At 67.7% G+C, this 113,805-nt stretch carries 97 protein-coding genes, 1 tRNA gene, 1 pseudogene and 2 riboswitches (2 of these 101 only partly in view); of the genes and pseudogenes, 42 read left to right on the top strand and 57 right to left on the bottom strand.

The window, feature by feature from the left end:
- The 3 genes in view from GQ57_RS03035 to GQ57_RS03045 are tightly spaced (at most 24 nt apart) and all read left to right on the top strand, a layout consistent with a single transcriptional unit that may run on beyond the window.
- Nucleotides 1-1,391, top strand: the 3' portion of a protein-coding gene (locus tag GQ57_RS03035) for a hypothetical protein (protein WP_034197046.1). 1,192 nt of this gene lie to the left of the window's left edge; the window shows 1,391 of its 2,583 coding nt (coding positions 1,193-2,583); its start codon lies beyond the left edge, outside the window; its stop codon occupies nucleotides 1,389-1,391.
- Nucleotides 1,392-1,415: 24 nt separating this feature from the next.
- On the top strand, nucleotides 1,416-1,847 hold the full coding sequence (locus GQ57_RS03040) for a phage tail protein (protein ID WP_034197047.1): 432 nt from the start codon (nucleotides 1,416-1,418) through the stop codon (nucleotides 1,845-1,847).
- Nucleotides 1,844-2,914, top strand: coding sequence for a phage late control D family protein (locus GQ57_RS03045; protein WP_034197048.1), 1,071 nt, complete (start codon nucleotides 1,844-1,846; stop codon nucleotides 2,912-2,914). The genes GQ57_RS03040 and GQ57_RS03045 overlap by 4 nt, the downstream gene beginning before the upstream one ends.
- 176 nt (nucleotides 2,915-3,090) lie before the next feature.
- On the opposite strand, the gene GQ57_RS03050 is transcribed toward GQ57_RS03045, so the two are convergent.
- Nucleotides 3,091-3,387 (bottom strand): hypothetical protein, encoded by a 297-nt coding sequence (locus tag GQ57_RS03050; protein ID WP_034197049.1) that lies wholly within the window; start codon nucleotides 3,385-3,387, stop codon nucleotides 3,091-3,093.
- Between the two features lie 332 nt (nucleotides 3,388-3,719).
- Nucleotides 3,720-4,211 carry a helix-turn-helix domain-containing protein gene (locus tag GQ57_RS03055; RefSeq protein WP_063934550.1) on the bottom strand — a complete coding sequence of 164 codons (492 nt, stop codon included), beginning with the start codon at nucleotides 4,209-4,211 and terminating at the stop codon, nucleotides 3,720-3,722.
- Nucleotides 4,212-4,306: 95 nt separating this feature from the next.
- On the opposite strand from GQ57_RS03055, the gene GQ57_RS03060 reads away from it, so the two are divergent.
- The 6 genes from GQ57_RS03060 to GQ57_RS03080 all read left to right on the top strand — a co-directional run bounded on the left by GQ57_RS03060 (nucleotide 4,307) and on the right by GQ57_RS03080 (nucleotide 10,023).
- A complete protein-coding gene (locus GQ57_RS03060) occupies nucleotides 4,307-4,522 on the top strand; it encodes a hypothetical protein (protein WP_034197050.1) in 216 nt (71 codons plus the stop codon).
- A gap of 180 nt (nucleotides 4,523-4,702) precedes the next feature.
- Nucleotides 4,703-4,951 (top strand): ogr/Delta-like zinc finger family protein, encoded by a 249-nt coding sequence (locus GQ57_RS03065; protein WP_006485448.1) that lies wholly within the window; start codon nucleotides 4,703-4,705, stop codon nucleotides 4,949-4,951.
- A 164-nt stretch (nucleotides 4,952-5,115) separates the two neighbouring features.
- Nucleotides 5,116-5,382 (top strand): hypothetical protein, encoded by a 267-nt coding sequence (locus GQ57_RS03070; RefSeq protein WP_034197051.1) that lies wholly within the window; start codon nucleotides 5,116-5,118, stop codon nucleotides 5,380-5,382.
- 5 nt (nucleotides 5,383-5,387) lie between these two features.
- The gene (locus GQ57_RS03075; protein ID WP_034197094.1) at nucleotides 5,388-8,180 is read left to right on the top strand and encodes a toprim domain-containing protein; all 2,793 of its coding nucleotides are present in this window, start codon (nucleotides 5,388-5,390) and stop codon (nucleotides 8,178-8,180) included.
- Nucleotides 8,181-8,590: 410 nt separating this feature from the next.
- Complete coding sequence (locus tag GQ57_RS41280) at nucleotides 8,591-9,025, top strand: helix-turn-helix domain-containing protein (protein WP_152603181.1); 435 nt, start codon at nucleotides 8,591-8,593, stop codon at nucleotides 9,023-9,025.
- Nucleotides 8,938-10,023 (top strand): tyrosine-type recombinase/integrase, encoded by a 1,086-nt coding sequence (locus GQ57_RS03080; RefSeq protein ID WP_244980408.1) that lies wholly within the window; start codon nucleotides 8,938-8,940, stop codon nucleotides 10,021-10,023. The genes GQ57_RS41280 and GQ57_RS03080 overlap by 88 nt, the downstream gene beginning before the upstream one ends.
- 3 nt (nucleotides 10,024-10,026) lie before the next feature.
- Here GQ57_RS03080 and GQ57_RS03085 read toward each other — a convergent pair.
- Nucleotides 10,027-10,102 (bottom strand) — tRNA-Arg (locus GQ57_RS03085).
- A 251-nt stretch (nucleotides 10,103-10,353) separates the two neighbouring features.
- On the opposite strand from GQ57_RS03085, the gene GQ57_RS03090 reads away from it, so the two are divergent.
- A complete protein-coding gene (locus GQ57_RS03090; RefSeq protein WP_034197052.1) occupies nucleotides 10,354-11,271 on the top strand; it encodes a c-type cytochrome in 918 nt (305 codons plus the stop codon).
- Nucleotides 11,272-11,395: 124 nt separating this feature from the next.
- On the opposite strand, the gene GQ57_RS03095 is transcribed toward GQ57_RS03090, so the two are convergent.
- Complete coding sequence (locus GQ57_RS03095; RefSeq protein ID WP_031397043.1) at nucleotides 11,396-13,483, bottom strand: UvrD-helicase domain-containing protein; 2,088 nt, start codon at nucleotides 13,481-13,483, stop codon at nucleotides 11,396-11,398.
- 277 nt (nucleotides 13,484-13,760) lie between these two features.
- Here GQ57_RS03095 and GQ57_RS03100 point away from each other — a divergent pair, with 277 nt between their 5' ends.
- The 10 genes from GQ57_RS03100 (at nucleotide 13,761) to GQ57_RS03145 (ending at nucleotide 27,187) form a co-directional block, all read left to right on the top strand.
- Entirely contained in the window at nucleotides 13,761-14,468 is a 708-nt protein-coding gene (locus GQ57_RS03100) for an SGNH/GDSL hydrolase family protein (RefSeq protein ID WP_034197053.1), read from the top strand.
- 309 nt (nucleotides 14,469-14,777) lie between these two features.
- Nucleotides 14,778-15,830, top strand: a complete 1,053-nt coding sequence (locus tag GQ57_RS03105; protein WP_034197054.1) for an oxidoreductase — start codon at nucleotides 14,778-14,780, stop codon at nucleotides 15,828-15,830.
- A 181-nt stretch (nucleotides 15,831-16,011) separates the two neighbouring features.
- Nucleotides 16,012-16,371 carry a hypothetical protein gene (locus GQ57_RS03110; RefSeq protein ID WP_031397046.1) on the top strand — a complete coding sequence of 120 codons (360 nt, stop codon included), beginning with the start codon at nucleotides 16,012-16,014 and terminating at the stop codon, nucleotides 16,369-16,371.
- Nucleotides 16,372-16,484: 113 nt separating this feature from the next.
- Nucleotides 16,485-16,587, top strand: a riboswitch (glycine riboswitch).
- A 34-nt stretch (nucleotides 16,588-16,621) separates the two neighbouring features.
- A riboswitch (glycine riboswitch) is annotated at nucleotides 16,622-16,755 on the top strand.
- 84 nt (nucleotides 16,756-16,839) lie between these two features.
- Nucleotides 16,840-17,958 carry a glycine cleavage system aminomethyltransferase GcvT gene (gcvT, locus tag GQ57_RS03115; RefSeq protein ID WP_034197055.1) on the top strand — a complete coding sequence of 373 codons (1,119 nt, stop codon included), beginning with the start codon at nucleotides 16,840-16,842 and terminating at the stop codon, nucleotides 17,956-17,958.
- Nucleotides 17,959-18,072: 114 nt separating this feature from the next.
- Entirely contained in the window at nucleotides 18,073-18,453 is a 381-nt protein-coding gene (gene gcvH, locus GQ57_RS03120; protein ID WP_031397048.1) for a glycine cleavage system protein GcvH, read from the top strand.
- Between the two features lie 65 nt (nucleotides 18,454-18,518).
- Nucleotides 18,519-21,446 (top strand): aminomethyl-transferring glycine dehydrogenase, encoded by a 2,928-nt coding sequence (gcvP, locus tag GQ57_RS03125; RefSeq protein WP_031397049.1) that lies wholly within the window; start codon nucleotides 18,519-18,521, stop codon nucleotides 21,444-21,446.
- 151 nt (nucleotides 21,447-21,597) lie between these two features.
- Nucleotides 21,598-22,734 carry an alginate lyase family protein gene (locus tag GQ57_RS03130; protein WP_031397050.1) on the top strand — a complete coding sequence of 379 codons (1,137 nt, stop codon included), beginning with the start codon at nucleotides 21,598-21,600 and terminating at the stop codon, nucleotides 22,732-22,734.
- Nucleotides 22,735-22,764: 30 nt separating this feature from the next.
- On the top strand, nucleotides 22,765-24,153 hold the full coding sequence (locus tag GQ57_RS03135; protein WP_031397051.1) for an L-serine ammonia-lyase: 1,389 nt from the start codon (nucleotides 22,765-22,767) through the stop codon (nucleotides 24,151-24,153).
- A gap of 236 nt (nucleotides 24,154-24,389) precedes the next feature.
- Nucleotides 24,390-26,093: a thiamine pyrophosphate-binding protein gene (locus GQ57_RS03140; RefSeq protein ID WP_034197056.1), complete on the top strand. Its 1,704-nt coding sequence runs from the start codon at nucleotides 24,390-24,392 to the stop codon at nucleotides 26,091-26,093.
- Nucleotides 26,090-27,187 (top strand): glycosyltransferase family 9 protein, encoded by a 1,098-nt coding sequence (locus tag GQ57_RS03145; RefSeq protein WP_034197096.1) that lies wholly within the window; start codon nucleotides 26,090-26,092, stop codon nucleotides 27,185-27,187. Before GQ57_RS03140 ends, GQ57_RS03145 begins: the two co-directional genes overlap by 4 nt.
- Before the next feature lie 37 nt (nucleotides 27,188-27,224).
- Here GQ57_RS03145 and GQ57_RS03150 read toward each other — a convergent pair whose 3' ends face one another.
- The 3 genes from GQ57_RS03150 to exaC form a co-directional block, all read right to left on the bottom strand.
- On the bottom strand, nucleotides 27,225-28,259 hold the full coding sequence (locus GQ57_RS03150; protein ID WP_031397053.1) for a helix-turn-helix domain-containing protein: 1,035 nt from the start codon (nucleotides 28,257-28,259) through the stop codon (nucleotides 27,225-27,227).
- A 197-nt stretch (nucleotides 28,260-28,456) separates the two neighbouring features.
- Nucleotides 28,457-28,999, bottom strand: coding sequence for a hypothetical protein (locus GQ57_RS03155; RefSeq protein ID WP_034197057.1), 543 nt, complete (start codon nucleotides 28,997-28,999; stop codon nucleotides 28,457-28,459).
- 324 nt (nucleotides 29,000-29,323) lie between these two features.
- Entirely contained in the window at nucleotides 29,324-30,850 is a 1,527-nt protein-coding gene (gene exaC, locus GQ57_RS03160; protein ID WP_034197058.1) for an acetaldehyde dehydrogenase ExaC, read from the bottom strand.
- Nucleotides 30,851-31,180: 330 nt separating this feature from the next.
- Here exaC and GQ57_RS03165 point away from each other — a divergent pair, with 330 nt between their 5' ends.
- Nucleotides 31,181-31,609, top strand: a complete 429-nt coding sequence (locus GQ57_RS03165; protein WP_034197059.1) for a pyridoxamine 5'-phosphate oxidase family protein — start codon at nucleotides 31,181-31,183, stop codon at nucleotides 31,607-31,609.
- Nucleotides 31,610-31,709: 100 nt separating this feature from the next.
- Here GQ57_RS03165 and GQ57_RS03170 read toward each other — a convergent pair whose 3' ends face one another.
- On the bottom strand, nucleotides 31,710-33,323 hold the full coding sequence (locus tag GQ57_RS03170) for an MFS transporter (RefSeq protein WP_034197060.1): 1,614 nt from the start codon (nucleotides 33,321-33,323) through the stop codon (nucleotides 31,710-31,712).
- A gap of 149 nt (nucleotides 33,324-33,472) precedes the next feature.
- Between GQ57_RS03170 and GQ57_RS03175 the strand changes: the two genes are divergently transcribed.
- Complete coding sequence (locus GQ57_RS03175) at nucleotides 33,473-34,357, top strand: LysR family transcriptional regulator (protein ID WP_031397055.1); 885 nt, start codon at nucleotides 33,473-33,475, stop codon at nucleotides 34,355-34,357.
- A gap of 89 nt (nucleotides 34,358-34,446) precedes the next feature.
- Here the strand turns inward: GQ57_RS03175 and eutC are convergent, their stop codons facing one another.
- From eutC to GQ57_RS03195, 4 genes are all read right to left on the bottom strand, one after another.
- The gene (eutC, locus tag GQ57_RS03180) at nucleotides 34,447-35,238 is read right to left on the bottom strand and encodes an ethanolamine ammonia-lyase subunit EutC (RefSeq protein ID WP_031397056.1); all 792 of its coding nucleotides are present in this window, start codon (nucleotides 35,236-35,238) and stop codon (nucleotides 34,447-34,449) included.
- A complete protein-coding gene (locus tag GQ57_RS03185) occupies nucleotides 35,235-36,632 on the bottom strand; it encodes an ethanolamine ammonia-lyase subunit EutB (protein WP_031397057.1) in 1,398 nt (465 codons plus the stop codon). Before GQ57_RS03185 ends, eutC begins: the two co-directional genes overlap by 4 nt.
- A gap of 95 nt (nucleotides 36,633-36,727) precedes the next feature.
- Nucleotides 36,728-38,140 carry an ethanolamine permease gene (gene eat, locus GQ57_RS03190; RefSeq protein WP_031397058.1) on the bottom strand — a complete coding sequence of 471 codons (1,413 nt, stop codon included), beginning with the start codon at nucleotides 38,138-38,140 and terminating at the stop codon, nucleotides 36,728-36,730.
- Nucleotides 38,141-38,316: 176 nt separating this feature from the next.
- Nucleotides 38,317-39,780: a mechanosensitive ion channel gene (locus GQ57_RS03195; RefSeq protein ID WP_031397059.1), complete on the bottom strand. Its 1,464-nt coding sequence runs from the start codon at nucleotides 39,778-39,780 to the stop codon at nucleotides 38,317-38,319.
- Between the two features lie 465 nt (nucleotides 39,781-40,245).
- On the opposite strand from GQ57_RS03195, the pseudogene GQ57_RS03200 reads away from it, so the two are divergent.
- Nucleotides 40,246-40,779, top strand: a pseudogene (locus GQ57_RS03200) (AraC family transcriptional regulator); the annotation flags it as partial.
- 87 nt (nucleotides 40,780-40,866) lie between these two features.
- Here the strand turns inward: GQ57_RS03200 and GQ57_RS03205 are convergent.
- Nucleotides 40,867-41,241, bottom strand: a complete 375-nt coding sequence (locus GQ57_RS03205) for a zinc ribbon domain-containing protein (protein ID WP_034197061.1) — start codon at nucleotides 41,239-41,241, stop codon at nucleotides 40,867-40,869.
- 10 nt (nucleotides 41,242-41,251) lie between these two features.
- Nucleotides 41,252-43,597, bottom strand: coding sequence for a heavy metal translocating P-type ATPase (locus tag GQ57_RS03210; protein WP_235215011.1), 2,346 nt, complete (start codon nucleotides 43,595-43,597; stop codon nucleotides 41,252-41,254).
- Here GQ57_RS03210 and GQ57_RS43575 point away from each other — a divergent pair.
- The 3 genes from GQ57_RS43575 to GQ57_RS03220 all read left to right on the top strand — a co-directional run bounded on the left by GQ57_RS43575 (nucleotide 43,592) and on the right by GQ57_RS03220 (nucleotide 45,132).
- The gene (locus tag GQ57_RS43575) at nucleotides 43,592-44,008 is read left to right on the top strand and encodes a hypothetical protein (RefSeq protein ID WP_235215012.1); all 417 of its coding nucleotides are present in this window, start codon (nucleotides 43,592-43,594) and stop codon (nucleotides 44,006-44,008) included. The genes GQ57_RS03210 and GQ57_RS43575 overlap by 6 nt on opposite strands.
- A gap of 51 nt (nucleotides 44,009-44,059) precedes the next feature.
- Nucleotides 44,060-44,491, top strand: a complete 432-nt coding sequence (gene cadR / locus GQ57_RS03215) for a Cd(II)/Pb(II)-responsive transcriptional regulator (protein WP_031397062.1) — start codon at nucleotides 44,060-44,062, stop codon at nucleotides 44,489-44,491.
- Between the two features lie 68 nt (nucleotides 44,492-44,559).
- Nucleotides 44,560-45,132, top strand: coding sequence for a PadR family transcriptional regulator (locus GQ57_RS03220; protein ID WP_034197063.1), 573 nt, complete (start codon nucleotides 44,560-44,562; stop codon nucleotides 45,130-45,132).
- A gap of 41 nt (nucleotides 45,133-45,173) precedes the next feature.
- On the opposite strand, the gene GQ57_RS03225 is transcribed toward GQ57_RS03220, so the two are convergent.
- The 4 genes from GQ57_RS03225 to GQ57_RS03240 all read right to left on the bottom strand — a co-directional run bounded on the left by GQ57_RS03225 (nucleotide 45,174) and on the right by GQ57_RS03240 (nucleotide 49,678).
- Nucleotides 45,174-46,604 carry an FAD-binding oxidoreductase gene (locus GQ57_RS03225; RefSeq protein WP_034197064.1) on the bottom strand — a complete coding sequence of 477 codons (1,431 nt, stop codon included), beginning with the start codon at nucleotides 46,602-46,604 and terminating at the stop codon, nucleotides 45,174-45,176.
- A 15-nt stretch (nucleotides 46,605-46,619) separates the two neighbouring features.
- Nucleotides 46,620-47,408 (bottom strand): ABC transporter substrate-binding protein, encoded by a 789-nt coding sequence (locus GQ57_RS03230; protein ID WP_031397065.1) that lies wholly within the window; start codon nucleotides 47,406-47,408, stop codon nucleotides 46,620-46,622.
- Nucleotides 47,409-47,461: 53 nt separating this feature from the next.
- Nucleotides 47,462-48,616 carry a pyridoxal phosphate-dependent aminotransferase gene (locus tag GQ57_RS03235; protein ID WP_031397066.1) on the bottom strand — a complete coding sequence of 385 codons (1,155 nt, stop codon included), beginning with the start codon at nucleotides 48,614-48,616 and terminating at the stop codon, nucleotides 47,462-47,464.
- A gap of 393 nt (nucleotides 48,617-49,009) precedes the next feature.
- On the bottom strand, nucleotides 49,010-49,678 hold the full coding sequence (locus GQ57_RS03240) for a TetR/AcrR family transcriptional regulator (RefSeq protein ID WP_031397067.1): 669 nt from the start codon (nucleotides 49,676-49,678) through the stop codon (nucleotides 49,010-49,012).
- Nucleotides 49,679-49,798: 120 nt separating this feature from the next.
- On the opposite strand from GQ57_RS03240, the gene GQ57_RS03245 reads away from it, so the two are divergent.
- The 6 genes from GQ57_RS03245 to GQ57_RS03260 all read left to right on the top strand — a co-directional run bounded on the left by GQ57_RS03245 (nucleotide 49,799) and on the right by GQ57_RS03260 (nucleotide 55,561).
- On the top strand, nucleotides 49,799-51,451 hold the full coding sequence (locus tag GQ57_RS03245; protein WP_034197065.1) for an acyl-CoA dehydrogenase family protein: 1,653 nt from the start codon (nucleotides 49,799-49,801) through the stop codon (nucleotides 51,449-51,451).
- A gap of 60 nt (nucleotides 51,452-51,511) precedes the next feature.
- Nucleotides 51,512-53,023, top strand: a complete 1,512-nt coding sequence (locus GQ57_RS03250) for a class I adenylate-forming enzyme family protein (RefSeq protein ID WP_034197066.1) — start codon at nucleotides 51,512-51,514, stop codon at nucleotides 53,021-53,023.
- 258 nt (nucleotides 53,024-53,281) lie between these two features.
- Nucleotides 53,282-53,929, top strand: coding sequence for a hypothetical protein (locus GQ57_RS03255; RefSeq protein WP_034197067.1), 648 nt, complete (start codon nucleotides 53,282-53,284; stop codon nucleotides 53,927-53,929).
- Between the two features lie 10 nt (nucleotides 53,930-53,939).
- Nucleotides 53,940-54,485: a hypothetical protein gene (locus tag GQ57_RS38745; RefSeq protein WP_081896564.1), complete on the top strand. Its 546-nt coding sequence runs from the start codon at nucleotides 53,940-53,942 to the stop codon at nucleotides 54,483-54,485.
- A gap of 4 nt (nucleotides 54,486-54,489) precedes the next feature.
- Nucleotides 54,490-55,158: a M35 family metallo-endopeptidase gene (locus GQ57_RS38750; protein ID WP_081896565.1), complete on the top strand. Its 669-nt coding sequence runs from the start codon at nucleotides 54,490-54,492 to the stop codon at nucleotides 55,156-55,158.
- On the top strand, nucleotides 55,151-55,561 hold the full coding sequence (locus GQ57_RS03260) for a hypothetical protein (RefSeq protein ID WP_034197068.1): 411 nt from the start codon (nucleotides 55,151-55,153) through the stop codon (nucleotides 55,559-55,561). Before GQ57_RS38750 ends, GQ57_RS03260 begins: the two co-directional genes overlap by 8 nt.
- A 208-nt stretch (nucleotides 55,562-55,769) precedes the next feature.
- Here the strand turns inward: GQ57_RS03260 and GQ57_RS03265 are convergent, their stop codons facing one another.
- The 4 genes from GQ57_RS03265 to hemE all read right to left on the bottom strand — a co-directional run bounded on the left by GQ57_RS03265 (nucleotide 55,770) and on the right by hemE (nucleotide 65,177).
- Nucleotides 55,770-56,909, bottom strand: coding sequence for a branched-chain amino acid ABC transporter substrate-binding protein (locus GQ57_RS03265; protein ID WP_034197069.1), 1,140 nt, complete (start codon nucleotides 56,907-56,909; stop codon nucleotides 55,770-55,772).
- Nucleotides 56,910-56,993: 84 nt separating this feature from the next.
- Nucleotides 56,994-60,926 (bottom strand): trifunctional transcriptional regulator/proline dehydrogenase/L-glutamate gamma-semialdehyde dehydrogenase, encoded by a 3,933-nt coding sequence (putA, locus tag GQ57_RS03270; protein ID WP_034197070.1) that lies wholly within the window; start codon nucleotides 60,924-60,926, stop codon nucleotides 56,994-56,996.
- A 446-nt stretch (nucleotides 60,927-61,372) separates the two neighbouring features.
- The gene (locus tag GQ57_RS03275; RefSeq protein ID WP_034197097.1) at nucleotides 61,373-63,634 is read right to left on the bottom strand and encodes a primosomal protein N'; all 2,262 of its coding nucleotides are present in this window, start codon (nucleotides 63,632-63,634) and stop codon (nucleotides 61,373-61,375) included.
- A 448-nt stretch (nucleotides 63,635-64,082) separates the two neighbouring features.
- A complete protein-coding gene (hemE, locus tag GQ57_RS03280; protein ID WP_031397076.1) occupies nucleotides 64,083-65,177 on the bottom strand; it encodes a uroporphyrinogen decarboxylase in 1,095 nt (364 codons plus the stop codon).
- 149 nt (nucleotides 65,178-65,326) lie between these two features.
- Here hemE and GQ57_RS03285 point away from each other — a divergent pair, with 149 nt between their 5' ends.
- Both GQ57_RS03285 and GQ57_RS42975 read left to right on the top strand, forming a co-directional pair.
- Entirely contained in the window at nucleotides 65,327-66,127 is an 801-nt protein-coding gene (locus tag GQ57_RS03285; RefSeq protein ID WP_034197071.1) for a transporter substrate-binding domain-containing protein, read from the top strand.
- Between the two features lie 237 nt (nucleotides 66,128-66,364).
- Nucleotides 66,365-66,553: a hypothetical protein gene (locus GQ57_RS42975; protein ID WP_160257499.1), complete on the top strand. Its 189-nt coding sequence runs from the start codon at nucleotides 66,365-66,367 to the stop codon at nucleotides 66,551-66,553.
- A 276-nt stretch (nucleotides 66,554-66,829) separates the two neighbouring features.
- On the opposite strand, the gene GQ57_RS03290 is transcribed toward GQ57_RS42975, so the two are convergent.
- From GQ57_RS03290 to GQ57_RS03380, 19 genes are all read right to left on the bottom strand, one after another.
- Nucleotides 66,830-68,557, bottom strand: a complete 1,728-nt coding sequence (locus tag GQ57_RS03290; RefSeq protein ID WP_031397078.1) for an AMP-binding protein — start codon at nucleotides 68,555-68,557, stop codon at nucleotides 66,830-66,832.
- Between the two features lie 242 nt (nucleotides 68,558-68,799).
- Nucleotides 68,800-69,225 (bottom strand): F0F1 ATP synthase subunit epsilon, encoded by a 426-nt coding sequence (locus tag GQ57_RS03295; protein WP_006477288.1) that lies wholly within the window; start codon nucleotides 69,223-69,225, stop codon nucleotides 68,800-68,802.
- A 150-nt stretch (nucleotides 69,226-69,375) separates the two neighbouring features.
- A complete protein-coding gene (gene atpD / locus GQ57_RS03300) occupies nucleotides 69,376-70,770 on the bottom strand; it encodes a F0F1 ATP synthase subunit beta (protein ID WP_031397079.1) in 1,395 nt (464 codons plus the stop codon).
- Nucleotides 70,771-70,836: 66 nt separating this feature from the next.
- The gene (gene atpG / locus GQ57_RS03305; RefSeq protein ID WP_031397080.1) at nucleotides 70,837-71,712 is read right to left on the bottom strand and encodes a F0F1 ATP synthase subunit gamma; all 876 of its coding nucleotides are present in this window, start codon (nucleotides 71,710-71,712) and stop codon (nucleotides 70,837-70,839) included.
- 69 nt (nucleotides 71,713-71,781) lie between these two features.
- Complete coding sequence (atpA, locus tag GQ57_RS03310) at nucleotides 71,782-73,323, bottom strand: F0F1 ATP synthase subunit alpha (RefSeq protein ID WP_031397081.1); 1,542 nt, start codon at nucleotides 73,321-73,323, stop codon at nucleotides 71,782-71,784.
- A gap of 48 nt (nucleotides 73,324-73,371) precedes the next feature.
- The gene (locus tag GQ57_RS03315; protein ID WP_031397082.1) at nucleotides 73,372-73,911 is read right to left on the bottom strand and encodes a F0F1 ATP synthase subunit delta; all 540 of its coding nucleotides are present in this window, start codon (nucleotides 73,909-73,911) and stop codon (nucleotides 73,372-73,374) included.
- Between the two features lie 2 nt (nucleotides 73,912-73,913).
- Complete coding sequence (locus tag GQ57_RS03320; protein ID WP_031397083.1) at nucleotides 73,914-74,384, bottom strand: F0F1 ATP synthase subunit B; 471 nt, start codon at nucleotides 74,382-74,384, stop codon at nucleotides 73,914-73,916.
- Between the two features lie 127 nt (nucleotides 74,385-74,511).
- Entirely contained in the window at nucleotides 74,512-74,781 is a 270-nt protein-coding gene (atpE, locus tag GQ57_RS03325) for a F0F1 ATP synthase subunit C (RefSeq protein ID WP_025990054.1), read from the bottom strand.
- A 78-nt stretch (nucleotides 74,782-74,859) separates the two neighbouring features.
- A complete protein-coding gene (gene atpB, locus GQ57_RS03330) occupies nucleotides 74,860-75,711 on the bottom strand; it encodes a F0F1 ATP synthase subunit A (RefSeq protein WP_034197072.1) in 852 nt (283 codons plus the stop codon).
- A gap of 112 nt (nucleotides 75,712-75,823) precedes the next feature.
- The gene (locus GQ57_RS03335; protein ID WP_031397085.1) at nucleotides 75,824-76,360 is read right to left on the bottom strand and encodes an ATP synthase subunit I; all 537 of its coding nucleotides are present in this window, start codon (nucleotides 76,358-76,360) and stop codon (nucleotides 75,824-75,826) included.
- A 563-nt stretch (nucleotides 76,361-76,923) separates the two neighbouring features.
- Complete coding sequence (locus GQ57_RS03340; protein ID WP_034197073.1) at nucleotides 76,924-78,054, bottom strand: SLC13 family permease; 1,131 nt, start codon at nucleotides 78,052-78,054, stop codon at nucleotides 76,924-76,926.
- A 10-nt stretch (nucleotides 78,055-78,064) separates the two neighbouring features.
- On the bottom strand, nucleotides 78,065-78,958 hold the full coding sequence (locus tag GQ57_RS03345) for a ParB/RepB/Spo0J family partition protein (protein WP_031397087.1): 894 nt from the start codon (nucleotides 78,956-78,958) through the stop codon (nucleotides 78,065-78,067).
- 31 nt (nucleotides 78,959-78,989) lie between these two features.
- Nucleotides 78,990-79,769, bottom strand: coding sequence for a ParA family protein (locus tag GQ57_RS03350; protein WP_031397088.1), 780 nt, complete (start codon nucleotides 79,767-79,769; stop codon nucleotides 78,990-78,992).
- A 50-nt stretch (nucleotides 79,770-79,819) separates the two neighbouring features.
- Nucleotides 79,820-80,506 carry a 16S rRNA (guanine(527)-N(7))-methyltransferase RsmG gene (gene rsmG / locus GQ57_RS03355; protein WP_034197074.1) on the bottom strand — a complete coding sequence of 229 codons (687 nt, stop codon included), beginning with the start codon at nucleotides 80,504-80,506 and terminating at the stop codon, nucleotides 79,820-79,822.
- Nucleotides 80,503-82,473 carry a tRNA uridine-5-carboxymethylaminomethyl(34) synthesis enzyme MnmG gene (gene mnmG / locus GQ57_RS03360; protein WP_034197075.1) on the bottom strand — a complete coding sequence of 657 codons (1,971 nt, stop codon included), beginning with the start codon at nucleotides 82,471-82,473 and terminating at the stop codon, nucleotides 80,503-80,505. The genes rsmG and mnmG overlap by 4 nt, the downstream gene beginning before the upstream one ends.
- A 605-nt stretch (nucleotides 82,474-83,078) precedes the next feature.
- Complete coding sequence (locus GQ57_RS03365; RefSeq protein WP_031397091.1) at nucleotides 83,079-83,834, bottom strand: ABC transporter ATP-binding protein; 756 nt, start codon at nucleotides 83,832-83,834, stop codon at nucleotides 83,079-83,081.
- Nucleotides 83,834-85,618, bottom strand: a complete 1,785-nt coding sequence (locus tag GQ57_RS03370; protein ID WP_052001035.1) for a branched-chain amino acid ABC transporter ATP-binding protein/permease — start codon at nucleotides 85,616-85,618, stop codon at nucleotides 83,834-83,836. The genes GQ57_RS03365 and GQ57_RS03370 overlap by 1 nt, the downstream gene beginning before the upstream one ends.
- Nucleotides 85,619-85,622: 4 nt before the next feature.
- Nucleotides 85,623-86,678 (bottom strand): branched-chain amino acid ABC transporter permease, encoded by a 1,056-nt coding sequence (locus GQ57_RS03375; RefSeq protein ID WP_031397093.1) that lies wholly within the window; start codon nucleotides 86,676-86,678, stop codon nucleotides 85,623-85,625.
- Between the two features lie 199 nt (nucleotides 86,679-86,877).
- Nucleotides 86,878-88,035, bottom strand: coding sequence for an ABC transporter substrate-binding protein (locus tag GQ57_RS03380; protein WP_031397094.1), 1,158 nt, complete (start codon nucleotides 88,033-88,035; stop codon nucleotides 86,878-86,880).
- A 227-nt stretch (nucleotides 88,036-88,262) separates the two neighbouring features.
- Here GQ57_RS03380 and GQ57_RS38760 point away from each other — a divergent pair, with 227 nt between their 5' ends.
- Nucleotides 88,263-88,667, top strand: a complete 405-nt coding sequence (locus GQ57_RS38760) for a hypothetical protein (RefSeq protein WP_152603177.1) — start codon at nucleotides 88,263-88,265, stop codon at nucleotides 88,665-88,667.
- Nucleotides 88,668-89,166: 499 nt separating this feature from the next.
- On the opposite strand, the gene GQ57_RS03385 is transcribed toward GQ57_RS38760, so the two are convergent.
- The 6 genes from GQ57_RS03385 to GQ57_RS03410 form a co-directional block, all read right to left on the bottom strand.
- Nucleotides 89,167-90,141 carry a branched-chain amino acid ABC transporter permease gene (locus GQ57_RS03385; protein WP_031397095.1) on the bottom strand — a complete coding sequence of 325 codons (975 nt, stop codon included), beginning with the start codon at nucleotides 90,139-90,141 and terminating at the stop codon, nucleotides 89,167-89,169.
- Nucleotides 90,141-91,025 carry a branched-chain amino acid ABC transporter permease gene (locus GQ57_RS03390; protein ID WP_031397096.1) on the bottom strand — a complete coding sequence of 295 codons (885 nt, stop codon included), beginning with the start codon at nucleotides 91,023-91,025 and terminating at the stop codon, nucleotides 90,141-90,143. Before GQ57_RS03390 ends, GQ57_RS03385 begins: the two co-directional genes overlap by 1 nt.
- A gap of 123 nt (nucleotides 91,026-91,148) precedes the next feature.
- The gene (locus tag GQ57_RS03395) at nucleotides 91,149-92,348 is read right to left on the bottom strand and encodes an ABC transporter substrate-binding protein (RefSeq protein ID WP_034197076.1); all 1,200 of its coding nucleotides are present in this window, start codon (nucleotides 92,346-92,348) and stop codon (nucleotides 91,149-91,151) included.
- A gap of 77 nt (nucleotides 92,349-92,425) precedes the next feature.
- Nucleotides 92,426-93,181, bottom strand: coding sequence for an ABC transporter ATP-binding protein (locus tag GQ57_RS03400; protein ID WP_031397098.1), 756 nt, complete (start codon nucleotides 93,179-93,181; stop codon nucleotides 92,426-92,428).
- Nucleotides 93,178-93,957, bottom strand: a complete 780-nt coding sequence (locus GQ57_RS03405) for an ABC transporter ATP-binding protein (protein ID WP_006477266.1) — start codon at nucleotides 93,955-93,957, stop codon at nucleotides 93,178-93,180. The genes GQ57_RS03400 and GQ57_RS03405 overlap by 4 nt, the downstream gene beginning before the upstream one ends.
- Before the next feature lie 453 nt (nucleotides 93,958-94,410).
- Nucleotides 94,411-96,093: a GMC family oxidoreductase gene (locus GQ57_RS03410; RefSeq protein ID WP_031397099.1), complete on the bottom strand. Its 1,683-nt coding sequence runs from the start codon at nucleotides 96,091-96,093 to the stop codon at nucleotides 94,411-94,413.
- Nucleotides 96,094-96,555: 462 nt separating this feature from the next.
- Between GQ57_RS03410 and GQ57_RS03415 the strand changes: the two genes are divergently transcribed.
- Entirely contained in the window at nucleotides 96,556-97,455 is a 900-nt protein-coding gene (locus GQ57_RS03415; protein WP_034197077.1) for a LysR family transcriptional regulator, read from the top strand.
- A gap of 136 nt (nucleotides 97,456-97,591) precedes the next feature.
- Nucleotides 97,592-98,125: a class IV adenylate cyclase gene (locus GQ57_RS03420; protein WP_031397101.1), complete on the top strand. Its 534-nt coding sequence runs from the start codon at nucleotides 97,592-97,594 to the stop codon at nucleotides 98,123-98,125.
- An 84-nt stretch (nucleotides 98,126-98,209) separates the two neighbouring features.
- Here the strand turns inward: GQ57_RS03420 and GQ57_RS03425 are convergent, their stop codons facing one another.
- Entirely contained in the window at nucleotides 98,210-98,695 is a 486-nt protein-coding gene (locus tag GQ57_RS03425) for an Lrp/AsnC family transcriptional regulator (protein ID WP_031397102.1), read from the bottom strand.
- 139 nt (nucleotides 98,696-98,834) lie between these two features.
- Between GQ57_RS03425 and phhA the strand changes: the two genes are divergently transcribed.
- On the top strand, nucleotides 98,835-99,728 hold the full coding sequence (phhA, locus tag GQ57_RS03430; RefSeq protein ID WP_034197098.1) for a phenylalanine 4-monooxygenase: 894 nt from the start codon (nucleotides 98,835-98,837) through the stop codon (nucleotides 99,726-99,728).
- Between the two features lie 81 nt (nucleotides 99,729-99,809).
- Entirely contained in the window at nucleotides 99,810-100,187 is a 378-nt protein-coding gene (locus GQ57_RS03435; RefSeq protein ID WP_265183103.1) for a 4a-hydroxytetrahydrobiopterin dehydratase, read from the top strand.
- A gap of 92 nt (nucleotides 100,188-100,279) precedes the next feature.
- Here GQ57_RS03435 and GQ57_RS03440 read toward each other — a convergent pair whose 3' ends face one another.
- Entirely contained in the window at nucleotides 100,280-100,510 is a 231-nt protein-coding gene (locus tag GQ57_RS03440; protein WP_031397105.1) for a DUF3717 domain-containing protein, read from the bottom strand.
- 122 nt (nucleotides 100,511-100,632) lie between these two features.
- On the opposite strand from GQ57_RS03440, the gene GQ57_RS03445 reads away from it, so the two are divergent.
- Together GQ57_RS03445 and GQ57_RS03450 are read left to right on the top strand one after the other, a co-directional pair.
- The gene (locus tag GQ57_RS03445) at nucleotides 100,633-101,325 is read left to right on the top strand and encodes a response regulator (protein WP_006401494.1); all 693 of its coding nucleotides are present in this window, start codon (nucleotides 100,633-100,635) and stop codon (nucleotides 101,323-101,325) included.
- A gap of 117 nt (nucleotides 101,326-101,442) precedes the next feature.
- Nucleotides 101,443-102,930 (top strand): sensor histidine kinase, encoded by a 1,488-nt coding sequence (locus tag GQ57_RS03450; RefSeq protein WP_031397106.1) that lies wholly within the window; start codon nucleotides 101,443-101,445, stop codon nucleotides 102,928-102,930.
- A gap of 123 nt (nucleotides 102,931-103,053) precedes the next feature.
- Here the strand turns inward: GQ57_RS03450 and GQ57_RS03455 are convergent, their stop codons facing one another.
- The 7 genes from GQ57_RS03455 to mnmC form a co-directional block, all read right to left on the bottom strand.
- Nucleotides 103,054-103,584: an SET domain-containing protein gene (locus GQ57_RS03455; RefSeq protein WP_031397107.1), complete on the bottom strand. Its 531-nt coding sequence runs from the start codon at nucleotides 103,582-103,584 to the stop codon at nucleotides 103,054-103,056.
- 179 nt (nucleotides 103,585-103,763) lie between these two features.
- A complete protein-coding gene (locus tag GQ57_RS03460) occupies nucleotides 103,764-104,876 on the bottom strand; it encodes an NADH:flavin oxidoreductase/NADH oxidase (protein WP_031397108.1) in 1,113 nt (370 codons plus the stop codon).
- A 162-nt stretch (nucleotides 104,877-105,038) separates the two neighbouring features.
- Nucleotides 105,039-105,749: a glutamine amidotransferase gene (locus GQ57_RS03465; RefSeq protein WP_031397109.1), complete on the bottom strand. Its 711-nt coding sequence runs from the start codon at nucleotides 105,747-105,749 to the stop codon at nucleotides 105,039-105,041.
- Between the two features lie 28 nt (nucleotides 105,750-105,777).
- On the bottom strand, nucleotides 105,778-106,416 hold the full coding sequence (locus tag GQ57_RS03470) for a MarR family winged helix-turn-helix transcriptional regulator (RefSeq protein ID WP_031397110.1): 639 nt from the start codon (nucleotides 106,414-106,416) through the stop codon (nucleotides 105,778-105,780).
- Between the two features lie 505 nt (nucleotides 106,417-106,921).
- Nucleotides 106,922-108,037, bottom strand: coding sequence for a YbdK family carboxylate-amine ligase (locus GQ57_RS03475; RefSeq protein WP_034197078.1), 1,116 nt, complete (start codon nucleotides 108,035-108,037; stop codon nucleotides 106,922-106,924).
- A 14-nt stretch (nucleotides 108,038-108,051) separates the two neighbouring features.
- Nucleotides 108,052-109,266, bottom strand: a complete 1,215-nt coding sequence (locus GQ57_RS03480; protein ID WP_031397111.1) for a cation:proton antiporter — start codon at nucleotides 109,264-109,266, stop codon at nucleotides 108,052-108,054.
- A 668-nt stretch (nucleotides 109,267-109,934) separates the two neighbouring features.
- Nucleotides 109,935-111,905: a bifunctional tRNA (5-methylaminomethyl-2-thiouridine)(34)-methyltransferase MnmD/FAD-dependent 5-carboxymethylaminomethyl-2-thiouridine(34) oxidoreductase MnmC gene (gene mnmC, locus GQ57_RS03485; RefSeq protein ID WP_034197079.1), complete on the bottom strand. Its 1,971-nt coding sequence runs from the start codon at nucleotides 111,903-111,905 to the stop codon at nucleotides 109,935-109,937.
- 388 nt (nucleotides 111,906-112,293) lie between these two features.
- Between mnmC and GQ57_RS03490 the strand changes: the two genes are divergently transcribed.
- On the top strand, nucleotides 112,294-112,572 hold the full coding sequence (locus GQ57_RS03490; protein ID WP_006401505.1) for an HU family DNA-binding protein: 279 nt from the start codon (nucleotides 112,294-112,296) through the stop codon (nucleotides 112,570-112,572).
- Between the two features lie 118 nt (nucleotides 112,573-112,690).
- On the opposite strand, the gene GQ57_RS03495 is transcribed toward GQ57_RS03490, so the two are convergent.
- On the bottom strand, nucleotides 112,691-113,805 hold the 3' portion of the coding sequence (locus GQ57_RS03495) for a GTP-binding protein (protein ID WP_031397113.1). 202 nt of this gene lie beyond the right edge of the window; only the last 1,115 of its 1,317 coding nucleotides appear in the window; its start codon lies off the right edge, out of view; it ends in the stop codon at nucleotides 112,691-112,693.

Genomic DNA, 113,805 nt, shown 5'->3' on the forward strand with positions numbered 1-113,805 from the left:
TCGGCCTGGTCGATCCGAAACAAGTCAGGCACGGCAGGAACGGCGCGATCAGCGGGCTCAAGCCGGGCGCGCTGGCAGGCAGCGCCATGCTGCAGGCTTCGCCGCTCGAATGGCTCGAAAAGGTGCTGCTGCCGAAGCTCGCCGCGAAAGGGATCACGAGCCCCGACAAGATCAAGGCCACGATCGCGACGCTGTTCCCCGACAAGGCCGCGGGCGGCCTGCTCTCGAAGATGGTCGAGCTGCGCGAGCAGATCCACGACACCGAACGGCAGAGCGCAAACGCCGACGGCATCGGCGCGCTCAACGCGAAAGGCATGGCGTCGACGCAGGGCCGCGAGCTCGCCGCGCTCGCGCAGCTGCGCGATCTGCAGCTCGAGATCGGCGAACGGGTCGCCCCGCTCTACAACAAGGCGCTCGACCTCACGGCCAGCGCGATCGGCAAGGTCGTCCGGTTCATGCGCGAGCACCCCGCGGCCGCGAACGTGATCGTCACGACGCTGACGGTGCTCGCCGGGCTGTTCGTCGCCGTCGGCACACTCGCAACCGTATTCGGCACCGTGCTGAGTGCGCTCCCGGTGCTCCAGTTCGCGTCGTCGATGCTCGGCGCGTTCGGGATGATCGGGCAGGCGCTGCTGGTGCTGGGCCGCCTGGCGCTGGCCAATCCGCTGCTGGCCGTGATCTCGGTGATCGCGATGGCCGCGTTCTACGTCTGGCAGCACTGGGACACGCTCGGCCCGAAATTCATCGCGCTGTGGGAAACCATCAAGGGTGCGTTCGGCGCGGCCGGCGACTGGATCACCGCCAAATGGGACGCTACCGTCGAGTGGGTGAAGACCTCGCTCGCCGGCATCGGCGACTGGTTCGGCAGCATCGGCACGCGCTTCCAGGAAATCGGCGCCAGCCTCGTTTCGGGGCTCGTCGACGGCATCACGAATCGCCTCGGCACGCTGAAGGATTCGGTCGGCAACCTGGGCAGCTCGGCGCTCGGCTGGCTCAAGGAAAAACTGGGCATGCAGGATTCGGCTGCATCAGCCGCACCCGGCAACGGCACGGGTGGAGCCGACACCAGCACCACCCCAACCCGCACGATCCGCACCGCCGCCGCGCTCACGACCGCCGCCGCACTCGTCGGCCCGCCCGCCTTCGCCGCGAGCCCGGCGATCGGCGCCGCCGCGCCGCTCGAGCGCTACAACACGCCGCTCGACTACCGCCCGCCACTCACCGCGCCGGCTGCCTTCGCGAGCGCCGCGCCCGCGTCCGGGCCCATCACCATCAACATCGCGCCGCCGCCCGGCGCCGATCCCGCCGAGATCGCGCGCCTCGTGCGCGCCGAACTCGAGCGCGCCGAACGCGCGAAGGCGTCACGCACCGCGTCGCGCCTGTCCGATTGATTGTCCGCCGGAGGAAACCCGCCCATGATGATGTCGCTCGACCAGTTCGTTTTCAGCCTGGCGACCACGCCGTACCAGGAGCTCCAGCGCCAGCGCAACTGGAAGCATCGCACCAGCTCGCGCATCGGCGTGCGCGACGCGAGCCAGTTCACCGGCGCCGGTGACGACACGATCACGCTCACCGGCATCGTCGCGCCCGACAACGGCATCGGCGAGATCGCGTCGATCGAGGCGCTCGCCCGGATGGGCGACAACGGCGACGCGTACGTGCTCGTCGACGGCAACGGCAACGTGTACGGCGCATACGTGATCGACAGCCTCAACGAGACGGCCTCGTACCACACGAAGGAAGGCATAGCGCGCAAGATCGCGTTCACGCTGACGCTCAAGCGCGTCGACGACGGCGTGCTCGCCGAAGTGCAGCAGGACGACGAAACCGGAGCCGACGAGCAATGAGCACCGTGGAACGCAAGCCGGGCGACGCGCCGGCCCGCGCGGGACGCGTGCAGCCGCAGGCCGACTACCGCATCACGCTCGACGGCCGCGACCTGTCGCGCCTGATCGCGCCGAACCTGGTCAGCCTGTCGCTGTCGGAGTCGCGCGCCGACGAAGCCGACATGCTCGACCTCGTGCTCGACGATGCGCAGGGCACGTTCGCGATCCCGAAGCGCGGCGCGAGCATCAAGCTGTCGATCGGATGGGTTGGCGAACCGCTCGTCGACAAGGGCGCGTTCACCGTCGACGAAGTCGAGCACGCCGGCACACCGGACGTCATCACGATCCGCGCGCGCTCGGCGTCGATGACGAACGGCATGCACGAGCGCCGCGAGAAAAGCTGGCACCGGCAGACGATCGGCGCGATCGTGCGCACCATCGCGACGCGCTACGGGCTCACGGCCGCCGTCGACGCCACGCTCGCCGCGACGCGGATCGACCACGTCGACCAGACGCAGGAGTCGGACATGTCGTTCCTCACGCGTCTCGCGAAGCGCTACGACGCGGTGATGACGGTGAAGGACAAGCACCTGCTGTTCACGCCGATCGGCAGCGGCAAGACGGCCAGCGGCAAGACGCTCGACGTGCTGGCCATCACGCGCGCGAGCGGCGACCAGCATCGCTATCACATCGCGCAGCGCGACAGCTACACGTCGGTGCGCGCGCACTACCACTCGAACGGCAGCGCGCGGCGGCTGTCGGTGGTCGTCGGCGACGCCAGGGGCAAGAACGTCAAGGTGCTGCCCGACGATTACGCGACCGAGGACGAGGCACGCGCGGCCGCGCAGGCCGACCATGCGCGCACGCAGCGCGGCCAGTCGACGCTGAGCTACACGCTCGCGCTCGGCCGACCTGAACTGTTTCCCGAGATGCCCGTCACGGTGACGGGCTTCAAGCCGGAGATCGACGACACGCCTTGGCTCGTGAAGAAGGCGACGCATACGATCGGCGACGGCGGGTTCACGACCGCGCTCGAACTCGAGGTACGCGATGCGCCGCAGAAAAAGCGCGGCGGCGGCAAGCACTGATCGGTGGGGAAGCGGCCGTGCCGGACACGCGATCGCGTGTCGTCGATCGCGGTGGCAGATTCAGGGGTTCGGCGGGGATGAGGTGAGGCAACGCACGCATGCGCGGCCTGGATTCGATACTTCGACATGGCGGCCGGCGCGGATGCCGGCCGGCAGGAATCGGTGGTGACGACGGTTCAGCTCGATTGCTGACGCCCGCCGAGCGAGATGCGCGGATCCCGCGCGTCACCGCATTGCTGCAACGTGGCACGCGCATCGCGCAGATTGGCCATCGCCTGCAGCGCGGCTTCGAGCACCTGCCCGACCGACAGCATCGCGTTGTCGATCGCCGCATGCGCATCAGCCCGCTCGCCGTCGGTCAGGTCCGAACGATATCGGGGCGGGCCCATCGTCAATCCACGCGTGTCCGCGCGATGATCGGCGCGATCCATCGCACCGATCGTCCCGTTGTCGTGCTTCCTGTTGGTGTCCATTTTTCCGGTCTCCGCAAACACAGTCATCACCGGGGGCCGCCTGACGCGACGGGCCGCCTCGGAACGCCCCACCGCCAGCTCGCCGGCTTTCAGAATGCTAAACCAATACTGTATGGATATACAGTCTTTCGTCCGATTTTATCCGATGCCCATGCGCGACGTCCTCACGGCATCGTGGCGGTATCGGGAAACGAAAAGGATGACGGGCGCCCTCGCCGCCGCACGCGCGACGGATCTCGAACCGGGCTGGAATCGTACGAAAAGCGGCAGCGTATTGCGCGCCGCGAGCACGCGCGCCGGGTGAGGTTGCGGGGCGCGGCCGCGCCGGCCGCTTACTTCTTCGGTTGTTTCGCCGCGCGTTCGGCCTTCAGCCGCTCGACCTCGGCCATCGCGCGCTCGACGTTTTCCGCGGTGCGCTGATCGAGCGCCGCGCGGCGCTTTTCGGGCACGCGCTTCGCGCGCCGCGGCGTCGCGGCCTGCACCATCGCGCCGGTGCTGATGCAGCTGACGAGGAATGCGTGCAGCGACGCCTTGCCGGCGTCGTTGAGCTGCCGGTACATCGCGAGCACGTCGGCCTCGTCTGCGTCGCGGGTGCCCGCCTCCGGCGCCGCCTCGCCGGCTGCGCGCCGTTCGCCGGTCAGCACGTAACCGATATCGACGCCGATTGCGCGAACGGCCAGCAGATAGGTCGCGTCGGGAGCGCGCTCGTCCGACTCGTACGCCGACTGTGAGCGTCTCGCGACACCGCCCACGGTCGCGAACTCGTCCTGACTGAGCCCGATCCGCAAGCGCTCGTCCCGCAAGCGACTCCCAATTTGTGCCATAAATTACCCATTAACAATTGACGCGTCATTTTTTGCTCATTACACTAGCCTCACCGTAACGCAAGACTATTTCCGCAAAGCAAAGTATACCGACCATGACCACACCCAAAGGCCCACGCCGTTCGCCGCGCGGCACGATGTCGGACAAGCCCGTCTACGTGGGGCTGACGCCCGCCGAGCGCGGCGAACTCGAACAACTCGCCGCGCAGCGCAACCGCTCGATCTCCAGCATGGCGCGCGAATTGATCCGGCTCGGCGCCAGCCACTTGCGCGCGATCGCGGCGCCACGCGCCCGCTCCGCCCGCCATTGAACCCGGGAATCGCCATGTTCCGCGCTTTCGAACGCTTCCCGGTTCCGGTGTCCGCCGCATCGATTGTGAATCGCGCGTGCGCCCGCACCAATCCGCCGATCGGCCAGTCGCGCAGCCCAGGCACGCGCCCGGCCCACGATCGGCGCCGGCCACGCGCAGTCTCCCGCCCGGAGTAAGCCCATGCGAATCCTGAACCGCTGCCCGCATTGCCGCACGCGCGCCACCGCACGCAGCAGCCGCGAAATGTCGCTGACGTTCCGCGAAATCACCTTCCAGTGCTCGAACCCCGAGTGCGGCCACACGTACGTCGTCAACATGGAATTCGCGCGCACGCTGTCGCCGTCCGCGATCCCGAACCTGTCGTTGCAGTTGCCGCTCTCGCCGCACGTGCGCGAACGCCTCGCCGCGCAGCTCGAGCTGCCCGTCTGACGCCCTAGACCCTTCGTTCCGCGTTTCCCTCGCATCGTGCCCATGCGGCGCGAGGGATCGCTTTTGCCATTGAAAGGACACCTCATGAACACGATCCGCGCAGGCCGCGCAGGCCGCGCAGGCCGCGCAAGCCGCGCCGGCGCCTTCGGCCCGGAGGCACGCCCATGAACCGCTACCCCGTCGAACCCGCGCCGCACGACGCCGCGCTGCGCGCCGCCATCGCGGCGGCCGCCGGCACGCTGTGCTTCGACAACCCGCCGGACAGCCTCGCGCGGCAGCACGCTCTCGCCCGCTTCGTGTCGGCGCTCGCCGATCGCCTCGCGCTCGGCTTTCCGCACTCCGCCGCCGCGCTGCGCGCGCTCGCCGCTTCGCCGGCGACGGCCGGCAACCCGGCGCAGCCCACGCCCACGCAACCCGAACGGCAGCAATGACGAAGATGGCTTCGATCGACGAACTGAAACGACACATCGACCTGCACGATCTCGCCGGCCGTCTCGGCCTGAAACGCGGGCGCGGCGGCGAACGCGCGCTCTACCACTCGCCGCAGCACGCGGACCGGAACCCGTCGCTGTCGATCTACGCAAACCACCCGAAGTACGGCACCGGCTGGCGCGACCACAGCGCCGACGCCGGCGGCTCGTGCATCGACCTCGTGATCCATGCGCGCGGCGGCACCGTCGCCGACGCCGTCCGCTATCTGCACGACGCGTACTGCCTCCCGCTCGACCATCAGGCGCCGGCCGAGCGTCGCGAGAAAACGACCGTCGAATACATCGCCGATCGTTGCTTCGCCGAGCGTGACCAGGTCCGCGAATACCTGGGCGGCCGTGGCATTTCCGCCGGCGCCATCGACGCCGCGATCGCCGCGCGCTCGCTAGGCTTCAACACGTGGACCAGCTCGAAGGTCGCCGCCGGCGAAGTCGGCCACGCCGGCCCGGCCGCCGCGTTCATCGTCCGCGCCTCGGGCGATGCGCGCGTCGTCGCGGTCGACATGCGCTACGTCGATCCGGCGCTCAACGGCGGTGTCAAGACGCAGACCCAGGGCGACAAGGCCGGCTACGGCTGGACCGCCGACGCGCGCCGGCTCGACCGGGCGAAGCGCGTGGTCATCGTCGAAAGCGCGATCAACGCGCTGTCGATCGACACCTGCGCGCTGCCCGGCACGGCCGCGCTCGCGCTGCGCGGCCTCGCGAACGTCGCGCACGTCGACTTCGCGTTCCTGCGCGGCAAGCAGGTCACGATCTGCCTGGACAACGACGAGCCGTTCGCGGACGGCCACCCGCGCGCCGGGCAGCGGCCTGGCCCGGAAGCCGCGTGGGCGCTCCACGAGCGGCTGACCGCGCTCGACATCAGCGCGGTGCTGGTCGACCAGTCGGACTGGCTCGCGGATCTCGCGGACGCCGGCACCGCGCGCGCGCCGATCAACGATGTGAACGACTACCTGCAGCTGCGCGGCCCGGCCGACCTCGCACGCGCGCTCGACCAGCTCGAACCGTGGCTCGTCGCCGGCCTGCCCGGCGATGCGTCGCGCCGCGGCCGGCCGCGCATCTTCCTGCCGCCGCACGATTTCGCGCAGTACTGGCGCTTTCGTGTGCGGCCGGACTTCACGAGCTACATCACGAAGATGGACCGCAACGAGGAGTCGGGCGTCGACACGCCGGTGATGACGGACCTGTGCGGCTTTCGCATCGCCGGCATCAGCCGTGTGGCCGTCGCGAGCGCGACGTCGACGATGACGGGCGACGCCGACCAGGCGCCCACCGTCTACTTCGCGGTGTCGGTGCAGGCGCCGCGCCACGGCGCGCAGCTGATCCGCCGCGTGATGCTCGACGACCAGCTGCACAACGTCGACCAGTGGGGCAAGTTCGGCCCGATCTGGGCGCCGGCGCCGTTCAAGCGGATGGTGAACATCCTCGAGCGCGGCGCCGATCTCGGCGCGCGCCGCGCCGCGAACTTCGTCGGCCTCGCGTGGCGCGACGGCCGGCTGATCGTCAACGAAGGCCCCGACTGCTACTTCACCGAAGCGGACAAGCAGTGCCCGTATCACAACCTGACGTTCCCGGGCGGCCCGGTGAGCGACGCGCGCCGCGTGATCGCGGCTTACCAGACGACGTTCCGGCAGAATGCCGCGACGATCCCGCTCGTGTGGGCACTCGGCGGCCACCTGAAGGCGCTGCTCGGCTTCTGGCCGCACCTCACGATCCAGGCGAACAAGGGCGCGGGGAAATCGACGCTCATCAAGCGGCTCGAGCGCTCGCTCGCATTCACGATGTTCTCGGGGCAGTCGCTGCAGACCGAGTTCCGGCTGCTGACCAGCATCAGCCACACGAGCCACCCGGTCGGCTGGGAGGAACTGTCGGCGCGCCGGCAGGACGTGATCGACAAGGCGGTCGGGCTGCTGCAGGAGAACTACCAGTACACGGTGACGCGCCGAGGCACCGACATGACCGAATACCTGCTGTGCGCGCCCGTGATGCTCGCCGGCGAGGACGTGCCGGTGCGCAGCCTGCTCGGCAAGCTCGTGCGCACGACGCTGACCGGCAAGCGCGGACCGCTGCTGCCCGACGACCTGCCGCGTTTCCCGGTCCGGCAATGGCTCGAATTCCTGACCGGGCTCGACCGGCGCACGGCGCTCGACCAGTACGCGACGCTGCGCGACAAGGCGCTCGCCGGCTGCCGCGCGAGCGGCGAGGACGACGGCGCGCGGCGCATGGCCGGCAACTACGCGGCCATCGGGCTCGCGTGGCGCTACCTGTGCGAGTTCGCGGGGATGGACCCGAGCGAAGGCGATTTCGCGCGCGACCTGGTCGCCGAGATGAACGGCCACGTCGCCGAAACGAGCGCCGACCGCGAGCCGTGGGTCTGGATCATGGAAACGGTACTGTCGGAAATCGACGGCGGCAACTACAAGCATCCGTACACGTTCGACACCGTCGACGGTGAATTCTGCCTGCTGCTGCGCACCGGGCACGTGATGGATCACCTCGCGCACACGAGCGCGCTGCGGGACAAGTGGAACGCGCTGCCGGTGAAGTCCGACCGCGTGTTCAAGGCGCAGCTCAAGCATGCCGGCGTCGTGGTCGGCGAGAAGGAAGTCGAGCGCCGCATCTACATGCGACGCGTGCCGTACCTAACGCCGGTGTCGCTCGAACGCCTGGCCGCATTCGGCCTGCACGTGTCGGTGCGCGAGGACCTGGCGACCGACGCGCTGCACGGAGCCCGCGCATGAGCCGCGCACCGGAAAGCCGGCTGGCGCGCGGCTCGTGCCACGGGGAGCGGGCACGCAGTGCACACGAGTCGTGGTTGTCGTGGTTGCCGGCTCGCAAGTCCTTGATTCCTGACGGAACTGCCGCCATGCGTCGATCGGGATTCGCCACGTGTTGCGCCGTTTTTGCCACGTGTCCGGTTTGGCCAAGGGCCGTCGCGCCTTCCTCTCCTTCTCTCTTCAATTCATTGAAAGAGAAGAAGAAAACGTACCGGGAAGCCACAGCGCCCGGCCGCAATCGCACGCCACGAGTCCGTCGCGCATTGCCATCGGTCGCGGGCAACGACGCGGTTTCGCGCCACGGGTTCCTCGCGGCCGCCATGCATGAATGATGGCGGCCGATGACAAACAAAACTCTTGAACATCAACGTGTTATGCGCCCTTCACCCGCGATCCATCCTTCCACGAGTTGCGCTGCGTGCCCGCCCGCCGCACCGCCCGCCGCACCGCATGCCGGTGACGCGAACCCGGCGACCGTCGACCTGTCCGGCGCGGCGGCGCTGCTCGGCGCGCATCCCGAAACGGTGCGCCTGAAGGCCAAGGCCGGCGCGCTGCCCGGCCGCAAGGTCGGCAAGCGCTGGATCTTTTCAGTCGTCGCGCTGCAGCGCTACCTGGCTGGGGAATGGCTCCCGCGCGCCACGCAAAACGATCAGCATCAACAACAGGAAACCCGCCCATGTCGCTCTACAAACGGGCAACCAGCCCGAACTGGCAATACAAGCTGCACCCCCCTGGCGGCGGAACGCCGATACAGGGAAGCACTGGCACCCGCGACAAAGCGCGGGCCCAGGAATTCCACGACCGGCTGAAGGTCGACCTGTGGAACCAGGCACGGCTCGGCACGAAGCCGCGTCATTCGTGGAACGACGCGGTCGTCCGCTATGTCGGCGAACGCGCGGGCCTCGCGAGCCTGGAGACCTCGAAGATCCATCTGCGCTGGCTCGACCGGCACCTGTCCGACGTCGAACTCACCGACATCGACCGGAACCGGATCGACGCAATCGCGCTCGCCAAGCGCCGCGAGCCGCGCACGGTGCGCACGCGGCACGGCGTCGTCGAGACCGGCCGCGCCGTCAGCGACGGCACGGTGCGCCGCGTGATCGGCGTGCTGAAAGCCGTGTTGAACGCGGCGGTCGAATGGGAATGGCTCGCGCGCGCGCCGGTCACGAAGCACGCGAAGGTCGTGTCGAAACGGATCCGCTGGCTGACGCCGGCCGAGGCGGAGCGGCTGCTCGCCGAGCTGCCCGCCCATCTCGCCGACATGGCGCGCTTCAGCCTCGAAACCGGCCTGCGCCGCGCCAACGTGACGGGGCTGCAATGGTCGCAGGTCGACCTCGAGCGGCGCGTCGCGTGGATCCATCCGGACCAGGCGAAGGCGCGCAAGGCGATCACGGTGCCGCTGTCGGACACCGCGATCGCGGTGCTGCGGCGCCAGCGCGCGAGCCCGCGCGCGCCGGCATGCGCGGACAGCGTGTTCGTCTACCGCGGCAGGCCGGTCCATCAGACGGCCACGGCGGCCTGGGCGAAGGCGCTGCGGCGCGCCGGCCTGCACAACTTCCGCTGGCACGACCTGCGCCACACGTGGGCGAGCTGGCACGTGCAGCGCGGCACGCCGCTACAGGTGCTCAAGGAGCTGGGCGGATGGGAAACGATGGAGATGGTGCAGCGGTACGCGCACCTGTCGGCCGATCACCTGGCGCAATGGGTCGCGCCGCTGACGGCCGAAACGACGATGACGGCGACAGCTGCAATCCGGCTGCAACGGGATGACGCGACGAACGGGGAAAACGGCGGAGAACCTGACTAGACTTGGCGCGCCCGGCTGGGATCGAACCAGCAACCCCTGCCTTCGGAGGGCAGTACTCTATCCATTGAGCTACGGGCGCCTGTGACAGTGAAGCGACCCCAATATACGGACCGCCCACGATTGGCAAGACGGCAAGGATACCCGGTTTCCAATGACGCGTCCACCTCGCCCGCTGAAACCCCGCCGGGCCATGCTGGGTGCGGGTAAACACGCGCCATCGCGCCGCTCGCCGTGATGTAAACGTTCCGTCTATAATCGTCCGTGCTTCATTAGACTGCCATTTGCCGTTGCACCGCGCTCACAATTCCTATTCACGGAGACGAGGCAAGCATGAGCGAAGCACCCCACGAATCTCCCGTCAAAACTCCCGGGCAACTGATCGCCGTCATCATCGCGTCGTTCGCGATTCCGATCATCCTGATCGTGCTGTTCGCCAACTATGCGAACCATGCGTTCCGTCTGGGCGCCGGCACCGATGCCCTCTCCGACGAACAGGTCGCCGCCCGCATCGCCCCGCTCGCGCAGGTCGACGTGAAGGACGCCAACGCGCCCCGCACGTACAAGACCGGCGAGGAAGTCTACAAGGCCGTCTGCGTGACCTGCCACGGCACGGGCGCCGCCGGCGCACCGAAGTTCGGCAACAAGGACGACTGGGCGCCGCGCATCTCGCAAGGCTTCGACACGCTGCTGAAAACGGCCCTCGCCGGCAAGGGCGCGATGCCGCCGCGCGGCGGCACGAACCCCGACGACGTCAGCGACTATGAAATCGCCCGCGCGATCGTCTACATGGCGAACAACGACGGCGCGAATTTCCCCGAACCGGCCGCACCGACCGCCAACGCGGCGCAGCCCGCCAGCGGCGCGACCGCTACGAGCGCGGCAGGCGCGACCGGCGCCTCGGACACCGCCGACGCCGCCAGCGCGCAAATCGCCGCGGCGCAGGCCGCGATCGCCGCGATCCCGAAGGCCGGCGCAACGCCCGCGGCCGCGCCGACCAGCGCCGACGCCGCATCGGCCGGCAAGGCGCTGTACTCGTCGGTCTGCCAGGCCTGCCACGCAGCCGGCGTACTCGGCGCGCCGAAGTTCGGCAGCAAGGAAGACTGGGCGCCGCGCCTGAAGGACTCGATGGACACGGTCTACAACTACGCGCTGCACGGCAAGGGTTCGATGCCGCCGAAGGGCGGGTCGAACGCGTCGGATGCCGACGTGAAGGCGGCGGTCGACTACATGGTCAACGCATCGAAGTAACGCCGGCGCCGGCCAGTAAAAACCCCCGCGAGGCACACGCATCGCGGGGGTTTCGTTTTGGTGCCGGACTAACCGGCAACGGGCCAGCGAACCGGCGGTCCGTCGAACCGCCGGCGCCACCGCATCACTTCTGCAGCAACGCCTTCAGGCTCGCGAGCCGGTCCTTCGGCGACATCGGCGCTTCTTCCGGCGTGGGCGGCGGCGCGTCGTCGAGCCCCATCTCGGGGATGAAGCGCGACGGCTCGCACACGACCGTCTCGCGCGCCCGCTTGCGCTTCTTGCACCAGTTCAGATGCAGGCTGCGCTGCGCACGCGTGATCGCGACGTACATCAGCCGGCGCTCCTCCTCGATCCGCTCGCTGTCGACCGGGCCATCGTCCTCGCTGCCGCCGCGGTGCGGCATGATGCCCTCCTCGACCCCGACCAGGAACACGTGCGGATACTCGAGCCCCTTCGACGCATGGACGGTCGACAGCCGCACGGCGTCCGGATCCTCGTCCTTGCCCTCGAGCATCGACATCAGCGCGACGGTCTGAATCAGGCCGAGCAGGTTCTTGCCCGTATCGGCGAGCCCGTCCGCGTTGTGGAAGCCTTCCGCCTCGCCGTCGACGGCCTCCGTCTCGGGCTTGGTGCCCTTGCGCTTCAGCCATTCGAGGAATTCGAGCACGTTCTGCCACTTCGACTGCGCCTGCCGCTCGTCGAACGCGTCGTACAGGTACGCCTCGTAGTGGATCGCCTCCATCATGTCGTCGAGCACGACGGTGGCGGGATCCTTGTCCGCGCGCTCGGTCAGCCGCTGGATGAAGTCGCAGAACATCCGCAGCGGCTCGACCTGCCGCGCCGACAGCCGCGCCTCGATGCCGCCCATGTACACGGCCTCGAACAGCGACACCTTCGCCTGGCCCGCGAACGAGCCGAGCGCTTCGAGCGTCGTGTTGCCGATCCCGCGGCGCGGCGTCGTGATCGCGCGGATGAACGCGGGATCGTCGTCGGCGTTCGCGATCAGCCGCAGGTACGCGCAGAGGTCCTTGATCTCGGCCTTGTCGAAGAACGACTGGCCGCCCGACAGCACGTACGGGATCCGTTCGCGCCGCAGCACCTGCTCGAAGATCCGCGCCTGGAAGTTGCCGCGGTACAGGATCGCGTAGTCGCGGAACTGCGCACGCCGCTCGAACTTGTGCGCGGACAGCCGGAACACGACCGATTCGGCCTCGTGCTCCTCGTCGTTGCACGGCGTGACGGTGATCGAATCGCCCATCCCGTGCTCGGACCACAGCTTCTTCTCGAACAGCTTCGGGTTGTTCGCGATCACGTTGTTCGCGGCGGTGAGAATGCGCACCGTCGACCGGTAGTTCTGCTCGAGCTTGATCACGTGCAGCTTCGGGAAATCCTTGCCGAGCTGCGCGAGGTTCTCGAGCGTCGCACCGCGCCAGCCGTAGATCGCCTGGTCGTCGTCGCCGACGGCCGTGAACGCGGCGCGCGGGCCCGCGAGCAGCTTCAGCAGCTCGTACTGGCACGCGTTGGTGTCCTGGTACTCGTCGATCAGCAGGTAGCGCAGCTTGTTCTGCCAGCGGTCGCGCACCTGCTCGTTCTTCGCGAACAGCTCGGCGGGCAGGCGGATCAGGTCGTCGAAGTCGACCGCCTGATACGCGTGCAGCGTCGCCACGTAGTTGCGATAAACCAGCGCGGCCTGGTGCTCGTCCTCGTTGGCCGCGATCGCCATCGCCTCCTCGGGCATGATCAGGCCGTTCTTCCACAGCGAGATGATGCTCTGGATCTTGCGGATCAGGCCCTTGTCGGTCGTGCCGATCTGCTCCTGGATCATCCCGAAGCAGTCGTCCGAATCCATGATCGAGAACTGCGGCTTCAGGCCGACATGCTCGGCCTCCTGGCGCAGGATCTGCACGCCGAGCGAGTGGAACGTGCAGACGGTGAGCTGGTTGACGGGCACCTTGCGGCCTTCCTTGCCGGGCGTGGTGAGCGTCTTGCCCTCGAGCAGCTTCGACACGCGCTCGCGCATTTCTGCGGCCGCCTTGTTCGTGAACGTGACGGCGGCGATGTGGCGCGGCTCGAAGCCTTTCGCTTCGATCAGGTGCGCGATCTTCTGCGTGATCACGCGGGTCTTGCCGCTGCCCGCGCCGGCGAGCACGAGACAGGGACCGTCGAGGTAGCGCACCGCTTCGTTCTGGGCGGGATTGAGGCCTGCGGACATGATGGCGGATGGTGTTGCGGTTGACGGCGGGACGCCGGGAGGATGCCGTGCGCGACGGGCTGGCGAAGCAGGCGGACACGCGGGCAGGACGCGCATGTTAACACGTCGGCGGCGCGCTTTTCCGAAGCGCCGCCGGGCGGGGCCGCGCGGGCCGATCGGCCGGCCGCCCCCTGTCCGTTCGGCCAATCCGGCCCCGTTCGCGCGCCGATCGGCCACAATATGTTCACCCCGGCGGCGCCGCGCGCCGGCCCGCCTGAACCGCCACCGGATCGACATCATGGGATACCCGCTCGCCACCGCCGCCCTCGGCCCGCTGCTGTTCGCGCAGGGGCGCTATGTGCGCCGCGTCACGCCGCGGCTGCCCGAGGCGGCCGGCCCGCGCGACGGCGTGGCCGGCGACGGCCCGCCGCTGCGCGTGCTGGTGGTCGGCGATTCCGCCGCCGCGGGCGTCGGCGTCGCGACGCAGCGCGACGCGCTGTCCGGGCAGCTGGTGCACACGCTCGCGGCCACGCACCGCGTGCGCTGGAAGCTGCTGGCGCGCACCGGGCTCACCACGCGGGAACTGGCCGACTGGCTCGCCGCCGAGCCCGCCGAGCCGTTCGACGTGGCCGTCACGTCGCTCGGCGTCAACGATGTGACGGGCGGCGTGCCGCCGGCCCGCTGGCAGGCGCAGCAGGCCGAACTGGTCCGGCTGCTCGCCGCGCGCTTCCGGGTCGGGCACGCGATCCTGTCGGCGGTGCCGCCGATGGAGCGCTTCCCGGCGCTGCCGCAGCCGCTCGCGTGGTATCTCGGGCTGCGCGCGAAGCGGCTCAACACGGCGCTCGCCGGCTGGGCCGCCACGCAGCCGCACTGCACGTTCCTGCGCGTCGCGCTGCCGCTGGAGCGCCACCTGATGGCCGCCGACGGTTTCCACCCCGGCGCGGCCGCCTGCTCGGCGTGGGCCGGGCAGGTCGCCGCGGCCGTGCTGCGACGCGTGAACGCGTGACGCGGGGCGGCGCGGCGCCCGCCGCCCCGCCGCCGCGCTTGTCGTGCGCTTGTCGTGCGCTTGTCGTGCGCTTGTCGTGCGCTTGTCGTGCGCCCTCCGTGCGCCCGCCGTACCCGACGCCACTCGGCAAGCGCCCCCGCCGCGCAGTCGCGCGCAACATGCCGGCGTTCCTTGCGCAAACGCGGCATCGCACCGCGCATTTCGCCCGAACCCGTCGGTGCGAGCGCCGGCGCCATGCCAAAATAGCCGGTCGTCCACGCGCCGTCTCGGCGCACCGTCCTTTAGTTTCCTTCGCAGCCAGGGATTGCCATGTCGTCATTGCTCAGGATTGGTTTGATGGGTTTCGGTTTCGCCGGCGCGACGTTCCACGCGCCCGTGATCGCCACGAGCGGCCGCACTGAAGTCGCCGCGATCGCGACGGGGCAGCCCGATCGCGCGCAGGCCGCCTATCCGGGCGCGCGCGTCGTCGCCGACCTCGACACGCTGCTCGGCCTCGACGACATCGAGTGCGTGGTGATCGCCACGCCGAACGACACGCACTTCGCGCTCGCGCGCCAGGTGCTCGAAGCCGGCCGCCACGTGGTGGTCGACAAGCCCGTCACGCTCACCGCCGACGAGGCGCTCGCGCTCGCACGGCTCGCGAACGCGCGCAGCCGGCTGTTCGCGCCGTTCCACAACCGCCGCTGGGACGGCGACTTCCTCACCGTGCGCCGCATCGTCGAATCGGGCGAGCTTGGCCGGCTGACCTATTTCGCATCGCATTTCGACCGCTTCCGGCCGACGCCGCGCACGCGCTGGCGCGAGGAACCCGCCCGCGGCGGCGGCCTGCTGCTCGATCTCGGCCCGCATCTGATCGACCAGGCGCTCGCGCTGTTCGGTCTGCCGGAAACGGTCGGCGCGACCGTCAAGACGCGCCGCGACAACGGCACGGCGCCCGATTTCGTGCACCTGCTGCTCGGCTATCCGGACAAGGACGTCGCGCTGCATGCGAGCGCACTGTCGGCGATCGAGCCGGCGCGCTTCACGCTGCACGGCACTCGCGGCAGCTATCAGAAATTCGGGCTCGATACGCAGGAAGACCAGCTCAAGGCCGGCCTCACCGCGGACGACGTCGAATTCGGCGGCGGCAACCCGCCCGGCCTGTTGCGCGTGCTCGACGGCGACATCGAGGTCGAGCGCCCGGTGCCGACGCTCGACGGCCAGTACGCGGAGTTCTACCGCGCGCTCGCCGCGTCGATCCGCGACGGCGCGCCGTTCCCCGTCACCGCGCAGGACGCCGTCGACGTGATGACGGTCATCGAGCTCGCCGCGCAGAGCGAACACGACGGCCGACGGCTGCCGTTCGTCCGGCGCGCGGTCTGACCGGCCGCCGGACGGCGGCACGCCGCATGCCACCCAATCCGGCCGCGCGCGGCCGGGCCAGGGGCGCGCGGCCGGAACATTCCGTTACAAATGGGACGGGAACGACAGTCAGCCGCCGGCCCGTCTGGCGCGTTTCTCAAAAAGTCGACGAAACACACAACACAATCATCAGGAGAATGGGATGCAACGGTTGATTCGCGCAGCGGCGTGCTGCGCTCTGGTTTCCACGCTGGCGGCCTGCGTCGTCGCGCCCCCTCCGCAGCCGCATCCGGCGCAGCCGCGGCCGAACCCGCAGGTCGTCGCGAACGAGCGGCTGCAGCAGATCCAGGGCCGGATCGATAACCTGCACCACCGCATCGACGCGCGCGTCAATGCCGGCTACTACCCGCCGCCCTACGGCGCCCAGCTGCACCACCGCCTCGACGTGATCCGCCAGGAATCGAACGACATGTCGGCGCAGCACGGCGGCGGCCTGTCCGGCGACGAGCAGCGCGTGCTGAACCAGGAACTCGACACGGCCGCGCGCGCGATCGGCGAGTAACGCACCGGCGCCCGCCGGAGCGGAAAAAGCGGCGGCACCGGGTGCCGCCGCTTGTCGCGAAACGACATTCTTTTGCTCAAATTGACAAGGCCCACCCGCTCGCGTACAGTCGCCCGCACGCGTCGGGAGAGCGTGCGACCGTGCTGTTTCAGCACCGGTTGCGCCGCCGAAGGGGCACACCCGCAAACTCTCAGGCAAAAGGACCGACCGCGTCGGGGAATCGCGTCCGCGCATCGCGCGGGCCACACTCTCCCCGCACTCTGGAGAGCGGCAGTAGCCCGCAGCGCCTAGGCTGCGCGGGCAAGCTGCCCACCGAAGGGGCGCGCGTTCGCCTGGCCTGGCCGGCGGCGCAATCTCTCAGGTATCGAGGACAGAGGGGCATGTACCGGATCGCTCGCAGGCCATCGGCCGCGGCGATCGGCGCATGGCCGTTCTGATCCGCGCGCAAGCGCCTTGCCTGAGGCCTCGATGACTGCACTGAACCAAACTCCGCTCAACGCCGCGCACCGCGCGCTCAATGCCCGCATGGTCGACTTCGGCGGCTGGGACATGCCGGTCAACTACGGCTCGCAGATCGAAGAACACGAAGCCGTGCGCACCGACGCCGGCATGTTCGACGTGTCGCACATGCGCGTCGTCGATTTCACCGGCAGCCGCGTGCGCACGTTCTTCGAGCGTGCGGTCGCGAACAACGTCGGCAAGCTCAAGACGCCCGGCAAGGCCCTCTACACGTGCCTGCTCAATCCGCAGGGCGGCGTCATCGACGACCTGATCGTCTACTACTTCACCGAAGAATTCTTCCGCGTCGTCGTCAACGCCGGCACGGCCGAGAAAGACATCGCGTGGTTCAACCAGCTGAACGAGCAAGGCGGCTACGGCCTCACGATCGCCCCGCGCAGCGATTTCGCGATCGTCGCCGTACAGGGCCCGAACGCCCGCGAAAAGGTCTGGACGACAGTGCCCGCCGCGCGCGCCGCGACGAGCGAGCTGAAGCCGTTCAACGCCGCGCAGGTCGCCGGCACGCCGTTCGGCGATCTGACCGTCGCACGCACCGGCTATACCGGTGAAGACGGCTTCGAGGTCATCGTCCCGGCCGTGCATGTCGAGGCGCTGTGGCACGCGCTGCAGCAGAACGGCGTGCGCCCCTGCGGGCTCGGCGCGCGCGACACGCTGCGCCTCGAGGCCGGCATGAACCTGTACGGCCAGGACATGGACGACACCGTCTCCCCGCTCGACGCCGGCCTCGCCTGGACGGTCGACCTCGGCGCGCCGCGCGACTTCGTCGGCCGCGCCGCACTCGAGGCAAACGGCACCCGCGCCGCGTTCGTCGGCCTGATCCTGCAGAAGGAAAACGGCAAGGCGGGCGGCGTGCTGCGCGCGCACCAGAAGGTCGTCACGCCGCACGGCGAAGGCGAGATCACGAGCGGCACGTTCTCGCCGTCGATGCAGGAGTCGATCGCGTTCGCGCGCGTGCCGGCAGCCGTCCAGATCGGCGACACCGTCCAGGTGCAAATTCGAGACAAGAATCTTCCCGCGCGCGTGGTAAAACTGCCGTTCGTGCGCAACGGCAAGGTCCTCGCTGCGTAACGGCCGGGGGCCCGCCTCCCGGAAAGCCGGGAGATGGCGCCCGGCGCAACCCCACCCGGCACGCCCCGGCGGCGCGCCAGCAGAACGAACACACCCTTTTATCAGGAGCAACCGATGAGCAACGTCCCGGCCGAGCTGAAATACACCGACGAACACGAGTGGATCCGCACCGAGGCAGACGGCACGCTGACGATCGGCATCACCGATCACGCGCAGAACACGCTTGGCGACATCGTATTCCTCGAACTGCCGCCCGTCGGCAAGCAGGTGAAGGCAGGCGACGCGATCGGCGTCGTCGAATCCGTGAAAGCCGCATCGGACATCTTTTCGCCGGTGTCGGGCGAGGTGACCGCCATCAACGGGGACGCCGTCGACACGCCCGAGGAAGTGAACAGCGACCCGTACGACACGTGGCTGTTCAAGATCAAGCTCGCCGCCGGCGCATCGACCGACAGCCTGCTTGACGCCGCCGCCTACAGCAAGCTGATCGACTAATTTCCCTACCCGAACCGCGCGGGGCCGGTCAGCCGCCCCGCTCCGCGCGGGACCAGAGTCACGCCATGAAGCTCGAACACCCGGACCGCCTGATGAACCGCACGCCCCTCTCGCTCGCCGCGCTCGAAACGCACGACGCGTTCGCCGAACGCCACATCGGCCCCGACGCCGCCAGCCAGCAGGCCATGCTCGACACGCTCGGCTTTGCGTCGCGCGCCGCCCTGATCGACGCCGTGATCCCGGCCTCGATCCGCCGCGCCGAAACGCTGCCGCTCGGCCCGTTCGCGCAGCCGAAGAGCGAGGCCGAAGCCCTCGCCGCACTGCGGGTTCTCGCGGACAAGAACCAGGTGTTCCGCTCGTATATCGGTCAGGGTTACCACGACACGCACACGCCGGCCGTCATCCTGCGCAACGTGCTCGAAAACCCGGCGTGGTACACGGCCTACACGCCGTACCAGCCCGAGATTTCCCAGGGCCGCCTCGAGGCGCTCCTGAACTTCCAGCAAATGGTGGCCGACCTGACGGGCCTCGCGATCTCGAACGCGTCGCTGCTCGACGAAGCCACCGCCGCCGCCGAAGCGATGACGCTGCTGCAGCGCACCGGCAAGCCGGCATCGAACGTGTTCTACGTCGCCGACGACGTGCTGCCGCAGACGCTCGAGGTGATCCGCACCCGCGCGCTGCCGGTCGGCATCGAGGTGAAGACGGGCCCGGCCGCCGACGCCGCGCAGGCGAACGCGTTCGGCGTGCTGCTGCAGTACCCGGGCGTGAACGGCGACGTGCGCGACTACCGCGCGCTCACCGAAGCGATCCACGCGGCCGGCGGCCACGTGGTCGTCGCGGCCGACCTGCTCGCACTGACCGTGCTGACGCCGCCCGGCGACTGGGGCGCGGACGTCGCGATCGGCAACACGCAGCGCTTCGGCGTGCCGATGGGCTTCGGCGGCCCGCACGCCGCCTACCTCGCGGTGCGTGACGAATTCAAGCGCCAGATGCCGGGCCGCCTCGTCGGCGTGACGGTCGACGCGCAGGGCAAGCCGGCGCTGCGCCTCGCGCTGCAGACGCGCGAGCAGCACATCCGCCGCGAGAAGGCCACGTCGAACGTGTGTACCGCGCAGGCGCTGCTCGCGATCATGGCCAGCATGTACGCGGTCTACCACGGCCCGCACGGGCTGAAGACGATCGCGCTGCGCGTGAACCGCATCGCGGCGCTGTTCGCCGCCGGCGTGAAGCAGCTCGGTTTCACGACCGTCAACGACACCTTCTTCGACACGCTGACGATCGACACCGGCGCGCGCACCGCGCAGGTCCACGCGTTCGCGAACGAGAAGCGCATCAACCTGCGCCGCGTGAGCGACACGCGCGTCGGCGTGTCGGTCGACGAAACGACCACACGCGACGACCTCGCCGACCTGCTCGCCGTGTTCGCGCAGGCCGCGGGCGGCACCGCGCCGGCCGTCGACGCGCTGGACGCAGGCCTCGGCGGCCTCGCCGCGCTGCCGGCCGGCCTCGAACGCACCAGCGCATACCTGACGCACCACGTGTTCAACCGCCACCATTCCGAAACCGAAATGCTGCGCTACCTGCGCAGCCTGTCGGACAAGGATCTCGCGCTCGACCGCTCGATGATCCCGCTCGGCTCGTGCACGATGAAGCTGAACGCGACGTCGGAAATGCTGCCCGTCACGTGGCCCGAATTCGGCGGCATCCACCCGTTCGCGCCGGCCGAGCAGACCGCAGGCTATCGCGAAATGATCGACCAGCTCGAGCAGATGCTCGTCGCGGCCACCGGCTACGCGGCCGTGTCGCTGCAGCCGAACGCGGGCTCGCAGGGCGAGTACGCGGGCCTGCTGATCATCCACGCGTACCATGCGTCGCGCGGCGAAGGCCACCGCGACGTGTGCCTGATCCCGGCATCCGCGCACGGCACGAACCCGGCATCCGCGCACATGGCCGGCATGAAGGTCGTGGTCGTCGCATGCGACGAGCAGGGCAACGTCGACATCGCCGACCTGAAGGCGAAGGCCGAGCAGCACGCGAAGGACCTCGCGGCCATCATGATCACGTATCCGTCGACGCACGGCGTGTTCGAGCAGAACGTCCGCGAGATCTGCGAAATCGTCCATGCGCACGGCGGCCAGGTGTACGTCGACGGCGCGAACATGAACGCGATGGTCGGCCTGACCGCGCCGGGCCAGTTCGGCGGCGACGTATCGCACCTGAACCTGCACAAGACCTTCTGCATCCCGCACGGCGGCGGCGGCCCGGGCGTCGGCCCGGTCGCGGTCGGCCCGCACCTCGCGAAGTTCCTGCCGAACCAGCGTTCGACCGGCTACACGCGCGCGGAAGACGGCATCGGCGCGGTGTCGGCCGCGCCGTACGGCTCGGCGTCGATCCTGCCGATCTCGTGGATGTACATCGCGATGATGGGTGCGAAGAACCTGACCGCCGCGACCGAAACCGCGATCCTCAACGCGAACTACATCGCGAAGCGTCTCGCGCCGCACTACCCGGTGCTGTATTCGGGCCCCGGCGGGCTGGTCGCGCACGAGTGCATTCTCGACCTGCGCCCGATCAAGGAGTCGAGCGGCATCACCGTTGACGACGTCGCGAAGCGCCTGATGGACTACGGCTTCCACGCGCCGACGATGAGCTTCCCGGTGCCGGGCACGCTGATGGTCGAGCCGACCGAATCGGAATCGCAGGAGGAACTCGACCGCTTCATCGCCGCGATGACCGCGATCCGCGAGGAAATCCGCGCGGTCGAGGAAGGCCGCGCCGATCGCGAGGACAACCCGCTGCGTCACGCGCCGCACACGGCGGCCGTCGTCACCGCGAACGCGTGGCCGCACGCGTACTCGCGCGAGCAGGCCGCGTACCCGGTCGCGTCGCTCGGCACGAACAAGTACTGGCCGCCGGTCGGCCGCGCGGACAACGTCTATGGCGACCGCAACCTGTTCTGCTCGTGCGTGCCGATGTCGGAATACGCATAACGCACGCCCGGCCCGGAGCCGTCCGATGGTGACCGCACCGCACGCAACGCAGTGTTGCGTGCGGTTTTTGCGTTCGCCGCGCGAAGCCGCTCACGTTCACCCGCCAATCCGGCTAACATCACACGCGATCCAGCCAATGAAGGAGTTCCGCATGGTGCGTCCGATGTTTCCGGGCCAGGGTGCAACCGGGCAGCGGCCGCGCGCGCGCCGCTTCGTACCGATGTTCGTCGCGTCGCTGTCGCTTGCCGCAGCCGGCCTCGGCGCGTCCGGCTGCGCGCGCGCGGCGATGAATTTCTGCGCGGCGCCGGCCCTGCAGGCGAGCGAGACGACGCAGGCCGAACCGGGCGTCCAGGCGCTGATTCGCAGCGTCGACGCGCACATCGGCGAGCAGCCGAAGGCGATGGCGCGCGTACACACCGAGGGCACGCTGCCGCACGAAGGCATCTACGACCAGAGCGCCGCCGCGCTGAAGGATCTCGACCTGATGCGCGACGCGGCGCTCGCGTGGCGCGTGACGAACGCGCCGCGCTACCTGCAGCTCGTCGACCGCTTCCTGTCCGCGTGGGTCACGACCTACCAGCCGAGCTTCAATCCGATCGACGAGACGCGCTTCGAAAGCCTGATCGTCGCGTACGACATGACCGCGAGCGCGCTGCCGGTCAAGACCCGCAACGCCACGGCAGCATTCATCGCGACGCTCGGCGCCGGCTATGTCGCGCAGATCGACGCGCAGAAGCGCCCGCTCACGGGCACCTGGCGCAACAACTGGCAGAGCCACCGGATCAAGCTGATCGCGCTGTCCGCGTTCACGCTCGGCGATCGCAAGATGATGAACGCCGCGCAGCGGCTGTTCGTCGAGCATCTCGCCGACAACATCGGCCCGGACGGCAAGACGTGGGACTTCGAGGAACGCGACGCGCTGCATTACGCGGTCTACGACCTGCAGCCGCTGGTCACGGCCGCGCTCGCCGCGCGCCGCTTCAACCGCAACTGGCTGCGCGAGCGCGGCACGAACGGCGCGACGCTCGCGGCCGCGCTCGACTGGCTCGTGCCGTATGCGCGCGGCGAGAAGACGCACGAGGAATTCGTGAATTCGCCGGTGCCGTTCGACGCGAAGCGCCGCGAGGCCGGCCTGCCCGGCTACACGGGGCAGTGGGACCCGAAAAACGCCACCGAACTCTTTCATCTGGCCGCGCGGCTCGACGGGCGCTATGCACGCGTCGCGCAGCAGCTTTCCCCAACGCCGCCCGCATGGCTCGCCGCGTGCCTGCCCCTGCAGGCGCGCTAGCACTACTCTTATAGCAAGGCAGGTATCGAAATGGCAGTCAGCGTCTTTGACCTCTTCAAGATCGGCATCGGTCCGTCCAGCTCGCACACGGTCGGGCCGATGCGCGCGGCGCTGATGTTCGTCCAGGGCCTCGAGCGCGACGGGCTGCTCGCGGCCACGGCCCATGTGAAGGTCGAACTGTACGGATCGCTCGGCGCCACCGGCAAGGGCCACGGCACCGACCGCGGCGTGATGCTCGGCCTGCTCGGCGACGCACCCGACACCGTCGATCCCGGCACGGTCGACGCTCGGCTCGAACACGTCCGCAAATCGAAGACGCTCGCGCTGCTCGGCACGCATCCGGTGCCGTTCGTGCTGAAGGAAAACATCGCGTTCTACCGCCAGGCGCTGCCCGAGCATCCGAACGGGATGAAGCTGCGCGCGAGCGACGCGAACGGCGCGGTGCTGGTCGAACGCACCTATCTGTCGGTCGGCGGCGGCTTCGTCGTGACGGCCGGCGCGCCGAACACGAAGGTGCTGAGCGCGGCCGAGCAGATGACGCATCCGTTCCGCACCGGTGCGGAGCTGCTCGCACTGACCGAATCGACCGGCAAGTCGATCGCGCAGCTGATGTGGGAAAACGAGCGCGCGTGGCACACCGAGGCCGAGACGCGCGACGGGCTGCTCAGGATCTGGGCCGTGATGCAGTCGTGCGTGTCGCGCGGCTGCGGGATCGGCAACCCCGACGCCGACGGCAACCTGCCCGGCCCGTTCCAGGTCAAGCGCCGCGCGCCGCAGTTGTACCGCACGCTGACGGGCAGCCCGGAGCGTGCGCTGCAGGACCCGCTGTCGATGATCGACTGGATCAACCTGTACGCGATCGCGGTCAACGAGGAAAACGCGGCCGGCGGCCGGGTCGTCACCGCGCCGACCAACGGCGCGGCCGGCATCATCCCCGCCGTGCTGCACTACTACACCCGCTTCACGCCCGGCGCGAACGAGCAGGGGGTGATCGACTTCCTGCTGACGGCCGCCGCAATCGGCATTCTCTACAAGCTCAACGCGTCGATCTCGGGCGCCGAGGTCGGCTGCCAGGGCGAAGTGGGCGTCGCGTGCTCGATGGCGGCCGGCGCGCTCGCGGCCGTGCTCGGCGGTACGCCCCGGCAGGTCGAGAACGCGGCCGAGATCGGGATGGAGCACAACCTCGGCCTCACCTGCGACCCGGTCGGCGGCATGGTGCAGATCCCGTGCATCGAGCGCAACGCGATGGCGTCCGTGAAGGCCGTCAACGCGGCCCGCATGGCGCTGCGCGGCGACGGCTCGCACTACGTGTCGCTCGACTCGGTGATCAAGACGATGCGCGAGACGGGCGCCGACATGAAGACGAAGTACAAGGAAACGTCGCGCGGCGGCTTGGCGGTGAACATCGTCGAGTGCTGACGCAGCGACGGCGGCCACGCGGGGAAATCGCCTCCCCGCGTTAGCGCCGGCCGTTCGGCCGGTTCTCCGGCCGCGGCCCCGGATGGCCGGCAAAAATCCCGCCCGTGGCAGGTCACGCGGGCGGCGCCGAGCGACATGGCGACGCAGTGTCCGGATCAAGCCGCGGTCCGACACTTTTCAGCGCCCCGCCGACAGGCGTAAGCTGTACATCCCGCTACCCAGGGAGACGGCAGCCCATGTCGCATTCCAAGGATGTCGAGCCGCGCGCCACCACCGGCGCGCGACTGCTCGTCGATGCGTTGCTCGCCAATCACGTCGAACGCGTGTTCTGCGTGCCGGGCGAGAGTTTCCTCGCCGTACTCGATGCGCTGTCGGACGATACCGAGCGCATCCAGACGATCGTCTGCCGCCACGAGGCGGCTGCCGCGAACATGGCCGAGGCCGTCGGCAAGCTGACCGGCCGCCCCGGCATCGCGTTCGTCACGCGCGGGCCCGGTGCGACCCACGCATCGATCGGCGTGCACACCGCGTTCCAGGATTCGACGCCGATGATCCTGTTCATCGGCCAGTGCGCGCGCGAGCACCTCGACCGCGAAGCCTTCCAGGAAATCGACTACCGGCGGATGTTCGGCCAGATGGCCAAATGGGTCGCGCAGATCGACGACCCGCGCCGCGTACCCGAATACCTGAGCCATGCGTTCCACGTCGCGACCTCCGGCCGGCCCGGCCCGGTCGTGCTGGCGCTGCCGGAGGACGTGCTGTCGGACGCATGCGCGGCGCGGCCCGTCGTGCCGGCCGCGAAGCGCGTCGCGGCCGCGCCGTCGGCCGCGCAGATCGACGAGCTGCGCGAGCGGCTCGCACGCGCGGAGCGGCCGTTCGCCCTGGTCGGCGGCAGCGGCTGGACGCCCGACGCGTGCGCGAACCTGCGCACCTTCGTCGAGCGCTGGCAACTGCCGGTCGCCTGTGCGTTCCGCTATCAGGACACGATCGACAACGCACATCCGAATTACGCGGGCGACGTCGGGCTCGGGATCAATCCCGCGCTCGCGAAGCGCATCCGCGACGCCGACCTGCTGCTCGCGATCGGGCCGCGCCTCGGCGAGGCGACGACCGGCGGCTACACGCTGCTCGACATCCCGAAGACGCACCAGACGCTGATCCACGTGCACCAGGGCGCTGACGAACTCGGCCGCGTGTATGCGGCCGACCTGCCGATCGTCTCGGGGATGCCCGAGATCGCCGCGCCGCTCGCCGCGCTCGAACCGCCCGAGCGGCCCGCCTGGGCCGGCACGGCCGCGGACGCGCATCGCGCGTATCGCGAATGGCATGCACCGCTGCCGATGCCCGGCGACGTCCAGCTCGGCGACGTGATGGTGCAGTTGCGCGAGCGCCTGCCGCACGACGCGATCCTGACCAACGGCGCCGGCAACTACGCGATCTGGCTGCACCGCCACTTCGCGTACCGTCACTTCCGCTCGCAGCTCGCGCCGACGAGCGGCGCGATGGGCTACGGGCTTCCCGCGGCGCTCGCCGCGAAGTCGCTGTATCCGTCGCGCACCGTCGTCGCGCTCGCGGGCGACGGCTGCTTCATGATGGCCGGCAACGAGCTCGCGACCGCGATGCAGTACGGGCTGAACATCGTCGCAATCGTCGTCAACAACGGGCATTTCGGCACGATCCGCATGCATCAGGAGCGCAACTATCCGGGGCGCGTGCATGGCACGGGGCTTACCAACCCCGATTTCGCCGCCTATGCGCGCGCGTTCGGCGCGCATGGCGAGACGGTCGAGCGCACCGCCGATTTCGCGCCCGCGCTCGAACGCGCGCTGACCTGCGGACGGCCCGCGCTGATCGAGATCCGCATTCCGCAGAACGCCAGCACGCCGGCCGCGACGCTCGAACAGATTCGCGAGCAGGGCCGCCGCGCGCGCGACGGCTGACCATGGGCACGCGTGCCGCGCCGCCCGCCGTCGTGCTGTCGCACGACGAGGCGCTCGCGCTCCCCGGCACGCTGCTCGCGCCGGACGGCACGCTCGTCGCGCCTTACGACCTCGAGCAAGACAACGTGCGCGCCGTCGGCCATGTGCCGGCCGCGCCCGCCTGCGGCCTGCTGCATGCCGCGTCCCGGCCGTTCCGGCTCGACTACGACGGCGCACGGCACGTGCACGTGATCAACGGGATGGGCGTCACGCTCGGCGATTCGGTGATCGGGCTCACGGCCCTCGCCGCGCTGCGGGCGGCACATCCGGGCCTGTGTTTCACGCTGTACCGGCCGGCCCGCGCGCCGCACTATGTCGACGCGCTCTACACGCTCGCGGCCGGCGTCGTCGCGCCGTCGCGCGCGCTGCCCTGCCCCGCTGACGCGCTGCCCGCGGGTGCGCCGTGCGTCGACGTCGGCAATCACCTGTACTGGCCCGCGTTCGCGCGGCTGCCGATGATCGATTTCTTCCTCGACGCGCTCGGCGTGGAACCCGCGTCGATACCGGCGTCGGCCAAGCGCAACCGCTGGCTCGCGCGGCTGCCGCTGCCGGGGTTGCCGTCGGGATGGCGGCGCCCGTATGCGCTGTTCTGCTCGACCGCGACCACCGCGGTGCGCAGCGTGCCGCCCGCGCTGCGTGCGTCGTTCGTCGAGCTGCTCGTGCAGCGCTACGGATTGCCGGTGGTCGGGTTCGGGCCCGTCGCGCATCCCGCGTATCTCGACGTGAGTGCCGGGGCGCCCCTCGATATCGCACGACTCATTGCGTGGATCAAGGGCGCCAGCCTGCTGTTCGCGTCCGATACGGTCGCGCCGCATCTCGCGGACGGTTTCGACGTGCCGACGCTCGCGTGCTTCACGACGATCGGGCCGGTGCTGCGCGTGCGCGACTATCCGCATTGCGTGGCGGTCGCGCTCGACATGCCGGTCGAATTGCGCGGGGTGCATCGCAGCGAGCAGCCGGCCGATCTCGCGGCGGTCGAAGCCGCTTACCGGGCGATCGACTGGAACGCGATCGCCTGGCCGTTGCCGCGCGCGGCCGCGACGCCGGCCGGATGATTCGCCCCGGCGCGGCGCGCCGGCCGCACCGTTCCCGTCACCCCGCCGCGACCGTCGCCGCGCGATCGCGCAGCGTTTCCGACGGACGCTTGCCGAACAGCCGGCGGTAATCGGTCGCGAACTGGCTGAGATGCCAGAAGCCCCAGGCCGCCGCGACATCCTGCACCGAGCCGGCCGCGCGGCCGCACAGATCGCGCCGCGCACCGTTCAGCCGCAGCGTGCGCAGGTAAGTCGCGGGCGCCATCCCGAGCACGTCCTGGAAGCAGTACTGCAGCGTGCGCCGGCTCACATGCAACTGCTCGCACAGCTCGGGCACGCCGACCGGGCGCGTGCGGTGCGCGAGCACGTAATCGCGCGCCTGCTCGACGATCCAGCGGCGCATCGACGGCGCGCGGCCGGCACCGTCGTCGGCCGGTTGCGCGCACACGTCGAACAGCGCGGCCAGCACCTCGGCCTGCAGGTCGTCGCGCTGCACGCCGGCGAGCGGGCCGGCCATCGCCACCGCGCCGTCGAGCCGGCTGCCGAGCAACGCGCACAGGCGCCCGAGCCGCGTATCGCCGACCTGCATCACCGGTTGCGTGAACAGCCGCTCGTCGAGCGCGCGGCATTCGACGTCCTCCGCATAGCGGCGCAACACGTCGCCGCGCACGACGACGCCGTAGATCGAGAACTGCGCGGGCGTCACCAGTTCGAATTCGACGTTGCCGGGCCGGAACGCCAGCGCGCCGGGCCCGATGCGGCAGGTATCGACGCGCGCGGCGCCGTCGCACACGAGCGGGATGCCGAACCAGTACGCATCGCCGCGCACCTCGCACGCCTGGCGCAGCAAGTGGCTCGTCGATTCGCGAAACAGCTTCATCGTGTCGAGCGGCAGCTCGGTCAGCGTGCCGACGAAGCGGCCGGCCGCGAGCTGGTCGTAGGTCTGCCGCCAGCCGATCAGGTTGCGAGCCTGCTCGTCCGCGTCGTGCGCGACGCTGACGACGGCCTGCCCCGCCAGCGCGTCGTCGCCCTGCGCGTTGCGACGCGTGTCTTCGGCCGTCGGTTCCTCGATACTCGCCACGTGTCGATCCATCGTGTCCTCCCTCACTGCGCGGAACCGCGTGTGTCACGCAAGTCCCGTGCCGAACGGCGCATTGCGGCGGGCGGCCCGTCATGCCGGGCTGCCCGGCCGGTGCGCGCCCGCCGCGCGCACCCGGAGGCGGCGCGCCGCGCACGCCGCCGGTGCGAACGGCGCGACGACCGCGCATGCCGGCCGCCGCCGGCGGTCGGCTACCCGGCCGGCTTCAGCCGCACGACCCGGGTGCCGCAGTTGCCGTACGCCTGCGCGACCGCCAGCTCGACGATCTCGCTGCCGGCCGGCCAGGGCGCCGCGTCCGCATCGCGCAGATCGGCGCGCAGCGTCGCGCGGCCGTTGATCCGGTAGCGGATACCGCGCACGAAATCGACGAACAGCAACCCGACGCCGCTGCCGTCGCATGCGATCGCATCGATCCGGCCACCGTCGCCGCGTGCCGGCAGCGCGAAGCGCAGCGTCTTCGTGTCGATCACGCGGACCACCGGCAATAGCTCGCCGTTCGCATCGCGCAGGCTCTGCACGATGTCGCAGGTCAGCGGGGCGTGCGCGCCGCCTGCGACGCCGACGAACATGAACGGCTGCGATTCGACGAACTGCCGCACGCCGATGCTCACGCGCGTCGTCACCACGTCGCTCATCCCCTCGGCTTCGTCCGCGACGCCGAAGCGGTGCTGTGCGTCGAGTTCGCCCGGGTGGAATACGGGGTGGCGCGGAAAGGATCGGGGCGGTTCTGCCATGCTGGGTTGCCTTCACGGACCTCGGCGCGCCGTGTCGCCGCGAGCGGGCGGCTGCCGGTGTCGTTGCCGGCGCCCGCCGCGACGCGGCACGGCCGACGCCGGGTGTCAGTCGGATGTCGGGAGCGGAAGCGGCGCGGCATGCGGATGGCCGGCGCGTGCGCCCGTCCCGCCGCGCACCGCCCGACGGCCGGGCACATGCCTCCGACCGTCGGGCGACGGGCGCGGCCGGAGTGCCGCGCGCGTCGCCGTCGCACGTCCGCGACCGTACCGGCCGGCCCTGCGTGCCGGCCAGTCGGCCCCGTCGCCTCGCGCCGCCCCGGTTGCTCAGAAGAACCCGAGCGCCTCGGCCTGATAGCTGACCAGCAGGCACTTCGTCTGCTGGTAGTTCGACAGCGCCATCTTGTGCGTCTCGCGGCCGATCCCCGACTGCTTGTAGCCGCCGAACGCCGCGTGCGCGGGGTACAGGTGGTAGCAGTTGGTCCACACCCGCCCGGCCTCGACCTCGCGGCCCATCCGGTACGCCCGCGTGCCGTTGCGCGTCCACACGCCCGCGCCGAGCCCGTAGAACGTGTCGTTCGCGAGTTCGATCGCGTCCTGCTCGTCCTTGAAGGTCATCACCGACGCAACCGGCCCGAAGATCTCTTCCTGGAACACGCGCATCTTGTTGTTGCCGAGCAGCATCGTCGGCTTCACGTAGTAGCCCGTGCCGAGCTCGGCGGCCGGCGCCGTGCGCTCGCCGCCCGTCAGGCATTGCGCGCCTTCGCCGCGGCCGATGTCGATGTACGACAGGATCTTGTCGAGCTGCTGCTGCGACGCCTGCGCGCCGATCATCGTCTGCAGGTCGAGCGGGTGGCCGGCCTTGATGCGCTCGACGCGCGCGACGGCCTTCTCGATGAACCGCTCGTAGATCGATTCCTGGATCAGGATCCGCGACGGGCACGTGCACACTTCGCCCTGGTTCAGCGCGAACATCGCGAGCCCCTCGAGCGCCTTGTCGAGGAACGCGTCGTCCTGGTCGAGCACGTCGGCGAAGAAGATGTTCGGGCTCTTGCCGCCCAGTTCGACCGTCGACGGAATCAGGCTGTCGGCCGCCGCGCGCAGGATGTGCTTGCCGACCGGCGTCGAGCCCGTGAACGCGATCTTCGCGATGCGCTTGCTGGTTGCGAGCGCTTCGCCCGCTTCCTTGCCGAAGCCGTTCACGATATTGATCGTGCCGGCCGGGAACAGGTCGCCGATCAGCTCCATCAGCACCAGCACCGACGCGGGCGTCTGCTCGGCCGGCTTCATCACCACGCAGCAGCCGGCCGCGAGCGCCGGCGCGAGCTTCCACGCGGCCATCAGCAGCGGGAAGTTCCACGGAATGATCTGGCCGACGACGCCGAGCGGCTCGTGGAAATGGTACGCGACGGTGTTGTCGTCGATTTCGGAGATGCCGCCTTCCTGCGCGCGGATGCAGCCGGCGAAGTAGCGGAAGTGGTCGATCGCGAGCGGCAGGTCGGCCGCCATCGTCTCGCGCAGCGGCTTGCCGTTGTCGATCGTCTCGGCCACGGCCAGCAGCTTCAGGTTCTTTTCCATCCGGTCGGCGGCGGCGAGCAGCAGGTTCGCGCGCTCGGCCACCGAGGTCTTGCCCCACTTGCGGCGCGCGGCATGCGCGGCGTCGAGCGCCAGCTCGATATCGTCTGCGCCCGAGCGCGGCACGCGGCAGAACGGCTGGCCGTTGATCGGGGACACGTTCTCGAAGTACTCGCCCTTCGCCGGCGGAACCCACTTGCCGCCGATGTAGTTGTCGTACTGCTGGCGGTACGGATATTCGACGTCGAGGCCCAGTTGTTTCAGGTCAAACGGGTTCATACATGTCTCCTGTTCATCGTGCTTGTGTGAGTACAGCGCCGGTTGGATCGCGCTGCATGCGTTAACGCAACATGCGTGCCAAACGGGGCCGGCACGCCGCGAAGGCGCGACGGCAACGGCCGCCCCGCGTGCGTGCCGTGCGGTGTTCATTCGCGCAGCACGGCGGGTGCGCCGTTTCTGAACAGTGCGACTGCGCAACGGCGCGGCCGGTGTTCGGATTCGGCACAGTGCGCACCGGCAGCCTCACGCGCTGCGGGCCGCCGCCCGTGGCATGGCGCTTGCGTGCGGATCGCGCATCCCCTTGCCGCGGCGTTCACGCCGCCCGACGCCATGAGCGACTCCGGCCCCCTGACCGACGACGCGATCGCGTTCATCCGCGAGCAGGCGTTCCTGATCGTCGCGACCGCCGATGCGGCGGGCAACGGCGACTGCTCGTACCGCGGCCGCCAGCGGCGCGCCGACGGTTCGTACGAGCCGCTCGTCGACCTGCCCGACCGCCGCACGCTCGTGCTGCCCGACTTCGCGGGCAACAACCTGTTCAACACGATCGGCAACCTGCTGGTGAATCCGGCGATCGCGCTGCTGTTCGTCGACTTCGTGCGCCAGACGACCTGGCTCGTGCAGGGCCGCGCGACGATCGACGAGCACGTGGCAAGCCGCGCGCACCTGTGGCCCGACGCGCGGCGGCATGTCGTGGTCGACGTGGAGCGGGCTCAGGCTCGCGCGGATCCGGCGCTGCCGCCGCTCGTGCCGGCTTGATGCGCACGGCGGGCCCGCCGGCGCTCGAACGCGGCCGTGCCGGTATCCGGCGGCGTTCCGACAACTGCGGCCCACGCCGCCATGCGCGGCAGCGCGATACCTAGCGCCCGTGCGCCTCGGCGCACGCCGCGTCGATCCGGTCGCGCGCCGGCTCGTCGGCCTGCGCCGGACCGTCGGCAGCGCCGCCCGCTTCGGCAGCCGCCGGGCGGCCGCCAAGAAACGCGAACACCACTGCCGCGCACAGCACGGTGACAATGGCCAGCCCGGTCAGCAGCCGATCGAACGCATGGGTATAGCTCGCGAGCAGCAGCGCGTGACCGGCGCCCGGCAGCGCCGCCGCCGCACCCGCGAGGTCGCCGGTCGCGAGCCGCGCCGCCGCACGCAGCGCCGCGTCGGGCGTACCGGCCGCGCCCGCCGCGTGGCGCAGCCCCGTCTGCGCGAGCGCGGCCAGCACCGCGCCCGCGATCGCGAGTGCGATGCCTTCTCCGGCCACGCGCGTCGTGCTGAAGATCCCGGTCGCCATCCCCGCACGCTCCTTCGGCACGACGCTCACCGACAACCCGTCCATCAGCCCCCACGGCATGCCGGCGCCGATGCCGATCACGAGCATCGGCGCGATCGCCGCGGGCCCCGCGCCGCCGCGCAGCGCGACGCCCAGCCACACGAGCCCGGCCGCCGCGATCAGGAGCCCGAGCCCCGAGATCACGCCGGCCGACAGCCAGCGCGTGAGCGTCGCCGCGACGAGCGGCACGACCAGCATCGGCGCGGAAATCGCGAGCATCAGCCAGCCGGCGTCGATCTCGCTGAAGCCGTCGATGCCGATGAATCGCAGCGGCAACACGACCAGCAGCACGATGTAGCAGCAGCAGGTCGACACCGGCAGCACCTGCACGCCGACGAAGCGGGCGATGCGAAACAGCGACAGGTCGAGCATCGGCCGCGCGACGCGCATCTCGATCGCCACGAACGCGCCCGCCCCGAGCGCCGCGCCGGCCAGCAGCGCAAGCACGGGCGCGCTCGTCCAGCCGCGCGCGGGCGCCTCGATCACGCCGAACGTGAACAGCGTGAGCGCGGCCGTGAAGGTGATCGTGCCGGGCCAGTCGAGCCCCGTCGCGTGCGGGTCGCGTGACTCCTGCATGCGCGGCAGGCCGAACCCGAGCGACAGCACGCCGGCCACCGCGCTCGTGACGAAGATCGCGCGCCAGCCGTAATGCCCGATCAGGCCGCCGGCCAGCACGGGCCCGAACGCGAGCCCGATCCCGAAGGTCGTGCCGAGCAGGCTGAACGCGCGCGTGCGCGCCGCGCCGTCGAACGCCTGCGCAAGCGCGGCCGTGCCGCCCGCCAGCGCGGCGGCTGCCGCGAGCCCCTGCGCCGCGCGCAGCAGGTCCACCGCGAGCATCGACGGCGCGAACGCCAGCGCGACCGACATCAGCGTGAAACCGCCGACGCCGATCGCGAACACGCGCCTGCGGCCGAACTGGTCGGCCAGCGCGCCCGCCGCCATCAGGCAACTGCCGAACGCGAGCATGAACGCGTTGGTGATCCAGTTCATCGCGACCGTGCCGCCATGCAGGTCGCGGCCGATCGCCGGCGTCGCGACCGCGCCGCCCGAGAACGACAGCGGCAGCGCGACGGCGGCCAGGCAGACGGCAGCCAGTACCCATGCGCGCCGGTGCGCCGAGCGGGCCGAAGCGCCTGAAACAGGGTGATCCATCATCGCTCCTCGAAAAACCGGCGCGGATGCGCCGTCAGAGCGACAGACGATAAATCCGATTCAATCTACGAAAAACCACGCGAAACTCCGCATATAACGGACTAGAATTCCGCAATTCATCCGCCGCGCCGCCCGGCGCCCGCCCTACGATGGAAAACCTGACCGGCATCGTCGCGTTCGTCCGCACCGCCGAGGCGCTGAGCTTCGTCGCGGCCGGCCGCACGCTCGGCATCTCGGCGTCGGCGGTCGGCAAGACGATCGCGAAACTCGAGCAGTCGCTCGGCGTGCGGCTGTTCAACCGCACGACGCGGCGCGTCACGCTCACCGAAGAGGGGCGGCATTTCCACGAGCGCTGCCAGCGGATCCTCGAGGATTTCCGCGATGCGGAGGCGACGGTGACGGCCTCGGCGCAGCGCCCGCGCGGCAAGCTGCGCGTGAGCCTGCCGGTGATCGGCTATCGCTTCCTGCTGCCCGTGCTGCCCGAGTTTCAGCAACGCTACCCGGATGTCGAGCTGGATCTCGATTTCAACGACCGGATGGTCGACGTCGTCGAAGGCGGCTTCGACGCGGTGATCCGCAGCGGCCCGCTGTCCGATTCGCGCCTGATGTCGCGGCGGCTCGGCCCGTTCGCATTCGTACTGTGCGCAACGCCCGCCTATCTCGCGCGGGCCGGCACGCCGCGCGCGCCGCGCGACCTGGAAGCGCATGCATGCGTGCGCTACTGCTTCCCGACCACCGGCAAGCTGCAGGACTGGGCGCTCGCGGCCGCCGACGGCACGCCGTTGAAGCTGCACACCGCGCTGACCTGCAACAACATGGAGGCGCTGCGCGGCAGCGTGCTCGCGGGGCTCGGCATCGGCTACATGCCCGACTTCCTCGCCCGCGACGCGCTCGAGCACGGCGCGCTCGTCACCGTGCTCGACGACTTCCGGATCGCGCCGGGGCAGTTCTCGATCGTGTGGCCCTCGAGCCGGCTGCTGTCGCCGAAGCTGCGTGTGTTCGTCGATTTCCTGTGCGACCGGCTGTTCAAATAGCCGGAGGGCGAAGGCCCCGACAGCCGGCGCGCGGGCGGCGCGCGGGCGGCTCGAACCGAACGACGGCCGCCCCGCGCCCGCCGCCCTCGTCAGTCCGCCGCGATCCGCTCCGCTTCCGCCTGCGGCAGCAGCGCGTCGCTGTCGTCCTTCAGCCCGACGCCCGTCAGCCGGAGCCTGCGCGCATGCGTCATCAGGTAATGCAGCTTGTGCGCGGCCGCCGCGTACGGCAGCCCTTCGGGCCGCACGTTCGAGATGCAGTTGCGCAACGCGTCGTGACACCCGACCCGCGGCGCCCAGGTCAGATACACGCCGAGGCTGTCCGGCGAGCTGAGCCCCGGCCGTTCGCCGATCAGTATCGCGACGAGCTTCGCGCGCAGCAGCTCGCCGATCTCGTCGCCCAGCGCGACGCGCGCCTGGGTCGCCACCACCACCGGGCCGATCCGCCAGCCGTCCCGGTCGAGCCTGGGCCGCACCGCGTCGAGCAGCGGCAGCGCCTGTTTCGCGGCAGCAAACGCCGACAGCCCGTCGCCGACCACGAACACGATGTCGGGCGCCTCGTCGAGCGCCGCACCGTAGTCGGCCAGCAGCGCGCGCCCGTCATCGGACAGCTTGCGGCCGAGGTCGGGCCGGCGCAGGTAATGCTGGCGATCGGGCGCGGCGCTTTGCACGCCGAGCGTCGCGAAGCCGGCCGCGTCGAGCGCGCGCCGCAGCGCGTCCACGTCGAGCGGCTGGTGCACCGCGTCGCGCGCCTGCGCGTGCGACAGGTTGAACGCGAGCAGCGGCGCGGTCGGCAGGCTGTTGCCCGCGCGGCCGAGCGCGATCCGCGCCTGCGTGAACGACTTCAGCTGCGCCCACGGGTTCTTTTCGACGGCGTCGCTCATGCGGACAACCCCATCCAGTCGGTCGCGCCCGCCAGCAGCGGCACGCGCGCCGTCGCGCTGCGCAATGCGCCGTGCGCATCGGCGATTTCCATCGTCTCCAGCCACTCCTCGAATTCCGGCGCGCGGCGCAGGCCGAGCACCTCGCGCACATACAGCTGATCGTGGAACGACGTGCTCTGGTAGTTCAGCATCACGTCGTCCGCGCCGGGAATGCCCATGATGAAGTTGATGCCGGCCGCGCCGAGCAGCGTCAGCAGCGTGTCCATGTCGTCCTGGTCGGCTTCCGCGTGGTTCGTGTAGCAGATGTCGCAGCCCATCGGCACGCCGAGCAGCTTCCCGCAGAAGTGATCCTCGAGCCCCGCGCGGATGATCTGCTTGCCGTCGTACAGGTATTCGGGCCCGATGAAGCCGACGACCGTGTTCACGAGGAACGGCTCGAACCTGCGCGCCACCGCGTATGCGCGCACTTCGCAGGTCTGCTGGTCGACGCCGAAATGCGCGTTCGCCGACAGCGCGCTGCCCTGGCCCGTCTCGAAGTACATGAGATTGTTGCCGATCGTGCCGCGCCGCAGCGACAGCGCGGCGTCGCGCGCCTCGCCGAGCAGCGCGAGCGAGATGCCGAAGCTCGCGTTCGCCTTCTCGGTGCCCGCGATCGACTGGAACACGAGGTCGACCGGCGCGCCCTGCTCGATCGCGGCGATCGTGTTGGTCACGTGCGTGAGCACGCACGACTGCGTCGGCACGCCGTAGCGTTCGCGAAACCCGTCGATCATCGCGAGCAGCTTCACGATCGCCGCGAGGCTGTCGGTGGCCGGGTTGATGCCGATCATCGCGTCGCCGCAGCCGTACATCAGCCCGTCGAGCATCGACGCGGCGATGCCCTTCACGTCGTCGGTCGGGTGGTTCGGCTGCAGCCGCACCGACATCCGGCCGGCCAGCCCGACCGTGTTGCGAAAGCGCGTGACCACGCGGCGCTTGCGCGCGGCCACGATCAGGTCCTGGTTGCGCATCAGCTTCGACACGGCCGCGACCATCTCCGGCGTGAGGCCCGGCGCGATCCGTTCCAGCGCCGCGCCGTCGGCCGCGGGCGACAGCAGCCAGTTGCGGAAATCGCCGACCGTCAGGTGCGAGATTTCCGCGAATGCGGGCGCGTCGTGCGTGTCGACGATGAGGCGCGTGACCTCGTCGTCTTCGTACGGGATGAGCGCCTCGTTCAGGAATGCCTTCAGCGGCACGCCCGCGAGCGCGATCTTCGCGGCGACGCGCTCTTCCTCGCTCGCCGCGGCGACACCGGCGAGCTGGTCGCCGGAACGCAGCGGGCTCGCCTTCGCGAGCAGCGTCTTCAGGTCCGCGAAGCGGTACGTGCGCGGGCCGATCGTCTCCGTATAGGACATCGTGCGAATCTCCTTCCTTGCCAAACGCCGACGGCGCGCCCGTTCGACGGGGCGCGCCGGATGCCGTCAGGAACGGCCTGTCACCTTCGCCATGCTCACTCCTCCAGCAGCGCGTCGCCCGGCGCACTCTCGCGCTGCGAACGGGTCGCGAGGAAGTACGCGTAGCCGAACGCGAGGAAGCCCAGGAACACCAGCGCGACCAGCCCGTTGAAGTACACCATCGTAGCGAGACACACGAGCGCGGCCAGGATCGCGAAGGCCGGGAAGATCGGGTACAGCGGCGCGCGGAACGGCCGCGCCATGTTCGGCTGCGAGCGGCGCAGCTTGAACAGCGACGCCATGCTCACGATATACATCACGATCGCACCGAATACCGACATCGTCACGATATTCGCGGTCAGCGTCTGCCCGCCGAACTGGATCAGCTCGTCGCTGTAGATCGCCGCGATGCCGACCACGCCGCCCGCGAGAATCGCGCGGTGCGGGGTCTTGAAGCGCGGATGCACCTTGCCGAGCCACTCCGGCAGGTAGCCTTCACGGGCCAGCGCGAAGATCTGGCGCGAATAGCCGAGGATGATCCCGTGGAACGACGCGACCAGCCCGAACAGCCCGAGCCACACCAGCATGTGCATCCAGCCGCTGTTCGCGCCGACGATGTACTTCATCGCCTGCGGCAGCGGATCGTTGATGTTCGCGAGCTTGGTCCAGTCGCCCGCGCCGCCGGCGAACACCATCACGCCGATCGCGAGCGCGACGAGGGTCAGGATCCCGGCCACGTACGCGATCGGGATCGAGCGCTTCGGGTTCTTCGCTTCCTCGGCGGCCATCGCGACGCCTTCGATCGCGAGGAAGAACCAGATCGCGAACGGGATCGCCGCGAACATCCCGTGGAACGCGCCCACGCTGAAATGATCGGCGCCCGACCAGCCGCCCTTCATGAAGTTGCTCCACGCGAAGCCCGGCGACACGACGCCCATGAACACCAGCAGCTCGAAGATCGCCAGCAGCGTGACGACCAGTTCGAAGGTCGCCGCGATCTGCACGCCGACGATGTTCAGCGCCATGAACACGAGATACGCGCCCATCGCCGCGTGCTTCGGCTCGAGGCCGGGAAACTGCACGTGCAGGTAGGCGCCGATCGCCAGCGCGATCGCGGGCGGCGCGAACACGAACTCGACGAGCGTCGCGGCGCCGGCGAGATAGCCGCCCGTCGGGCCGAACGCGCGGCGCGCATACGCGAACGGGCCGCCCGCATGCGGGATCGACGTGGTCAGCTCGGTGAAACTGAAGATGAAGGTCGTGTACATCGCCGCGACGAACAGCGCGGTGACGACGAAGCCCAGTGTGCCGGCGCTCGCCCAGCCGTAACTCCAGCCGAAGTATTCGCCGGAAATCACGAGGCCGACCGCAATGCCCCACAGTTGCCAGGTCCCGAGCGTCTGCTGCAACGCGGGCTGGCCAGACGACCTGACGCCGGCGGCGGGCCGGCCATTCGACTCTGCTTTCATCGGACGCTCTCCTCAAAGGCGCCGGGCCTGCCGGCCAGCGCAACTGAGAATCGATGCTAGAGAGTCATTAAACGACGTGTTATCGAAATTCGGCAAAGACCGCGGCTGACATTTCGCTGACGGAAACGTCGGCCGCGGTCCGCGCCCCGGCCGTGCGAGACGGCCGGATTGCCGGCTTACTGGCCGCCGCCGCGCTGGTTGAACCAGCGGTCGAGCAGCTTGCCTGCCGCTTCGCGGCCGCCGAGGCCGAACGACAGCGCCACCGCCACCGCGATCGCACCGAGCACGAGGCCGAACGCGAGCTGGACGATTTCGTTCGCGATGCCCATCGCGCGCAGCCCCATCGCGAACACGAGGCCGAGGATCGCGAATTGCGCGATGCGCGCGAACAGCACGCTGTGCTCGCGGTCGGCCTGCTCGATCACGCGGCGCGCGAGGCCCGCGAGCCACACGCCGATCACGAGGATCACGCCGCCGGTCAGCACGTGGCCGCCGAACTCGATGAACAGCGTGACGACGTCGCGCACCTGCGAGAAGCCGAGCCGGTTCGCGGCCTCGACCGACGCGAACAGCATCGCGAAGAACACGATCAGCCGCGCCGCCAGCACCGACGGCTGCAGGATTCCCGAGAACACGCGCTCGACGCCGAGCACGGCCGGCAGCCCGTCGGCGCCGGCGGCTTCCAGCAGCTTCTGCGCGAGCGCCGCGACGAAGCGTGCGAAGTAGAACGTCACCAGCACGATCACGATCGCCGCGACGATGTCCGGCACCGCGCCGAGGAACTGGTTCAGCATGTTGGTGGCCGGCACCGAGATCGCGTCGATCTTCAGCGCGTCGAGCGCGGAGATCAGCGTCGGCACGAACACGAACACGTAGACGATCGTGCCGATCAGGCTCGATACGCGCACGGGCGTCGGGCTCTCGAGACGCTGCGTGAGGCGGTCGGCGCCGGCGGCGACGAGCAGGTTCGTCACGAGGCCGCGCAGCACCCGCGCGACGACCCAGCCGACGAAGCCGATCACCGCGGCCGCGAACAGGTTCGGCACGATCGCGAGCAGCTTGTCGACCATCCCCTGCACCGGCGACAGCAGGCCCGACAGCGCGAACGACGCGAGGATCGCCGGCAGGAACATCAGGATCACGAGCCAGAACAGCACGTCGCCGAGATAGCCGCTCATCGGCTGCATGCCGGCGCCCTCGGACAACTTGTCGTCGATCTTGCTCGCCTTCAGCGCGCGGTTCGCGAGGCTGCGCAGCAGCGACGCGATGAGCCACGCGATCAGCGTCAGCGCGGCGCCGCCGATCAGGTTCGGCAGGTAGTTGACGATGTGCGTGATGAGCAGCGAGAACGGGTTGGAGACCGCGTACAGGTTGAGCACGTTGAAGATGCCCACCGCGGTGACCAGCAGCACGAGCCAGAACAGGCCGCCCGCGATGATGCGCTCGACGCATGCGCCCTGGCCGGTGCTTTCGTTGATCCGCTGGTCGACCTTCAGCGCGCCGAGCAGGCGCATCGCGCCGGCCCGCACCACGACGGCGATCAGCCAGCCGATCACCAGGATGCCGATCGCGCCGGCGATCTTGGGCAGATACCCCCCTAGCGTGGTCTGCAACGACGTGATGAAGCTGGAAGCATCCATTTCTTGTTCTCCCGAAACGTGGTGTTGCGATTGAAAATCGACGAACTCCCTGCGTACTTCTAAAAACATGCGGCCCGGACGGAGCAACTTACCCGAGAAAAATGACGCGATCACCCGATTTCACCGTCTTTAACTTTAGTCATAGATCGCAGGGGGGCGAGACCCCATTTCGGCGAAATAAAAAGGGCCTGATTTCGTTACTCCATCGCATTTCCGCAAGATTCATGCAGTCCGGGCGTGCTACCGTGACCTCGGTTCCGGCCCGGGCACGCCGATGACGGACGAAATGCGCGCCGGATCGCCGACGTCGCGGGGCTGTCGCCCCCTGTCGCCGGCGGCGGTGCGTCCATCGCACGCCGTATGGCGGGCCGGGCGCGCCGACGGTGCGGCGGCTATGCGGATCGTGAACCCATACATGCGCCCGAAGATCTCGTGCGCGCAGCGTGGCCGATCGACGGAATCGCGCGACGCACGGGCGTGCGCCGGCCAACCCATCCATGACGGAGAGGAGGAGAAGAGATGTTCGAGCACAAAGTCGAGATCCGGCGGTTGCCGGCGTTGCACGGCTACGCGATCGCCCACACGGGCCCGTACATGAAGGTCAGCGAAGCGTTCATGCGGATCGGCATGTGGGTCGGGCAGCACGGGCTGATCGGGCCCGGCGCGAAGATGGTCGGCATTTTCTACGACAACCCCGACACGACGCCCGAAGCGCAGTTGCGCGCCCGCGCCTGTTTCATGCCGGCCGGCGGTGCGCCGGACGTCGAGCCCGTGCCGCCGGTGGAGCGCGTGACGGTAGCGGGCGGCGAATACGCGGTGCTGCTGCATACGGGGCCGTATGCGGACCTGAAGCCGGCCTACCAGTGGCTCTACGGCGACTGGCTGCGGCACTCGGGCCGCGAGGCCGCCGACGCGCCGCCGTTCGAGCTGTACCTGAATACGCCGATGGACACGGCGCCGGCCGACCTGCGCACCGAAATCCACCTGCCGTTGCGCTGATCGACGGGCCGGTGCGCCGGCCGTCGAACGGCCCGCGCCGGCCCGCGCTCAGGCGCGGCCGGCGCGCACGCGCGGTACGGCGGGTGCTTACGCGGCCGGCGTACCGCAGCCGGGACAGAAGCGCGTATCGGCCGCCAGCGCGGTATGGCAACGGCTGCAGGCCTTGCTGCGTTGCGCCGCGCCGCACTGCGTGCAGAACCGCGCATCGGCCGCGTTGAGCGCGCCGCAGCCCGCGCACGCGAGCTGCCGCAGCGGTACGTTGGCGCCCTGCCCGCGAGCGGTGTCGGCCGGCGCCTGCCAGCCCCAGCCGTGGCGATCGCGGCCGCGCGCCTCGTGGCCGCCGTGCACGTCCCGGCCCGCCCCGCCGTGTTGCCCGCCGCCATGGCTGCCGTAGCCGCCGTTGCCGTGCCCGCTGCCATGACCGCCACCATGGCCGCCCAGGATTCGTTTCAGAAAGCTCATCGCCCGCTCCTCAACGCTTGGCCTGTGCCCCGCCGAACGCCCCCGAGGACGACAGCAGCCGCAAGCCGTTGGCCACGACGATCAGGCTTGCGCCCGCGTCGGCAAAGACCGCCATCCACATCGTCCCGAGCCCCGCGACCGTGAGGCCGAGGAACACGATCTTCACGCCGAGCGCGAAGCCGATGTTCTGCACCAGGACGCGATGCGTCGCGCGCGACAGCCGCACGAACGCGGGAATCTTGCGCAGGTCGTCGTCCATCAGCGCGACGTCGGCCGTCTCGATCGCCGTGTCGGTGCCCATCGCGCCCATCGCGAAACCGATGTCGGCGCGCGCGAGCGCCGGCGCATCGTTGATCCCGTCGCCGACCATCCCGACCGCGCCGGCCCCGCCTGCCGCCAGCTCCTCGACCGCCGCGAGCTTGTCTTCCGGCAACTGGTTGCCGCGCGCGTCGTCGATGCCGGCCTGCCGTGCGATCGCCTGCGCGGTGTGCGGGTTGTCGCCCGTCAGCATCGCGGTGCGGATGCCGAGCGCATGCAGATCGGCGATCGCCTCGCGGCTCGTATCCTTGATCGTGTCGGCCACGGCGAAGATGCCGAGCACGCGCGCCTCGTCGACCAGCACCACGACGCTCTTGCCTTGCCGCTCGAGCGCGTCGAGCTTCGCTTCGAGCGCCGGCGAGCAGCGCTCGAGCTCCTCGACGAGGCGGTGGTTGCCGAGCCAGTAGCGCGCGCCGTCGATCGTGCCGCGCACGCCGCGCCCGACGATCGCTTCGAAATCCTTCACATCGGCGAAGGCCGTCGTGCCGGCCTCGCGGGCCGCGGCCGCGATGGCCTGCGACACCGGGTGATCGGAGCGCGCCGCAAGGCTCGCGCCGAGGTGCCGGACCCGCGCCGCGTCGGCGTCGGTCGCATGCAGGTCGAAGTCGGTCTGCACCGGCTTGCCGTGCGTGATCGTGCCGGTCTTGTCGAGCGCGAGCCACGCGAGCTTGCGCCCTTCTTCCAGATAGACGCCGCCCTTCACGAGAATCCCGCGTCGCGCCGCGGCCGCGAGCCCCGACACGATCGTCACCGGCGTCGAGATCACCAGTGCGCACGGGCAGGCGATCACGAGCAGCACCAGCGCGCGGTAGATCCAGTCGTGCCATGCGCCGCCCGCGACGAGCGGCGGCACCACCGCGACCAGCAGCGCGACCGCGAACACGATCGGCGTATAGACGCGCGCGAACTGGTCGACGAAGCGCTGCGTCGGCGCCTTCGCGCCCTGCGCTTCCTCGACCGCGTGGATGATCCGTGCGAGCGTCGAGTTGGCCGCGACGGCCGTCACGCGGTATTCGAACGAGCCCGATTCGTTGATCGTGCCCGCGTACACGGCGTCGCCGGCCGCCTTCTCGACGGGCAGGCTCTCGCCGGTGATCGGCGCCTGGTTGACCGTCGAGCGGCCCGCCACGACTTCGCCGTCCAGCCCGATCCGCTCGCCCGGCTTCACGCGCACGACCGCCCCGAGGGCGACCTGCGCGGCCTCGATCGTGCGCCACGAGCCGTCGGCGTCCTGTACGGTCGCGGTGTCCGGCGCGAGCTGCATCAGGCCCTGGATCGCGTTGCGCGCACGGTCGAGCGACTTCGCCTCGATCAGTTCGGCGATCGTGAAGAGCACCATCACCATCGCGGCCTCGGGCCACTGGCCGATCGCCATCGCGCCCGTCACCGCGATGCTCATCAGCGCGTTGATGTTCAGGTTGCCGTTGCGAATCGCGATCCAGCCCTTCTTATACGTCGTGAGCCCGCACGCGAGCACCGCCACGAGCGCGAGCGCCGCCGCGAGCCACACGGGCAGGCCGGCCCACGTCGCGCCCTCCGACGCGATCGCGGCGACGCCGGCCAGCGCCAGCGGCCACCACGGCTTCGCGGGCGCATCGGCGACGCGCGCCGCCGGCGCGCCGGCCGTCGCGGCCTCGGGCGTCATCCCGAGCGTGCGGATTGCGCTTTCGATCGCCGGCTGGGCGCCCGGCACGTGCTCGACGGTCAGCATCCGCTGCATCAGGTTGAATTCCAGCGCCGACACTTCGCTCATCCCGCCGAGCTTCTTGCGGATCAGCGTTTCCTCGGTCGGGCAGTCCATCTGCATGATCCGGAACGCGGAGCGCACGTGGCCCGACGCGGTCGCCTGCGCAACCGGCAGCGGCGCGAGCGTCAGCGCAGCGGGCGCGCAGCAGGCGCCGGCCGCGTGGTCGTGGTCGTGGTCGTGGTCGTGGTCGTGGTCGTGGTCGTGGTCGTGGTCGTGGTCGTGGTCGTGGTCGTGGTCGTGACCGGCATGGTCATGCGCCGTGTGGCCGTGCGCGCACGAGGCGCCATGCACATGCGTGTCGCCGTGCGCATGCCCGTGACCATGATCTTCATCGCCATGCGCGGCGTGATCGTGCGAGCACGCGGCACCGTGCACATGCGCGTCGCCGTGTGCGTGCCCGTGGTCGTGGTCGTGATCTTCGTCGCCGTGGGCGGCGTGACCGTGCGAGCACGCCGCGCCATGCGCATGCGCGTCGCCGTGAGCACGGCCGTGATCGTGATCGTGGTCATGGTCGTGGCCGCTCGATGCGGCCTTGCCGTGCGCGCGCTCGCCGGCCGCCGGCGCCGCGTCGGCAACGGTCGCCAATTGCGTGTCGCGCGGGTCGGCGCAGCACGTATCGGCGCCGTCGGCATGACGGTGTCGTGGGTCGTGGGTACGCTGGGCATCGGTCATGACAACCTCCTTGATGGCTTGACGGTGTAGAGTTAACACCCTGAAGCCACTACAAGGTCAACCCTTGCACGGGAGAAAGACATGAAGATCGGCGAACTGGCCAAGGCGGCCCGCTGCACGACCGAAACGATCCGCTTCTACGAGAAAGAGGGGCTGATGCCGGATGCGGAGCGCACCGACTCGAATTACCGCAACTACACCGACGTGCACGTCGAACGGCTGCGCTTCATCCGCAACTGCCGCGCGCTCGACATGGCGCACGACGAGATTCGCGCGCTGCTGCAGCTCACCGACACGCCGGCCGACCCGTGCGATTCGATCAACACCCTGCTGGACGAACACATCGGGCACGTCGACGCGCGCCTCGCGGAACTCACGCATCTGCGCGACCAGCTCACCGAATTGCGCCGCCAGTGCGTCGGTGAGCATTCGGTCGAGGATTGCGGCATCGTGCATGGTCTTGCGACGATGGAAACGGTCGCGCCGGCCGCGAAGCGCTCGCACCTCGGCTGAAACCCTTGTAAAACAAGATAGTCTGGATGAAAATAGTTATATTCTTACTAGATTTTATATAACTATTCATGCCCGCAAGTCGTCCGTCCCCTCTCGCGCTGGCCGTCCTCGCGACGCTCACCGAAGCGCCCATGCATCCCTACGGGATGCTGCAGCAACTGAAGTCGCGCGGGTACGACGAAGTCGTCAACGTGCGGCAACGCACGAGCCTCTACCAGACGATCGACCGGCTGCTGCGCGACGGGCTGATCGTCGTGCACGACACCGAGCGCGACGGCGCGTTTCCGGAGCGCACGCTCTATGCGCTCACCGAGGCCGGGCACACGGCGGGGCAGGCGTGGCTGCATGCGCTGCTCGCGGAGCCCGCCCGTGAATTTCCGGCATTCGGCGCGGGGCTCGCCTTCCTGCCGTTGCTCGACGCCGAAGATGCCCGGCACCAGCTCGAGCTTCGGATTACCCGGCTCGATGCCGAACGCGGGCGCCTGGAAGCGTTGCGCAACGCCGCGCAGGCCGAGCAGGTGTCGCGCCTGTTCCTGCTGCAGAACGAACACGCGCTCGTGCTGCTCAATGCGGAGCTCGACTGGGCGCGCAGCGTCGTCGATCACCTGAAGATCGGCGCGCTGCGCTGGGTGGACGGCTGACGCACCGCACCGGCGCTGCCGGCCGGCAGCGCCTCACTCCGTCAAAGCACCTTGCCGGGATTCAGGATGCCGTGCGGATCCAGCGCGGTCTTCAGGCGCCGCATCAGCCCGATTTCCGCGTCGCTGCGCGTATGCGCGAGATAGGGGCGCTTGAGCGCGCCGATCCCGTGCTCCGCCGACACCGAGCCGCCCATGTCCCGCACCACCGCGTACACGCAGTGATCGAGCGCGTCGGCATCCGTCCCGGTCATCCCGGCCAGCGATACGCCGATATGCACGTTGCCGTCGCCGACATGACCGAAGAACAGGCACGTGAGCGCCGGCCAGCGTGCGCGTAACGCCGCCTCGCAGCGTTCGGCGAAGACGCCGAGTTCGCCCGTCGGCAGGCTCACGTCGAAGTTGACGAGATGCGGCAGCGCGTCGATCGCGAGGCCTTCACGCAACGTCCACAGGTCGCGCGCCTGCCGCTCCGACGTCGCCAGCACCGCATCCTCCACGAGCCCCGCCTCGATCCCCGCCGCAAGGCCGGTTTCCAGTGCGTGGCGCGCATCGCCGCCCGGCGCGCTCGTCGCGCACTCGATCAGCACCGCGAAACCGCCGTCGCCCGCGAACGGCGCGGCGACGCCCGGCGTGTGACGCGCGACGTAGTCGTAGAACGACGGCCACATCGCCTCGAAGCTGACCAGCTCCGGCAGCGTGCGCATGCGGTTCCACAACGCGACTGCCGCGTCGTAGTCGCGCACGCGACAGAGCGCCGTGGCCGGCGCGGCGAGCCGCGGATGCAACCGCAACACGGCCCGCGTGACGACGCCGAGCGTCCCCTCGCTGCCGATGAACAGCTGCTTCAGGTCGTAGCCCGCGTTGTTCTTCAGCATCCGGTTCATCGACGACACGACCGTGCCGTCGGCGAGCACGGCCTCGAGCCCGAGCACCTGTTCGCGCATCATCCCGTAGCGGATCGCACGCGTGCCGCCTGCGTTGGTCGCCAGCATCCCGCCGATCTGGCACGAGCCGCGCGCCCCGAGATCGACGCCGAACGTGAAACCCGCCGCTTCGGCGGCCTCCTGCACCGTCTGCAGCGGCGTCCCGGCCCGCACGGTCAGCGTGCCGGCCGCCGCATCGAGCGCCTCGATGCCCGCGCAACGCTCCATCGACAGCACGACCTCGCCGCCGAGCGCGACCGCGCCGCGCGCGAGCCCCGTCAATCCGCCCTGCGGCACGACCGGCTGGCCGAGCCGCGCGCACAGCGCGAGCGTGCGCGACACGTCGTCGACACAGCGCGGGCGCACCAGCGCGCGCGGCCGCACGCCGGCCGGCTCGTTGTACGCCGTGAAGTAACGCGGATCGATGTCGGCGGCGCGCGTGACGAGCGCGTCGCCCAGCTCGGCCGCGAGCACGGCTTCGAGCGCGTCGCCCGACAGCCGCGCGCCGTCCTGTCCGCTGCCCGCGGCGGTCGTGTTCCGGATCTGCATCGCGCCCGGCTCCGCTTACTTCGCCGAGATGTCGATATCGCCGAAATACTTCAGCCCCAGCGACTTCACGGTGCCGTCCGCCTTCAGCTTGTCGATCGCCTCATCGAGCTTCGCCTTCAGCGCGCCGTCGCCCTTGCGCAGCCCGAATGCGATGCCGCTGCCGAGGATCCGGTCGTCGTGCACGGGCTGGCCGACGAACGAGAAGCCCTTGCCGTCCGGGCGCGACAGGAAGCCGCGCTGGCCGGACGGGGCCAGCACGAGCGTCGCGTCGAGCCGGCCCGACACGAGGTCCGCATACGCCTGGTTCTGGTCCTGGTACGCGACGATCGCAACGCCGGCCGGCTCCCAGTGCGCCTTCGCGAAGGTCTCCTGGATCGACGCCTGCAGCACGCCGACTCGCTTGCCCTTCAGCGATTCGGGCGTCGGCAGCAGGCCGCTGCCGGTGCGCGCGATCAGCTGAGTGGGCACGCGGTAGATGATCGTCGTGAAGTCGATCGCCTGGCGCCGCTGCTCCGTCGCGTTCATCGCCGAGTTGATCGCGTCGAACTTGCGCCCCTTCAGCGCGGGAATCAGTCCGTCGAACGACGTCTCGACCCATTTGCACGACAGCTTCGCCGTCTGGCAGACGGCCTTGCCGACGTCGATGTCGAAGCCCTGCAGATCGCCGTTCGGCGCTTTCGATTCGAACGGCGGGTATTGCGCCTCGAGGCCGAAGCGCAGCGTCTGCGCATCGGCGAGCGCCGCGCCGGAGCCGATCGCGCAGGCGAGTGCGAACGCGAGTTTCAGGGGGGCCGTGTGCTTCATCGTGATCTCCTTGTGTCTGTCTGGTCGATGCGACGTGCCCGTCGCCGGTTTCCTTACAGCGAACGCAGCCGCCGCGCGCCTTCGACCAGCGTCGCGTCGTCCTTCGAGAAACTGAGCCGGATCACGCCGGCGTCGGTGCCGTCGGTATAGAACGCCGACAGCGGAATCGTCGCGACGCGCGCGTCGCGGATCAGGCGCAGCACGAAATCGCTGTCGCTTTCGTCAGAGAAGTGCCGGAAGCGGGCGAGCATGAAGAACGAGCCTTCGCTCGGCAGCAGCTCGAAACGCGAGCCGGCCAGCTCGCGCGCGAGCAGGTCGCGCTTGGCCTGGTAGAACGCCGACAGCCCGAGATAGCTGTCCGGCCGCGCGAGGATTTCCGCGAACGCGACCTGCATCGGCGTGTCGGCCGCGAACACCATGAACTGATGCACCTTGCGGATTTCGTCCATCAGCTCGGCCGGTGCGAGGCAATAGCCGACCCGCCAGCCGGTCACGTGGAACGACTTGCCGAACGACGACACGATCACGCTGCGCTCGGCCAGCTCGCGATGGCGCGCCATGCTCTCGTGCTGCGCGCCGTCGAACACGACGTGCTCGTACACCTCGTCGGACAGGATCACGATGCCGGTATCGCGCGTGAGCTGCGCGAGCCGCGCGAGATCGTCGGCGGCGAACACCGTCGCGGTCGGGTTGTGCGGCGTGTTCACGATGATCATCCGCGTGCGCGGCGTGATCGCCGCGGCCACCTCGTCCCAGTTCACGCGGAAATGCTCGGGCGACAGCTTGATCGCCACCGGCGTCGCGCCCTGCAGCCGCACGATCGGCGCATAGCTGTCGAACGACGGCTCGAAATAGATCACCTCGTCGCCCGGATGCACGAGCGCGCTGATCGCGGCATAGAGCCCTTCGCTCGCGCTCGCGATCACCGTGATCTCGGTGGCCGGGTCGTAGCGCGCGCCGTACAGCGCCTCCGTCTTCTCGGCGAGCCGCTCGCGCAGCGCCGCGACGCCGGCCATCGGCGCGTACTGGTTGTGCCCGTCGCGCATCGCGCGCGCGACGCCCTCGACGAGCGCCGGATCGGGCGCGAAATTCGGCGCGCCCTGCGACAGGTTCAACGCATCGTGTCGGGCCGCCAGTTGGCCGATCACCGTGAAGATCGTCGTCCCGACGTCGGGCAGCTTCGAACGGGGCGCGGTGGCGCTTCGCATGACTCCTCCTTCTGATGTCCTTCGGGCGGCGCCGCGCGGCGCGCGCGGCCCTGCACCTGCCGCATGATTTAGCCCGAGCCAATATCGGCGGACAATCGAAAGTTCGTCATGGCAGCCATGCATTTTTCTCATGGCACCCGACATGAGGCGCTCAACCGCAACGGCGATTCGCCCGGCCGACATGCGAATCAGGCATTTCGTCCAGGCGCACGCGCGCACGACGGGCTTGCGCCGTCCTTGCGGGCGATTTTTCCAGCCAGGGAACATGGGTTGCCGGCCGAAGCCGAGCGCCGACTGTCGCCCCGGCGGCTTCCGCCGAGGCGCCTCGTCCGGGCGAACGAACGTCGCGCGTCGCGCCCCGCCCCGCGGCCGGCGCGAACGGGCGCCGGAACGCTACGCGCCGGCCGCCGCCAGGTAGGCGAGCAGCACGGCCCGCAGCTCACCGCGCAACGCGGCGACGTCGAACGCGGGCCCGAGCGTCAGCAGCGCCTGCGAAAGGCCGCCGTAGCAGACCGTGTGCGCCATCCGCGCGAGCCCGTCGAGCCGTGCCGCGGGCGGCGGATCGGCCGCGTGCGCGAGCGCGTCGCGCCACAGTGCGACATACGCGTCGTAGTGGCGGCGGTAAGCGGCGAGCGGCGACACCTGCCGCTCCAGCGCGAACAGCGCGCCCCACAGCGCAGCGTCGGCGCCGATCGCGTCGACCTGCAGGTCGACCAGCGCCGTGGCGAGCTCCGCACGCGGCGCGCCGCGCAGCCGGGCGATCGCGTCGCGCAGCCGGTCGGCCATCGCCTGCACGTGCCGGTGGATGCAGAGCGCCGCGAGGCTCTGCTTGTCGCCGAAGTATTCGTAGAAGGTGCCGACGCTGACACCCGCGACGGCCGCGATCTCGCGGATCGTCGCCTTCGCGTAGCCGCGCTCGAGCAAAAGCTGAACGAACGCCTGCTGCAGCGCGTCGGAGCTCGCCTGCGCGCGCGACTGGCGCGGCCGGCGGCGCAATGCGGGCGCGGGTTGCGCCGCCGGCTGGCCGGGCGGCGCCGGAACCTGAACATGTCGCGGCGGCATATTTGCTACTCTGGAATTCAGCGGGGCAGGCATTTCACCGGAAGCCGGAACCGGGGCCCGAGCGCCATGCCTGCGGCATGACGCCGGCTGCCCGCGACGCATGAGACCGGAGACCTCCCGATGACCGAATCGACTCACGCCGTCACGAACCAGTTCGACGAACTCGTCGACTATAACCTCTTCGCAACGGACCTCGCGCTGCGCGATGCGCTTGCCCGGGCAGGCGCGGACTGGGCCGTGCCGCAACTCGACGCGTACGGCGCCCGGCTCGGCAGCGCCGACACCGCGCGGCTTGCCGACGAAGCGAACCGTCACACGCCGGAACTGAACACGTTCGACCGGCGCGGCCGGCGCATCGACCGCGTCGACTTCCACCCGGCCTGGCATGCGCTGCTCGGCCAGTACCGCCGCGAGGGCTTCGTGTCGCTCGCGTTCCGCGAGTCGCGCCGCGGCCGCTGGGCCGCAACCGCGGCCGGCTTCTACCTGCACGGCCAGATCGAGGCCGGCACGCTGTGCCCGGCGACGATGACGCAGGCCGCGATCCCCGTGCTGCAGAAGGAGCCCGCGCTGTGGAACATGCTGCGCGACAAGCTCTACAGCGACGCCTACGATCCGCGCGACGTGCCGGTCGCCGACAAGCGCTCGATCTGGGTCGGCATGGGCATGACCGAGAAACAGGGCGGCTCCGACGTGCGCGCGAACACGACGCTCGCGACCGCGGTCGGCGCGGGCGGGCGCGGCGGCGACTACCTGCTGCGCGGCCACAAGTGGTTCTTCTCCGCGCCGATGTGCGACGCGCACCTCGTCGTCGCGCGTACCGAGGCCGGCGGCCCGTCGTGCTTCTACGTGCCGCGCTGGCGGCCCGACGGCACGAAGAATGCGGTCGAGATCCAGCGGCTGAAGAACAAGGTCGGCAACCGCAGCAACTCGAGCAGCGAGATCGAGCTGAACGATGCGTGGGGCATCATGCTCGGCGACGAAGGCCGCGGCATTCCGACCATCATCGAGATGGCCACCTACACGCGGCTGAACTGCGTGCTCGGCAGCGCGGCGATGCTGCGCCAGGGCGTCGTGCAGGCGATCGCCTACACGCGGCAGCGCCACGCGTTCGGCCGCGCGCTCGCCGAGCAGCCGCTGATGCGCACCGTGCTCGCCGATCTCGCGCTCGAAAGCGAGGCCGCGCTCGTGCTCGCGATGCGCCTGGCCGATGCGTTCGAGCGCGACGACTCGCCGCGCGAACGCGCGTGGAAGCGCATCGTCACGCCCGCCGCGAAATTCTGGGTCTGCAAGCGCGCGGTCGAACTGACCGGCGAGGTGATGGAAGTCTTCGGCGGCAACGGCTACGTCGACGACGGCCCGATCGCGCGGCTGTTCCGCGAGGCGCCCGTCAACTCGATCTGGGAAGGCTCGGGCAACGTGATGTGCCTCGACGTGCTGCGCGCGGTGTCGCGCGAGCCCGACGCGGCCGCCGCGCTGTTCGCCGAACTGGCCGACCTCGGCGCGGACGAGCCGCGGATCCGCGCGGCACTCGACGCGCTGCGCACGATGCTCGCGGCGCCGGCCGACACGCTCGAGGCGTCGGGCCGCGTGTTCGCGCAGCGGCTCGCGGTGGTCGCGCAGGCCTGCCTGCTGCGCCGCGCCGCGCCGGCGGCCGTCGCCGACGCCTTCGTCGCGACCCGGCTCGCCGCGCCCGACTGGGGCCGCATCGCGGGCGGTTTCGACCCGCACGCGCTCGACGTCGCCGCGCTGCTGCAGCGCGCGTACCCGGCCTGACGCCCGCGCGTACGGCTCAATACGGCCCAGTCCGCCCTCGTTCGTCCGCCCGGAGCCCCGATGAACCTCGTCGCCGCCCTCGACCGCGCCGCCCGCGCGACGCCCGGCAAGCCGTTCCTCGTCAGCGAATCCGCGACGATCACGTATGCCGCCGCGCGCGAGCGCTCGCACCGCGCGGCGGCCGTGCTGAGCGCGCTCGGCATCGCCGCCGGCGACCGCGTCGCCGCGATGTGCTTCAACACGCCGGCCTTCGTCGACCTGATGTTCGGCGCGTGGCGACTCGGTGCGACGTTCGTGCCGATCAACCACCGGCTGCAGGCGCCGGAAGTCGACTACGTGCTCGAACACAGCCGCAGCAAGGCGCTCCTGTTCGACGTGGCGCTCGCGCCGGTGGTCGAACGCATCGTGCATCCCGCGCGGCGGCTCGTGACCGAAGGCGAGCTCGACGGCGTGCCGAGCTTCGACACGATGTGCGCGACGCTGGACGGCCTCGCGGGCATCGAGCCGGCCGACGGCGACCTCGCGCAGATCCTCTATACGTCCGGCACGACCGGCCGCCCGAAAGGCTGCATGCACAGCCACCGCACCGTGACGCTCGCGGCGATGTCGGCGGCGCTCGCGATCGGCATCGGCCGCCACGAGCGCACGCTGATGGCGATGCCGATCTGGCATTCGTCGCCGCTCAACAACTGGTTCGGCGGCACGCTGGTCGCGGGCGGCACCGTCGTGCTGCTGCGCGAATACCATCCGCTGCGGTTCCTGCAGGCCGTCGAGCGCGAGCGCGTGACGCTGTATTTCGGCGCGCCGGTGTCGTACACGCTGCCGCTCGACACGATCGACGGCTTCGCCGCGTTCGACCTGTCGAGCGTGCGCGCGTGGCTGTACGGCGGCGGCCCGATCGGCGCCGCGCAGGCCGAACGGCTCGCGCGCGCGTATCGCAGCGATGCGTTCTTCCAGGTGTACGGCATGACGGAAGCGGGCCCGGCCGGCACGACGCTGTATCCGGACGAGCAGGTCGCGAAGGCCGGTTCGATCGGCCGCCACGGCGGCCCGGGCGTCGACCTGCGCGTCGTGCGGATGGACGGCATCGACGCGCAGCCCGGAGAAACCGGCGAGATCTGGCTGAAGACCGACAGCATGATGCTCGGCTATCTCGACGACCCCGCCGCGACGCGCGCCGCATTCGCGCCGGACGGCTGGTATCGCACCGGCGACGTCGCGCGGATCGATCAGGATGGCTACCTGTTCATCGTCGACCGGCTGAAGGACATGATCGTGACGGGCGGCGAGAACGTCTATTCGAAGGAAGTGGAGGACGCGCTCGGCGCGCACCCGGACATCGCGGAGGCGGCCGTCGTCGGCGTGCCGCACCCCGACTGGGGCGAGACGGTCGTCGCGCACGTCGTGCTGCGCGCAGGCGCCGTGCCCGATGCCGACGCGCTGCGCGCATTCTGCGGCGAGCGGCTGGCCGCATACAAGATCCCGCGCGAGTTCACGTTCGCGCAGGCGCTGCCGCGCACGCCGACGGGCAAGCTGCAGAAGTTCCTGCTGCGCGTGCACCGCAAGGACTAAGTATCCACGATTGCGCCAGCGCACTTACAACTCACGCACTCATATTCCCCTTGCGAACCGCAAAGCGAGATACGGCGTCACGCCTTGTCCGCGTCAACTAACCAGCGCATTCGCGCACGCGCGGTCAATGCAAAAGGCAGAACGGAACAAGTAGTAGAACTTACCAGCCCTGAATCATATTCGTCCGATTGATCGACGTTTCCTATCTGGAATAGCGTCTCCAGGCAGTCATTCCATTTACTGAGACAGGGAAGCCGGATGAAAAACGAACGCAAAGCACCGCTCCACCTTTTCGCCACCGTTGGTGCACTCACGGAACGCGGTGAGCGCGTCACCACCGCAACCAGCGACCTGCCCCCGGCTGGATTGGAAGTCGCCCGCGTCGGCGACGTAGTGACCCATGACGACGGCAGCGAGGCCGCGATTATCGACGACGCGGGAAACAACCATAGCGGCGGCAAACCGTTCGCGTTGGTCGGCAGCCTGTCGAGCAACGGTGACCGCATTACCGAAACGCCGCGCACCTCATGGGGCATTCACGCGCGGGATGGGCAAAGCGCTGCGGGCCTGTTCGATCCGACCTATGTGCCGCCGCCCGCCTGCAGATTGGCGGTATGTGGCGCGACAACCGCGCGCGGTGCATGGCGCGAGCCGTCCGGCACATGGGACGTAGCGCCGCACTTGGGCAAGGCAGCCACGGTGGGCGACCTGATCCACTATCCGGACGGTTCAATCGCGCGCGTGACGACCGGCCAGGGTTTGGCCGACGGGCCCGACTTCGCGCCGCTCGCATTCGTTGGCAGCGAACTCGATAACGGCGACACGATCACCGATAGTCCCGAGCGACAAGGCGTAGCGTCATCCGTTGTATTGAGCGTCGTCACCCGCTCGTCCATGCCCCGCTGAGGTAGCGTCCATGATCCGCTACTTTCTTGCCAAAGGCGACCGTGCCGGGGAAGCGGCGATTGTCGAAGGCCTCGACACCGTAACCTGTTCCAATCCGCCGCCGAGGGTTCATATCGCCACGCTGGATATGAAGACCTACTGTTCTGCCTGCAAGCGTGAAGGGTACATCGCACCGCAAGGTCCGCGCTGGCCAGGTACCGGTCCGAACGGCAAACAGTGGGCATTGAGCGGGGATATCAATGTCTGCGGATGCAACCCACCGCCGATCTTCTACGCTGAGCGCGGCATGCGGATGATTTTTACCGAGAGAGAGACTGCGACGCCGAATGGGCGCCAACCTGATGCAGCCGCGCGGTCATCTGCTCGATCGGCCGTCGTACACGACGAGCAATTCACCTTGCTCGATGACTCCCGCCGCCCGCTCGCGAACATTCGCTACCGAATCGTTACCGACACTGGGCAGATTTTCACGGGCACCACGGACACGGCCGGGAAAACACATCGAATCGCCACCGACGCCTCGGCAACCCTGAAAATCTATACGAAGGAACATTGAAGCAATGAAAAATTTCGATGTGAATGACGGCGGAGAATGGTTCCTCGTACACTCAGGCGCAGTTACCAATACCCATCCCGGGTCGATGGTGGAAGTAACGATCAATACCGAGAAAATATGTCACAACATGACAAACAAGGAATTCCGGGAAATGGTATTGAGCAAACGCGATCGCGCCGTTTCTCTCGTCGACAGAAGAATCAAGGATCTGCAGCGCTGGTCCAGCACTGACAAGGCACGCGTATTACAGTGGTTCGGCAGAGCGGACGAAGGCACCCGCATAACGTTATTAACAGGCCTGACTGCAATCGTCCGAGTACTAAAGGCACTCACAGGATGCAATTTCACGCGATGGGACAGCGAACGACTCAAACATATTGGATGCGTTCCAAATCCGAACAGATCGGGAGTTACGGCATCAGTGTGTTCGCCGGATACCGTAACTCATACGATCGCAATACATTCCGATTTTTGTACAATGCGGGACTTCTCATGGGAAAAAGATTCCGTAGTTTCCACCCTGATTCATGAGGCGAGTCATTTTGACGACACAATGGGAACCCGGGATCACAGATATTTCATGGAGGAGTGTTTGACGTTTGGAGCCGAAAACCCGAATCAAGCAATCGACAATGCCGACAGCATTGCAGGATACGTCATCTACAATGCTTAAGTTCATTCTGGCCCTAAACCTTCTCGTCTCCAATCCGGTATTCGCATGTATCGCCAGCGAGAACCTCGACATCTACTTTTCAAGAGATAGCTCGCACATATCGAATGCCGAGATCGTCCGAATTGCAAAATGGACAGCCGACCAAAAGCTCGATTACGCAAATCACCTAACCAGGGAGACAACGCTGATCAGCGGCCATGCCGAGGAAAGCGAAGCGGGAGCACTGGCCCTTGCGCAATCAAGATTGCAAACCGCGTATGCACTGCTGGAGCAACTCGGCTTTTTACGCGGCACCATCAAGAAGAGCGCCCGCGTCTATTCGCATGGCGACGTGGACAATGGGCGACGTGTGGAAATTTCCTTCCTGCCCGATTGCCCTAACAAGTGCTGCGACGGCAAGTAACCTCATACTGCCGCCGATCACGGCGATGCGGTATCGACGTACACAAGCGGCGACCCTGCTGCACCACTGCCTGCGAGATCCCTATGTCCTGTCGGCCGTGTCCCACCAAAGAAAAAGCCACCGGACCCGACGGCCCGGTGGCTTTTTCGCATGAGGCGCGGGACGACGCGTTGCAACGCCGCCCGTGCACCACATCACATCTGGCTGCTTACTTGCCGCCGATGCTCTTCAGCGGCTTCCACTCGCCCTTCTCGACCTTGTACATCGTGATGCCGCCGTTCTTCAGGTCGCCCTTCGCGTCATACGCGACGTGCGTCGACGTCACGCCGGCCATGTCGGTCTTCGCGAGCAGCGGCAGGTACTTCGCCGGATCCGTCGAATCGGCCTTCTTCATCGCGTTGAACAGCGCCATCGCACCGTCGTACGCATACGGCGAGTACGTCTGCACATCTTCGCCGAAGCGCTTCTTGTACTTGTCGGCGTACGTCTTGCCACCCGGCATTTCTTCGAGCGGCAGGCCGGCCAGCGATGCGATCGTGCCGTCGGCCGCGTTGCCCGCGATCTTCAGGAACGTCGGCGTCTTCACCATTTCGCCGCTCATCAGCGGCGCGGTGATGCCGAGCGTCTTCATCTGCTTGACCATCGGTGCCGCCTGCGAATCCGCGCCGCCGTAGTAGACGAGATCCGGCTTCGCAGCCTTCAGCTTGGTCAGGATCGCCTTGAAGTCCACCGCCTTGTCGTTCGTGAATTCACGGTCGACGATCGTCGCGCCGCCGGCCTTCGCGGCCTTCTCGAACTGGTCGGCGAGACCCTGGCCGTAGGCCGTGCGGTCGTCGACGATCGCGATCTTCTTCATGCCGAGGTCCTTCGATGCGAACGCGCCGGCCACCGAGCCCTGCTGCGTGTCGGACGTCATCATGCGGAAGGTCGTCTTGTAGCCCTGCTGCGTGTATTCCGGTGCGGTCGCCATCGCGATCTGCGGAATGCCCGCGTTCGCGTAGATGCGCGAGGCGGGAATCGTCGTGCCCGAGTTGAAGTGGCCGAGCATGCCCTTGATGCCGTCGTCGACGAGCTTCTGCGCGACCGTCGTGCCGGTGCGCGGGTCAGCCTGGTCGTCCTGCGTGTCGAGTGCGAACTTCACCGGCTTGCCGCCGATCTTCGGGTTCGTCGCGTTGAAATCCTCGATCGCGAGCACGATCCCGTTCTGCATATCCTTGCCGTAGTGCGCCTGCGCGCCCGTCATCGGCCCTGCGTAACCGATCTTCACGTCGTCCGCATGGGCCGTCCCCGCCAGCGACATGACCGCGACGAACGTCGCGCCTGCCAGCTTTTTCATCGTGTGCTGCATAGCATCTCCTTGGTACCAGGGTAAATGGAGCGGCATCGGGATCGCCTTGCCGCTTCCTTTGTTTGATCCGAACGGCAAGGATGATCAGCCGATCGTCATCAAATTCGCATTGCCGCCCGCCGCGGCCGTGTTCACGCTCACCGAGCGCTCCGTCAGCAGCCGCTCGAGCGCGTAGTCTTCCGCGTCGCCGTTCTCGAACGCGCCCACCGACACGCCCTGCACCGACACGATCGGGCCCGGCCGCTGCGCGACGTCCTTCACGAGCGTCTGCAGTTCGTCGCTGTCGCCTTCGAACAGCACCGCATCGAACGGCGTGTCGGCCTGCTTGCGCACGACCGCATGCGCCTTCAGCGACGCCGGCAGCGCCGCGACGAGCGCCTCGCCGGCCGCGCCGGCGAACAGCGCACGGTTGCCGGTCGCCAGCACCGCCGCGAACTGTGCGCGCGCGCCGCCCGGCGTCGCCGCGACACACAGCACCGTGCCGCGCGGGCCGAGTGTATACGTGTTTCGCTCGCCCGTCGGGCCGCTCAGCACCGCGGTCGCACCGGCCGGCACCTGCGCCAGATAACCGTCGCAACGTGCGGCCAGCGCCGGCTCGCGCTGCTCGATCAGCCAGTCGCGCAGCGTCGTGAGCGCCGCCGCCGGATTGCTGCGCGCGTCGCCGTCAACCGCGCCGTCCGCCACCAGCGACTGCGCGAGCGAGCGCGGCAGGCCCGACGGACGCGTCGCGAGCAGCCGCTGCAGATACAGCGCGCCGCCGGCCTTCGGGCCCGTGCCCGACAGCCCTTCGCCGCCGAACGGCTGCACGCCGACCACCGCACCGATCACGTTGCGGTTCACGTAGATGTTGCCGACGTGCGCGTTCGAGATCACGTGCGCGATCGTCTCGTCGATCCGCGTGTGGATGCCGAGCGTCAGGCCGTAGCCGGTCGCACGGATCTGCTCCAGCAGCTTGTCGAGCTGGCTGCGGCGGTAGCGCACCACGTGCAGCACCGGGCCGAACACCTCGCGCTTCAGCTCGTCGATGCTGCCGATCTCGATCAGCGTCGGCGGCACGAACGTGCCGTGCGCGCATGCCTCGGGCGCCGGCAGCTGCGTGACCGCATGGCCCTTGTCCTTCATCGCCGCGACGTGCGTGTCGATCGTCTGCTTCGCTTCGCCGTCGATCACCGGGCCGACGTCCGTCGACAGCCGGTCGGGGTTGCCGAGCGCCAGCTCGTGCATGGCGCCCTTGAGCATCGTCAGCGTGCGGTCCGCGACATCGTCCTGCAGACACAGAACGCGCAGCGCCGAACACCGTTGACCGGCCGAGTCGAACGACGACTGCATCACGTCCGCGACGACCTGCTCCGCGAGTGCCGACGAATCGACGATCATCGCGTTCTGGCCGCCTGTTTCGGCGATCAGCGGGATCGGCTTGCCGTCCGGGTCGAGGCGCGCGGACAGCGTCTTGTTGATCAGGCGCGCGACTTCGGTCGAGCCCGTGAACATCACCGCGCGCGTGCGCGGATCGGCGACCAGCGCCGCGCCGACGGTCTCGCCATCGCCCGGCAGCAGTTGCACCGCACCGGCCGGCACGCCGGCCTCGCGCAGCAGGCGCACGGCCTGGGCCGCGATCAGCGGCGTCTGTTCGGCCGGCTTCGCGAGCACCGTGTTGCCGGCGGCCAGCGCCGCCGCCACCTGGCCCATGAAGATCGCGAGCGGGAAGTTCCACGGGCTGATGCAGACCACGGGCCCGAGCGGACGGTGCGTGTCGTTCGAGAATTCGTCGCGGATCTGCGCGGCGTAGTAGCGCAGGAAGTCGACCGCTTCGCGGATCTCGGCGATCGCGTTCGGCAGCGACTTGCCGGCTTCACGCACGATCAGGCCCATCAGCGTGTGCATCTGCGCTTCGAGCAGGTCCGCCGCGCGCACCAGGCAATCGGCGCGCGCATCGACCGGCGTCGCCTGCCAGATCGGCGCGGCGGCCACTGCGTGCGCGAGCGCCGCGCTCACGTGTTCGGCCGTCGCCTCGCTGACCGTGCCGACCGTGTCGCGCTGGTCGGCCGGGTTGCGCACGTCACGGGCCGGCGCCTCGGCGAGCGTGTCGTCGGCCAGCATCGGCGCCGCGCGCCACGGGAAATGCGCGCTCGCGAGCAGCGCGGACGACAGCGACGCGAGACGATGTTCGTTCGACAGGTCGAGGCCCATCGAGTTGGGGCGCTCGTCGCCGTACAGGTTGCGCGGCAGCGGGATCTTCGCGTGCGGCGCGCCGAGCGGCACGACCTTCGCCGCTTCGTCGACCGGATCGGCGACCAGTTCCTTCACCGACACCGTCTTGTCCGCGATGCGGTTCACGAACGACGTGTTCGCGCCGTTCTCGAGCAGACGGCGCACGAGGTACGCGAGCAGCGTCTCGTGCGTGCCGACCGGCGCGTACACGCGGCACGGACGGTTCAGCTTGTCGCGGCCCGTGACTTCCTCGTACAGCGGCTCGCCCATCCCGTGCAGGCACTGGAACTCGTACTGGCCCGGGTAGTAGTTCTGGCCCGCGAGCTGGTAGATCGCCGCGAGCGTGTACGCGTTGTGCGTCGCGAACTGCGGGTAGACGGCGTCGGGCGCCGCGAGCAGCTTCTTCGCGCACGCGAGGTACGACACGTCCGTGTAGATCTTGCGCGTGTAGACCGGATAGCCTTCGAGGCCGTCGACCTGCGCGCGCTTGATCTCGGTATCCCAGTACGCGCCCTTCACGAGGCGGATCATCAGGCGGTGACGGCTGCGGCGCGCGAGATCGATCAGGTAGTCGATCACGAACGGGCAGCGCTTCTGGTAGCCCTGCACGACGAAGCCGATGCCGTTCCAGCCCGCCAGATCCGGATCGAAGCACAGCGCCTCGAGCAGGTCGAGCGACAGTTCGAGGCGGTCGGCCTCTTCCGCGTCGATGTTCAGGCCGATGTCGTAGCGGCGCGCGAGCAGCGCGAGCGCGCGCACGCGCGGCAGCAGTTCGCTCATCGTGCGGTCCTGCTGCGAGCGCGAGTAGCGCGCGTGCAGCGCCGACAGCTTGATCGAGATGCCCGGGCCTTCGTAGATGCCGCGGCCGCCGGCCGCCTTGCCGATCGCGTGGATCGCCTGTTCGTACGATGCGTAGTAGCGCTGCGCGTCCTCTTCGGTCGTCGCCGCCTCGCCGAGCATGTCGTACGAGTAGCGGAAGCCGCGCGCCTCGTACTTGCGGCTGTTCGCGAGCGCTTCGGAAATCGTCTCGCCGGTGACGAACTGCTCGCCCATCAGGCGCATCGCCATGTCGACGCCCTTGCGGATCAGCGGCTCGCCGCCACGGCCGATCAGGCGCGTCAGCGCCGACGACAGGCCGGCCTCGCTGTTGGTCGTCACGAGCTTGCCGGTGATCATCAGCCCCCAGGTCGCCGCGTTCACGAACAGCGACGGCGCGTGGCCGACGTGCGAGCGCCAGTCGCCCTTGCTGATCTTGTCGCGGATCAGCGCGTCGCGCGTCGCGCGATCGGGAATGCGCAGCAGCGCTTCGGCGAGGCACATCAGCGCGACGCCTTCCTGGCTCGACAGCGAGAACTCGTGGATCAACCCCTCGACGCCACCGCCCGAGCTCTTCTCGCGCAGCGCCTCGACGAGCCGGGTCGCGAGCGCCTGCACGTCCGCCTGCAGGTTCGCGGGCAGGCGCGCCTGGCCGAGCAGGAACGGCACGCATTCCGGCTCGGGCCGGCGGTAGGCGGCCGTGATCGCCGCGCGCAGCACCGATTGCGGTTGCACGTTCTGCGCGAACTCGAGGAACGGATGCGGCGAGTTGTCGTCGTCGCCATCCGCGCCCTGGCCGTCGGCGAGCTCGGTGACGCCGCTGTGACCCGACAGTTCGGGCGGCAGCTGGCCGTGCTCGATCCGCTCGAGATACGCGAAGATCGCCTGCTTGATCAGCCAGTGGGGAGTGCGCTCGAGACGCGCGGCGGCGTCCTTGAGACGCGAGCGGAGAAGGTCGTCGACTTTGACGCCGAGAGTCGTGCTAGCCATGGTGGGTTCGTGCGCCGGTGCGAGCCCGGCAATATGGTGTAAGAGGATGCGCGAAATCCTACGGCACACAATAAAAAGGTGCAACCGAATTACGAGACCGGTTGCACCCTGTAGTTAGCCAATATAATCAATGGCTTACAAAGTCACAACCTAGGAGTTGCCCGTGGTCGGGGGATCGGTGTTTTCCCTGATCGGGCTGGTTTGGCATGGATAAGCAACCGCCTGCTCCGCGGGCCGGGGCGTGAAACGGGTTGCACTCGGGGTACACCGGCGGGTGCGGCGTGGAGACTGGAGGGGTGAAAAGAACGGCGCGACAGCGGGCGCATCGGGCGCATCGGGCGCATCGGGCGCATCGGGCGCGTCGGGCGCGTCGGGCGCGTCGGGCGCATCGGGCACGCAGGGGCCGCGTCGGTACGCCAAGCACCCGCTGCGCGGGCGCCAGCGACTCAGATATCCAGCGGATCGACCTCGACGCTCCAGCGCAGCACGCCCTTCAGCGCGCGCAGCTCCGGCTGCCACGCGCGCAGCGCATGCTGCAGCGCCGCCCGCGACGCGCTTTCGAGCAGCAGCTGCGCGCGGTGGACGTTCGCGACCTTGACGATCGTCATCGGCACCGCGTCGTACACGGTCACGCGATCGGCCCCCGGCAGCCCCGGCAACACGGCCGCGGCCTGCTGCAGGAATGCGAGCGCCGCGTCGAGCGTGCGCCCCTCGGCGCGCAGCAGCGCCTGGTAGACGAACGGCGGCAGGTGCGCGTCGCGACGCTCGCCGAGCGTCGAATTCGCGAAGCCGACGTAATCCTGCCGGCCGAGCGCGTGGTACAGCGCGTGACGCGGGTAGCGCGTCTGCACGAGCACCTCGCCCGGCAGCCCGGCCCGCCCCGCACGGCCGCTCACCTGCATCAACTGCGCGAACAGCCGTTCGCTCGCGCGGAAGTCGTGCGAGAACAGCGCGGTGTCGGCGTTGAGCACGCCGACGAGCGACACGCGCTGGAAGTCGTGCCCTTTCGCGATCATCTGCGTGCCGACCAGGATGTCGACCTCGCCCGCATGGACGTCGGAAAACAACGCCTGCGCACTGCCCTTGCGGCGCGTGCTGTCCGCGTCGATCCGCAGCACGCGCGCGCCCGGCACCGCTTCGGCGAGCGCCTCCTCGATGCGCTGCGTGCCGCGCCCGAGCGGCGCGATGTCGACGTTCCCGCACTCCGGGCACGACCGCGGGATGCGCGCTTCCCAGCCGCAGTGATGGCAGCGCAGCGCATGCTCGGGCTTGTGCAGCACGACGTACGCGCTGCAGCGCGGGCAACCCGCCACCCAGCCGCACGCGTCGCATGCGAGTTGCGGCGCGTAGCCGCGCCGGTTCAGGAACACGAGGCTCTGTTCGCCGCGCTCGAGCCGCGCCTTCAGCGCCGCGACGAGCGGCCCCGACAGGCCGCCCATCGACGCGCGCCCGCGCCGCCGCTCCTCTTCGAGATCGATCAGCCGCACGGTCGGCAGCGTCGCGTCCGCCACCGCGCGGCGCGACAACGTAAGCCGCGTGTAGCGGCCCTGCTCCGCCTGCCACCAGCTTTCGAGCGAAGGCGTCGCCGAGCCGAGCACGACCGTGATGCCGAGCTGCTTCGCGCGCCACACGGCGAGATCGCGCGCCGAATAGCGCAGCCCTTCCTGCTGCTTGTACGCGGGCTCGTGCTCCTCGTCGACGACGATCAGCGCCAGCGCCGGCATCGACGCGAGCACCGCGAGACGCGTGCCGAGCACGATCCGCGCGCGGCCCGTATGGGCGGCCAGCCAGTGGCGCGCCCGCTCGCCCTCGGCGAGCCCGCTGTGCAGCGTGACGATCGCGTCGTCGGCGAGCGCGCCCGCGAAGCGCGCGCGAAACGCGGCCTCGAACTGCGGCGTCAGGTTGATTTCGGGGACGAGCACGAGCGCCTGCGCATCGGGCCGCGCGTCGAGCAGCGCCGCGAGCGCGTGCAGATAGACCTCGGTCTTGCCGCTGCCCGTCACGCCGTGCAGCAGGAACGGCGCGAAACCCTGGGCCGCGCGGAGCGCGTCGAGTGCTTCGGCCTGCTGGTCGGTGAGCGCCGGCGGCACAGTTCGTCCACCGGTTGTCGACAGGTTATCCACAGCGTTGGGCACAGGGGTGTCGGCCCAGCCGATTTCCTCGACCGCGACCCAGCCGCGCGCCGCCCAGTCGTCGAGCGTGGCGGCCGCCTTCGGGTGCAGCGCACGCGCTTCGGGCAAGGCCAGCGAGCCGGCTTCGACGAGCGCCTGCGCGAGCCGCCGCAGCGCGGCGCCGCGCGCGGGCAACGCGTCGGGCAGCGCCGCGCGGCCGGCCTCCGTCGGACGATAGCGCACCTCCGGCGCCAGCAGCCGCCCCCAGCGTCCGGCGTCGCGCAGCGCCTGCGGCAGCGCCGGCAATGCGACCTCGCCGCGCCCGCGCTGATAGTAGTCGGCGGCGAACGATACGAGTGCGAGCCAGTCGGGCGACAGCGGCGGCAAGTCGGCGCAGATCGCATCGACCGCGCGCAGCCGGCCAGGCGGCACGTCGGTGTGAGTCGTCACTTCGCAGACGAGCCCGACCGCCTGCCGCTTGCCGAACGGCACCTGCACGAGCGTGCCGGGCACCGGCGCCGGCTGGACGTCGCATCGGTAGTCGAACAGGGTCGCGAGCGGATGGTCGAGCGCGACGCGCAGGTAGGTGCCGCTCATCACGGCGCTCCTGCCGCAGCCCGCACCGTACGGACGGCTTGCAGCCGCGCCCGCATCGCGGCAGCGCACTTAAAGTAAAACTTCAGATTCGGCGCTAAGTTTTGGATTCGCATTAGGAATCGCCGTATACCCTGCCCAGCCTGTGGATAACTTTGTTGAGAACTCGCCGTTCAACGGCCGCAACGCGCGCGGGGACGTGCTTTGCGGCGTTTTTCGCCGCTTGCGGCGGTGTCCCGCGGAGCCTTATTCCATAAGGCTGCTATTCAAATTACCTAACCATAGCGAGACAATTTGACCGATACGGGGCTCTACCGCGCTGCAACGTGGAAAATGTGTATAAGTCAAGTCTTGACAAGCATCGAATCGGCAACCGGTGGCGAGTTGCGCCCTGTTTAGTGCCGATCGCGAAACGCCGTCATTCCGCAACGCAGCATGACGGCGCTTGCGTTCAGCCGGCGGCTCCGCTACGGATCGCGCGGCTGTGGCTATGCACTTCGTCGACGAGTTCGGCGACGTGATCGGGCGACGTGAACTGCGAAATGCCGTGCCCGAGGTTGAACACGTGGCCCGGATGGTTGCCGTAGCTGTCGAGCACCGCGCGCGCCTGCTCGCGCACCGCGGCCGGCGGCGCAAACAGGATCGTCGGGTCGAGGTTGCCCTGCAGCGCGACACGCCCCGCGACGCGCTCGCGCGCGGCGCCGAGGTTGACCGTCCAGTCGAGCCCGACCGCATCGACGCCGGTCGCCGCGATCTCCTCGAGCCACAGCCCGCCGCCCTTCGTGAACGTGATCACCGGCACGCGCTCGCCGTCATGCTCGCGCTTGAGCTGGCCGACCACGCGGCGGATGTAGTCGAGCGAGAAGCGCTGGTACGCGCCGTCGGCCAGCGCACCGCCCCACGTATCGAAGATCATCACGGCCTGCGCGCCCGCTTCGATCTGCGCGTTCAGGTAGGCGGCCACCGCCTGCGCGTTCACGTCGAGGATCCGGTGCATCAGGTCGGGGCGCGAATACGCCATCGACTTCACGGTGCGGAAGTCGTCCGATCCGCCGCCTTCGACCATGTAGCACGCGAGCGTCCACGGGCTGCCGGAGAAGCCGATCAGCGGCACGCGCTGGCGGCCCTGGCCGTCGGTGAGCGCGCGGCGGATCTCGCGCACGGCGCCCGTCACGTAACCGAGCGTCGCTTCGATATCCGGCACCGCGAGCTTCGCGACGTCGGCCTCGGTGCGCACCGGATGCGCGAACTTCGGCCCTTCGCCGACCTGGAAGTCGAGGCCGAGCCCCATCGCGTCGGGAATCGTCAGGATGTCCGAGAACAGGATCGCGGCGTCGAGCGGAAAGCGTTCGAGCGGCTGCAGCGTCACTTCGGTCGCGTAGTCGGGCTGCTTCGCCAGGCCGAGGAAACTGCCGGCGCGCGCGCGCGTCGCGTTGTATTCGGGCAGGTAGCGGCCGGCCTGGCGCATCAGCCAGATCGGCGTGTAGTCGGTCGGCTCGCGCAGAAGCGCACGCAGGAAGGTGTCGTTGAGCAGGTTATGGGCCACGGTAGGAGCGACGATGCGAAGGCAAAGCGGCATTTTACCGGACAGCCGCCGACCAGCTGCGCTTGCCCGCGCGATGGCGGCCATATGACGCGCGCGATGGCTCCGTTATGATCGGACGCTCATATCGAACGACACGAAGGAGGAGACCGATGAAGACATTCGCCACGCTCGCCGCGGCCGCGCTGCTGTGCTGCACCGCCGCACATGCGCAAACCGGCGCGGGCCCGGCGGCGGCCGCGCCTGGCGCCGGCTCGCGGCTCGACGAGGTGCTGGCGCGCGGCACGCTGCGCGTGTGCACGACGGGCGACTACAAGCCGTATTCGTACTACCGCGCGGACGGCCGCTTCGAAGGCATCGACATCGACATGGCCGAATCGCTCGCGAAGTCGCTCGGCGTGAAGACCGACTTCGTGAAGACGAGCTGGCCGAACCTGACCGGCGATTTCGTCGCGAAATGCGACATCGCGGTGGGCGGCGTCTCGACGACGCTCGAGCGCCAGAAGCGCGTGTTCTTCACGCAACCGTACGTGGTCGACGGCAAGACGCCGATCGTGCGCTGCGCGGACGCCGGCAAATACCAGACCGTCGAGCAGATCGACCGGCCGGAGACGCGCGTCATCGTGAATCCGGGCGGCACCAACGAGCGCTTCGCGAAGCAGTTCTTCACGCACGCGAATCTGACCGTCTATCCGGACAACGTGACGATCTTCAAGCAGATCCTCGCGGGCAAGGCCGACGTGATGGTCACGGACGCCTCCGAGACGCTGCTGCAGCAAAAGCTGAATCCGGGCCTGTGCTCGGTCCATCCGGACAAGCCGTTCCAGTTCGGCGAGAAGGCGTACATGGTGCCGCGCGGCGACGTCGCGTTCCAGCAGTACGTCGACCAGTGGCTGCATCTCGCGCTGTCGACCGGCGAATACCAGGCAATCTCGGACACATGGCTGAAGTAGGCCGCTCCCTGCCGCGGCGGCCGATAACGGGCATCGACCCCGTGGCCGCTGCCGCCTGACATCCCCGCGCGACGGCAACCCGCACGCCGTCGCGACGCATCGCCGCCGCCCTGCGCCCGCGCAACCTCCGACGAATTGGCCGATCGGCCAGCTTCCGCGCATTCCAATCACGTTTCAAAATCTTTCTGACGAATGAATCGTCATACGCGGCCTCAATCCCGCCGCGCACTTTCTCACGTGAAAATCGGCAATTCATCGATCTCGATGCGCATGAAAAACGCATCGTGCGCACGCGATGAAAACGCTGCGGAAAATATGGGTAAAAATGACCTTTTTCAGGACCCCGAAAACAGCAAAAAATCCCGGAAAGCCTTATCTGGCGGGCGTTACAACCTGAAACACTTTGTTACCGCGACAGGGCATTAATTCGCCCACAATGGCCTCAACGGTTTCAACACGGATGCGGTCTCGTGTGCCAAGTGTGAGCGGACGCGAAGCGCTGCGAGCCAGTCGGTCACGTACCGAAGCCCTTCCGGGGGGCATCCCTGTTGGAGTCGTTTCCGGCCCCCCGCCGGATCCGGTTTCATCTTTGGTCTCCTCGCGCTAACCCCGTAGCGTGTGGTTTTTAGCGGGCTAATAAGCCCGCTTTTTTTCGTCCATCGAAAGCGCAACGGCCCGCAGGCCGCCGCGTCGTTCCTGCCTTCACGCGGTCTTCTGCACGTCGAGCTTCAGTTCCTCGATCATCCGGTCGCGCATCACGAACTTCTGCACCTTGCCCGTCACCGTCATCGGCAGTTCGTCGACGAAACGGATGTAGCGCGGAATCTTGTAGTGTGCGATCTGCCCGTTGCAGAACGCGCGCACGTCGTCCTCGGTCATCTGCTCGTCCGCGCGCAGCACGATCCACGCGCACAGCTCCTCGCCGTACTTCGCGTCGGGCACGCCGAATACCTGCGCGCTCTGGATCTTCGGATGCCGAAACAGGAATTCCTCGATCTCGCGCGGATAGACGTTCTCCCCGCCGCGAATCACCATGTCCTTCAGCCGGCCGACGATGTTGCAGTAACCGTCCGCATCGAGCGTCGCGAGATCGCCCGTATGCATCCAGCCGTCCACCAGCACCTCGCGCGTCTTCGCGTCGTCGTCCCAGTAGCCGAGCATCACCGAATAGCCCTTCGTGCACAGCTCGCCCGTCGCGCCGACCGGCGCGATGTCGCCGCCCGGATCGACGATCTTCACTTCCAGATGCGGCTGGATGCGGCCAACCGTCGTCGTGCGCTTCTCGAGCGGATCGTCGGTCGAGCTCTGGAACGACACGGGGCTCGTCTCCGTCATCCCGTAGGCGATCGTGATCTCCGACAGGTGCATCTGCGACACGACGCGCTTCATCGTCTCGATCGGGCACGGCGAGCCGGCCATGATCCCGGTGCGCAGCGTCGACAGGTCGAATGTCGCGAACGCCGGATGATCGAGTTCCGCGATGAACATTGTCGGCACGCCATGCAGCGCGGTGCAGCGTTCGTCGGCCACGGCGGCGAGCGTCGCGACCGGGTCGAACGCTTCGCCGGGAAACACCATCGCAGCGCCCTTCGACACGCACGCGAGCACCGCGAGCACCATCCCGAAGCAGTGGTACAGCGGCACCGGAATGCACAGCGTGTCCTGCTCGGTGAAACGCATCGCCGTCGCGATCGAGCGCCCGTTGTTGACGACGTTGCGGTGCGTGAGCGTCGCGCCCTTCGGGCTGCCCGTCGTGCCGCTCGTGAACTGGATGTTGATCGGGTCGTTGGCCGCGAGCGTCGCGCCGATCGCGTCGAGCAGCGCGGTATCGACAGCCTGGCGGCCGCGCGCCATCACGTCGGCGAAACGGAACATGCCGGCCGGCGCGACGTCGCCCATCGTCACGACCGTGCGCAGGCTCGGCACCCGGGCCGCATGCAGGTCGCCCGGCGTCGCGGTCGCGAGTTCCGGCGCGATGGTCTGCAGCATCTCGACGTACGCCGAGGTCTTGAAGCGTTCGGCCGCGATCACGGCCTTGCAGCCGACCTTGTTCAGCGCGTATTCGAGTTCCGACAGCCGATAGGCCGGATTGATGTTGACGAGCACCGCACCGATCCGCGCGGTCGCGAACTGCGTGAGCAGCCACTCGCTGCGGTTCGGCGACCAGATGCCGACGCGGTCGCCCTTCACGATGCCGAGCGCGGCGAGGCCCGCGGCCAGCACGTCGACCTCGTGCGCGAACTCGCGCCAGGTCCAGCGCACCTGCTGCTCGCGGAACACGACGGCCGGACGATCGGGGAAGCGGCCGGCCGTGTCGAGCAGGAAGCGGCCGATCGTCGCTTCGGATAGCGGCGCGTCGGTCGTGCCGCGCACATACGACAGTCCGTTTTCGGGCGCGATCAGCGCGCCGGCGCCAAGGTCTGCTGCCATGAGTGTCTCCGTCCTTTTGGTCTGATCGGTGCGCGCGCGATCGCGGCGCCCGCCTGCGCCGCCGCGATCGCGACGGCGGGCGTCAGCGTCGATGATGACGCGCTCCGCTGACGACACTCTGACATCAAATCGCGGCGGACGGATGAAATAGCACGACCGGCCGAAACCCCTCGGCGCGCACCGGACGGACGAAAAAAAAGCAGCCCGGAGGCTGCTTTCTTTCGCGGGATGCGCGGCGCGGCTCAGTGCCGGCTGCGAATCTTCGCCAGACGCTGGATCGCCTCGAGCTGCGCCATCGCGGTCGCGAGCTCGGATTGCGCTTTTGCGAGGTCGAGGTCCGACTTCGCGTTCTGCAGCGTTTCCTCGGCGCGCTTGCGCGCTTCCTCGGCTTTCGCCGCGTCGAGGTCCTTGCCGCGGATCGCGGTATCGGCGAGCACCGTCACGGCGCCCGGCTGCACTTCGAGAATGCCGCCCGCGACGAACACGAATTCGTCGTTGCCGCCCTCGACTTCGATGCGCACCGCACCCGGACGAATCCGCGTGATCAGCGGCGTGTGGCCCGGCAGAATGCCCAGCTCACCCGTTTCGCCCGGCAGCGCGACGAATTTCGCCTCGCCCGAGAAGATCTGCTCTTCCGCGCTGACGACGTCTACTTTGATGGTTGCCATATCGAACTCCTGTCGGCGGGAGTGAGCGCTTCGGCACTCACCCCCGCCCCATGCCGCGGTGGGCAGGAACCTGCGCGTCGGCGCTTGCCCTTGCCCTGCGGCGGTCGACGGGAGCAAGCGCTTCGGCGCCTACTCCGATCCCATGGACCCTTACTGGATCTTCTTGGCCTTTTCGAAGGCTTCGTCGATCGTGCCGACCATGTAGAACGCCTGTTCCGGCAGGTGGTCGCACTCGCCGTCGACGATCATCTTGAAGCCACGGATCGTTTCCTTCAGCGGCACGTACTTGCCCGGCGAGCCCGTGAACACTTCAGCGACGTGGAACGGCTGCGACAGGAAACGCTGGATCTTCCGCGCACGCGCGACCGACAGCTTGTCTTCCGGCGACAGTTCGTCCATGCCCAGAATCGCGATGATGTCGCGCAGTTCCTTGTAGCGCTGCAGCGTCTGCTGAACGCGACGGGTGATCGAGTAGTGCTCTTCACCGATCACGTTCGGGTCGATCTGGCGCGAGGTCGAGTCGAGCGGGTCGACTGCCGGGTAGATACCCAGCGAGGCGATGTCACGCGACAGCACGACGGTTGCGTCCAGGTGGCCGAAGGTGGTCGCCGGCGACGGGTCGGTCAAGTCGTCCGCAGGGACGTACACGGCCTGAACCGACGTAATCGAGCCCTTCTTGGTCGACGTGATGCGCTCTTGCAGCTTGCCCATTTCTTCAGCCAGCGTCGGCTGATAGCCCACTGCCGACGGCATACGGCCGAGCAGTGCCGACACTTCGGTACCGGCCAGCGTGAAACGGTAGATGTTGTCGACGAAGAACAGCACGTCGAGGCCTTCGTCACGGAAGTGCTCGGCCATCGTCAGGCCGGTCAGCGCGACGCGCAGACGGTTGCCCGGCGGCTCGTTCATCTGGCCGTACACCAGCGCGACCTTGTCGAGAACGTTCGAGTCCTTCATTTCGTGGTAGAAGTCGTTCCCTTCACGGGTACGCTCGCCCACGCCCGCGAACACGGAGTAACCGCCGTGCTCCTTCGCGATGTTGTTGATGAGCTCCATCATGTTGACGGTCTTGCCCACGCCAGCACCGCCGAACAGGCCAACCTTGCCGCCCTTTGCGAACGGGCAGATCAGGTCGATGACCTTGATACCCGTTTCGAGCAGTTCGGTCGACGGCGACAGTTCGTCGAACGCCGGCGCCTTCTGGTGGATCGAACGCGTCGTTTCGCTTTCGATCGGGCCCGCTTCGTCGATCGGACGGCCGAGCACGTCCATGATCCGGCCGAGGGTCGGCTTGCCGACCGGCACCGAGATCGGCTTCGCCGTGTTCTTCACGGTCAGGCCGCGGCGCAGGCCGTCGGATGCACCCAGACAAATGGTACGGACCACGCCGTCGCCCAGCTGCTGCTGGACTTCGAGCGTCAGTTCCGAGCCATCGAGAATGAGCGCGTCGTAGATCTTCGGCATGCTGTCGCGCGGGAATTCCACGTCGATAACGGCGCCGATGCACTGTACGATCTTGCCTTCTACCAAAGCAGCAGTACTCATCGCTTTTCCTTTAAATACCTGATTCTTTACTCGCGCAAAGGCGCAGTTGTCGTCCCGGGCGCGCGCTTAAACAGCGGCTGCGCCGCCGACGATCTCCGACAGTTCTTTCGTGATCGCAGCCTGACGGCTCTTGTTGTACACGAGCTGCAGTTCGCTGATCACCGTCTTCGCGTTGTCGGACGCGGCCTTCATCGCGACCATGCGCGCCGATTGCTCGGACGCCATGTTTTCCGCGACGGCCTGGTACACCAGCGCCTCGACGTAACGCACGAGCAGTTCGTCGACGACTGCCTGCGCGTCCGGCTCGTAGATGTAGTCCCACGACGTGGCCGGCGTACCGTCATCGGCTTCGAAGTGCTCCGACGACAGCGGCAGCAACTGCTCGATCACGGCTTCCTGCTTCATCGTGTTGACGAAGCGCGTGTAAGCGACATAAACCGCCGACAGCTTGCCTTCCGAGTACAGGTCGAGCTGCGTCTTCACGGCGCCGATCAGCTTGTCCAGATGCGGGGTGTCGCCGAGGTGCACGACCTGCGACATCACCTTCGCGCCGAAGCGGTTCAGGAAACCGAGGCCCTTGCTGCCGATCGCCGTAGCTTCGACCTTCTGGCCCTTCTCTTCCAGTTCCTTGAACTTCTGCACCGTCGCACGCAGCACGTTGGTGTTCAAACCGCCGCACAGACCCTTGTCGGTCGTGACGAGGATGATGCCGGCCGTCTTCGCGCCTTCGTTCGCCACCATGAACGGGTGGCGGTACTCCGGGTTCGCGCGGCTCATGTGCGCGGCGATGGCACGGACCTTGTCCGCATACGGACGAGCGGCGCGCATGCGTTCCTGCGCGCGGCGCATCTTCGATGCGGCCACCATCTCCATCGCCTTCGTGATCTTGCGCGTGTTCTGCACGCTCTTGATCTTGCCGCGAATTTCCTTCATTCCAGCCATAGCTTGCTCCTTGACCGAAGCGGCGCGGGCGCCTCAGCACCCGCGCGGCCTCAGTGTGTCACTCGCGGATCAATAGGCACCGGACTTCTTGAAGGATTCGATCGCCGAGCGCAGTGCGCCTTCGTCGTCCTTCGAGAGATCCTTGGTGTCTTCGATGCGCTTGATGAGGTCAGCGTGGCTGGTCTTCAGGTATTCGCGCAGGCCCTTCTCGAACGACAGCACTTGCTTGACGTCGAGGTCGTCGAGGTAACCGTTGTTCGCGGCGTACAGCGACACGGCCAGTTCCCACACCTGCAGCGGCTGGTACTGCGGCTGCTTCAGCAGTTCCGTCACGCGGCGGCCGCGCTCGAGCTGCTTGCGGGTCGCTTCGTCGAGGTCCGATGCGAACTGCGCGAACGCTGCCAGTTCACGGTACTGCGCGAGGTCGGTACGGATACCGCCCGACAGCTTCTTCACGACCTTCGTCTGGGCGGCGCCGCCGACGCGCGACACCGACACGCCGGCGTTGATTGCCGGGCGGATGCCTGCGTTGAACAGGTCGGTTTCCAGGAAGATCTGGCCGTCGGTAATCGAGATCACGTTCGTCGGAACGAACGCGGTCACGTCGCCTGCCTGCGTTTCGATGACCGGCAGTGCCGTCAGCGAACCGCTCTTGCCCTTCACTTCGCCGTTCGTGAACTTCTCGACGTACTCTTCCGACACGCGAGCCGCACGCTCCAGCAGACGCGAGTGCAGATAGAACACGTCGCCCGGGTACGCTTCACGGCCCGGCGGGCGGCGCAGCAGCAGCGAGATCTGACGGTATGCCCAAGCCTGCTTGGTCAAGTCGTCATAGATGATCAGCGCGTCCTGGCCGCGATCGCGGAAGTATTCGCCCATCGTGCAGCCGGCGTACGGTGCGAGGTACTGCATCGCTGCCGAATCCGAAGCCGAAGCGGCGACGACGATCGTGTATTCCATCGCGCCCGTTTCTTCGAGCTTGCGAACCACGTTCATGATCGACGAAGCCTTCTGGCCGATCGCGACGTAGATACAGATCAGGTCCTTGCCCTTCTGGTTGATGATCGCGTCGAGCGCCACCGCGGTCTTGCCGCACTGACGGTCGCCGATGATCAGCTCACGCTGGCCACGGCCGATCGGCACCATTGCGTCGATCGACTTGATGCCCGTCTGCACCGGCTGCGACACCGACTTACGCCAGATCACGCCCGGGGCGATCTTTTCGATCGCGTCGGTCAGCTTCGCGTTGACCGGGCCCTTGCCGTCGATCGGGTTGCCGAGCGCATCGACCACGCGGCCGACGAGTTCCGGACCAACCGGGACTTCGAGAATGCGGCCCGTCGTCTTGACGATGTCGCCTTCCGAAATGTGTTCGTATTCGCCGAGAATCACCGCGCCGACCGAGTCGCGCTCGAGGTTCAGCGCGAGGCCGAACGTGTTGCCCGGAAACTCGAGCATTTCGCCCTGCATCACGTCCGACAGGCCGTGGATACGCACGATACCGTCGGTCACGGAGATCACGGTGCCCTGGTTGCGAACGTCTGCGCTCGCTTCAAGGCCCTGGATCCGGCTCTTGATCAGCTCGCTGATCTCAGAGGGATTGAGTTGCATTATTCGCTCCTGATAGTCAATTCTGTTGCGTGCCGGCCGCCTGGGCGCTCAAGCGCTCAAGGCTGTCTGCATGCTGGCGAGCTGCGCGCGGACCGAGGTATCAAGCACTTCGTCGCCGACCGTCACGCGCACGCCGCCGATCAGCGACGAATCGACATCGACCGTCGGTTTCAGCTTGCGCTTGAACTTGCGTTCGAGGCCCGAGACGAGACTGTCGAGATCCGCGCCGTTCAGCGGGAACGCGCTCACGATCTCGGCGTCGGCTGCGCCTTCACGTTCGTTCTTGAGCGCCTCGAACTGCTCGGCAATTTCCGGCAGCAGCGCGATGCGATGATTGTCGACCAGCATCTGCACGAAGTTCTGTGCTTCGGCACCGGCCCCGAGCGGCGACTTCACCGCAGCAAGCAGCAGCTCGGCCACTTGCGTGCGCGTCACCTTCGGGCTCGACGCGACCGACAGCACTTCCGGCAGACGCGCAACCTGGGCCAGCTCTTGCACGAGCGTGGACCAGGCGGCGATGTCACCGCCCTCGGCCACGCGGAACAGCGCTTCTGCGTAAGGGCGGGCGATGGTTGCAAGTTCGGCCATGATCAGAGCTCGGCTTTCAGTTGATTCAGCAGTTGGGCGTGGGCCGTTTGATCGACTTCGCGCTTCAGGATCTGCTCGGCGCCCTTAACCGCCAGCGTGGCAACTTCACCGCGCAGCGTCTCACGCGCCTTCACGATTTGCTGATCCGCGTCCGCCTTCGCCTGAGCGATGATGCGGGCGGCTTCGGCATGGGCTTGAGCCTTGATTTCTTCGGCAACGGCCTGCGCGCGCTTTTCAGCGTCGGCAATGCGTTGTTGACCGTCGTTACGGGCCTGCGCGAGTTCCTGATCGACGCGCTTGTGCGCCGCTGCGAGTTCCGCCTGACCCTTTTCCGCGGCCGAGAGGCCATCGGCAATTTTCTTCGAGCGCTCGTCGAGGGCGTTGATCAACGGGGGCCACACGAACTTCATCGTGAACCACGCGAGGATCAGGAACACGACCATTTGCGCAAACAGGGTTGCGTTAAGATTCACGGTGTTTCCTTATCTGCTATTCCGGAAATTGAAACGAGGAGGAGCGCGTCGAATGTGAATTCGATTGGCGCTCGTCATCCGTTCCACCCTGCGCCGGCGATCGCTGGCGCAAACCTTCCGAGGAACCTTAGCCTGCGAGCTTCGACAGGAGCGGGTTCGCGAATGCAAACAGCATTGCCACGCCGACACCGATCAGGAACGCCGCATCGATCAGACCAGCCAGCAGGAACATCTTCGTTTGCAGCGGGTTGATCAGCTCGGGCTGACGCGCGCATGCTTCGATGTACTTGCCACCCATCAGACCAATACCGATACAGGCGCCGATCGCACCGAGGCCGATGATGATACCGATACCGATAGCGGTCAGACCTTGGATGTTGGCGATGAAAGCTTGCATGATCACTCCTTTGTGAAAAGACTTGGAACTGGAATTAAAAGAAAAACTAAAAACAAACCTGCTTGATTGTCCGGCTGCTTAGTGCGATTCGTGAGCCTGGCCGAGATACACCAGCGTCAGCATCATGAAAATGAACGCTTGCAGCAAAACAATCAGGATGTGAAAGATCGCCCAGATGCTGCCCGCGAGGATGTGGCCGATGAAGCCCAGCACCGATGCGTCCGCACCGAAACCCCACATGCTGCCGAGCAACGCGATCAGCAGGAACAGCAGTTCGCCTGCATACATGTTGCCGAACAGCCGCATACCGAGCGACACGGTCTTGGCGACATATTCAACGATGTTCAGACCCAGGTTCGGGATCCACAGCAGCGGATGCGCACCGAACGGAGCCGACACGAGTTCATGCACGAAGCCGCCCGCGCCCTTGATCTTGATGCTGTAGTAGATCATCAGCACGAAGACGCCAAGCGCGATGCCGAGCGTGCCGTTCAGGTCGGCCGTCGGTACGATGCGATGATGCGGGATGACTTCCGACAGGCCCAGCAAACCGATCACGCGGCCCGGCAGGTCGACGGGGAGAAAGTCGAGGGAGTTCATCAACGCGACCCAAACGAACACGGTCAGCGCGAGTGGAGCAATGAAGGTACGATTGCCGTGAACGACCGCTTTCGACTGGTCTTCCACCATCTCGACGATCATTTCGATCATGCACTGGAAGCGCCCCGGCACGCCCGGCGTAGCCTTGCGGGCAGCCATGTACAGGATGAGGATCGTAGCGAGACCGCAGAAGATCGACCAGAACAGCGTGTCGAGATTCCAGACGTGAATATCGAAAATCGACGTCTGATGCGCGGTGGAGAAATTCTGCAAGTGGTGCGCAATGTACTCGGACGGATCCAGAGCACGCGAGCCTTCGCTGGTTGCCATATCGTTAGTGCCACCCAAATTGTCGAAAATCGGTCTATCCGCTTCGCCGCAACAATTTATTGCGGGAACGCGCCGGCGCATGTTCTTGTCGAACTGCGCAGGGTCTCACAGCCTATCGCCAGGCCAACGCAATCCAGTACGTTTTCAGCACGAGCAAGTACGTAATGAGCAACGGCACCCAGTGCACGCCGGGGTACCACACGGCAATCGCCACGAACAGCGCGATCGTCGCACCCATCTTGAGTACTTCGCCGACCACCCAACCCATCACGGTGTCGGCACCGCCTCGCCTCAAACGCGCCGCAAACAATGCGCTCGGCACCCAGCCAATCGCTCCGCCCAGAAATGCAGATTGCGCAGCGACGCCCGGCGGCTTCGAGGAAAACAGCCACCACGCCAGCGTTACAACCAAGGACAAGACCACTTGCGCGATCACCACCCGGTAGGGCGTGACCCGCGAGGGTCGGCTTACATCCGGCCCGAACAGCGTTTCCGCTTCGGCCCGCGTAAGCGGAACGATTGTTGTGTCGTCTTGCTGCTCGGCATCCCAATCGTCGGCGGCTACGTGCCGCGTCTCGACAACCGGTGCGGTATTGCGGCGTGCGCTGTGCTTGTCGTGCCCATTGTTCGGCTCCTCCTGACCCGCCATCGCAACCTTCCGCAAAATCCCAATCCGCCCCAATCTTTCCGAAAGCTTTCGGGGATGCCTAGCTAACAAATCCGGGCGATTGTAAGCGATAGTTGCAGGTGATTCAAGGCTTTAGACGCGACAAAAATCTGCGTAAAACGTCGCCTCATCATGTGAAACCGCGCGATTCGACGACGTACGATGACAGTTGTAAGGTCGCTTTTTTGCACCGGTATTTCCGGCCCGAAAAAGGTCCGGCGATGGCGGAATGGCACGGAAACGCCACCCGGGGCGGGCATCGGCCGGGCGGCACGGGCGCCGCCGCACATTCGCGGCGAAGCGGCTGGCGGTTCAGGCGCCGCGCGAAACGCCGGAACCCGCGAAAGATCGCGGCTGGACGGCCGCGCCGGAAGCGTGAAATCCGGCCCGACGCCGACGCATCGAATCCGCCAGTCAGTTGTCATGCCACCACAGTCGACACACTGTGAATGGCCGCACTTATCAACAGCCCGCAACCACCGCAAACGCTGTGCCCTCTTCGCACCACCCGAGCGGCACACCTGTGCCGATCGCATCCACCTCGCTCAGCCGTGGACGAGCAGCCACGCGCCCAATGCCGCGCTCGCAAGCGCGAACGGAATCGAGACGACGTGGAACGGCAGCCACATGCGCGGCTCCTTCGCGAGACGCACCGCGATCAGGTTCGCGAGCGAGCCGATCGCGAAACCGAAGCCGCCGACCGATACGCCGAACGCGAGTGCGCGCCAGTCGCGCGTGAACTCCGACAGCAGGATCGCAGCCGGCACGTTGCTGATCCCCTGCGACAGCACCGCGCCGGCCGCGAATACGCGCAGCGGCGAATCGAGTTGCGCATGCGCAATCGCGTCGTGCACGACCGGCAACGCAGCCGCGCTGCGCAGCACGACGAACATCAGTACGAAAATCAGCAGCAGCAGCCAGTCAATCTTCAGGACTGCGTCACGTTTGACGACGAGCAGCACGATCGCAACGGCAGCCAGCCCCGGCAGTGGATGATGCGCATCGGCAAGCAGCACGAATGCCGCGAACAGCACCGCCGCGATCAGCGCGTGCATGCGTTGTACGGGAATGGCGGCGACGTCGCCGGACAGGTCGAGCGGCTTCGCGCGAAAGGCGCACGCCGTCAGCACGAGCAGCAGCGCCATCAGCGCGAGCGCGAGCGGCCCGAGCGTCGTCACGAAGCGGCCGAACGACACGTCGCTCAATTGCCACAGGAACAGATTCTGGGGATTGCCGAGCGGCGTCGCGACGGACCCCGCGTTGACGGCCAGCGCGACGACGATCACGAGCCGCCGGAACGGCAGCGGCGTCAGCGCACGCAACGACACCATCAACGGCACGACGACGAACAGCGCGACATCGTTGGTGAGCCACATCGACAGCACCGCGGCGAACAGCACGAGCAGCATCGCGAGCCCGCGTTCGGAATGCACGTGATGCACGATGCGATGTGCGAGCCACATCAGGCAGCCGGACAGCTCGAGCGCCTTGGTCAGCATCAGCAGGCCCGCGAGCGTCGCGACCGTCTGCCAGTCGACGCGGCCGGCCAGTGCGGAAAATGGTTGCGGACGCACCCATTGCAGCAGGATCAGGCCCAGCGCGAGCACCGACAGCACGGGCTCCTTCGTCAGCCATCCGAGCCACCGGCGCGGCGCCGGTGCGCCCGTCTCGTCCATCGGCCGCCCGTTACTCTTCGGCCGCGACGTTACCGCGCAACCGCGCGAGAATGCCCTCGAGTGCATCGAGGTTGCCGAAGTCGATCAGGACCTGCCCGCGCCCACGGCGGCCGAGCTTGATCTTCACCGTCGACGCGAGCAGGTCCGACAACTCCTCCTCGAGACGGCGCGTATCGCGGCCGCCGTCGTCCTTCGCACGCGCCTTCACCGCCGGCGCTTCCTTCGTCGTATGTGCGACGAGCTTCTCGGTTTCGCGCACCGACATGCGCTTGTTGACGACCTGATGAGCCAGCGTGATCTGCGTCGCCGCATCGACGGCGAGCAGCGCGCGCGCGTGCCCCATGTCGAGATCCCCGGCCAGCAGCATCGTCTGCACCGGCGTCGCCAGGTTCAGCAGGCGCAGCAGGTTCGACACCGCGCTGCGCGAACGGCCGACCGATTCGGCCGCCTGCTCGTGCGTGAAACCGAACTCGTCGAGCAGGCGCTGGATGCCGTGCGCCTCTTCAAGCGGGTTCAGATCCTCGCGCTGGATGTTCTCGATCAGCGCCATCGCCGCGGCGGCCTGATCGGACACATCCTTCACCAGCACCGGCACTTCGTCGAGGCCGGCCAGGCGCGCCGCACGGAAACGGCGCTCACCCGCGATGATTTCGTATTTGTCTGACGAAATGGGCCGCACCAGGATCGGCTGCATCACGCCCTGCGCGCGAATGCTCGCGGCGAGCTCCTGCAGGCTGCCTTCGTCCATCCGCGTCCGCGGCTGATACTTGCCGGCCTGCAGCTTGCCAAGCGCCAGCGTGTTCGGCGCCCCTTCGATCTTCACCGCCTCGGTGATATCGGCACTGCCGCCGAGCAGCGCTTCGAGGCCACGTCCCAAGCCCTTCTTCTTTGGTACCGCGCTCATGTCTTTCTTCCTCGCTTCGCTCATATCCGGATCACGACACCTCGAACGTGCGAACGCGCTCGATCATCTCGGCGCCGAACTGCAGGTACGCTTGCGCACCGCGCGAGCTGCGGTCGAACACGACGCCCGGCAGCCCGTAACTCGGCGCTTCCGCCAGGCGCACATTGCGCGGAATCACCGCGTCGAACACCTTGTCGCCGAAGTGCGCTTTCAGTTGATCGGAGACTTGCTGCTGCAGCGTGATGCGCGGATCGAACATCACGCGCAGCAAGCCGATGATCTTCAGGTCGCGGTTCATGTTCGCGTGAACCTGCTTGATCGTATTGACGAGATCCGACAATCCTTCCAGCGCGAAGTACTCGCACTGCATCGGAATCACGACGCCATGTGCCGCACACAGCCCGTTCAGCGTCAGCAGCGACAGCGTCGGCGGGCAATCGATCAGCACGAAGTCGTAGTCGTCGCCAACGTGCTCGAGCGCGGCCTTCAGCCGGCGCTCGCGATTGTCGATGTTGATCAGTTCGATCTCGGCACCGGACAGTTCGCGGTTCGCCGGAAGCACGTCATAGGTGACGCCTTCCGGGCGCACGCGCGCCTCGGTCACCGACACGCCGTCAACCAGCACCTCGTACACGGTCGCTTCGCAGGCCGCCTTGTCGATCCCGCTGCCCATCGTCGCGTTGCCCTGCGGGTCGAGGTCGATCAGCAGGACACGTTGCTCATGCGCTGCAAGGCTTGCGGCGAGATTGACCGATGTCGTCGTCTTGCCGACGCCCCCCTTCTGGTTCGCAACGCAGAAGATCTTTGCCATCGTTGGTGTGTTCCTTTACCTTCAAACAAACAGCACGCTCTCGCGCGCCTTCAATTCGCTTCGTCGACGGCCACTTCGATCAGATGCCGTTCGGCATCGAGCATCGGCACCGACAGCCGCATCGTCTGCGTGACGCGGCTGCCTTCCGGCAACCGTGCAATCTCGTCGTCCGGATGGACGCCCTTCATCGCCCAGATCGATCCACCCGGTGCGACCAGATGTCGAGCAAGTTTAACGAAGTCGGATAGATCCGCGAAAGCGCGCGACACAATCATGTCGAATTTTTCCGGCACTTCGACACCCGGCTGAAGCGATTCAACCCGCCCGGTTACCACCGACAGGTTCGCGAGCTTCAGCTCCGCGCGCATCTGGGTCTGGAAAGCAGACTTCTTCTGCACGATATCGTTCAGCGTGACCTGCCAGCCCGGCTCGACAATCGCGAGCACGATACCAGGCAATCCGCCGCCCGAGCCGACATCGAGCACGCGGGCCGATGCGCGGCCGCGCAGATGCGGGACGATGGCAAGCGAATCGAGGATGTGCTGGATCAGCATCTGCTTCGGGTCGCGGATCGCTGTCAGGTTGTAGACCGCGTTCCACTTGCCGAGCAGCGCAACGTAGTCGAGTAGCTGGATGCGCTGGATATCCGTCAGCGCGAGGTCGAGCGCCGTCGTGCCCTCGACGAGCATCTGTTCCAGTACGTCCCGATTAACCGCCGGCGCGCGACGCGCCGTCATTGTTGCGTCGGGACAGCGTCGTCCCCCTGCTCCGTTGCCGCTCCGGCAGTGCCATTGCGACGGCCCAGGCCGCGGCGCTTCAGGTGCACCATCAGCAGCGAGATTGCCGCCGGTGTAACCCCCGAGATGCGCGATGCCTGCCCGATCGTTTCCGGGCGGAACTCGTTCAGCTTCTGGCTCACCTCGAAAGACAGGCCGCGAACTTCACGGTAATCGATACCGTCCGGCAGGCGCGTGTTCTCGTTCGCATCGTTGCGTTCGATTTCCGATGCCTGACGCTCGATATAGCCCTGATACTTGATGCCGATCTCGACCTGCTCCTTGATCTGCTCGAGCAACACCGGATCGTCGGCCAGCGGCTCCGCGGGGCCGCACTCGCCGCCCTTCAGGCCGCACACGCCGTCGTAGCCGATACCCGGCCGGCGCAGCAGCTCGGCGAGGCTGTATTCGTGGTCGATCGCCTTGCCGAGCAGCGCGGTCGCCTCTTCCGGCGGCAACGTCTTCGGCGTTACCCAGGTCGACTTCAAGCGTTCGGTTTCACGTGAAACAGCGTCGCGCTTGCGACTGAATGCGTCCCAACGCACATCGTCGACGAGCCCCAATTCGCGGCCGATCTCGGTGAGGCGCATGTCGGCGTTGTCTTCACGCAGGCTCAGGCGGTACTCGGCACGACTCGTGAACATCCGGTACGGCTCGGCGACGCCGCGCGTCACAAGATCGTCGACCAGCACGCCGAGGTAGGCCTGGTCGCGACGCGGGCACCATGCGCCCTTCTCCTGCACATAGCGGCCCGCGTTCAGGCCAGCCAGCAGGCCTTGCGCAGCCGCTTCTTCGTAGCCGGTCGTGCCGTTGATCTGGCCCGCAAAGAACAGGCCGTTGATCGCCTTCGTCTCGAGCGACGCCTTCAGCGCGCGCGGGTCGAAGTAGTCGTACTCGATCGCATAACCGGGGCGCAGGATATGCGCGTTCTCGAGGCCGCGCATCGAATGCACAAGCTCGAGCTGGACGTCGAACGGCAGGCTCGTCGAGATCCCGTTCGGGTAGAACTCGTTGGTCGTCAGCCCTTCCGGCTCGAGGAAGATCTGGTGCGACTCCTTCGATGCGAACCGGTGAATCTTGTCCTCGATCGACGGGCAATAGCGCGGCCCGACACCTTCGATCACGCCGGTATACATGGGCGAACGGTCGAGGCCGCCGCGAATGATGTCGTGCGTGCGCTCGTTCGTGTGCGTGACCCAGCACGGCAATTGCTGCGGATGCTGCTCCGCACGCCCCAGGAACGAGAAAACGGGGATCGGATCGAGGTCGCCCGGCTGCTCGTCCAGCTTCGAGAAGTCGATCGAGCGGCCGTCGATACGCGGCGGCGTACCGGTTTTCAGGCGGCCCTGCGGCAGCTTCAGCTCCTTCAGGCGCGACGACAGCGACACGGCTGCCGGATCGCCCGCGCGGCCGCCCGTGTAGTTGTTCAGGCCGACGTGGATCTTGCCGTCGAGGAACGTGCCGGCGGTCAGCACCACCGCACGGGCGCGGAAACGGATGCCGATCTGCGTGACGGCGCCCACTACCCGATCGCCTTCGACCATCAGGTCGTCGACGGCCTGCTGGAACAGCCACAGGTTCGGCTGGTTCTCGAGCCGGTGGCGAATCGCGGCCTTGTACAGGATACGGTCGGCCTGTGCACGCGTCGCGCGCACGGCCGGGCCCTTCGACGAATTGAGGATCCGGAACTGGATACCGCTCTCGTCCGTCGCGGCCGCCATTGCGCCGCCCAGCGCGTCGACTTCCTTGACCAGATGGCCCTTGCCAATGCCGCCGATCGACGGATTGCAGCTCATCTGCCCAAGCGTTTCGATGTTGTGGGTCAGCAGCAGTGTCTTCGCGCCCATTCGGGCAGACGCCAGCGCGGCTTCCGTGCCGGCATGGCCGCCACCGACGACGATGACGTCAAATTCTGTGGGAAAAAGCATGGTGGATTCCGTACGCAGGGCTGCGCACGAACCTATCAGAGAAATGTATGGGCCGAATTATAGCGGGTTCGCTTTTCACCCGAATGCCGTCCGAATGGTAGGGTCTGTGTATTTCGTCGTTTTTTCGACGATGGACTGCCAAACCGGCGGAGCCACGCCGATCACAGGCCATGCGTCCCGTCCGCCCGGCGCGCGCAGCGTCGCATCTGTGCAAAGAACCGCTCGCCGGGATCGCCCCCGATGAAACCCCGACAGATCGACGCCTGTGATCGGCACCACAGGCGGGACACGGCACGCTGTGCGCCCAACCTGCACATGCACTTCCCCACAGAATTTCCGACTGCTCGCCCAATACTTATCCCCTGGCGACACCGCTGCACATCAATGATCTGTGGAACGCGCCGTCGCCCGCTACTGCCGAACCACACTCAAGACCACACGCTTCACTGTGGATATCCTCGCCCGTCAACGCCGCACAGTACTTCCGACTGTCCGCCCTGCACTTATCCCCACGAGTGCAGGCCGTCAGCGCATCCCGCCTCCAAACAAAAACGGCGTGTTTCACGTGAAACACGCCGTCCGTTTCTCGCCGTCCACGTCGTCGATCAAGCCGTCTTCTTCGCCAACCCGAGATACGTCTCGATCACGCGCGGATTCTGCGCAAGCTCGGCGGCCACGCCTTCCAGTGCAAACTCGCCCGTCTCCAGCACGTAACCGTAGTCGGAGATTTGCAGCGCGGCCCGCGCGTTTTGCTCGATCAACAATGTCGCCACGCCCGTCCCGCGCAGTGCGCTGATGATATGAAAGATCTCCTTCACGATCAGCGGCGCCAGCCCGAGGCTCGGCTCGTCGAGCATCAACAGGTCGGGCTTGCCCATCAGCGCGCGGCCAACCGCGAGCATCTGCCGCTCGCCGCCGGATAGCGTGCCGGCCGCCTGCTTGCGCCGCTCCTTGAGCCGCGGAAACAGTGCGAACACGTGATCGAGCTGGTCGAGGAAGTTCGCTTCCCCGGCCTGCTTGCGCCGATACGCGCCCAGCACGAGGTTGTCCTCAACCGTCATCGTGCCGAACAGCTCGCGCTTTTCCGGCACGAGACACATCCCGCGCGCAACGCGCTGCTCGATCGGCAACGCACTGACGTCGTGGCCGCGATACACGACCGCGCCCGATGCGTGCCCGTTGACCGGCAAGGCTCCCATGATCGCGTTCAGCAGCGTCGACTTGCCCGCCCCGTTCGGCCCGATCACGCTGACGATCTGCCCCGCGCCTACCCGGATCGCCGCGCCGTGCAGCGCCTCCACCTTTCCGTATCGGACCGCCAGGCCGCGCACTTCGAGAATCGGCATCGTCGTGTCCGTCATCATTCCACTCCGCCCAGATACGCTTCGAGCACGGCCGGGTCCTGCTGCACGTCCTGCGGCAGCCCTTCCGCGATCCGCGTGCCGAATTCCATGACCACCAGCCGGTCGGTCAGATTCATCACGAAATCCATGTCATGTTCCACGAGCAACACGCTCATGCCTTCCGCCTTCAGCCGCCGCAACAAGTCGGCGAGTTGCTGCTTCTCCTGGTAACGCAACCCGGCCGCCGGTTCGTCGAGCAGCAGCAGCGTCGGGTCGCAGCACAACGCACGTGCGATTTCGAGAATCCGCTGCTGGCCGAGCGCAAGGCTGCCCGCCTCGTCGTACATGTGCTTTTCGAGCCCGACGCGCCGGATCTGGCGTGCGGCTTCGGCCAGCAACTGCGCTTCCTCATGCGCATTGAGTCGCGCAATGCTCCGCCAGACGCCAGTGTGGCCACGCAAATGCGCACCGATCGCGACGTTCTCGAGCACCGTCATCGCCGGCAACAGCTTCACGTGCTGGAATGTCCTGCCGATGCCGCGGCGGACGATCTGCCGCGATGTCAGCCCGTCGATGCGCTCGCCTCGGAACGTGATCGTGCCGCCGGTCGGTTTCAGCACCCCTGTCACGAGGTTGAACGTGGTCGACTTGCCCGCGCCGTTGGGGCCGATCAGCCCGATGATCTGCCCTGCTTTCACGTCGAAGCTGACATCGTTGACGGCCACGAGCCCGCCGAACTGCTTGCGTGCGTTGTCGACGACGAGCAGCGCTTCGCCGGCCACAGGCTTCGCGCGCTGCGGCAGCGGATCGGCATGCTCGGGCACGTGCGCACGCGGCCCGCGCGGGAACAGCCGTGCGACGAACGGCCAGACGCCCTGGCGCGCGTACTGCAGAAGCAGCACCATCAGCACGCCGAACACGATGATCTCGAAGTTGCCTTCCGAGCCGAGCAGCTTCGGCAGCAGCGTCTGCAGGTAGTCCTGCAGCACGGTCAGGATCGCCGCGCCGAGCACCGCGCCCCACACGTGCGACACGCCGCCGACCACGGCCATGAACAGGAATTCGATCCCGTGATTCAGCCCGAACGGCGTCGGGTTCACCGCGCGCTGCAGATGGGCATACAGGAAGCCCGACACGGCTGCGAGTACGGCCGCATAGACGAAGATCACGACGCGCATCCACGCGGTGTTCACCCCCATCGCCTCTGCCATCACGCCGCCGCCGCGCAGCGCGCGGATCGCGCGGCCCGGCCGGCTGTTCAGCAGGTTCTGCACCGACACGATCGCGGCCAGCACGACGGCCCAGATCACGAAGTACAGGCTGCGGCCGCTTTCTAGCTCGAGACCGAACAGGTTCAGCGCCGGGATCCCGTTGATCCCGTCGTACTTGCCGAGCAGCTCGAGGTTGCCGAACAGGTAGAACAGCGCGAGGCCCCAGGCGATCGTGCCGAGCGGCAGGAAGTGCCCGGACAGCCGCATCGTGACCGCGCCGAGCACGAGCGCGACGAGCGCCGTCAGCACGACGCCGACGATCAGCGCGAGCCACGGCGACACGCCGTACCGTGTCGTCAGGAACGCGGTCGCATACGCGCCGATACCGACGAACGCAGCCTGCCCGAAGCTCGTCATCCCGCCGACGCCCGTCAGCAGCACGAGCCCGATCGCGACGATCGCATAGAGGCCGATGTAGTTGAGCAGCGTGATCCAGTACTCGGGCACCTGCAGCGCGCCGGGCAGCACCGGCAGCGCGAACAGCACCACGAGAAACACCCAGAAGGTCTTGTTGCGTACCATCGTCTTCATCGTGTCACTCCTCTTCCTCTTCCGCATGCGGCGTCGCGAAGCTCCGCCACAGCAGCACCGGAATGATCAGCGTGAACACGATCACCTCCTTGTAGGCGCTCGCCCAGAACGACGAGTACGATTCGAGCACGCCGACGAGCAGCGAGCCGGCGGCCGCAAGCGGATAGCTGACGAGGCCGCCGATGATCGCGCCGACGAAGCCCTTCAGGCCGATCAGGAAGCCCGAGTCGTAGTAGATCGTCGTGAGCGGGCCGACGAGGATCCCGGACAGCACGCCGAGCCCCGCCGCGAACGTGAACGCGAGCCGCCCGGCCTCGGTCGTGCCGATGCCGACGAGCCGCGCGCCGAGCCGGTTCACCGACGTCGCGCGCAGCGCCTTGCCGGCGATCGTGCGGCCGAAGTACAGGTAGAGCGCACCGATCAGCACGAGCGCCGTGACGACGACCAGAATGCTCTGCACCGACACGGTCATGCTGCCGATCGCGACCGACGCATCCGAGAAGCCGTTGGTGCGCGAGCCCTCCGCGCCGAACATCACGAGCCCGAGGCCGACCATCGCGAAATGAACGGCGACCGACACGATCAGCAGCAGCAGCGTCGTGCCTTCGGCGATCGGCTGGTAGACGAGCCGGTAGACGAACGGCCCCATCGGCACGACGATCGCGAGCGTCAACGCGATCTGCGCGAGCATCGGCATCGGCTGGGCGGCAACGCTGCGCGTGATCGCGAACACCGCGAGCGGCAGCAGGATGTAGCGGCTGCCGAGCGTCGCAAGCGTGCGGCCGAGCTGATGGCGGCGTTCGCGATGCCGAATCAGCCCGCCGACTTCGAGCAGGAAGCACGCGATGCCCATCACGAACAGCAGCCAGCAGGTGGAGGGAAACTTCTGCGCCTGCAACGCCGCCAGCGTCAGCGCACCGTAGGCGACGAATTCGCCCTGGGGAATGAAGATCACCCGCGTGACGGAAAACACCAGTACGAGCGCCAGCGACAGCAATGCATAAATGGCGCCGGTCGTGATGCCGTCTTGCGCGAGGATCGCCGCAATCGAGAGATCCATACGTTTCGTGTATCGAAAATGCTGCGGAGCAACGGAGACGGAAACGGCCGGGGAACACGGACGGCAAGAGCGGCGCCTTGCAGGCGCCCCGCTGCCGGCCCCGGCGGTTCCACGCGGCACCGGCGCGGCCCGTCGGCCCGCGCCCTGCCGACGGCACGCACGGCGCCGTTGCGCCGCGCATGCCGGTTTCACGTGAGACTTACTCGGCCTGCAACTTCCACTTGCCGTCGACGATCTGCACCATCACGCGCGCACGCGTGTCGAAGCCGTTGTGATCGGTCGTCGTCGTGTTGATCACGCCGTGCGACACCGGCAGGTCCTTCACGCTCTCGAGCGACGCGCGCAGCGCTTCGCGGAATGCCTCGGTGCCCGGCTGGCCCTTCTTCAAGGCGTCCGGAATCGCACGCTGCAGCAGCAGCCCCGCATCCCACGCATGGCCGCCGAACGTCGACAGCGAACCTGCGCCGTACGCCTTCTCGTATGCGGCCTTGTACCCGAGCGCCGGCTTCTTCACCGGATTCGAATCGGGCAGCTGATCGGTCACGAGCACCGGGCCCGCCGGCAGGATCTCGCCTTCGCAATCCTTGCCGCACACGCGCAGGAAGTCGTTGTTCGCGACGCCGTGCGTCTGGTACACCTTGCCCTTGTAGCCGCGCTCCTTCAGCGTCTTGGCCGGCAGCGCCGCCGGCGTGCCGGAGCCGGCGATCAGCACCGCATCGGGATTCGAGCCCATCAGCTTCAGCACCTGCCCCATCACCGACGCGTCGGTCCGGTTGAAGCGCTCGTTCGACACGAGCTTCAGGCCGTTCTTCGCGGCCGCCGCGCTGAACGTGTTGTACCAGCTGTCGCCGTATGCGTCGGCGAAGCCGATGAAGCCGACCGTCTTCACGCCGTGCTTCGCCATGTAACCGGCGATCGCGTCGGCCATCAGCTGGTCGTTCTGCGGCACCTTGAACATCCACGCGCGCTTCGCGTCCATCGGCGCGATGATCTGCGCGCTCGCCGCGAGCGAGATCGTCGGCGTCTTGCCCTGCGATACGGGGTCGAGCATCGCGAGCGAGTTCGGCGTGACGGACGAACCGATGATCGCGTCGACGTGATCCTCGTCGATCAGCTTGCGCACGTTCTGCACCGCGCGGCTCGTGTCGGATGCGTCGTCGAGCACGATGTACTGCACGCTCTTGCCCGCGATCTCCTTCGGCAGCAGCGCGATCGTGTTCTTCTCCGGAATCCCGAGCGACGCGGCCGGCCCGGTGGCCGACAGCGTCACGCCGATCTTCACCTGCGCCGACGCCGTCGCCGCCGCGCACGCGAGGCCCACGGCAAGCACGGCCTCCATCCATCGATTCATTTTCATTTACGTTGTCTCCAAACGCTGCCCGAAAAGCCAGGGGTCGCCCGGGCGGCGCCCTGCTCCCCAAACAAGTTAATAATTTAACTATCTCGCCTTGCCACGCCTACGCTCGTTTTCCCGTGACACGCGGCATCCGTGACGGGGCCGGGCCGGCACCCCGCACGCGCGCGCGATCGGCCCGCCGAAACGGTCGTTCGACCGCCACGATGTGCAGCGGCGGTGTCGTCAGGATGAAGGAAGCGAAGAAACGCGGGAGCGCGCGAGCAATCGATGCGCGCACAACGATGATCGGCATGTCCGCCGATCCGGCCGGGCGCGACCCGAACCGCAAGCGGAACAGGATCGGCTGGCCGGTGGCTCATGCGACCGCACATCCGGCCGCGATTGCCGATACGGGTGCGGACGCAACGACCGGCAAGGACGCCCGGGCGCGCATACGGGCCGCAGGACGGCCCGGGAAAGCCGCGGGGACCATGGGCCCAGCCCACGACGAACGAGCGGCGCCAGCCGCCCTTCCTGCCCTGATCCATCGCCCTGCGCGTCTCATCCAACCGCACTCCCTCTTCTGCATTCTGCTTCCAGGAGAACTGCCGCCCGATTTTCCCGACCGCCCGGTCGGCGAAAGCCAAGTGTAACGGAGGCGTTTCGGACCCGCCAACCGGGTAAGCCCGAACGGCCGGCGCACGCGTGCACGCCGTTGCGGGCGGATACGACAAGGGGAAAACAGGAGGTGCGACGATGCGCGGAAATGGCGCGGCAAAAGCGCGGTGCGAACGCAGGCGCGGAACACGGAAACGGCGCAGGTCGATGCACCACGGGTGAAAATCCGTGCACAAAAATGAAAAAGCGCTGTTGGATTCCGTCCAACAGCGCTTTGGGGTCCGGGCACTTTGTGCCTCGATTGTCTCCTCGTTCTCCACCTGCAAATTCGTTTCGCGGTGCATCAGAACTGGGACGAAGATTAAAGGACCTTTCAAATCGCGACAACTTAGCATTTACCCCTATGGTGCATCGCCGCACGAAAATGGGGCGCCAGCCAGCCGCGCGGCGCCGTGTCGAGCCGGTTGCGACACCCTTCAGGAGCACGCCGGATGGTGCTTCGCATCAACGCGCGGCGGCCTGTGCGGCACGCACTCAGGAGGCCCTGAGCGGCTTGATCCGCGCGACCATTTCGCCGACGATGCCGCGCCGGAACGCGAGCACGCACGCGATGAAGATCAGCCCCGTGACGATCGTCGCCGATTCGCCCAGCGAGTGGAACCACGCGATGCCCGTCGTCGACGCGAGCCATTCGCCGATGTCGCCGAGCCGGTCTTCCAGCGCGACGATCAGCGCCGCGCCCAGCAGCGGCCCGAACAGCGTCCCCATCCCGCCGACAAGCGTCATCAGCACGACGAGGCCCGACATCGTCCAGTACGCGTCCGAGAGCGTCTCGAAGCCCAGCACGAGCACCTTCAGCGAGCCGGCCAGCCCCGCGAGCCCGGCCGACAGGATGAACGCGAGCAGCTTGAAGCGGTCGGTGTCGTAGCCGAGCGAGATCGCGCGCGCCTCGTTCTCCTTGATCGCGACGAGCACCTGGCCGAACGGCGAATGCACGACCCGCACGATGAACGCGCACGCGGCGACGACGACCGCCAGCACCACGTAGTACAGCGCGACGTCGTCCGACAGGTCGAGCAGCCCGAACAGATGGCCGCGCGGCACGCCCTGCAGGCCGTCCTCGCCGTGCGTGAACGGCGCCTGCAGGTAGATGAAGTAGACCATCTGCGCGAACGCGAGCGTGATCATCGCGAAGTAGATGCCCTGCCGGCGGATCGCGAACAGCCCGACCACGAGCCCGAGCAGCGTCGCCGCGACGGTGCCCGCCAGCACGCCGAGCTCCGGCGTGAAACCGAGCGTCTGCAGCGAATAGCCGGTCGCATAGCCGGCCGTCGCGAGAAACATCGCATGGCCGAACGACAGCAGCCCCGTATAGCCGATCAGCAGGTTGAACGCGGCCGCGAACAGCGCGAACGCGAGCACCTTCATCACGAACACCGGATACGCGCCGATGAACGGCGCGGCGAGCAGCGCGGCGAGCAGCACGCCGTAGAGCACTTTTCTCTGCATCATTTTTCCTTGCCGAAGAGGCCCGCCGGGCGGAACAGCAGCACGATCGCCATGATCACGAACACGACGGTGGCCGACGCTTCGGGATAGAACACCCGCGTGAAGCCCTCGATCACGCCGAGCAGCAGGCCCGTGACGATCGAGCCGAGGATCGAGCCCATCCCGCCGATCACGACCACCGCGAACACGGTGATGATCATCGGCTGGCCCATCAGCGGCGACACCTGGATCACCGGCGCGGCCAGCACGCCCGCGAACGCGGCGAGCGCGACGCCGAAGCCGTAGGTGAGCGTGATCATCATCGGTACGTTCACGCCGAACGCCTCGACGAGCTTCGGGTTCTCGGTGCCGGCGCGCAGGTACGCGCCCAGGCGCGTCTTTTCGATCACGAACCACGTCGCGAGGCATACCGCGAGCGACGCCACCACCACCCATGCGCGGTAGTTCGGCAGGAACATGAAGCCGAGATTGGTCGCGCCGGAAAGCTGCGACGGAACGTCGTACGGCTGGCCGGACGAGCCGTAGATCGACCGGAACACGCCTTCGACGACCAGCGTGAGGCCGAACGTCAGCAGTAGCCCGTACAGGTGATCGAGCTTGTACAGCCAGCGCAGCATCGAGCGCTCGATCACGATCCCGAACGCGCCGACGACCAGCGGCGCCAGCACGAGCATCGCCCAGTAAGGCAGCCCGAAATACGACAGCCCCATCCACGCGAGCATCGCACCCAGCATGAACAGCGCGCCGTGCGCGAAGTTGATCACGTTGAGCAGCCCGAAGATCACCGCGAGCCCGAGGCTCAGGATCGCGTAGAACGAGCCGTTGACGAGCCCGAGCAGCAACTGGCTCAGCATCGCCGGCAACGGAATGCCAAAGATTTCCATCGACTTAGCCGTCAGAATGAGTTTCGTTGCGCATGCAACCTTATGGCATTGCGTACGCGGGCGGCGCAGCGGGCGCTTCGCTGCCGCCTGACGGCGCGCCGTTCGCGCGCCGCCAAACCGCGCTTACTTCCAAAGCGCGCAGCGCGATTCCTGCTTGGTCGCGAACGCCTGCTCCCCCGGAATCGTCGCGAGCACCTTGTAGTAGTCCCACGGCTCCTTCGATTCCGACGGCTTCTTCACTTCCATCAGGTACATGTCGTGGATCATGCTGCCGTCCGTGCGGATGTAGCCCTTCGCGTAGAAGTCGTTGATGCGGATCTTCTTCAGCTCGGCCATCACCTTGTCGGAATCGGTCGTGCCGGCGGCCTGCACCGCCTTCAGGTAGGTCGTCACCGACGAGTAATCGGCCGCCTGCAGGCTCGACGGCATCTTCTTCATCTTGCCGAAGTAGCGCTGCGCCCACTGGCGCGACGCCGAATCGCGGTTCCAGTACCAGCTGTCGGTCAGCACGAGGCCCTGCGTCGTCTCGAGGCCGAGGCTGTGCACGTCGTCGATGAACATCAGCAGCGCGGCGAGCTTCATCGTCTTCGTGATGCCGAACTCCTTCGCGGCCTTGATCGAGTTGATCGTATCGCCGCCGGCGTTCGCGAGGCCCAGGATCTGCGCCTTCGACGACTGCGCCTGCAACAGGAACGACGAGAAATCCGACGCGGACAACGGGTGGCGCACCGTGCCGAGCACCTGGCCGCCGTTCGCCTTCACGACATCCGACGTGTTCTTCTCGAGCGCCTTGCCGAACGCGTAGTCGGCGGTCAGGAAGAACCACGTCTTGCCGCCCTGCTTCACCACCGCCGAACCGGTGCCCTTCGCGAGCGCCATCGTGTCGTACGCGTAATGCACGGTGTACGGCGTGCACTGCTCGTTGGTCAGTGTGTCGGCGCCCGCGCCGATGTTGATGTAGACCTTCTTCTTCTCGGCCGCGACCTGGTTCATCGACAGCGCGGTGGCCGAGTTGGTGCCGCCGACCAGCAGGTCGAGCCCGCCGCGATCCATCCATTCACGCGCCTTCGACGCCGCGATGTCGGCCTTGTTCTGGTGATCGGCATAGACGACCTCGATCGGCTTGCCGAGCACCTTGCCGCCGAAGTCGGCAACCGCCATGCGGATCGCCTCGAGGCCGCCCTGCCCGTCGATGTCCGCGTAAAGCCCCGACATGTCGGTGATGAAACCGATCTTCACGGTATCCGCGGCCTGCGCGGCGCCGGCGGCAAACGCGGCGGTCGCGAGCGCGAGACAGGCGTGCGCGAGGGTCTTCATTTTCATTGACGTCTCCTGTTGTTCTGATGCGTTGTGGTTATTCGAGGGCCGCCACGGCTAGCGGCAAGGGATACGGAGCGGCGTCACACCCCGAGCAGGTCGTGCAGCGTCGGCATCTTCCCTTCCAGTTCGGATGCCTGGAAATGCTCGACGATGCTGCCGTGCTCCATCACGTAGAAGCGGTCGGCGAGCGGCGCGGCGAAGCGGAAATTCTGTTCGACCATCACGATCGTGTAGCCGCGCGCCTTCAGCGCGACGATCATCCGCGCGAGCGCCTGCACGATCACCGGCGCGAGGCCTTCGGAGATCTCGTCGAGCAGCAGCAGGTTCGCGCCGGTGCGCAGGATCCGCGCGACCGCGAGCATCTGCTGCTCGCCGCCGGACAGCCGTGTGCCCTGGCTCTGCCGGCGCGACGCGAGGTTCGGGAACATCGCGTAGATCTCGTCGAGCGACATCGCGTGCTCGCGCGGCCCGATCGGCGGCGGCAGCATCAGGTTTTCCTCGCACGACAGGCTCGAGAAGATGCCGCGCTCCTCCGGGCAGTAGCCGACGCCGAAATGCGCGATGCGGTGCGTCGCGAGGCCGATCGTTTCGTTGCCCGCGACCTTGATCGACCCGCTGCGGCGGCCCGTGAGGCCCATGATCGCGCGCAGCGTCGTGGTGCGGCCCGCGCCGTTGCGGCCGAGCAGCGTGACGACCTCGCCGCGATGCACGGTCAGGTCGACGCCGTGCAATATGTGGGATTCTCCGTACCAGGCCTCCAGGCCCGTGATCTCCAGCGCGGGCGTACCGCTTTCGACGCCGCTCAATTCGCGTTCCTCCCGTTCGCTGTGCTTCATGCGTGCGCCCCCGCGAGCGCCGCATCGGCGCTGCCCATGTAGGCCTCGATGACGAGCGGATTCTTCGACACCTCCGCATACGAGCCTTCGGCCAGCACCTCGCCGCGCTGCAGGACGGTGATCGTGTCGGAGATGCCCGCGATCACGTTCATGTTGTGCTCGACCATCAGGATCGTGCGGCCGCTCGCGACCTTCTTGATCAGCGCGGTCACGCGGTCGACGTCCTCGTGGCCCATCCCCTGCGTGGGCTCGTCGAGCAGCATCAGTTCGGGTTCCATCGCGAGCGTGGTCGCGATCTCCAGCGCGCGCTTGCGGCCGTATGCAAGCTCGACGGTCGGCACGTGCGCGAAATCGGTGAGACCGACCTGCGTGAGGAGATCCATCGCGCGATCGTCGAGCCGCTTCAGCGTGCGTTCGCTGCGCCAGAAATGGAATTCGGTGCCGAGTGCGCGCTGCAGGCCGATGCGCACGTTCTGCAGCGCGGTCAGGTGCGGGAACACGGCCGAGATCTGGAACGAACGGATGATGCCGCGCCGCGCGACCTGCGCGGGCCGCTCGTCGGTGATGTCGATGCCGTTGAAGACGATCTGCCCGGCCGTCGGCGTCAGGAACTTGGTGAGGAGGTTGAAGCAGGTCGTCTTGCCCGCGCCGTTGGGCCCGATCAGCGCATGGATCGCACCGCGACGCACCCGCAGGTTCACGCCGTTGACGGCCGTGAAGCCCCTGAACTCCTTGGTCAGTCCGCGTGTTTCGAGAATCGTGTCGCCGAGAATCATGTTCCCTTCCGTACGAAGTCAGGCGAAGCACCGGGAAGATTCGCGCAAGCGGCCGCGAAACAGGTCAGCGGATGAGCGGGCTGCCCCGGGGCGCCGTGTCACGCCCCGAGGGTGGTCTCCCGCGCCGACGCGTATGCACGCTGCGCCACATTGTCTCGCCGTTGGTGCAGTGCAATCATCGGGATTTGCACTTATAGGGCTGTCCGCCATGCCGCATGCGGCTGTGCACGATTTTTCGCCCTGTCTTTCGACGCGTGCGTCATCGCCCTTCGCCCCTTCACGCGGGCCCGCGGGCACGCAACGAAAAAGCCGCGCGGAGGCACGGCCTGCGGCAATCCTGCCCGTCGAACCGATGCCATCGGCACGGTCGATACGAAGGCAGCATGTTTGTTTCGCATAGCGAATCAGCGGGCATCATCATGACGGGCCGCTGGCGCGCATGTCGGCGTTCCGTCACGGGGCCGTCACTGCCTCCGGTCGCACCGGCGCCGCATCGCGTGCCGCGCGGCGATCGGCGCGGATCATGTCGCTCGCGCGCTCGGCGATCATCAGCGTCGGCGAATTGGTGTTGCCCGACGTAATGAACGGCATCACCGATGCATCGACGATCCGCAGCCCCGCGAGGCCGCGTACGCGCAGCCGGCTGTCGACCACCGCGCGGTCGTCGTCGGCGCGCCCCATCCGGCAGGTGCCGACCGGATGGAAGATCGTCGTGCCGACGGCGCCGGCCGCCTCCATCAGCTCGGCCTCGCTCCGGTACCGCGCGCCCGGCAGGATTTCCTCGGGGCGATAGCGCGCGAGCGCCGGCGCGGAGGCGATCCGGCGCGTGAGGCGCAGTGCGTTCGCGGCGACGTGGCGATCGTGATCGGTCGACAGGTAGTTCGGCGCGATCACGGGCGCGCTGCCCGGGTCGGCGCTCGCGATGTGCACGCTACCGCGCGACGTCGGCCGCAGGTGGCACACGGATGCCGTAAACGCGTTGAAGCTGTGCAGCGGCTCGCCGAATCGGTCGAGCGACAGCGGCTGCACGTGGTATTCGAGATCGGGGCGCGTGAGCGCCGGATCGTCCGGATCGGATTTCGCGAACGCGCCGAGTTGCGACGGCGCCATCGACATCGGCCCGCGCTGCAGCAGCGCATATTCGGCGCCGATCATCAGCTTGCCCCACCAGTGCGCGGACAGCGTGTTGAGCGTGCGCACGCCTTCGACGCGAAACGCCATGCGCAACTGCAGGTGATCCTGCAGGTTTTCGCCGACGCCCGGCAGATCCTGCACGACGTCGATGCCGAGCGCCTGCAGCCGCCGGCCGTCGCCGACGCCCGACAGTTCGAGCAGTTGCGGCGAATTCACGGCGCCTGACGTCAGCAGCACTTCCGAGCGCGCCCGCGCGACGTAGTCGGTGCCGTCGCCGCGATACTCGACGCCGGCCGCGCGCCGCCCGTCGAAGATCACGCGCCGGGCCTGCGCGCCGGTGATCACGGTCAGGTTCGGGCGCGCCATCGCGGGCCGCAGGAACGCCTTCGAGGTATTCCAGCGCACGCCGCGTTTCTGGTTGACTTCGAAATAGCCGACCCCGGCGTTGTCGCCGCGGTTGAAATCGTCGGTTGCCGGGATGCCGGTTTGTTGCGCGGCCTGGGCGAACGAATCGAGGATTTCCCAGCTCAGCCGCTGTTTCTCGACCCGCCAGAAGCCGCCTGCGCCATGCGCGTCGCTTGCGCCGGCGTGATGATCCTCGCTGCGTTTGAAGATCGGCAGTACGCTGTCCCATGACCAGCCGGCATCGCCGGTTTCCTGCGCCCAGCTGTCGTAATCCTCTCGCTGGCCGCGCATGTAGATCATGCCGTTGATGGACGAGCAGCCGCCGAGCACGCGCCCGCGCGGATACGACAGCGCCCGGCCGTTGAGCCCTGCTTCGGGCTGCGTCTTGTACAGCCAGTCGGTGCGCGGGTTGCCGATGCAATACAGATAGCCGACCGGGATATGGATCCAGTGATAGTCGTCCTTGCCGCCTGCCTCCAGCAGCAGCACGCGGATGTCGGGATCCTCGGTCAGGCGGTTCGCGAGTACGCAACCCGCGGTGCCTGCGCCGACGATTACGTAGTCGAATTCGACTTCCAGCGTTCGTTCTGTTGTCATTTTGTGTCTCCTGTCGACCCGCGTTAGCGCTTTAGCGCTTACGCGGGTCCCATGGCGTGGCTGGATGGAGTTGGCGCTTCAGCGCCTACTCCATCCCCACGGCGGTCGATCCGCGTTAGTGCTTCAGCGCTTACGCGCGCCGCATGGCGTCGCGGGATGAAGCTGGCGCTTCAGCACCTACTCCATCCCCACGGCAGCCAACCCACGTCAGCACCTCCGCACTACCCCGCCCCCACTGCACGCCTGAATTGGAGCCAACCCTTCAGCCCCACACCCATCCGATACAACTCTCGTCCTTATGCACCGCACAGCGCGATACCACGCGTCCTTTCCAGCATAGTGCGTCGCGAGCCGCGCTTGCGACACCGCACGCCACGACCCGACGAAGCGTACTCCGGCTGCCGGGCGCCGATCCAATGAGTTATGCTGAACTGCGTTATAAGCCGCGCTCATATCACGACGATGGATCTCACCCTGCTCCGAGCGTTCGCGACGGTCGCGCGCGAAGGCAACCTGACGCGCGCCGCAGCGCAATTGCACCTGACGCAGCCGGCCGTCAGCCTGCAGATCAAGCATCTGCAGGAAACCCTGGGCGTGGCGCTGTTCACCCGCACGTCGCGCGGGCTCGCGCTCACGCGCGACGGCCAGACGCTGCTGCCGCATGCGGAGCGCGCGCTCGCCGCGGCCGCCGACGTGCAGCGCGCCGCTGCTGCGCTGCGGCACGAGGTGCGCGGCCGGCTGCGGATCGGCACGATCCTGGATCCCGGCTTCCTGCGGCTCGGCGGCTTCCTGCGCGCGCTCGTCGAGACCCATCCGCAGATCGAGACGGCGCTGCGGCACGGGATGTCGGGCTGGGTGATCGAACAGGTGCGCGCGCAGACGCTCGACGTCGGCTACTACATCGGCCGGCCGGGCGAACACGATCCGCTCGACGGCGCGCAGTTCCAGACCGTCACCCTCACGCATTTCCAGTATCGCGTGCTCGCGCCGGCCGGCTGGAAGGAGCGCGTGCATCGCGCGCACGACTGGCGGGCGCTCGCGGCGCTGCCGTGGATCTGGACGCCGCCGGCGTCCGCGCACCACCGGCTGTTGTCGCGGCGCTTCGCGAACGCCGGCGCGCAGCCGGTGAAGGTGGCCGAGGTCGACCAGGAGCAGTCGATGCTCGATCTCGTCAAATCGGGCATCGGGCTGACGCTCGCGCGCGACGCGATCGCGCTGGCCGAAGCGCACGCGCATGCGCTGACGATCGTCGAGCACGTGACGGTGCCGACCGAGCTGACGTTCGTCACGCTCGCCGAGCGGCGCGACGAACCGGCGATCGCGGCCGCGCTGCGGCTGATCGAAGCCCAGTGGGCGATATGAGCGATGCTGATGATGGCCGGCCGGGCCCGCGCGCGTCATCTCGCCGCGCCCCCGGCCCGCCGTCACGCCACCATCCCCGCGTTTTTGCTAGATTGTGCGTTCGCACACCGCGAGACCCCGATCGAAGGAGACCCGCATGGCCCGCAACATCGAGATCAAAGCCCGCGCCCGTGAATTCGACTTGCTCCGCGAACAGGCGGCCAGGCTCGCGACCGAAGCGCCGCTGTTCTACCGCCAGCAGGATTTCTTCTACGACGTGCCGCGCGGTCGGCTGAAGCTGCGCCGCTTCGAGGACGGCACGCCGGCCGAGCTGATCTTCTACCAGCGCGACGACCGCGACGGCCCGAAGGCGTCGTACTACACGCGCAGCCCGGTGACGAACCCCGACGCGATGCATGCGCTGCTCGCCACCGCGCTGACCACGCGCGGGATCGTGACGAAGGAACGGCACGTGTATCTCGCGGGCCGCACGCGCATCCACCTCGACCGCGTCGACGGCCTCGGCGATTTCATCGAACTGGAAGTCCTGCTCGGCCCCGATGACGACGAAGCCGGCGGCGAAGCCGAAGCACACGACGTATTCGCGAAGCTCGGCGTGTCGCCGGACGATCTCGTCGCGGTCGCGTATGTCGACCTGCTGAACGCCGACACGCAGCACGAATCCGCGTGATCCGGCGTTGAACCCGGCGGCGCAGGACGCACCGCCGCGGCCGGTTCCCTGCGGCAACGGGCGCGCGCCGGTCCGCCCGCCGCGTCAGGCGGCGCCGGGCGCCAGGTGCGCGAGCGGCAGCGCGCCGTTGCGCTTGAAGGTCGTCAGCACGATGTTCGAGCGCACGCTGTCCACGCCCGGCACACGCATCAGCTTCTTCATCACGAACTGCGACAGCGCATTCAGGTCGGGCGCGACGATCCGCAGCAGGTAGTCGGCATCGCCCACCACCGCGTGGCATTCGAGCACTTCGGGCAGCACGTCGATCTGCTGCTGGAACTGCTCGATGATCGAATCGCCGTGGTGCTTGAGCTTCAGGCTCGTGAACGCGGTCACGCCGAGCCCGAGCCTTTCGGGCCGCAGCATCACACGGTAGCCCTCGATCACGCCGGCCGCCTCGAGCCGCTGCAGCCGCCGGCCGATCTGCGAAGGCGACAGCGGCACCTCCTCGCCGAGCTGCTGATGCGTCGCGCGACCGGAGCGCTGCAGCACGTCCAGCAGCGCGAGATCGAAGTGATCGAGTTCCACCATGAGAATTCTCCGCATTGATTCGTGATTTGATGCGCGATTATCGCATCAACAAGCCAAAACGCGCCAATATTGCGCCCTTTCCGCGCTCCACCCGCTCTACACTTGCATGGTTCCCAACCACAGCATGCAGAGCCTGATCATGTCCACCGTCGTCACCGCGAAACTGCAGGAGCAGTTCGACGCGGGCCTCGAAACCCGCGCGGATTTCACCATCGACCAGCCGCTCGCGCTTTACGGCCAGGTCGATCACGCGGTGTGGAAGCAGCTCTATGCACGCCAGTCGGCGCTGTTGCGCGGGCGCGCCTGCGACGCGTTCGTCGCGGGGCTCGGGAAGATCGACCTGCCGGCTGATCGCGTGCCGTCGTTCGCCGACGTGAACCGCCAGCTCGAGCCGGCGACGGGCTGGGAAATCGTCGCGGTGCCGGGCCTCGTGCCGGACCGCGTGTTCTTCGAACACCTCGCGAACCGGCGCTTTCCGGTCACCTGGTGGATGCGCCGCCCCGACCAGCTCGACTACCTGCAGGAGCCCGACTGCTTCCACGACCTGTTCGGCCACGTCCCGCTGCTGATCGACCCCGTATTCGCCGACTACATGCAGGCGTACGGCCGCACGGCGCTGGCGGTCGCGGATGACGAAGCCGCATTGGCGCGGCTCGCGCGACTCTACTGGTACACGGTCGAATTCGGCCTGATCCGCGACCCGCGCGGCGCCAACGGGCTGTCGATCTACGGCGCCGGGATCGTGTCCAGCAAGGGCGAAAGCCTGTACAGCCTCGAAAGCGCGGCGCCGAACCGGCTCGGCTTCGACCTCGAACGCGTGATGCGCACGAAGTACCGGATCGACACGTTCCAGAAAACCTACTTCGTGATCGACGATTTCGCGCAGCTGTTCGCGCTCGCCGGCGTCGACGGCCGCGCACTGGCCGACCGGCTGGCGTCGCTGCCCGAATTCGCGGCCGGCACGGTGCTCGGCACCGATCGCGTGCTGCACCGCGGCACGGGAGCAGGCTGGCCCGACGACGCCGACGTGTGACACCCGCGCGGCAACGCGCGTCGGCCAGCTGCCGGCTGCCGGCTGGCCGTCCCCGGATGGCCGTTCCACAACTATGAAACAATGACCGGTGCCGGCTGCGCCGCGCGGCGCAGTCGCGCGCGGGCGCCGTTACCGAACGAGAGGTGCAAGATGATCCACAAGCTCACATCAGAAGAACGCAAGACCCGGCTCGAAGGCCTGCCGCTCTGGACGGCCGTGCCGGGCCGCGACGCAATCCAGCGCAGCCTGCGCTTCGCCGATTTCAACGAAGCGTTCGGCTTCATGACGCGCGTTGCGATCAAGGCGCAGGAAATGGACCACCATCCGGAATGGTTCAACGTGTACAACCGCGTCGACGTCACACTGTCGACCCACGATGCCGACGGCCTGACCGAACGCGACATCGAACTGGCCCTGTTCATCGACCGTGCCGGCGCGCACGCGCGACCGGCCGCCTGAGTCGTTCCTCTACCGCCGCGCGTCTTTCGACGCGCGGCGCGTCAACTTTTCATTTCGATGAACGTTTTCTAGGATGTACTTAGCGAAAGCCTTCAGCTTTCCAAGCCATCCTTAAGGCGCACGTAAGTCTCGTATGCTTTCCGTGCCTTGGGGTCCAAACCTTCCAGTTGCAGCGCGCTTTGGCGCTGTACAATCAGCAGCGCATACGGCTTGGAAAGCGCGCTGGCCTCTTCGCAGAGTTTGAGTTCGTCGCCGCTCGACGGCGAGCGGGCGCGCCAGAAATTGATCGCGGCTTCTAAGTCGTTGATCGAAATATCGGACATGATTGGATTTAATCGTTCGCTGGCCGCCATGCTTGATGTCAGGTGTTGCGGCGCCCCTGTGGAAACGGCGTCGTGCTGTCCGCGTGCCTGAACCGCCAACCCATTGTACTTGAGCGAACTTCATGCGACTCCTTCTGATCGAAGACGACCGCCCCATCGCACGCGGTATCCAGAGCAGCCTCGAGCAGGCTGGCTTCACCGTCGACATGGTGCATGACGGCATTTTTGCCGAACAGGCGCTGGCACAGAACCGCCACGAACTCGTGATCCTCGACCTCGGCCTGCCGGGCATCGACGGGATGACGCTGCTCACGCGTTTCCGCCAGACCAACCGCCACACGCCCGTCATCGTGCTGACCGCACGCGACGAGCTGAACGACCGCATCCAGGGCCTGAACTCGGGCGCCGACGACTACATGCTCAAGCCGTTCGAACCGGCCGAGCTCGAAGCGCGCATCCGCGCGGTGATGCGCCGCAGCGGCCCGCACAGCGACATGCCGCGTCCGGAAGTGTCACTCGGCGGCGTCCGCCTGTCGGGCGTCGACCGCCGCATCTTCAACGACGACAAGCCGCTCGAACTGTCGCCGCGCGAGTTCGCGGTGCTCGAGATGCTGCTGCTGCGTCATGGCCGCGTCGTCAGCAAGGCCCAGCTGCAGGATCACCTCACGCACTTCGGTGGCGATCTCGGCGACACCGCGATCGAAGTCTACGTGCACCGGGTGCGCAAGAAACTCGAGCAGTGCCGTGTCGAGATCGTCACGGTGCGCGGTTTCGGCTACCTGCTGCAGGAAATCCGCCAGACGGCAAGCGTTTGAGCGGCGCCACGCGCGGGCGGCTGTCTGCCGCCCGCGCGGGCGCGCTGCTCCGTATCGCTGCCCGGCATACGACCGCGCCGCTCCCCGTGAGCGGCGCTTATCCATTTGCCCGTCGAAATGTCTCCTGATCCGGCTGTCACCACCAGCCTGCGCCGCTCGCTGCTCCGGCGCCTGGCCGCACCGCTGTCGATGCTCGCGCTGATGAGTGGCCTGATCGCCTACTGGCTCGCGTGGCAATACACGCAGCACGTGATCGACCGCTCGCTCGCCGATCTCGCGACCGCCATCTCGAAACAGATCCAGATCGCCGGCCCCGACGCGCCGTTCACGGTGCCGCCGCTCGCGCAGGCCATGTTCTCCGATCCCGCCGAAGCGCTGATCTACCGGATCAGCGACGGCGAACAGGAACTCGCCGGCGATCCGAAGCTGCCGCTGCAGGGCATCAACGTACGCCGCATGCATCACGCGTACGTGTTCGAGGCCGAGTACGACAACCGGGCGGTACGGGTCGCGCAGGTGCGCGTCGACGACGTCGACGGCGGCAAGCCGATGGTCGTCGAAGTCGCGCAGCCGGTGCGGCACCGCTACCGGATCGCGGCCGAATTCCTCGTTGCGATCATGATGCCGCTGCTGCTGCTGCTGCTCGCCGGATGGGGCATCGTGTGGCGAGTCGTGAACCAGCAGCTCGGCCCGCTCACGCATCTGGCCGATTCGCTGAACCGGCAGACCCACATGTCGCTGGAGCCGGTCGACGAAACCGAGGTGCCGCTGGAGATCCGGCCGCTGACGAGCGCGATGAACGCCCTGCTCGGCCGCCTGAAGACCGCGCTCGACGCGCAGCGCAAGTTCATCGCCGATGCCGCGCACCAGTTGCGCACGCCGCTCACGGCCGTGAAGCTGCACGCCGAGCAGGCGGCCGTCGCGCGCGACCCGCACCAGACCTTCACTGCCGTGCGCGAATTGCGCGCGGCCGCCGACCGCGCGGTGCGGCTGTCGAACCAGTTGCTGTCGCTCGCCCGGGCAGAACCGGGCGAACAGGCCGCGCGCTTCGTCGACGTCGACCTCGCCGCGATGGCGTTCGAGACGGGCGCCGAATGGGTGCCCCGCGCCCTCGCCTTCCATGTCGACCTCGGCTTCCAGCGCAGCGACGACCCGGGCGACGACGAGAAACTGACCGTGCGCGGCAACCCCGTGCTGCTGCGCGAGGTGATCGCCAACCTGCTCGACAATGCGCTGAAATACGTGCCGCTTGCGCGGCCGGACGGCGCGCGGATCACGGTGAACGTCGCGCGCGGCGCGCTCGAGAACGGCCAGCCGGCCGCCGAGATCGTCGTCGAGGACAACGGCCCCGGCGTTCCCGCCAACCAGCAGGCCGACCTGTTCAAGCGCTTCTTCCGCGGCGACGCGCAAAGCGGCAACGGCGTCGAGACGGGCGCGGGGCTCGGCCTCGCGATCGTGCACGACATCATCGCGATGCACGGCGGCACGGTGTCGTACGAGGATGCGCCGGAAGGCGGTTCCCGCTTCGTGGTGAGGGTGCCGCTGACGGCAGGCACGCAGCAGAAGCCGGCCAGCGAGGCGCCGGCCACCGCGTCGACGCATTGAGCGATTCGCGGCGGCCGGCCGGTCAGGCCGCGCGCCGGATCACGAAGGAGAAAGGACGGCCGCGCGACGCGGCTGCCCTGCGCAGAAACCACAACGGCGGCGCATCGCGCGCCGCCGCCTGCCTTACTTCCTGTTTTTCTTGTCCTTCGATCGGGACTCGGGCTTGTCTTCCTTCCGGTCCTTCTTCTTTTTCTTCTTCTTGCTCTCGCCGGACGTCGCGAGCAGCGTGCCGCGGCACGACGACGCACCGCAATGGCACGCGTATTCGCGCTTGAGCGACTTGGTCAGCTTCGCATCGATCACGAGGCCGTAGTCGTAGAACAGCTCCTCGTCCGTCCCGATGTCGCGCAGCGCGTGGATGAACACGCGGCCCTTGACCTCCTCGGCTTCGCAGTTCGGCGCGCACGAATGGTTGATCCAGCGCGCGCTGTTGCCGTCGATCTTGCCGTCGATCACGCCGCCTTCGTCGAGTGCGAAGTAGAACGTATGGTTCGGCTCGCTCGGGTCGTGCGGATGACGGCGCAGCGCTTCCTTCCACGAGATTCGTTCGCCCTTGTATTCCACTACGCGCTCGCCGGCCTTGATCGGCTCCACGGCGAACACGCCCTTGCCGTGTACTCCCGAGCGGCGCACCGCGATCCTGCGTGAACTCATCGAACGAATCCTTGTGAAGACGACTTGAATCAAAACGGCCGCGATCGCGGCCTGGCGTCGCGCAAAACGAAAACGCGGCACCGGACGGTGCCGCGTCGGGGCATGCGGCGAATCACCCGCATCCTACACGTTCACGATTGCTTCGTTCAACATCATGCGCAATATTGCGCGCCGGGCGTTCAGCGCTGGCCGAACGCGACGTCGCCGAACAACGCCTTGTGCTCGCGCGGCTGCGAGCGCCAGTATTGAGGCGGCGCCGTCACCTGCGCGCCGAGCTCGGCCGCCGCATGCCACGGCCAGCGCGGGTCGTACAGCATCGCGCGCGCCATCGCGACGAAATCGGCGTCGCCGGACTCGATGAGCCGGTTCGCATGCGCGGGATCGCTGATCAGCCCGACCGCGATCGTCGGCATGCCGACCGCGCGCTTCACGGCCTGCGCGAACGGCACCTGGTAGCCGGGCGACAGCGGAATCTTCTGCAGCGGCGACACGCCGCCGGAGGACACGTCGATCCAGTCGCAGCCGCGGCGCTTCAATTCGTGCGCGAATGCGATCGTATCGTCGAGCTCCCAGCCGCCCTCGACCCAGTCGGTCGCCGACACGCGCACGCCGACCGGCCGGTCGTCCGGGAACGCCGCGCGCACGATCTCGAAGATCTCGAGCGGAAAGCGCATCCGGTTTTCGAGCGAGCCGCCGTATTCGTCGGTGCGGTGGTTCGCGAGCGGGGACAGGAACTGGTGCAACAGGTAGCCGTGCGCCGCATGCACTTCGACGGCGTCGATGCCGAGCCGCGCGGCCCGCCTGGCGGCGGCCGCGAACGCTTCGCGGATCCGGTTCAGGCCCGCCGCATCGAGCGCGAGCGGCGGGGTCTCGCCGTCCTTGTGCGGCACGGCCGACGGCGCATGCGGCAACCAGCCGCCGTCGGCGACGGACACGAGCTGGCCGCCCTGCCAGGGCACGTCGCTCGACGCCTTGCGCCCCGCGTGCGACAACTGCATCGCGACGCGCACCGGCGAATACCGGCGGATCGCGGCCAGCACCGGCTTCAACGCGGCCTCGGTCGCGTCGTCCCAGAGGCCGAGGTCGCGATCCGTGATGCGCCCGTCGGGTTCCACGGCGGTCGCCTCGATGCAGAGCAGCCCCGCCCCGGACAGCGCGAGATGGCCGAGGTGAATCATGTGCCAGTCGGTCGCCTCACCACGGTCGGCCGAATACTGGCACATCGGGGAGATCACGATCCGGTTCGGAAGGGTCACGCCTCGTAGCGTGAACGGAGAAAACAGCGCAGTCATGGAAGCCGTTCGCCAGGGTTGGAAAGAGCGAACGAGCGTAGCACGCGGACCGCAAGCGTGCAGACGGCGCGCCTGGCAGTAAGCGGATGGTCAGGGTCGGCCGGTGGCCGGCCAGGCAGAACAGGAAAAAGCCGCGCGCGGCGCGTGGCGGCGCCCGCGGCGTCAGAGTCCGATGCCGTCGAGCCATTCCGCGAACATGCGTCGCGCGGCGGCCTCGAGCACGGGGCCGTACCGTGCGGTATCGGCCCGCAGCTGGCGCGCATCGATACCGGGCGTCGCCGCGATTTCGGCGGCGTTCGCGATCAGCCAGGGTTCGAAGCGGTCGGTGCGGATTTCCGGATGGCATTGCAGCGCCAGCACGTGCCGGCCCCACGCGAATGCCTGGTGGCGGCAGGCCGGGGTCGACGCGAGATGGATCGCGCCGCCCGGCAGGTCGAACGTATCGCCGTGCCAGTGCAGCATCGACGTCGCCGCGCCATCGAGATGGCGCAGCGGCGATGCGCGGCCGGCATCGGTGAGCGTCAGCGGCGCCCAGCCGAGTTCGTGCTGCGCGGCCGGATAGACGCGCGCACCGAGCGCCCGGGCGATGAACTGCGCACCGAGGCAGATGCCCAGGATCGGCAGCCCCGCGTCGATGCGCCGGCCCACGAGCGCCGCGAGCGGCGCGATCGTCGGATACTGCGCATCGTCGTACACGCTGAGCGGCCCGCCCAGCACGACCAGCAGCGACGGCTCGAGCACGTCGAGCACCTCGACCCGCGACGATCCGACATCGACGTAGCGCACCCGTCGGCCCCGTTCGCCGAGCACCTGCTCGAAACTCCCGAGATCCTCGAAATGCACGTGGCGGATCGCCACGACTTCAGCGTTCATCATCGGCCTCCCGGTCGATCGACGGACGTCAGCCTGCGAAAATCTTCCAGGTCTTCTTCTGCGTCGCCGCGTCGGCTTCTTCCTGCACCGAGCAGTCGAGACGCAGATCGCTGTCGGACATCGCGAGGTCGAGCGCCGCGCAGTGATGCACGGTCTTCTTCGACAGCTTGCCCGGCTGGAAGTGGGCGCACGTCACGCACATGCGCTGCGGCGGCGTCGCGCCGGCCACCTGCAGTTCGCGCAGCGTCTTCAGCAGCGCGCGATACAGGGCGCCCTGCTCGTCCGCGCCGAGCTTGCCGACCGCTTTCGTCAGGAATTCAGGCCATTGCAGCGCCTTCTTCGCGGCCGTGCGGCCACGGGCCGACAGGCGCACGGCCAGCGCGCGGCCGTCGTCCAGCGCACGGCGCTTCTCGACGAGCCCCTTCGTCTCGAGCGTGCTGACCGCATCGCTCGTGGTCGCCGCGGTCAACTGCGTCTCGCGCGCGATCTCGCCGAGCCGCATCGGGCCCTTGCGCTGCAGCAGCAGCACGAGAATCTCGCCCTGCGTCGGCGTGAGGCCGGCGCCTTCCGCCCAATCCCATGCCTCGCTTCGCATGGCCGTACTCAACCGCAGCAGACTGTGGGTCACACGTCCCGCAGCCTGATTCCCGTAAACGCCTTCGCTCATAGTCTTTTCGCTTTGCCGCCGCCCGGAGTGCCGAGCGGCCGTAGTGTGGAGATCGAATCTATCTCAAAACAGACACGCTCTTCCGAGTGCGTCAGCACGGCCGTCGCGAGGCACACGCGGCGGTCGCGTTCGCGGCGACCGGTAAGACACTCATCAATCCGGTGTCCGCAAAGCCGACATTCTAAGCGAGAGCGGAAAATCGCACAGCTAAGTTATCCCCTTTGCTCTGTGGAAAATCACTGGATAACCGGATTTTTTCGTTGTGCCTGCAATGCCGCGCGCCCGCGCAAACGGACGCGACGGCATTTTCCTGTTCGGATCGGCCAACCGGACGACCGCAATGCTCCACCGGGTTATCCCGACCGCAAATCGTTGACTTTGCAGTGGAATATCAGGTTATCCACAGATTTTCAGGACGCCTGCAAACGATTTCGGGCTGAAACCGCGGCGCGCGCCTTTCAGTGAATCGACACGCGGTCGAGCCTGCAATCTGCAAAACATTTTTTCATTCGCGCCAGCGCAGGCACTGCTGGCGGACCGTCTCATTCAGCGATTTTTCCTGTTTGAAAACGGTTCTCAACCACGAAGCGTCGTTCACGCGCGCCTTCGCGAGCGCGCCGATCTCGTCGAGCGCCGCGCGCGACCCGAGCGCGGCCGCATGCGGCGCGATCCGGTCGAGCGTGTCGAGGATGTCTTCGGCGATCGTGCGGCGCTCACCCGTCTGAGGATTCACGCAGGTCCCTTCGAGCCCGAAGCGGCACGCCTCGAAGCGGTTGAACGTGTAGACGAGGTAGTCGTCCTCCGACAGCTTCAGCGGCCGGTCGGTCAGCAGGTAGCGCGCGAGCGTCTGGATATAGCAGGCGATCGCCGCCGCACGGTCGACCGACAGCGGCGTGTCCATCACGCGCACCTCGATCGTCCCGTAGCCGGGCTTCGGGCGAATGTCCCAGTAGAAATCCTTCATCGAGTTGACGACGCCCGTGTTCACCATCTTCGTGAAGTACTCCTCGAAGCTGTCCCAGGTCAGCACGAACGGCGCGCGGCCCGACAGCGGGAACGCGAACACGGAATTCAGCCGTGCCGAATGGAAGCCCGTGTCGACGTTCTGCACGAACGGCGACGACGCGGACAGCGCGATGAAGTGCGGGATGAAGCGCGACATCGAGTGCAGCAGGAACAGCGCGCTGTCGGGATCGGGGCAGCCGATATGCACGTGCTGGCCGAATACGGTGAACTGCTTGGCGAGATAGCCGTACAGCTCGGAAATGTACTGGAAGCGCGGCGCATCGTAGATCTGCCGGTCGCTCCATTGCTGGAACGCATGCGTGCCGCCGCCGGCCAGCCCGACGTTGAGCTGGTCGGCCGCCTTCACGAGCACGTCGCGGATCGCGTGCAGTTCGCTGACCGCCTGCGCGTGCGAATGGCAGATGCCGGTCGACAGCTCGATCATGCTCTCGGTGATTTCAGGCGTGATGTTGCCCGGGAAGGTCTCGCCCTGGATCAGGCGCATCAGGTCGGACGCCGCTTTGGTCAGGTCGTAGTTGTGCGTGTTGACGACCTGGATCTCCAGTTCGACGCCGAACGTGAACGGCTCGGAATTGACGAAGGTTTCGAGTGCCATGGCAGGTTCCGGAATCAGTTGCTGTCGCTGCGTTCGCCGACCGCCGACAGGCAGCGGTAGACGACGAACGGGCTGACGAGCTGCAGGACCACGATCGTGCACATCACGATCGCGCGCAGGTGCGGGTCGAAATTCGGGTAGAGCTGGTAGGTATCGTCGACGAGCAGGTACGACAGCGCGGACATCGGCGTGAGCGCGATGCCGAGCGCGACGCCCTGCTTCATCCCGATGCCGCTCGGCTTCGCGAACGCGACCACGCCGGCCAGCTTCGCGACGAGCCGCGTGACGATCAGCACGATCGCGAGCAGGCCGCCGAGCGCGATGTCGCCCCACGTGAACGACGTGAGCGTCAGCACGAACAGGATCACGGTCAGCAGCCAGCCGGCCGTGCCGAAATGCTCGGGCCACAGTTGCGGGCGCGCCTCGAGGTTCTTCACGATGATGCCGGCGAGCAGCAGCGTGAGCAGCGTCGACAGCTTCAGCGCCTGGGCCACCGCGATCGCGAGCATCACGAGCCCGAACAGCGCGACGAACGAATGCTCGTCGCGCATCGTCGACGTCATGTGGCGAAACAGGTAATTGCACGAACGCGCGACGACATACGCGACGATGAGCGAACCGGCGAGCAGGTAGAGCGGTTGCAGGACCGTCGCGAAGACATTGCCGTAGGCTTCCTGGTGGAGCCAGCTCGTCACGAGCTTGGTCAGCACGATCGCATACACGCTGTTGAGCGCGGTCAGCGTGATGAGGCGTTGCGACACCTGCCCTTCCGCGCGCAGCTCGGTCTTCAGCTGGATCACCATCGAAGGCGACGTCGCGATCGCGATCGCCGACAGCACGAGCGCGACCATGCCCGACACGCCGAGCGCGAGCATCATGAACAGCACCAGCACGAACGTCAGCGTGGCCTCCGCGAGGCTCGACGCGATAAGCCACGGATTGCGCCGGATCCAGCGCAGGTCGAGACGGCTGCCGAGCTCGAACAGCAGCAGGCCGAGCGCGACGTTGATCAGCAGCCGCGAGGTTTCGTCGGTGCTGGAATCGATCACGCCGAATCCGAACGAACCGGCGACGAGACCGATCACCGCGTAACCGGTGATGCGCGGCAGGCGCCATGCGCGATAGCACAGTTCACCGCACAGGCCGGCCGCGAACAACGCGAGTCCGGCCCAGAACACGGCATCCGGCGTAAGCGGCCAGTTGGGCAGGAATGAGAACGCCGACTTCATCGTGGTGACTTCTCCTTTGGAAGCGACCGCCAGCGACGCGAGATCAAGCGTCAGACATGGATGCGTGCCGGCAGGGATCGCCCCGAACGTGATTGCTGTGGTCGACGAGGCGGGACATGGGGTCCGCCTTTTCCGTCACTCGACGGAAAGTCGCTCAGGTTGCCGATCTGGATTGTCGGCCTGGTGTGTGAACGGCCTGCGCAGTCTCGAAGATTCAGATTCGAAATCGTGCCGACCGTTCCATTGAAGCATGTCCGGCGCCTGGCCGGATGAACGCGAAGGAAACCGATTGTGCCACAGCTTTTTCGGTCTGGAACCCATTGAATCGACTCGCGGCGCTGTGCGGCACCACAGGTCTTTGGTTTCAAAGGTTTACCTGTATATATACGTAGTAGAAGTTAACAAAGGGCGCACAGTTCTGTGGATAACTTCGGTTTACGCTGACGGATCAAGGTGTTGGAGAACCCATAACCCGTTGCACAGGCTGTTCGTGCACAGAAGTTTGAGATGAGTAACTTTTGGGGTGTCTCACAGCTGTGCGGAGTTGCCCAGTTTACGTCCACTGTGATTACACACGAAGTGCTCGCGGATTTCGTGCGGTTATCCACAGCATCGCGTGGATAACCTGGCGCACAGAAATCGGGAAGCTGTGAGGGGAATGGCGGGGGTCAACCGGTCGGGCCGACGCGGCGTGCACGCAGTGCGCGGATCAGGAAGCGCGCCGGATCGACGGCTTCGGCGAGTTCGCGCTCGAGCGGCCAGGGCTCGCCTTCGAGCTGCGAAGCGATCAGCTCGGCGCCGAGCGCGGCCCACACGAGGCCGCGCGAGCCGAACCCGAATGCGCCGTAAAGGCCGGGCGTGCGCGGCAGGTCGCGCGCCTGCGCACCGCTCAGCGCACGCGCATTCGCGATGGCCTGCGTTTCGTCCGCGAGCCGGCCGATCAGCGGCAGCCGATCGCCGACGACCCAGCGGAACGCCACGCGGCCGCGCAGTGTGTCGAGATCCGGTACGTCGCCGATCAGGCCGGGCAGCAGATGTCGCACGCGGTCGAGGTTTTCGGCGTGGCCGGCCGCCCGCATCGCGGGATCGACGTCGTCCGGTTCGAACGTCGCGCCGATCAGCAGCGTGCCGTCGTCGAGCGGCACCGCATAGCCGTCGCCGATCGTCGGACACGCGAGCGGCTTCGTGCTGCCCGGCGGCAGCAGCGTGAGCTGGCCGCGCACCGGTTGCAGCGCGACGTGCCGCAGCCCCGCGAGACGCGCCGCATCTCCGGCATTCGCCAGCACGACGACGGGCGCTTCGGCCAGCGTGCCGCCCGCTTCGTCGAGCGCATGCCATGCGTCGCCCCGCCGCTCGAGCCGCGCGACGCCGGTGGACGCGAGCAAGCGCACGCGCTCGCCGGCCGCCGCGCACTGCGCCGCGCAGAGTCCGGCGGGCCAGATTGCGCCGCCGTCCGGAAACAGCAGGCCGCCATGCGCGACCGGCAGGTTCAGGTGCGCACGGGCGGCATCCGTGTCGAGCAGCGACGCATAGTCGGCCGGCGCGCCGAATGCATCGAATGCGTCGCGCATCCGTGCGAAGTCGTCGGCCGATTCGGCGAGATGGATCATCCCGTGCGTGCTGCGCGCGAATGCGTGACCTGCGCGTTCGAGTGCGCGCCAGCGTGCGAGCGCGTGCAGGAAGCCGCTGCGCGTGAGCCGGCTCGCGACGTTGTCGTCGCGCGTCATCAGCGGATGGAATACGCCGGCCGGATTGCCCGACGCATCGCTTGCGATCCGCGCGTGTCGTTCGATCAGCGTGACGTCCCAGCCGCGCGCGGCCAGCCGTTCGACGACCGCGCAGCCGGCGAGGCCCGCGCCGATCACGATCGCATGGCGTGACGCGACGGGCAGCGCGCGCGGAGGTTCGTGCCGGCGTGCGCGCCAGCGCGGCGCATATTCGCCGACGAGCATCGCGAACTTGCCGGCAAACCCGTCGACCTTGCGATACGTGAACCCCGCGTCCGTGAGTGCCTGTTTCACGACGCCCGAACTCGAATACGTCGCGAAGGTTGCGCCTTCGGCTGCGATGCGTCCGAGTGCGCGGAACACGTCGGCCGACCAGATGTCCGGGTTCTTCGCCGGCGCGAAACCGTCGAGATAGAACGCATCGGCGCTTGCGACGAGTTTCGGCAGCATCGTCAACGCATCGCCGAACGCGAGCGTGAGCACGACTCGCCCGGCCTCGAATTCGAGCCGGTGCAAACCGGGCACGAGCGTCGGCCACGCATCGGCAAGCATTGCGGCTTCGGTCGATATGGTTGTGTTCGCAACGATATGGGAAAGGGCCCGGCGCAGGTCGTCGCGCGAGAACGGATGCTTCTCGACCGACACGAAATGCAGTCGCTCGCAGCGCGCGGGATCCTCGCGCCAGGCGGCCCAGGTCGCGAGGAAGTTGGCGCCCGCGCCGAACCCCGTCTCGACGATCGTGAACGTGCGGCGGCCCTGCCAGCGCGCCGGCAGCCGGTTGCCCGCGACGGACACGTGGTTCGCCTGCGCGAGCGCGCCCGCGACGTTGTGATAGATGTCGCCGTACTCGGGCGACATGAGGGTGCCGTCGTCGCGGAATGCAAGCGTGGCGGGAACGAGTCTGTCTGGCATGCGAAACAAAAAACGTGGCAGCCAAGCCTGGCAAGGGATTGCGCGGGGCCGTCCGTCCGGTCGCTGGAAAAGGCCAACGAGGCGGCGCATGGGCGGACCGCGCTGCGCGTCCTGTCCGGTTGGCGCTGGTCAAAAAACGGGCAATCAGTGATTCATTCGGCGAAATACCGATGAAAATCTTTGAAACCCTTGTCGTTATTGGGTTTGCGCTGCGCTATCATAGCAACGCCGTACCGCGGGGTGGCCGCCGGCAAACCGGAGGGCGCGTCGCGCGGGCCAGGATTCGGCGCTGTGTCGTCGGAGTCTGACTCTCGACGGCACGGTTCGCGCACGTATAATCGGCGCGTTCGCGCTGTTCGTGTCAACCTAACCTGATAAAGGAACCTTAATGAACAAACAGGAACTGATCGACGCCGTCGCCGCCCAAACGGGCGCCAGCAAGGCTCAAACCGGCGAAACGCTGGACACGCTGCTCGAAGTGATCAAGAAGGCCGTGTCGAAGGGTGATGCGGTTCAGCTGATCGGCTTCGGCAGCTTCGGTTCGGGCAAGCGCGCAGCACGTACGGGCCGCAACCCGAAGACCGGCGAAACCATCAAGATCCCGGCTGCCAAGACGGTGAAGTTCACGGCTGGCAAGGCGTTCAAGGACGCCGTCAACAAGCGTTAATCCAGCGCCTGTTCCAAGAAAAACCCGCCTTTCGGCGGGTTTTTTGTTGGGCGCGCGCGGCATTTTCGCCACAGTCCGAGCCTCTCTTGCAAGATTTAACGCTTGGTTTTACAACGCGTTACACATGCACGATCTGCGTGTCGCCCTGATCGTCGTCGTCGTCGTGCGAATCGACATCCCACGCCGGGAACGGATCGTCGAACGCTTGCCATTGCGCCGCGCCGAGTGCGAATTCCGCATCGGTCAGCAGGCAGGCGTCGAGTTTCGCGCGCCACGCGTCGGCGTCGAGCGCGATGCCGATCAGCACGAGTTCCTGCCGGCGATCGCCGACCGTGCGATCGTCGATATCGCCCTGCCATTCCGTGCGAATTTCGGCGAGCAGCTCGTCGTCGTCCGGCCATTCCGCGCGATCCTGCGCGGCCCACCAGAGACCCGCCGGGCCATGCCGGCATACGCCGCCCGCCTGCGACAGCGAGCCCGCGATGTCGTTGCGCGTCGCGAGCCAGAAAAAGCCCTTGCTGCGCAGCACGCCCGGCCACTCCTGGTGCAGCAGCGCCCAGAGCCGTGCCGGGTGAAACGGCCGGCGCGCGCGGTAGACGAAATTGCCGATGCCGAATTCGTCGGCCTCGCCGTGCACGTGCGCATGATGTTCGCCGTGGCAGTCGGGGTCGTCGCAATGCGTGTGATCGTGATCGAGCGACGCGAGCCAGCCCGGCGCATTCGCGGCCTCGTCGAAATCGAAACGGCCGGTGTTCAGCACTTCGCCGAGCGGCACTTCGCCGAACGTCGACACGACCTGGTGCGCGCGCGGATTGAGGCGCGCGAGGATGTGCCGCAGGCGCGCGAGGTCGTCGGCGCTCACGAGGTCGGCCTTGTTGATCACCAGCACGTCGCAGAACTCGATCTGCTCGATCAGCAGCTCGACGAGCGTGCGGTCGTCCTCTTCCGATGCGGCGAGACCGCGCGTCGCGAGCGCGTCGTCCGAGCCGTAGTCGCGCAGGAAGTTGTACGCGTCGACCACGGTGACGAGCGTGTCGAGTCGCGCGATGCTCGACAGCGACGTGCCGTCGTCGTCGACGAACGTGAAGGTTTCGGCGATCGGCATCGGCTCCGCGATCCCGGTCGATTCGATCATGATCGCGTCGAAGCGGCCTTCGGCCGCGAGCGTGCGAATCTCGACCAGCAGGTCGTCGCGCAGCGTGCAGCAGATGCAGCCGTTCGACATTTCGACGA

The sequence above is a fragment of the Burkholderia sp. MSh2 genome (assembly GCF_000731655.1).
Lineage (GTDB): Bacteria > Pseudomonadota > Gammaproteobacteria > Burkholderiales > Burkholderiaceae > Burkholderia > Burkholderia paludis.

What these genes read in the sequence shown, in the direction of transcription:
- GQ57_RS03040 (WP_034197047.1), top strand. Translation starts at nt 1,416, where the DNA reads ATGATGATGTCGCTCGACCAGTTCGTTTTCAGCCTGGCGACCACGCCG.
- GQ57_RS03045 (WP_034197048.1), top strand. Translation starts at nt 1,844, where the DNA reads ATGAGCACCGTGGAACGCAAGCCGGGCGACGCGCCGGCCCGCGCGGGA.
- GQ57_RS03050 (WP_034197049.1), bottom strand. Translation starts at nt 3,387, where the DNA reads ATGGACACCAACAGGAAGCACGACAACGGGACGATCGGTGCGATGGAT.
- GQ57_RS03055 (WP_063934550.1), bottom strand. Translation starts at nt 4,211, where the DNA reads ATGGCACAAATTGGGAGTCGCTTGCGGGACGAGCGCTTGCGGATCGGG.
- GQ57_RS03060 (WP_034197050.1), top strand. Translation starts at nt 4,307, where the DNA reads ATGACCACACCCAAAGGCCCACGCCGTTCGCCGCGCGGCACGATGTCG.
- GQ57_RS03065 (WP_006485448.1), top strand. Translation starts at nt 4,703, where the DNA reads ATGCGAATCCTGAACCGCTGCCCGCATTGCCGCACGCGCGCCACCGCA.
- GQ57_RS03070 (WP_034197051.1), top strand. Translation starts at nt 5,116, where the DNA reads ATGAACCGCTACCCCGTCGAACCCGCGCCGCACGACGCCGCGCTGCGC.
- GQ57_RS03075 (WP_034197094.1), top strand. Translation starts at nt 5,388, where the DNA reads ATGGCTTCGATCGACGAACTGAAACGACACATCGACCTGCACGATCTC.
- GQ57_RS41280 (WP_152603181.1), top strand. Translation starts at nt 8,591, where the DNA reads ATGCGCCCTTCACCCGCGATCCATCCTTCCACGAGTTGCGCTGCGTGC.
- GQ57_RS03090 (WP_034197052.1), top strand. Translation starts at nt 10,354, where the DNA reads ATGAGCGAAGCACCCCACGAATCTCCCGTCAAAACTCCCGGGCAACTG.
- GQ57_RS03095 (WP_031397043.1), bottom strand. Translation starts at nt 13,483, where the DNA reads ATGTCCGCAGGCCTCAATCCCGCCCAGAACGAAGCGGTGCGCTACCTC.
- GQ57_RS03100 (WP_034197053.1), top strand. Translation starts at nt 13,761, where the DNA reads ATGGGATACCCGCTCGCCACCGCCGCCCTCGGCCCGCTGCTGTTCGCG.
- GQ57_RS03105 (WP_034197054.1), top strand. Translation starts at nt 14,778, where the DNA reads ATGTCGTCATTGCTCAGGATTGGTTTGATGGGTTTCGGTTTCGCCGGC.
- GQ57_RS03110 (WP_031397046.1), top strand. Translation starts at nt 16,012, where the DNA reads ATGCAACGGTTGATTCGCGCAGCGGCGTGCTGCGCTCTGGTTTCCACG.
- gcvT (WP_034197055.1), top strand. Translation starts at nt 16,840, where the DNA reads ATGACTGCACTGAACCAAACTCCGCTCAACGCCGCGCACCGCGCGCTC.
- gcvH (WP_031397048.1), top strand. Translation starts at nt 18,073, where the DNA reads ATGAGCAACGTCCCGGCCGAGCTGAAATACACCGACGAACACGAGTGG.
- gcvP (WP_031397049.1), top strand. Translation starts at nt 18,519, where the DNA reads ATGAAGCTCGAACACCCGGACCGCCTGATGAACCGCACGCCCCTCTCG.
- GQ57_RS03130 (WP_031397050.1), top strand. Translation starts at nt 21,598, where the DNA reads ATGGTGCGTCCGATGTTTCCGGGCCAGGGTGCAACCGGGCAGCGGCCG.
- GQ57_RS03135 (WP_031397051.1), top strand. Translation starts at nt 22,765, where the DNA reads ATGGCAGTCAGCGTCTTTGACCTCTTCAAGATCGGCATCGGTCCGTCC.
- GQ57_RS03140 (WP_034197056.1), top strand. Translation starts at nt 24,390, where the DNA reads ATGTCGCATTCCAAGGATGTCGAGCCGCGCGCCACCACCGGCGCGCGA.
- GQ57_RS03150 (WP_031397053.1), bottom strand. Translation starts at nt 28,259, where the DNA reads ATGGATCGACACGTGGCGAGTATCGAGGAACCGACGGCCGAAGACACG.
- GQ57_RS03155 (WP_034197057.1), bottom strand. Translation starts at nt 28,999, where the DNA reads ATGGCAGAACCGCCCCGATCCTTTCCGCGCCACCCCGTATTCCACCCG.
- exaC (WP_034197058.1), bottom strand. Translation starts at nt 30,850, where the DNA reads ATGAACCCGTTTGACCTGAAACAACTGGGCCTCGACGTCGAATATCCG.
- GQ57_RS03165 (WP_034197059.1), top strand. Translation starts at nt 31,181, where the DNA reads ATGAGCGACTCCGGCCCCCTGACCGACGACGCGATCGCGTTCATCCGC.
- GQ57_RS03170 (WP_034197060.1), bottom strand. Translation starts at nt 33,323, where the DNA reads ATGGATCACCCTGTTTCAGGCGCTTCGGCCCGCTCGGCGCACCGGCGC.
- GQ57_RS03175 (WP_031397055.1), top strand. Translation starts at nt 33,473, where the DNA reads ATGGAAAACCTGACCGGCATCGTCGCGTTCGTCCGCACCGCCGAGGCG.
- eutC (WP_031397056.1), bottom strand. Translation starts at nt 35,238, where the DNA reads ATGAGCGACGCCGTCGAAAAGAACCCGTGGGCGCAGCTGAAGTCGTTC.
- GQ57_RS03185 (WP_031397057.1), bottom strand. Translation starts at nt 36,632, where the DNA reads ATGTCCTATACGGAGACGATCGGCCCGCGCACGTACCGCTTCGCGGAC.
- eat (WP_031397058.1), bottom strand. Translation starts at nt 38,140, where the DNA reads ATGAAAGCAGAGTCGAATGGCCGGCCCGCCGCCGGCGTCAGGTCGTCT.
- GQ57_RS03195 (WP_031397059.1), bottom strand. Translation starts at nt 39,780, where the DNA reads ATGGATGCTTCCAGCTTCATCACGTCGTTGCAGACCACGCTAGGGGGG.
- GQ57_RS03205 (WP_034197061.1), bottom strand. Translation starts at nt 41,241, where the DNA reads ATGAGCTTTCTGAAACGAATCCTGGGCGGCCATGGTGGCGGTCATGGC.
- GQ57_RS43575 (WP_235215012.1), top strand. Translation starts at nt 43,592, where the DNA reads ATGCACATGCGTGTCGCCGTGCGCATGCCCGTGACCATGATCTTCATC.
- cadR (WP_031397062.1), top strand. Translation starts at nt 44,060, where the DNA reads ATGAAGATCGGCGAACTGGCCAAGGCGGCCCGCTGCACGACCGAAACG.
- GQ57_RS03220 (WP_034197063.1), top strand. Translation starts at nt 44,560, where the DNA reads ATGCCCGCAAGTCGTCCGTCCCCTCTCGCGCTGGCCGTCCTCGCGACG.
- GQ57_RS03225 (WP_034197064.1), bottom strand. Translation starts at nt 46,604, where the DNA reads ATGCAGATCCGGAACACGACCGCCGCGGGCAGCGGACAGGACGGCGCG.
- GQ57_RS03230 (WP_031397065.1), bottom strand. Translation starts at nt 47,408, where the DNA reads ATGAAGCACACGGCCCCCCTGAAACTCGCGTTCGCACTCGCCTGCGCG.
- GQ57_RS03235 (WP_031397066.1), bottom strand. Translation starts at nt 48,616, where the DNA reads ATGCGAAGCGCCACCGCGCCCCGTTCGAAGCTGCCCGACGTCGGGACG.
- GQ57_RS03240 (WP_031397067.1), bottom strand. Translation starts at nt 49,678, where the DNA reads ATGCCGCCGCGACATGTTCAGGTTCCGGCGCCGCCCGGCCAGCCGGCG.
- GQ57_RS03245 (WP_034197065.1), top strand. Translation starts at nt 49,799, where the DNA reads ATGACCGAATCGACTCACGCCGTCACGAACCAGTTCGACGAACTCGTC.
- GQ57_RS03250 (WP_034197066.1), top strand. Translation starts at nt 51,512, where the DNA reads ATGAACCTCGTCGCCGCCCTCGACCGCGCCGCCCGCGCGACGCCCGGC.
- GQ57_RS03255 (WP_034197067.1), top strand. Translation starts at nt 53,282, where the DNA reads ATGAAAAACGAACGCAAAGCACCGCTCCACCTTTTCGCCACCGTTGGT.
- GQ57_RS38745 (WP_081896564.1), top strand. Translation starts at nt 53,940, where the DNA reads ATGATCCGCTACTTTCTTGCCAAAGGCGACCGTGCCGGGGAAGCGGCG.
- GQ57_RS38750 (WP_081896565.1), top strand. Translation starts at nt 54,490, where the DNA reads ATGAAAAATTTCGATGTGAATGACGGCGGAGAATGGTTCCTCGTACAC.
- GQ57_RS03260 (WP_034197068.1), top strand. Translation starts at nt 55,151, where the DNA reads ATGCTTAAGTTCATTCTGGCCCTAAACCTTCTCGTCTCCAATCCGGTA.
- GQ57_RS03265 (WP_034197069.1), bottom strand. Translation starts at nt 56,909, where the DNA reads ATGCAGCACACGATGAAAAAGCTGGCAGGCGCGACGTTCGTCGCGGTC.
- putA (WP_034197070.1), bottom strand. Translation starts at nt 60,926, where the DNA reads ATGGCTAGCACGACTCTCGGCGTCAAAGTCGACGACCTTCTCCGCTCG.
- GQ57_RS03275 (WP_034197097.1), bottom strand. Translation starts at nt 63,634, where the DNA reads ATGAGCGGCACCTACCTGCGCGTCGCGCTCGACCATCCGCTCGCGACC.
- GQ57_RS03285 (WP_034197071.1), top strand. Translation starts at nt 65,327, where the DNA reads ATGAAGACATTCGCCACGCTCGCCGCGGCCGCGCTGCTGTGCTGCACC.
- GQ57_RS03290 (WP_031397078.1), bottom strand. Translation starts at nt 68,557, where the DNA reads ATGGCAGCAGACCTTGGCGCCGGCGCGCTGATCGCGCCCGAAAACGGA.
- GQ57_RS03295 (WP_006477288.1), bottom strand. Translation starts at nt 69,225, where the DNA reads ATGGCAACCATCAAAGTAGACGTCGTCAGCGCGGAAGAGCAGATCTTC.
- atpD (WP_031397079.1), bottom strand. Translation starts at nt 70,770, where the DNA reads ATGAGTACTGCTGCTTTGGTAGAAGGCAAGATCGTACAGTGCATCGGC.
- atpG (WP_031397080.1), bottom strand. Translation starts at nt 71,712, where the DNA reads ATGGCTGGAATGAAGGAAATTCGCGGCAAGATCAAGAGCGTGCAGAAC.
- atpA (WP_031397081.1), bottom strand. Translation starts at nt 73,323, where the DNA reads ATGCAACTCAATCCCTCTGAGATCAGCGAGCTGATCAAGAGCCGGATC.
- GQ57_RS03315 (WP_031397082.1), bottom strand. Translation starts at nt 73,911, where the DNA reads ATGGCCGAACTTGCAACCATCGCCCGCCCTTACGCAGAAGCGCTGTTC.
- atpE (WP_025990054.1), bottom strand. Translation starts at nt 74,781, where the DNA reads ATGCAAGCTTTCATCGCCAACATCCAAGGTCTGACCGCTATCGGTATC.
- atpB (WP_034197072.1), bottom strand. Translation starts at nt 75,711, where the DNA reads ATGGCAACCAGCGAAGGCTCGCGTGCTCTGGATCCGTCCGAGTACATT.
- GQ57_RS03335 (WP_031397085.1), bottom strand. Translation starts at nt 76,360, where the DNA reads ATGGCGGGTCAGGAGGAGCCGAACAATGGGCACGACAAGCACAGCGCA.
- GQ57_RS03340 (WP_034197073.1), bottom strand. Translation starts at nt 78,054, where the DNA reads ATGGACGAGACGGGCGCACCGGCGCCGCGCCGGTGGCTCGGATGGCTG.
- GQ57_RS03345 (WP_031397087.1), bottom strand. Translation starts at nt 78,958, where the DNA reads ATGAGCGCGGTACCAAAGAAGAAGGGCTTGGGACGTGGCCTCGAAGCG.
- GQ57_RS03350 (WP_031397088.1), bottom strand. Translation starts at nt 79,769, where the DNA reads ATGGCAAAGATCTTCTGCGTTGCGAACCAGAAGGGGGGCGTCGGCAAG.
- rsmG (WP_034197074.1), bottom strand. Translation starts at nt 80,506, where the DNA reads ATGACGGCGCGTCGCGCGCCGGCGGTTAATCGGGACGTACTGGAACAG.
- mnmG (WP_034197075.1), bottom strand. Translation starts at nt 82,473, where the DNA reads ATGCTTTTTCCCACAGAATTTGACGTCATCGTCGTCGGTGGCGGCCAT.
- GQ57_RS03365 (WP_031397091.1), bottom strand. Translation starts at nt 83,834, where the DNA reads ATGACGGACACGACGATGCCGATTCTCGAAGTGCGCGGCCTGGCGGTC.
- GQ57_RS03370 (WP_052001035.1), bottom strand. Translation starts at nt 85,618, where the DNA reads ATGAAGACGATGGTACGCAACAAGACCTTCTGGGTGTTTCTCGTGGTG.
- GQ57_RS03375 (WP_031397093.1), bottom strand. Translation starts at nt 86,678, where the DNA reads ATGGATCTCTCGATTGCGGCGATCCTCGCGCAAGACGGCATCACGACC.
- GQ57_RS03380 (WP_031397094.1), bottom strand. Translation starts at nt 88,035, where the DNA reads ATGAAAATGAATCGATGGATGGAGGCCGTGCTTGCCGTGGGCCTCGCG.
- GQ57_RS38760 (WP_152603177.1), top strand. Translation starts at nt 88,263, where the DNA reads ATGAAGGAAGCGAAGAAACGCGGGAGCGCGCGAGCAATCGATGCGCGC.
- GQ57_RS03385 (WP_031397095.1), bottom strand. Translation starts at nt 90,141, where the DNA reads ATGCAGAGAAAAGTGCTCTACGGCGTGCTGCTCGCCGCGCTGCTCGCC.
- GQ57_RS03390 (WP_031397096.1), bottom strand. Translation starts at nt 91,025, where the DNA reads ATGGAAATCTTTGGCATTCCGTTGCCGGCGATGCTGAGCCAGTTGCTG.
- GQ57_RS03395 (WP_034197076.1), bottom strand. Translation starts at nt 92,348, where the DNA reads ATGAAAATGAAGACCCTCGCGCACGCCTGTCTCGCGCTCGCGACCGCC.
- GQ57_RS03400 (WP_031397098.1), bottom strand. Translation starts at nt 93,181, where the DNA reads ATGAAGCACAGCGAACGGGAGGAACGCGAATTGAGCGGCGTCGAAAGC.
- GQ57_RS03405 (WP_006477266.1), bottom strand. Translation starts at nt 93,957, where the DNA reads ATGATTCTCGGCGACACGATTCTCGAAACACGCGGACTGACCAAGGAG.
- GQ57_RS03410 (WP_031397099.1), bottom strand. Translation starts at nt 96,093, where the DNA reads ATGACAACAGAACGAACGCTGGAAGTCGAATTCGACTACGTAATCGTC.
- GQ57_RS03415 (WP_034197077.1), top strand. Translation starts at nt 96,556, where the DNA reads ATGGATCTCACCCTGCTCCGAGCGTTCGCGACGGTCGCGCGCGAAGGC.
- GQ57_RS03420 (WP_031397101.1), top strand. Translation starts at nt 97,592, where the DNA reads ATGGCCCGCAACATCGAGATCAAAGCCCGCGCCCGTGAATTCGACTTG.
- GQ57_RS03425 (WP_031397102.1), bottom strand. Translation starts at nt 98,695, where the DNA reads ATGGTGGAACTCGATCACTTCGATCTCGCGCTGCTGGACGTGCTGCAG.
- phhA (WP_034197098.1), top strand. Translation starts at nt 98,835, where the DNA reads ATGTCCACCGTCGTCACCGCGAAACTGCAGGAGCAGTTCGACGCGGGC.
- GQ57_RS03435 (WP_265183103.1), top strand. Translation starts at nt 99,810, where the DNA reads ATGACCGGTGCCGGCTGCGCCGCGCGGCGCAGTCGCGCGCGGGCGCCG.
- GQ57_RS03440 (WP_031397105.1), bottom strand. Translation starts at nt 100,510, where the DNA reads ATGTCCGATATTTCGATCAACGACTTAGAAGCCGCGATCAATTTCTGG.
- GQ57_RS03445 (WP_006401494.1), top strand. Translation starts at nt 100,633, where the DNA reads ATGCGACTCCTTCTGATCGAAGACGACCGCCCCATCGCACGCGGTATC.
- GQ57_RS03450 (WP_031397106.1), top strand. Translation starts at nt 101,443, where the DNA reads ATGTCTCCTGATCCGGCTGTCACCACCAGCCTGCGCCGCTCGCTGCTC.
- GQ57_RS03455 (WP_031397107.1), bottom strand. Translation starts at nt 103,584, where the DNA reads ATGAGTTCACGCAGGATCGCGGTGCGCCGCTCGGGAGTACACGGCAAG.
- GQ57_RS03460 (WP_031397108.1), bottom strand. Translation starts at nt 104,876, where the DNA reads ATGACTGCGCTGTTTTCTCCGTTCACGCTACGAGGCGTGACCCTTCCG.
- GQ57_RS03465 (WP_031397109.1), bottom strand. Translation starts at nt 105,749, where the DNA reads ATGAACGCTGAAGTCGTGGCGATCCGCCACGTGCATTTCGAGGATCTC.
- GQ57_RS03470 (WP_031397110.1), bottom strand. Translation starts at nt 106,416, where the DNA reads ATGAGCGAAGGCGTTTACGGGAATCAGGCTGCGGGACGTGTGACCCAC.
- GQ57_RS03475 (WP_034197078.1), bottom strand. Translation starts at nt 108,037, where the DNA reads ATGGCACTCGAAACCTTCGTCAATTCCGAGCCGTTCACGTTCGGCGTC.
- GQ57_RS03480 (WP_031397111.1), bottom strand. Translation starts at nt 109,266, where the DNA reads ATGAAGTCGGCGTTCTCATTCCTGCCCAACTGGCCGCTTACGCCGGAT.
- mnmC (WP_034197079.1), bottom strand. Translation starts at nt 111,905, where the DNA reads ATGCCAGACAGACTCGTTCCCGCCACGCTTGCATTCCGCGACGACGGC.
- GQ57_RS03490 (WP_006401505.1), top strand. Translation starts at nt 112,294, where the DNA reads ATGAACAAACAGGAACTGATCGACGCCGTCGCCGCCCAAACGGGCGCC.